Consider the following 113,744-nt stretch of genomic DNA (forward strand, 5'->3'; position numbering starts at 1 on the left):
CCCGGCTGCGGATCCTGGAAGGACGCCGACGCCGGGTCGAGGAACGCCGGGAAGGCCTGCGGGACGCGCTCAACCGCGCCGCGGAACGACTCGACGCCTACAGCCTGGAACTGCAGCGGCACGGCCTGGAAGCGGCCGACCGCGAGGTCCGCTGGCTGGAGGAGCTGATCGTGCACGAACGAACCGGTCAGCCGCCGACAGTCACCACCCCGCGCCCGAGCCCGGGTGCGGTTGGCCCGAACAACACGGGACCCGATCGGCCCGCCGGCGAACGCCGGCCCGACTAGGTCCGTCGCAAGCACCACATCGGGCCGTGGCGCAGACCGCGACTGCGCGCTCGGTGTGGCCGTCTAGAGAAGGAGGCAGACATGGGTTCTGTCCGCGTTGCCATCGTCGGAGTGGGCAACTGCGCCGCGTCCCTGGTTCAGGGGGTGCACTACTACCGCGACGCCGACCCGTCGGATCGCGTGCCGGGACTCATGCACGTCAAGTTCGGCGACTACCACGTCGGCGACGTGGAGTTCGTGGCCGCCTTCGACGTGGACGCCAAGAAGGTCGGCCGCGACCTGTCCGAGGCGATCGTGGCCAGCGAGAACAACACGATCAAGATCTGCGACGTGCCGCCGGCCGGCGTCACCGTCCAGCGCGGGCACACGTTCGACGGGCTCGGCGAGTACTACCGGGAGACGATCCAGGAGTCCGACGACGAGCCGGTCGACGTGGTCGCCGCGCTGCGTGAGGCGAACGTCGACGTGCTCGTGTCGTACCTGCCGGTGGGGTCCGAGGAGGCCGACAAGTTCTACGCGCAGTGCGCGATCGACGCGGGTGTCGCGTTCGTCAACGCGCTGCCGGTGTTCATCGCCTCGGATCCGGTGTGGGCCAAGAAGTTCACCGACGCCGGCGTGCCGATCGTCGGCGACGACATCAAGTCGCAGGTCGGCGCGACCATCACGCACCGGGTGCTGGCGAAGCTGTTCGAGGACCGCGGGGTGCGGCTGGACCGTACGTACCAGCTGAACTTCGGCGGAAACATGGACTTCATGAACATGCTGGAGCGCAAGCGGCTGAAGTCCAAGAAGATCTCGAAGACCCAGTCGGTCACCTCGCAGATCCCGCACGAGATGCGCACCGCCGACGTGCACATCGGCCCGTCGGACTACGTACCGTTCCTGGAGGACCGCAAGTACGCGCTGGTCCGGCTGGAGGGCTCGGCGTTCGGTGACGTGCCGCTGCAGCTGGAGTACAAGCTGGAGGTGTGGGACTCGCCGAACTCGGCCGGCATCATCATCGACGCGCTGCGCGCGGCGAAGATCGCCAAGGACCGCGGCATCGGCGGCCCGATCCTGTCGGCGTCGTCCTACTTCATGAAGTCGCCGCCGGAGCAGTACGACGACTCGACCGCGCGCGACGCGGTGGACAAGTTCATCGCCGGCGAACTCGACCGCTGATCGACGAATCCACGGGCACGTCACTTTCCCGGTGACGTGCCCGTCGTCGTCTCTGCCCGCCGGCGCCGCCGGGCATCGGCTCAGCCGGAGAACAGACCGCCCGCGGTGAACTGCACCCGAGCCTCCAGCTCCAGCAGGAACACCTTGCGCGGCAGGCCACCGCCGTAGCCGACCAGCTTGCGGTTGGCGCCGACGACCCGATGGCAGGGCACGATCACCGGGACCGGGTTGTGGTTGTTCGCGGTGCCGACCGCCCGCGAGGCGCCGACGTCGTCGGCGACCGCCCTGGCCACGTCGCCGTAACTGCACGTCTCTCCGTAGGGGATGCGGATCAGCTCGGCCCACACGGCCCGCTCGAACTCGCTGCCCACCAGGTGCAGCGGCAGGTCGAAGTCGGTGCGCCGGCCGGCGAAGTATTCGTCGAGCTGGGCCTTGGTGGCGGCCAGCACGGGGTCGGCCGGCGACGGCGCACCGGCCGGGGTGGGCCCACCGAACCGGAGCTGCCGCAACGCGTCGTCGTCGGCGACCGCGACCAGGTCGCCGATCGGGGACGGCACACTCAACCAGCGCATGCCACCCATCCTCCCAGCACCCACCGACACTTTCCGGCGGCCATCGGACATCCTCGTACCCCACACTCCGGGGCCACCGGGCTCGGGGCACCGGGCTCGGGGTTCGCGCCGGGATCGTCCGAATGCCCGACAGTGAGGCAAAGGCCACAGTTGTCCCGCACCGGCAACGCCGCGTCGCGCTCGTGCCGTGTACCTCACGTGGTCGACTCTCCGGCGCCCCTGGTACGGCGGGTACTGCACGCGATCACCGGGCGGCGTGGCCGACGCCGCCGCCCGGTCGGCCGGTACATCCGGTGGTTCCGCCGCGCGCTGGCCGGTTTCTCCGCCGTGGTACTGGCCGCGGGCCTGGTCCTGGTCGGGTGGGCGATCAGCCTGCCGCTGCCGGCCGACCCCGCCCAGCCGCAACAGTCGGTGCTGTACTACTCCGACGGCCGTACCGTGCTCGCGCGGGTCGGCGTCGTCGACCGCATCGCCGTACCGCTGAGCCGGGTGCCGGTGCCGGTGCGGCGGGCCGTCCTGGCCGCCGAGGACCGGTCGTTCTACACGCACGGCGCGGTGTCCGGGCGGGGCATCGGGCGGGCGCTGTGGTCGGACGTGACCGGCGACGGGGTCGAGGGCGCGTCGACGATCACCCAGCAGTACGTGCGCAACGCGTACCTGACGCTGGACCGCACGGTGTCCCGGAAGGTGCGCGAGATCGTGCTCGCCGAGAAGCTGGAACGCCGGTACAGCAAGGACCAGATCCTCGGCCGGTACCTGAACACCATCTACTTCGGCCGCGGCGCGTACGGGATCGACGCGGCGGCCCGGGCGTACTTCGGGGTGCCGGTGGACGAGCTGGACACCGCGCAGGGAATGGTCCTCGCCACGGTCATCAAGGACCCGACGAACTTCGACCCGGCGGTCGATCCGGCCGGCGCCCGCAACCGCTGGCGGTACGTGCGGGCCGGGATGGTGTCGCAGCACTGGCTCGGCGTGAACGAGGCGGCGCGGCTGCGGTTCCCGGCCACGACGGCGCCGGCCGGGACCGGCCCGGTCGGGCCGGCCGGGCTGATCGCGCAGCAGGTCGAGTGGGAGCTGGAGCGCCACGGCATCACCGCCCAGCAGCTGCGTACCGGCGGGCTGCGCGTGGTGACCACGATCGACCGGGCCACCCAGCAGCGCACCGAAACCGCCGTACGGCAGGAGGCACCCGCCGGACTCGCGGTCGCGGTGGTGTCGGTCGACCCGCGCACCGGCGGGATCCGCGCCTACCACGGCAACGCGAAGGGCTTCGGCTACTTCGACCACGCCGACGCGCCGGCCACGCCCGGTGCTGCGTTCACCCCGCTCGTCCTGGCCAGCGCGTTCCAGCACGGCCTGGACCGAGATCGGTTGTGGGACGGGAGATCCCCGCAGCAGTTCCCGGACCGCAACGGCGTACCGCTGTACAACCCGGGCAACGCGCAGTGTCCCCGGTGCACCATCGACGACGCGGTCGCCCACTCGTACGGCACGGTGCTCTACCGGGTGGCGCAGGCCACCGACCCGGTACGGATCGTGCACGACGTGCGCGCCGCCGGCGTCGCCGCGAGCTACGCCGGGCGGCCCAGCCTGGTGGACGGCCCGGACGATCCGCAGCCGGCGTTGACCCGGCCGGCCATCGCGCTCGGCGAGTACCCGGTCAGCCCGGCCGACCTGGCCAGCGGGTACGCCACTCTCGGCAACGACGGCCGGGCGCTGGCCCGGCACGTCGTCGACTCGGTCCGATCGTCCGCGGGCGGCACGCTGTACCGGGCGGCGCCGGCCGGCCGGCGCGCGTTCACCGCGGCGGCGGTCCAGCAGACCCGGGACGTCACCGGCCGGTACCCGACGACGCTGGCGAACGGCCAGGCCCCCGAGCGGGTGCTGTACCGCACCAGCGTTCAGCAGCAGGGGAAGCGGGTCCGCTCGGGCTGGGCCGCGGGTGTCGACCGGGGCCAGGCCACCGTGGTGCTGGTGGCCGCCGGAGGCGGCCGGTCGCCGGCATCGGACCTGGCCGGCCGGCTCTGGGCTCGCATCCAACCCGGGTCGGCACCGGTTGCGCCGTCGCCTCCCGCGGCATCGGCGGCGCCGTGATCGGACGGCACCGCCAGCGGCGGCGGGCACCCGTGCTCGGCGCACCCGGGCTCGGCGCGGTCGGGCTCGGCGCGGTCGGGCTCGGCGTGGTCGGGCTCGGCGCGGTCGGGCTCGTCGTGGTCCTGGCCGCCGCGCTGCTCGCACTCGGCGGCATACCGCCGGCCGCCGGGCCGGACGCGCCGACCGGGTCCGTCTCGGTACGGTCCGCGGCACCGTCCCGGCCGAGTACCGATCCGGGCCCGGTACTGCCCGCCCTGACCGGCGGCCGGCCACCGAGCGGGGCCGGCCTTGTCCGCCGGCTGGGGCCGGTGCTCGCCGACCACCGGCTCGGTACCGCGGTCGGCATGTCCGTGGTGGACGTGACCACCGGCGACACGCTCTACTCCGCCAGCACCGGTGCCCGGGTACCGGCGTCGACGGCGAAGCTGGCCACGGCGGCCGCGGCGTTGACCGTTCTCGGCGCCGGCCACCGGTTCCGGACGACGGCGGTGGCCGGCGCCGGGCCGGGTGACGTGGTCCTCGTCGGCGGTGGGGACCCGACCCTGTCGGTGTCGGTCGCGGGCAGCTATCGGGGTGCCGCCGAACTCACCGACCTCGCCGCGCAGGTACGCCGCCGGCTCGGTCACCGGCCGCGCCGGGTGCTGGTGGACGCGACGCTGTTCACCGGGGCCGACCGAGCGCCGGGTTGGGACCCGGACGTGCGGGTGAACGGGGACGCGGCGCCCATCACCGCGCTGATGGTCGACGGCGGGCGCACCGCACCGCGGTACGACCGCAACCGGTCCCGGGCGCCGGACCTCGCCGCCGGTACGAAGTTCGCCCAGCTGCTCGGGCTGCCGGCGAGCGCCGTGGTCCGCGGGCGGGCGGCGCACGGTGCCCGGTTGCTCGGCCACGTCTCGTCCGCGCCGCTGGCGTCGCTGGTCGAGCGGATGCTCGGTACCAGCGACAACGTGGTTGCCGAAGCGCTCGGCCGGCAGGTGGCGCTCGCCCGGCACGAACCGGCCAGTTTCGCCGGCGCGGCGACCGCGATCCGTACCGTGCTGCGCGGGCTCGGGCTGCCGGTCCGCAGCCTGCGGATGACGGATGCGAGCGGGCTGTCCCGGGCCGACCGGCTCGACCCCGCGCTGCTCACCGCGATCCTCCGCCTCGCGGCCAGCCGCTCGCGGCCGGAACTGTCCAGTGTGTACACCGGTCTCCCGGTCGCCGGATACTCCGGCACCCTGGCCGACCGGTACCGGCACGGCTCCGCGCGCCGGGCCGCCGGCGTGCTGCGCGCGAAGACCGGCGCGCTGACCGGGGTGCAGGGGCTGGCCGGGCTGGTCGTGGACGTCGACCACCGGCTGCTCGCGTTCGCCGTGCTCGCGAACGGTGGCCCGGACGGTGCGGCGGCGACGACCGCGATCGACGCGGTGGCCGCCACCTTGGCCGGTTGCGGCTGCCGCTGACCCGGCCTGCTCGTCCGATCCGGGCTGGTTGCGGTGATTGATCACCGTACGGTCGTCCGGCACGAGCGGACGGTCGCTACCCTGACGGCGAGGCGGCAGGAGGGGGCGGCATGGACTGGGTGACCGGTACTTTCCTGGTCGTCGGTGCGATCGGGGTCGTGCTGCTGGCCGTCTCGCTGCTGTTCGGTGAGCTGTTCCAGCTCGGTCATGCGGACGTGGACGGGCCGTTCTCGGTGCCGGTGGTGGCCGGGTTCCTCGGCGCCTTCGGGTTCGTCGGCGGGATCGTGGCGGCGCTGGTCCCCGGCGCCGGCGCCCCCTCGGCGCTGCTCGGCGGCGTGGCCGGCCTCGCCACCGCGTTTCCCACCGGGTGGCTCGTGATCCGGCTGACCCGCGCGCTGATGCGGATGCCGACCGACGCGACGCTCACCCGAGACGACCTGATCGGCGCCCTCGGCACGGTCACCACGCCGATCCGCCCCGGCGGGTACGGCGAGGTCAAGCTCACCATCTCCGGCCAGGTCCTGAAGTACAACGCGCGCTCGGCACGGGCGCTGCCGCTCGGCACGCCGGTGCTCGTCATCGAGACACCGAGCGAGACCAGCGTCGTGGTCGAGGAGACCGATCTGCGGCTGCCGCCCGCCGTCGGCGCCTGAGCGGATCCAACGCGGTCCTCCGGAAGCTCCCTGAATCCCCACTATCCACAAAGGACGGAAATGACGACTCCCATCCTGATCGGGATCGCCGGCATCGTGGTGCTGGTGGTCCTGATCGTCATCCTGGTGCTGTCCAGGATCAAGGTCGCCGGATCGAACGAGGCGTTCATCGTCACCGGCCGGAAGGGCAAGTCGACGCTCGGCGCGGACGGCCGCCGGCTCACCGACCTGTCCGGTCAGAAGGTCGTGATGGGTGCCTCGGTGTTCGTGGTGCCCGTCGTGCAGCGGCTGCAGATCCTCGACCTGTCCAGCCGGCGGATCCCGGTCACGGTCACCGGGGCGATCAACAAGCAGGGCATCACCTGCAACCTGGACGCGGTTGCGATCGTCAAGGTCGGCGGCACCGAGGACGCGATCCGCGCCGCCGCCCAGCGATTCCTGGACCAGCAGGACGAGATCGAGGGCTTCACCGGCGAGGTCCTCGCCGGTGCGCTGCGGTCCATCGTCGGCCGGCTGACCATCGAGGAGATCATCCGCGACCGCGCCGCGTTCGCCTCCGAGGTCGCGGAGGAGGCGGAGAACTCGCTGACCAACCAGGGCCTGGTGCTGGACACCTTCCAGTTGCAGGACATCCGCACCGACGGCGACTACCTGAAGAACCTGGGTCGTCCGGAGGCCGCCCGAGCGGTCAAGGAGGCGGCGATCGCCGAGGCCACCGCGCGCCAGTCCGCCGAGCAGGAGCGGCTGCGCGCCGAGGAGGTCATCGCCGAGTCGGAGCGGAACCTGGCGCTGAAGAGGGCCGGCATCCAGGCCGAGATCGACGCCGCCACGCAGAAGTCCGAGGCGGCCGGCCCGCTGGCCAAGGCCGAGCGGGACCAGGCGATCCTCGCCGAGCAGCAGAAGGTCGCGCAGCGCAACGCCGAGCTGAAGGAGCGTCAGCTCGACACCGAGGTGCGCAAGCCGGCCGACGCCGCCCGGTACAAGGTGGAGCAGGAGGCGGAGGCCGCCAAGAACGCCGCGATCCTGAAGGCGGAGGCGGAGAAGAACGCCGCCATCCTGCGCGCCGAGGCGCAGCGCAGGGCAACGGTCGAGGCCGCGCACGCCGACGCCGAGCAGGCGCGCCTGACCGGTGAGGGCGACCTGGCCCAGCGCACCGCGCTCGCCCAGGCGGTGCAGCGCGAGGGCGAGGGCGAGGCGGCCGCCGTGCTGGCCCGCGGTCAGGCCGAGGCCGAGGCCATGCGGCTCAAGGCCGAGGCGTTCAACAAGTACGGCGAGGCCGCCGTGCTGGAGATGCTGGTGAAGATGCTGCCCGAGGTGGTCGAGGCGGCGGCCAAGCCGATGGCCGGCATCGACAAGATGACGGTGATCTCCACCGACGGCGCGAGCGCGGTGACCAAGAACGTCGCCGCCACCGTCGCGCAGGGCCTGCAACTGGGTACCGACCTGACCGGGGTCGACTTCTCCGCGCTGCTGGCCCGCATCGCCGGCGGCAGCAACGGCAACGGCGCCAAGCCGGAGCGCACCGACCTGGTGCCGACCGTCGACGCCGACTGACCGACGAACGAGCAGATCGGGCCCCGACCGCTTCGCGCGGTCGGGGCCCGATCGCGTCAGACCACCTGGAAGTTGGCCATCATGGCCATGTCCTCGTGCTCCAGGTTGTGGCAGTGCAGCATGTACCGGCCCCGGAAGCCGGTGAAGCGCACCAGCACCTCGACCACCTCGTACGGGCGGAGGTCGACGACGTCCTTCCACCCGTGGTCGTTGGCGCCGGGCGAACGGCCGTCCCGGGTCAGTACCTGGAAGTGCGCCAGGTGGGTGTGCACCGGATGATGGAAGTCGCTGGTGAAGCGCCACAGCTCGACCGAGTTGAGGGCTGGCCGGGCGAGCACCGTCGACGGGCTGAAGAACTGCTTGTTGATGGTCCAGCCCTTGCCGCTGAGGCGGAAGTCGAACTGCCGGGTCACCCTGGCCTGCGACCGCTTCAGTGTCTCCACATCGGACAGTCGAGCCGGTACGTGCGAGTCGTCGCTGGCCCGGTTGCCGATCCGGAACCGCATCACCTGCCCGGTGGCGCCGCTGCCCAGCCGGTTCACCAGCGTCACCGTGCTGCCCGGCCGGTACGCGGAGAAGTCGACGACCACGTCGAACCGCTCCGCCGGCGCCAGCACGATGCTGGACTGCGTGCGCGGCCGGGCCAGCAGCCCCTGGTCGCTGCCGACCTGCACCAGGTGGCGGCCGTCGTCCAGGGCCAGCTGGTAGCGCCGGGCGTTGGAGGCGTTGAGGATCCGGAACCGGTAGCGCACCGGCGCGACCTCGAGCTCCGGCCACGGCGCACCGTTGACCAGGATCACGTCGCCCTGCACGCCCTGCATGTACTTCTTCTGCACGCCGGGCGTCATGGTCAGCGACGGGTCGATCGACGGGTAGGCGAACGAGCCGTCCGCGGTGAACGCCCGGTCGCAGATCAGCAGCGGGATGTCGCGCTCGCCCTTGGGCAGCGGCAGCGCGTCGTCCTCGTCGTCGCGCACCACGAACATGCCGGCCAGCCCGCGCCACACCTGCGGCGCGGAGAAGTCCATCCGGTGGTCGTGGTACCACAGCGTCGCGGCCCGCTGCCCCAGCGGGTAGCGGTACTCCTTGGTGCCCTTGTGCAGCGTCCAGTCCTGCGGCCGCACCGTCATCGGCATGTCGCCCGAGTGCCGCATGTGCGTGTCGAAGCTGTCGCCGACCGGCACCACCAGATCGGTCGGGTACCCGTCCGAGTCCGGCGGCGTGACCCCGCCGTGCAGGTGCGTCGACGTCGGCTGCGGCAGCTCGTTGCGTACCTTCACCCGCAGCTCGTGCCCGGCGCGCGCCTCGAACGTCGGCCCCGGGAACGTCCCGTCGAAGCCCCACACCTTCGTCGTCTTCCCGGGCAGGATCTCGGCACTGCCGATCTTCTGCGTCACCTCGTACTCGTCCACGCCGTGCACCGTGCGGGCCGGCTTCTTCACCGCCGGGATCGGCAGCGGCACCCGGAACCGCGGCGGGAGCGGCGCGGACGACGGCAGTACGATGCCGGCGGTCTCGGTGGTGTCGCCGCAGCCGGCGAGCGTCCCGCCGGCCGCCACCGCGGCGCCGGCCGCGCCGAACAGTCCCAGTACCCGGCGGCGGTTCATGGCTTCCTCCGTGCGAATGCGCGCGCCGTGAATCCCAGCGCCATACCGAACAACAGGACGCCGAGCGGGAGATGGACGGCGAGCAGGTGGGTGAATCCGAGCGCCATCTGCGCACCGACCAGTACCAGCATCGCGACGGCGTGCGGGATCAGCGCCGCGGAACCGCGCCCGGGCCAGCGCAGCAGCACCGCCGCGACGACGTCGAGCGCGACCAGCAGCGCGGCGACCCCCGCGCCGATGTCGTGCAGCGTCAGGTAGCTGACCCGGCCGGTGGTGAACAGTCCGGCGACGGTGGGCTGCCACAGCATCGCGGCCATGGTCAGTACCGCCAACACCCGCAGCAGCAGGACGAACGGCGTGCGTACCGCCGGTGCGGTCGACTCGACGGTGGTCATCGCGCCACCGCCGTCGCCGTGCGGGAACCCCGGCGCTCGCCGGCCCGCCTCGTCCAGGACCACCAGGCGAACGCCATACCGACGCCGAACAGCGCGGTGCCCAGCGGCAGGTGCACCGCGAGCAGCCGGGTACCGCCGAACGCCATCTGCGCGACCACCAGCACCAGCAGCAGCGCGGACGCCGCCAGCGGCCACCAGGTACCGCCACCGACCAGCAGCAGCAGTCCGGCCAGGATCATCGGCAGGGTCAGGAACGCCGCGAGCGCCGCGCCGACGGAGTGCCAGGTCATCATGCCCGGCTGGCCGGAGATGTAGGTACCGGCCGAGATCGGTTGCCACAGCAGGGTCGCGGCGAACAGCGTCGTCACGATCCGCAGGAACACCACGAACACCGGTGACACCCGGCGCGGTGGTGGGTCAGATGGATTCACGTTCGCCATCCTGCCGGCGCGGTGTTCCGGTGTCTTCGTGCCAGCGGAGAACCCCGGCATACCTCGGGGGAGGTAGGGGTGGCCGCCCCGATACCCCACCCGATGTACCGTTCGGCGGCGCGCCGGCCGGCCGCCGGTGCCGGCGCGGCCCCGGCGAGCCGTTAGGGTCGCAGGCGTGCCGAGTGAGCGGAACCTGCGCGTCCTGTTGGCCGGTCGGCGGTTCCGGCGGCTCCTGGTCGCCCGGCTGACCAGCCAGTTCTCCGACGGCCTGTTCTCCGGCGCGCTGGCCGGCAGCATCCTGTTCAATCCCAACCAGCACACCGACCCGGTGGCGATCGCGACCGGATTCGCCGTACTGCTGCTGCCGTACTCGATCCTCGGCCCGTTCGTCGGGGTCTTCCTGGACCGGTGGCTGCGCCGCAACGTGATCAGCTACGCGAACGTGCTGCGCTGCGCGCTGGCGCTGCCGGCCGCGGCGCTGCTGTTCACCGGGCACCCGAATGCGTTGTTCATCCTGTTCGCGCTGTTGGTGATCGGGATCAACCGGTTCATCCTCGCGGGCCACTCGGCGGCGATGCCGCACGTCGTCGACGGCCCGCGGCTGATCACCGCGAACGCCGTGTCGCCGACCCTCGGTACGGTCTGCAACTCGCTCGCGCTCGGCGTCTCGGCGCTCGTGCAGGTGCTCGTCGGCGGTGGCACCGCCGGGTACGGGCTGCTCGCCGCCGCGGCCGCGGCCGGCTACCTGGTCGCCGGCGTGCTCGCCGGGTTGTACTTCCACGGCCGGGAACTCGGCCCGGACGCCTCGGCGCCGGTCGGCGGTTCCATCCCGGCCGAGCTGTACGCGGTGCTGCGCGGCATGATCGCCGGCGCCCGGCACCTGGTCGGCCACGCCGACTCCACCGCCGTGCTGACCGCGCAGTCCGCCTACCGCATCCTGTACGGGGTGCTCACGGTCGCCGCACTCCTGTTGTACCGCAACTACTTCCCGACCGCCGGCGGAGACCTTCCCGCGCCGGGCGACTACGCGCAGTCGGTCGTCGGGCTGGCCGCGGTGGTGATCGCCGGCGGCGCCGGCTCGTTCCTCGGCGCGGCGATCACGCCGCCCGCGGCCCGCCGCTTCGGCGACCGCAACTGGGTCACCCTGCTGCTGGCCGGCGCCGGGCTGGTGGTCGTGGTGCTCGGCTCGCCGTTCCAGCAGGTGCTGCTGGTGATCGCGGTCTTCGCGATCAACATCGCCTCCCAGGGCACCAAGATCGTGGTGGACACGACGCTGCAGGCCGAGAGCGCCGACGAGTTCCGCGGCCGGGTGTTCAGCGTCAACGACACCACCTACAACATCTGCTACGTGCTGGGGCTGTTCCTCGGCGCGGTGCTGCTGCCGCCGGACGGCCACTCGCTGACCGCGGTACTCGTCGTCGGGGTCGGCTACGCGGTCGTCGGCTTCGGCCACCGCCTGGTGGCGCGGCTCTATCCTGTCCACAGTGGAGTGTCATGAGCCGGCGGCGAGTGCGTTCCGGCGAAGGAGGCAAACCGTGGGTTTCGTCGAGCTGTCCCACCCGATCACCGACGGCATGGTCACCTACCCGGGGCTGCCGGGCCCGGTGATCCGGGAACACACCAGCCGCGCGGCGAGCACGGCGAACCTCGCCGAGGGCGTGTCGTTCGCCATCCACGCCATCGACCTCGTGGCGAACACCGGCACGTACCTGGATACGCCGTACCACTACCACGCGGACGGCGCCGACCTCGCCGCGCTGGCACCGGAACGGCTCGTCGACGTGCCGATCACGGTGATCCGCGCGGTCGACGTCCCGAGCGTCGGGGCCGCCCTGCTCGGCGACCCGGGCCGGCTGTGGGGACAGGCGGTGCTGATCGAGACCGGCTGGTCCCGGCACTGGGGCACGCCCGCCTACCTGACCGGAAGCCCCTACCTGACCGGCGAAGCGGCGCGGGTACTCATCGACGCGAACGTCGCGCTGGTCGGTGTCGACGCGCTCAACGTCGACGACGTCACCGACCGGGCCCGACCCGTCCACAATGGACTGCTGGGGGCCGGCATCCCGATCGTCGAGCACCTCACCAACCTCGCCGCGCTGCCGGACCACGGAGCCCGGCTCACCGCCGTACCCCCGCCGGTGCACGGCATGGGCACGTTCCCCATCCGCGCCCTCGCCCGCCTCTGACCGCCATCCCCGCTGGGCTCAGTCGACGTCCGCCGGTGGTACCGCCGGGCGCACCTCGGGGCCGACCGGCGCGGCGACGACTGGGCCGCCGGGGCCGGTGGACGCCACCGGAGCCGGCCGGTCCGCGGGCGTCGGTGGGCCCACCGGAAGGTGGCTGGGTCGCCGTCGGGGAAACAGGGAGAGCAGGAGCAGCACCCAGCCGAGCACCGTCAGCGCGGTGTGCAGCAACCCCAGCGTGCCGAAGTAGACGACGAGGCCGGGGGCGTCCCAGTCGCGGTCAAGAACCAGCTGCGGCGCGCCGGTCAGCACGGCGACGTGCCCGAAGATCAGCAGCGAGTCGATCGCCAACACGACAAGCGCGCACCGCACGAGCTTCCGGGCCGCGACGAGTCGGGTACGCAACGCCACCGTCAGCACCAGGCCCACGACGGTCACGACGACCGTCGCCCCGGACGGCAGCACCGCGACCGCGATCGAGATCAGGTCGAGCATCGCGCCTCTTCTCCCGGGCACCGCGGAGCCGCGTTACGCGACGTGGGCAGGGGCCGAGGCTACTGGGCGTGGACGGGCAGGGACGCCCTGCAGTGCGAACCGGATGAGTGCGACATTCTCATCGTCGGGTCAGTACGGGGAGGGGCCGCCGGGGGCCGTCCAACCGCCCGGTTGGTGCTCACCCGGTGAGGCCGCGGGCGGCTCGGCGGCACCGAACTGCGGTTGGGCCGCACCGGGCTGCTGGCCCGCGCCGGACTGCGGCGCGGCCGCACCGGCCTGCTGGCCCGCGCCGAACTGGGGTGTGGTGGCAGCGGACGGCTGCCCCGGGAGCGGTGCGGTCGCGCCGTACTGGGCGGCGCCGGCCACCGGGGACCGGTTCCAGGCCGGGGTGGCCGGCTTCGTCGCGGTGTCCCGGCGGCGGAAGATCGCGATCAGCAGAACCACCCAGCCGGCCGTCGAAATCAGCATGTGCACCGCATTGACCACGCCGAAGGCCAGGCCCAGGCTGCTGTAGCTCCAGTGGTTCTCGAGCATGACCCTGGGGCCGAACACGCTGAGGATCAGTTGCCCGAGGCCGACCAGCGCCGCGATCAGCAGCACGACGAACGCGATCAGCATCGCCCCGGACGAGGCGCCGAGGCGGCGGCGGTTCGTGATGGACAGCGCCAGCCCGATGCCGGCGACCACCACGCCGGGCAGGCTGATCGCGATGTCGATGAGCAGGGTGACGAATCCGGACATCGGCGGGTCCTCTCCGGGCGGCTGGGAAGGGCGACGCGGCTGACCGGACGGCCCGCGCGAGGACCTGACGGTAGCGGTACGAGACCACCCACCGAGCCGGGGAGCGATGCCGACCGGCACCTCGCAGCGGCAATCGGCAGCCCGGACGGGTCGGGCCCGGCCCGACGAGGCACCGTCTCCGAACCGCGCTCGGGGCGGAAGCCCGGATCAGTCGGGAGCCCGAATCAGTCCGAAGCCCGATCAGACGGGAGCCCGGTCAGTACGGCGAGGGGCCGGCGCCCGGCTGGCCCCACTGCGGCGTGCCGGTGCCGCCGCCGGCCGGCCCACCCGCGCCCGCCTGTGGCTGACCGAACCCGGGCTGCGGCTGACCCGGTACGGGCTGGCCGAACCCGGGCGCGGGCTGAGCGGCCGGCTGGCCCGAGACCGGCCGGGCATTGCCGGGATTGGCGGGCGCCGCGGCGGCCGGCGGTTGCCCGCCGAGCGCGGCGCCGGCGGCGGGCTGGGTCGGCCAGCCGGCCTGCGCCGGGCCGCCCGACGCGGGGGTGGGCTTCGCCGGCTCCGGCTTCGGCTTGATGAACAGCGCCACCAGGATCAGCGCCCAGGCCGCGAGCAGCACGATGTCGGCGGCGCCGTTGAGTACCCTGCTGACCATCAGGACGGTGTCCGGGTTGTGGCTGGCGAACCAGGTCAGGTAGACGAGGTCGACGATGCCGATGCCGACCGCGACGAGCATCGCCAGGAACCCGAACAGCGCGTACAGCGAGCCGCGGCGCTTGATCATGATCAGCGACAGCACGAGGCCCACGACCGCGGCGAGGATGTCCGGCCCGTACGCCAGGACGAGGCTCACGATGAAGTTCAGCACCTTCGGGCTCCCTTCGATGGCGTGCGGCACCGTTCGGCTCGGCCGCCGCCGGGCCGGCAGGATTCCTGCGATCATGCCGGGGCGAATCCGACAGGGCAATCACGACCCAATGTCGCGCACGCACAGCGGGCATCCCGTTACGGAACGGTCGCTCGTTACGCGATGATGCCCTGGTCGCGCGCCCAGCGGAACAGCTCGGCCTCCGCCTCGTCCGGCGGTAGCGGGCCGCGTTCCAGCCGCAGCTCCTTCAGGTACTTCCAGGCGGCGCCGACCGCCGGACCCGGCGGGATGTCGAGCAGCTTCATGATCGCGTTGCCGTCCAGGTCGGGCCGTACCCGGGCGAGGTCCTCCTCGGCCTGGATGCGGTCGATCCGATCCTCCAGCGCCTGGTAGTCGCGGGCCAGCCCGGCGGCCTTCCGCCGGTTCCGGGTGGTGCAGTCGGACCGCACCAGCTTGTGCAGCCGGGGCAGCAGCTCGGCGGCGTCCGTGACGTAGCGGCGGACCGCCGAGTCGGTCCACTCGCCCCGCCCGTAGCCGTAGAACCTCAGGTGCAGCGCGACCAGCCGGGACACCTGGGTGATGGTGTCCTTGGAGAACTTGAGGGCCTTCATCCGGTGCCGGGTCATCCGCGCCCCGACCACCTCGTGGTGGTGGAACGAGACGCCGCCGTCGGCACCGATCGCCTTGGTCGCGGGCTTGCCGATGTCGTGCATCAGCGCGGCCATCCGCAGGATGAAGTCCGGACCGTCCGGCCCCTCCAGCCGTACCGCGTTGTTCACCACGGTGAGCGTGTGCTCGTAGACGTCCTTGTGCTGGGCGTGCTCGTCGATCTGCATCCGCAACGCCGGCAGCTCGGGCAGGAAGACCTCGGCCAGCCCGGTGTCGACCAGCAGCCGCAACCCGGCCACCGGGTCGGCGCCGATCAGCAGCTTGGTCAGCTCGTCCCGGATCCGTTCGGCGGTGATCCGGCCGAGGTCGGCGGCCATTTCGACGATCGCCTGCCGTACCGCCGGGTCGACGTCGAACCGCAGCTGCGCGGCGAACCGCGCCGCCCGCAGCATCCGCAGCGGGTCGTCGGCGAACGAGTCGGCCGGCGCGCCGGGCGTGCGCAGCGTCTTGCCGGCCAGGTCGACGAGCCCACCGTACGGGTCGACGAACTCGTGTCCGGGCACCGAGAACGCCATCGCGTTGACGGTGAAGTCGCGCCGGGCCAGGTCGTCGTCGAGGTTGGTGCCGTACCGCACGATCGGGTTGCGGCTGACCCGGTCGTACGCCTCGGCCCGGTAGGTGGTGATCTCGATCCGCAGGCCCCGGCGCTGCGCGCCGATGGTGCCGAACGCGATCCCGGTCGTCCAGGTCGCCTCGGCCCAGCCGGTCAGCAGCTCCAGCGTCTGCTCCGGGTGGGCGCTGGTGGCGAAGTCGAGGTCCTGCTCGCGCGCGTCGGCCGGGTCGACGCCGGCCGACAGCAGGGCGCCCGGGCGGCGCAGCAACGCGTCCCGGACCGAGCCGCCGACCAGGTAGAGCTCGTGCCCGGCGGCGGCGAACCGCTGCCCCAGTTCGTCCGCGACCGGCGGCACGGTGATCAGCTCGGCCGCGGCCCGGCGCTGCTGCTCGGACGGCTCCCGGCGAGAAATGCTCATGCCCGCGCTCCGCTGCGCCGCGCCCTCGGCACGGTCACGCCACCCTCGTGGTTCGCCTGCTCGCCGGCGGCGCTCGGGCCGAGCGAGCAGGTACGGACGGCGGGGCACCGGTCGGCGGTGCGGATCGGGATGCGGCGGCAGCGGCCGCCCGGGTGCATGCTCATGGCCCGGCCAGCGTACCGAGCCGGGTGGTGAGCCCGACGGGTCGGTGCGCGCGCCCGTCTGCGGGCCATACGCCGCCACGTCCGTTCCCGTCAACCGGTCGCGGAAGCGGGCGCTAGGGTCGTGTCATGCCGAGCCGTGACCGTACACCCGCCGTCGAACAGGGTGCTCCTGCCGACGGGTCGACGACACGGCCGAGCAATGCGACAAACGACGCCAACACCGCATCCGGTACGGGGGAAACGCCGCGCCGGCGGTCCCGCCGCCGGCGCCGTCCGCGCCACCGCAACGCACCGACCAAAACCACGTCGACCGAGGTCACGGCCGCCGACGGCGAGCAGTCGGGGGCGCTGGCCGGCGGCGGTTCCCCGGCCCGGAGCGTGGCGGCCGCCGGCGCCGCATCCGCCGGCGGCGCGGCCGGATCGGTCGCCGCGTCGGAGCGAGCGGTGGCCCGATCGGCGGGCGCGGCAGCTGGTCCGGAGGGAGCGGCACACGGGTCGGCAGGCGCGGCAGCCGGGTCGGGGGGAGCGGCACACGGGTCGGCAGGCGGGTCGGGTGGCGGCGGGCGGCGGCGCAAGCGCCGGCGCCGGCGGCGCGGGCCGAACGCGTCCGGCGAAGCGCCGGCGACGCCGGCCGGCGGTACCGCCACCGAGGCGGCACCGGGCGAGGGCGCCACACCGACCGCGCGGTCGGCCGCGAAGAAGCGGCGCAAGCGGCGGGTCGACACGCCACCGCCGGGCCAGATCCGGGGCCGGCGGCGGACCCGGTCGGGCCGGATCGAGGAGGTCTCGTCCGGCGGGCTGGTGGTCGACGTGCGCGACGACGGCACGTTCGGTGTGCTCATCGGCAAGCACGACCGGCGCGGCCGGCTGATCTGGTCGCTCCCGAAGGGTCACGTGGAGCTGGGTGAGACCCTGGAGCAGACCGCGGTGCGCGAGATCGAGGAGGAGACCGGGGTGTCCTCCGAGGTGCGGCACCGGCTCGGCGAGGTCGACTACTGGTTCATGCTGCACGGCGAGAAGATCCACAAGACCGTGCACCATTTCCTGCTGCGGTTCGTCGACGGCGAGCTGTCGGACACCGACCGGGAGGTGGTGGAGGTCGCATGGGTGCCACTCGACGACATCCCGCAGCGGCTCGCCCACCCCGACGAGCGGCGGCTGGTCGCGCAGGTACCCGACCTGCTCGCGAAGTCCGACGCGTGACGGCCGCAGCGGAGACCGGACATGAGCGAGCGCAACGAGCGAACCATGAGTAACCCCCAGGGGCGGGTGTACCGCAGCGGCGACGACCCGCGCATCCAGCATCCGGTGCCGGACGACGCGACGCGGCCGGCGGACGACGCGACGGCGCGGTACGACGCGACGCGGCCGGCGGACGACGGGACGGCGCGGTACGACGTGCCCGGGTACCAGCCCGGCCAGCCGGTGGAGCCGGCCCAGCCGGAGCCGACCGCGGCCGGCGACGGGCTCTACCGCTCGTCGTACGCCGTCGAGCAGGAGGTCGCCGCGATGTCCGCCCCGCACGGTGCGGTACCCGATCCGGCCGCGACGGCGACCATGCCGCCGACCGGCGACGTACCGCCGACGCCCGAGCCGGAGGCCGGCGGCGACCGCGGCGTGATGCGCAACAGCGCGATGATGGCCGGCCTCAACCTGGTCAGCCGCATCCTGGGCTACGGCCGCACCGTCGCGATCGGCGCGGCGCTCGGCCTGACCGTGGGCAACGCGTACACCCAGGCCGTCTACTCGCCGCAGATGCTGTACGAGCTTCTGATGGGCGGCACGCTGACCAGCGTCGTGGTGCCGCTGCTGGTGCGGGCGCGCAAGACCGACCCGGACCGCGGCCAGGCGTTCACCGAACGGTTCGTCACGCTGGCCGCGACGATGCTGCTGGTCATGTCGGTGATCGTCACGGTCGGCGCGCCGGTGGTGTCCTGGGTGCTGGCCCGCGGCACGCCGATCCACGACACGGTCACGTCGCTGAGCTACTTCATGCTCCCGGCGATCTTCTTCATGGGCCTGTCGGCGATGTTCCAGGCGGTGCTGAACACCCGCGGCTCGTTCGCGGCGCCGACCTGGGCGCCGATCCTCAACAACATCGTCATCATCGGCTTCTTCGTGATGTTCGCGCTGATCTGGCCGGACAAGCCGACGCTCGACACGATGACGCTGCCGAAGATCGCGCTGATCGGGTCCGGCTTCACCATCGCGATGTGCGTGCAGGTGCTGGCGCTGACCCCGGCGCTGCGCAAGGTGGGGTACCGGTTCCGGCCGCGGTTCTCGTTCCGCGGCATGGGGCTGCGCGAGATCGGCCGGCTGGCCGGCTGGGCGCTGTGCTACGTGGCGATCAGTCAGGTCGGCATGCTGGTCGTGGTCAAGATCGCCGGCCTCACCACCCGCGGCCACAACGACACCGGCACGATCGTGTACGACTACGGCTTCCTGCTGATGATGACGATCAACGGGATCGCCGCGGTGTCGGTGATGACGGCGCTGATGCCGCGGATGAGCGCGGCCGCGGCCGACCGGCGGTTCGGCGACGTCTCCGACTACCTCTCCCTCGGTACCCGGCTCACGGCGGTGCTGCTGGTCCCGGGCACGGCAGCGCTCGCGGTGTTCGGCACGCAGCTGGGCGTCGTGCTGTTCCAGTACGGCCACTTCGACGCCGGCGCGGCCCACTCGGCCGGCCTGGCGATCGCGATGGCGGGCTTCGGGCTGGTCCCGTTCGCGATCAGCCAGCTGCAGATCTTCACGTTCTACGCGATGCCCGACACCCGTACCCCGGCGCTGGTCAACGTGCCGGTGGTGCTGGTCAAGATCGCCTTCGACGTGGCGGTCTGGTTCCTTGCCCCGATCGACTACGTGGTCCCGCTGCTGCTGCTCGGCAACGCGGTGTCGTTCGTCGTCGCGGCGATCGTGTCGTACGCGCTGCTGCGCCGCCGGATCGGTGCCCTCGGCCTGCGCCGGGTGGCGAGCACCCTGCTCCGGCTGGTACTGGCCGGCGCGGTCGCGGCGGTCCCCGGCTGGCTGGTGGCGAAGGCGCTCGGCGCGATGCTCGGGGACGGCCGGATCGCCAGCCTGACCGAGCTGGCCGCGGGCGGCGCGGTGCTCGCGATCGTCTACTTCGGCCTCGCGTACGCGCTGCGGGTCCGGGAGATCAACCAGCTCGTGAGCATGGTCCGCAGCAAGGTCGGCCGCTGACGCACCGGGAACACCACAGCACCGCGCCGGCCAGAGAAAACGGACAGCAAGGTCGGCCGCTGACGCACCGGGAACACCACAGCACCGCGCCGGCCAGAGAGAACGGACAGCAAGGTCGGCCGCTGACGCACCGGGCCGGGGTCGCTGGTCAGCGGGTCTGGTAGGCGGCGCGGAGGAGCTCCTCGGTACCGGCGATCAGCTGCCGCACCACGGTGCCGTCGTGCCTGATCAGGTACCCGCGGTCGATCCGGTGCACGAGCAGCGCGTCGGACGCCGCCGCCGGATCGGGGCGCAGCGCCTCGGCGTCCGGGTAGGCGAGCCACGCGTGGTAGACGGTGCTCCCGACACCGATCCCTTCGCTGGTGTGCTGCTCCGGCGGGAGTGGCCACAACAGCACCCGCCGGTCGGAGTCGAACACCATCGACGCAACCATGGGGAACAGCATGACCAGTCCCCTGGGCGGTTGCCATCCGATATGCCGTGTTACTGCCCAGTAGTGCTGTTTACCGGACGATCTTGTCCGGCAACACCCGTTTCGCCGTGCCCCGGACGACTGAGAGGCTCGCCACAGCGGCCGGTCACGGCGTGTCAGCGACGGCGCCGCGCCGTACCGAACAGGCTGCGGAACACCTCCCGGCCGGCCGTCGAGGCGGCCGAGCGCAGGAACCCGCGCACCTCCGTACTGCCCAGCACCTTCTGCACCATGCCGGAGTCGTCGCGCTCGCTCCGGCGCTCCTCCGGCGCGGACCGCTTCTCCGGCGCGGACCGCTTCTCCGGCGCGGTGTCGTCGGCCGGCGCGAGCTTCGCGGCCAGCATCTCGTACGCCGACTCGCGGTCGACCGGCTCGGCGTACCGGGCGTAGAGCGGCGACCCCTGTACCCGGCGATCGAGCTCGGCCGGGTCCAGCGGCCCCATCATCGAGGTCGGCGCGGGCAGCCTGGTCCAGGCGACGGGCGTCGGCGCACCGGTCTCCGACAGTACGGTCACGACGGCCTCGCCGATGCCCAGCGACGTCAGCAGCTCCGCCAGGTCGTACCCGGACTTCGGGAACGTGGAGACCGTGGCGCGCAACGCCTTCGCGTCGTCCGGCGTGTACGCCCGGAGCGCGTGCTGCACGCGGTTGCCCAGCTGGCCGAGGACGTCCGGCGCCACGTCCCTCGGGGTCTGGGTCACGAAGAACACCCCGACACCCTTGGACCGGATCAGCCGTACGGTCTGGGTCACCGCGTCGACGAACGCTGTGCTGGCCCCGTCGAACAGCAGGTGCGCCTCGTCGAAGAAGAACACCAGCTTCGGCTTGTCCACGTCCCCGACCTCGGGTAGATCGTGGTAGAGGTCCGCCAGCAGCCACATCAGGAACGTCGCGAACAGGGTCGGTTTCGCCTGCAGCTCCGACAGCTCCAGCACGCTGACCACACCGCGCCCGCCCTCGGCGGTGCGCAGCAGCTCGCGGGTGTCGAGCTCCGGCTCGCCGAAGAAGTCCTCCGCGCCCTCGTCCGCGAACGTGATCAGCTTGCGCAGCAGGACCCCCGCGGTCTGCTTCGACAGTCCACCGAGCGCGGCGAGTTCGGCCGCCCCCTGCTCGCCGGTCAGGTACGTCACCACGCTGCGCAAATCCTTGAGGTCCAGGAGCGGCAGGCCGTGCTCGTCGGCGAAGTGGAAGACCATGATCAGCGAGGACTCCTGGACCTCGTTGAGCTCCAGCACCCGGGACAGCAGCAGCGGCCCGAACGCCGAGATCGTCACCCGGATCGGGATCCCCGTGCCGCGCCCGCCGAGGCTGTAGTACTCGGTGGGCGCGCCGGCCGGCGCCCAGTCCTGGCCGATCGACCGGGCCCGCGCCGCGATCTTCGGGTTGTCGGCGCCGGGCTCGGCGACCCCGGACAGGTCGCCCTTGACGTCCGCCAGGAAGACCGGCACCCCGGCGGCCGACAGCTGCTCGGCGAGTACCTGCAGGGTCTTCGTCTTCCCCGATCCGGTGGCGCCCGCGACCAGCCCGTGCCGGTTGACCATGCTCAGTGGAATGCGCACCTTCGCCGCGGCGGCCACGGTGTCCGGTCCGGTCAACAGGGCACCCAGGTCGAGGCAGGGCCCGTCGAACGAGTACCCCTCGGTGACGGACCGGACGTTGTCGACTCGCGTCATCTCACACCCCCGTGACGGACCTCTCGTCCTCACGAAGAGTAAGTACTAAATCACGTCACCGCGGCGGCATCGTGAAGTCCGTCCGGCACCGCAACCCGCACCGCCCACGACACGTGTATGCCTTTCGTACATCCGTGTCATCGCGCAGGTGACACAGAGGTTGCGAGGTTCGAGAAGTGGGTAACTCGGGAACAAATACCATCCGGCCCGTCGAGTACCGGCGCACGACGCGATACGGTGGCAGCGGCTCGTGCGACCGATCGTGCTGCGACGGTGCGGCACGGACCGTGATGGTCGAGGTTTACCGGCACGGTCATCGAGTCGCCGGAGTTGAGCAGGGTGCCGCGTGCGCCCGTCGCGGAGGACCTAGGCTGTGAGTGAACGACGGGTCGCACTAGAGCCAGCCGCTGCCCGGGGGCCAGCCGGAGGGAGGACTGGGTTGACCCAGGTCGGAGCACCCGCGGTTGGCGAGGTGCTCGCCGACCGGTACCGCCTCGAGGAGCACATCCACGACGACTCCACGGGGCGGCAGGTGTGGCGCGGAGTGGACGTCATCCTCCGCCGCCCGGTCACCATCGTCCTCAAGTACCCCGGCGGCGACTCCGCCAACGACATGCTGCAGGCCGCCGTCGCCGCCAGCCGGGTGGTCCACCCGCACACGGTCGGGGTGTACGACGCGGTCGACGAAGGCGAGCGCGCCTACGTGGTGCGCGAGTACGTGGACGGTCATCCGCTCCGCGAGATCGTCGCCACCGACGGCCCGCTCGACCCGGTCCGCGCCACCGCCGTCGCGTACGCGATCGCCGACGCGCTGGCCGCCATCCACGAAACCGGCGTCGCGCACGGCAACGTGCACCCGAACACGGTGCTGCTCGGCGCCGAGCGGATCGTGCTGGCCGACGCGCGCGCGTCCGCCGACGCCAGCCAGGAAGGCGACATCCGCGGTCTCGGCGGAGTCCTCTACTGCGCGCTGACCGGTACCTGGCCGGCCGAGCTGCCCGGTGACTTCGGGCTGCCGCCGGCACCGACCGTGGACGGCAAGCTGGCGGCCCCCCGGCAGGTCCGCCCGGACGTACCCAACTACATCGACGCGCTGACCATGGACCTGCTGGACGACCAGCTGGCGGCGCCGACCGCGGCCGAGCTGTCCGGCGAGCTGGCGCGGCTCAACATCGCCAACGAGGTCAGCGGACCGCTCGACCTGGTCGCGGTGGAGACGCCGGACCCGCCGGAGCGGCGGCCGCGGTGGAAGAAGCTGACCGTCGGCATCGCCGGCCTCGCGGTGATCTCGCTGCTCGGGCTGCTGATCGGTACCAAGTGGCTGAACAGCAACACGTCCGAGGGCGGCGGGCCGAACGGCACCTCGACCAGCCAGTCCAGTCCGGGCGGCAACAGCGCACCGACCGCGATCAAGCCGGCCAACGTCCGCATCGTCGACCCCGACCAGGGCGACCGCACCGAGCTGAACGACGCGAAGAACGCGATCGACGACAGCGCGACGACGCAGTGGGAGACGCAGGACTACAAGCAGGCGAACTTCGGCAGCTTCAAGCGCGGCATGGGCATCCTGCTCGATCTCGGCAAGGTGCGCGACATCTCCACGGTGTCGGTGGTGCTCAGCGACGGCGGCGCGACGGTCGGACTGCGGATGGGCGAGTCCGACCCGGCGGACGGGGGCATGAGCACCACGGCCAAGGACAACTCGGTGGTGTCGAGCTACAAGCAGGTACCGGGGGCCGAACAGCAGGTGGTTCAGGTGACGAAGTCGTGGACGCTCAGCGGCGTCAAGACGCGCTACCTGATGGTGTGGATCACGAAGCTGCCCCAGGCGCAGGACGGCGGATACCAGCTCGGTGTCAAGGACATCAAGGTCCGCGGGCAGTGACCGGCTCCCCGCGGTGCCGGCCGGGCGGCCGCGGCCGGCGCGATCCGGCCGAGTGACCCGGCCGTGCGACACGACCTGCCCACCGCGAGCGGGATGGACCCGCGTGGCGACACCGAGCTGCTCCGGGCGCACGTCGCCGGCGATCCGGCCGCGTTCGAGACGCTGGTACGCCGGCATGCCGACCGGCTGTGGGCGGTGGCGCTGCGCACCCTCGGCGACCGCGAGGAGGCTGCCGACGCGGTCCAGGACGCGCTGATCTCCGCGTACCGGAAGGCCGACCGGTTCCGCGGCGACTCGGCGGTGACCACCTGGCTGCACCGCATCGTGGTCAACGCCTGCCTGGACCGGGCCCGGCGCCGCCAGGCCCGTCCCACCGTGCCGCTGCCCGAGTCGGGTGCCGCCGAGCCGGTCGCCACCGGCCCGCAGGTCGCGGACCGGGACACCGCACTGACCGTGCAGGCCGCGCTGGCCGAGCTGCCGCCGGACCAGCGGGCCGCGCTCGTCCTGGTCGACGTGTACGGCTACCCGGTGGCCGAGGCGGCCCAGATTCTCGGCGTGGCACCGGGCACGATCAAGAGCCGGTGCGCCCGGGGCCGGGCCCGGCTGGCGGGTCCGCTGGGCCACCTGCGGAACCAGACGGCGCCGGCGGACGTCAGATCGGAGACGGCCGGCACCGAAGACGGCGGTACGCGACGGGGGAGGGGGGCGACGTGAGCGACGACCTGCGGCCTCCGTCGCCCGACGCGGCGCCACCCGACCCCGACTACCTGGCCGAGGTTCGCCGGATGGTCGCAACGGCCCGGCTCGGCCGGGAGGTCGACGACGAGCTGCTCGCCGACTACGTCGGCGGTGCGCTGGCCGGGACCGGTGTCGAGGAGCAGGTGGCGGAGCTGATCGCGACGCGACCGGAGTGGCAGTCGGCACACGCGGCGGCGGTCGAGGCCGACGCCGCGGTCCGGGCCGACCTGGCGCATGTCGGGGCGTCCCCCGTGGCGGCGCCGCCAGAGCTGCTGTCCCGCCTCGCCGACGGCTTCCGGCAACAGGCGCCGGCCGACCACCCGGTCGTACCGCTGGATCGGACGCGGCGGGCAGCCCGGCGGCGCCGGGCTCAGTGGCTCGCCGGCGCGGCCGCGGCGGTCGTGGTCCTCGCGTTCGCCGGCATTGCCGGGGCAAGCCTGCTGACCGGCGGCGGCGGGAACGGCTCGGCTCGCACGGCCGATTCGGCCCCGCACGGGGCGGCGCCGCCGACGGCGGGTGCGAAGGGGCCGAACCACGCGCAGATCGCGCCGAAGGACGCCCGGCCGGCCGACGGCGTGCGGCTGGCCGCGAGCGGTACCGACTACACGGCGGGCACGCTGCCGCAGGCGCGCGGCCTGGCCGGTCAGCAAGCGCTTTCCGGCACCGCGGCGGCCGCGGTGCCGAGCGCGTTGCGGCCGCTGGCCGACCCGGCCCGGCTGGACAGGTGCCTGCACCAGCTGGACGCCTCGGGCGCGTCGCTGGTGGACTTCGCGATGTTCCGCAGCCGGCCCGCCGCGGTGGTCGTCGCCCCGGCCGGCCCGGGCGACCAGATCTCCGTGGTCGGCCCGGAGTGCGGCACCGACGGGGCGCACGTGCGGTACCGGACCACGGTCGTCGCCGTGCACGCGTCCTGACCGGACAGGTCGGCGCGGCGTGACACAGACCGCAACGGGAATCTCGGTCCGTACGATGGCGTTCTGTCGGCAGAGGCTTCGGATCCGGCACTCGCAGCCGGGTCCGGGCATGTCTAGGAAGAGGGTCGTGTGGTGGCAGACGTCCGAAACCTGATCATCATCGGGTCCGGGCCGGCGGGTTACACCGCCGCGGTGTATGCGGCTCGGGCGAACCTGAACCCGCTGGTCATCGAGGGCGCGCAGTCGGGTGGTGCGCTGATGACCACCACCGAGGTGGAGAACTTCCCCGGTTTCCCGGACGGCATCGACGGCCCCGATCTGATGGACAACATGCGCAAGCAGGCCGAGCGGTTCGGTGCCGAGCTGCTGACCGACGACGTGACCCGGGTCGAGCTGGCCGGCGACGTCAAGCGGGTCTGGGTGGGCGACACCGAGTACCAGGCGAAGGCGGTCATCCTGGCCACCGGTTCGGCCTGGCGCCCGCTGAACGTGCCGGGCGAGCAGCGGCTGCTCGGCCACGGCGTCTCGTCCTGCGCGACCTGTGACGGGTTCTTCTTCCGCAACCAGCACATCGCGGTGGTGGGCGGCGGCGACTCGGCGATGGAGGAGGCGACGTTCCTCACCAAGTTCGCCGAGACCGTGACGATCATCCACCGCCGGGACGAGTTCCGGGCCAGCCCGATCATGGCCGAGCGGGCGCTGAAGAACGAGAAGATCAAGGTGATCTGGGACTCGGTGGTCACCGAGGTAGTCGGCACCGACCAGGTCGAGGGCGTCAAGCTGCGCAACGCGAAGACCGGCGAGGAGTCCAGCCTGGACGTCACCGGGCTGTTCATCGCGATCGGCCACGACCCGCGCAGCGAGCTGTTCACCGGACAGGTCGCCATCGACGACGAGGGGTACGTGCGGGCCGAGTCGCCGACCAGCCGCACCGACGTGACCGGCGTGTTCGCCTGCGGCGACCTGGTCGACCACTCGTACCGGCAGGCCATCACCGCGGCGGGCACCGGTTGTGTCGCCGCACTGGACGCCGAGCGTTACCTCGCGTCCGTCGAGTGAGCAAGATCCTTTCGAGAGGGGTACCAACATGAGCAAGGCCGTCACCGACGCGAGCTTCGACGCCGACGTACTGAAGGCGGACAAGCCGGTTCTGGTCGACTTCTGGGCCGAGTGGTGCGGGCCGTGCAAGAAGGTCTCCCCGGTGCTCGAGGAGCTCGGCCAGCAGTACGCGGACCAGGTCGAGATCGTGAAGCTCAACATCGACGACAACCCGAACACCGCGCGCACCTACGGTGTGATGTCGATCCCGACCCTGACCGTGTTCAAGGACGGTGAGCCGGTCCAGTCGGTGATCGGCGCGCAGCCGAAGAGCGCGCTGGCGAAGTTCATCGAGTCCAGCCTGTAACGTCCGGCGGCTCGGACACTAAGTCGCATGTAGGGACCGGGTTGCCAGTAGGGCCACCCGTCGCCGGGTAGCGGGCGAACAGCCTGCCACCCGGACCCGGGCGGGGCACCCGGTCCCGAATTGCTACGCCTTCGGCACGTTGCGTCGTTTCGGTGCGAACGACAACAAATGACGCATCCCTCGCGGCCGGTGGGCGTCGGCCCGTACGGGGCCAAGCCGGACCACGGAGTACGCTCCGATGTCTGTGATGCTCGCGCCGCGCTGTCCGCGGCGAGCATTCACCGTGGCCGTTGCGTGCCGCCACGGAGTCGATGCCGCGAGGGAGGCACCACGTATGCGTCCGATCCGACCGGGTGACCGCGGTCCGGCGGCAGCTGAGATCCGCACCGTCCTCGTCCGGCTCGGCCTGCTTCCCGAAGACACCGGTGACGATCGATACGACCCCACCGCCGAGCGCGCGATCCGCGCGTTCCAGCAGTCCCGCGGACTGATCGCGGACGGCGTGGTCGACGACCAGACCTGGCACGCGCTGGACGGTGCCCGCTGGCAACTCGGCGACCGCCCGCTGTTCGCCGCCCGCCCCGAACCGCTCACCGGCGACGACGTCCGCGCACTGCAGGAGCGACTGCTCGAGATGGGGTACGACGTGGGCCGCGCCGACGCGGTCTTCGGCGACCGCACCGCGCACGCGCTCGGCAAGTTCCAGCGCGAGGTGGGGCTGACCTCCGACGGCTCGTTCGGCCCGGCGACCATGGCGGCGCTGCGCCGGCTCGGCCGCAAGGTCACCGGCGGCCGCCCGCAACTGCTCCGCGAGTCCGCCCTGCTGCACCACGCCGGGCCCGCCCTGGTCGGCAAGCGGATCGTCATCGATCCCGGCCACGGCGGCGATGACACCGGTGTCACGGTTCCGGACGGGATGCTCCGGTGGACCGAGGCCGACATCGTGTACGACCTGGCCTCCCGGCTGGAGGGCCGGCTCGCCGCGGCCGGCGTCCAGGTGCACCTGACCCGCAACCGGGACACCTGGTTCCCCGAGCGGGAGCGCGCCCGGTTCGCCAACGATCTCGGCGCCGACCTGCTCATCTCGTTGCACTGCGACGGCCACCCGAACCCCGCCGCGCAGGGCGTTGCCGCGTACCACTTCGGCGGACCGGTCGGGGTGACCTCGACGGTCGGCGAGCAGCTTGCCGGGCTGGTCGAGCGGGAGGTCGCCGCGCGGACCGGGATGCTCGACTGCGGCGCGCACGCCAAGGGCTGGGACCTGCTCCGGCTGACCCGGATGCCCGCGGTGCGGGTCGAGGTCGGCTACCTCACCTCGCCGGACGACCGGGCCAAGCTGATCGACCCGGTGTTCCGGGACCGGGCGGTGGAGGCGATGGTGGCCGCCATCCAGCGGATGTACCTGACCAAGGACTCCGACTTCCCGACCGGCACCTTCGACGTCAGCTCGCTGCGCACCGCCCTCGCCGCCCGCTGATCGACCGCCCCTGGTCGGCCGTCCCCGCCGCGACGACCGGTCAGTGCGGCAGGGCGGGGTGCAGCAGCGCCTCCGGGCGCATCGAGCCGAGCAGCTTGTCCAGCGCCGCCTCGACGTCACTCTTCCAGGACAGCGCGGTCCGCAGGTCCATCCGCAGCCGCGGGAAGCGGGCATGCGGCCGGACCGTCTTGAACCCGACCGAACGGAAGAAGTCGGCCGGTACGACGCAGCGGCGCTCGCCCGGCGATTCGGCCCCGTGCTCGGCGGTACGGTCCGCGACGGCGGCCGGCCGCTCCCGGCCGAACGCCTCGATCGCCTTGATGCCGCGCCGGGTCAGGTCGCGGGCCACCCCCTGCACGAGCATCCGGCCGAGGCCGCCGCCGGCGAAGTCGGGCACCACGTACGCGGCCATCAGCAGCACCGCGTCCGGGCTCACCGGGCTGGTCGGGAACGCGACCGAACGCGGCACGTACGCCGGCGGTGCGAACAGGACGTACCCGGCCGGCGCCTCGTCGACGTAGATCAACTTGCCGCAGGAGCCCCACTCCAGCAGCGTCTGGGACGCCCAGGCCTCCTTGGACAGCTCCGCGTCGCCGGCGCGCGCGGCGCGGTCCGCGGCGACCGGGTCGAGCTCCCAGAACACGCAGCCGCGGCAGCGGCCGGGGAGGTCTTCCAGGGTGTCGAGGGTGAGATTCACCAACCGTCGAGACACCGTCACCCCCTGCTGGACCGGTACGGGCGGGTGCTTGTCGGCGCCGGTACCGCGTTCTCTCGGGGAGGAATCCTACGCGGTCTGCATCACGTAGCGCAGCGGTTGCTCCACGTCGACCGGTAGAGTGTGGCAACCGTGCGCCGCGGGTACGGACCCGCCACCGCTGCCGGAAGCTTCCCCGGGCGCCGGGTCCAGCCCGACGCCGGCTCCCGCGGCCGGCGAGGACGCAACGAGGGGGCGCCGTGTCCGGCACGACACTCGACGACTACACCGATCTGTACGCGCAGCGGGTGCACGGGATGAAGGCATCCGAGATCCGCGCGCTGTTCTCCGTCGCGAACCGGCCCGAGGTCGTCTCGCTGGCCGGTGGCTCCCCGTTCACTGCCGCCCTGCCGCTGGATGCGATCGGCGACATGGTCGCCGAACTGATCCGCCGCGAGGGTGCACCCGCCCTCAACTACACCGGCGGCCAGGGCGAACTGGCGCTGCGCGAGCAGATCTGCGCGGTGATGGCCGAGGAGGGCATCGACGCCTCCGGCGGCGCCTCGCCCGACGACGTGGTCGTCACCACCGGCTCGCAGCAGGCGCTCGACCTGGTCTCCCGGGTGTTCCTCGACCCCGGCGACGTGGTGCTCGCCGAGGCACCCAGCTACGTCGGCGCGCTCGGCGTGTTCCAGGCCGCGCAGGCCGACGTGGTGCACGTACCGATGGACCACGACGGGCTCGTCCCGGCCGCGCTGGAACAGGCCATCGCCGCCGTTGCGGCGTCCGGCCGGCGGGCCAAGTTCCTCTACACGGTGCCGGCGTTCCACAACCCGGCCGGCGTGACACTGGCCGAACAGCGGCGCGAGCAGATCCTGGAGATCTGCCAGCGGCACCGGCTGCTCGTACTGGAAGACAACCCGTACGGGCTGCTCGGGTTCGAGCAGGACCCGCCGGCGCCGCTGCGCGCCCGCGCCCGGGAGGGCGTGCTCTACCTCGGGACGTTCTCCAAGACGTTCGCGGCCGGGGTGCGGCTCGGATGGATCCTCGCGCCCCATGCAGTGCGGGAGAAGCTGGTGATGGCGTCCGAGGCGGCGATCCTCTGCCCGGCCACGTTCAACCAGCGGATCGTGGCCCGCTACTTCGCCACCATGCCGTGGCGCGACCAGCTGAAGGTCTTCCAGGAGCTGTACCGGGAACGGCGGGACGCCACACTGTCCACTTTGGACGAGGCGATGCCCGCCGGGGTCAGCTGGACCAGGCCGGCCGGCGGCTTCTACATCTGGGTCACGCTGCCCGAGTCGCTGGACTCGAAGGCAATGATGCCCCGCGCCATCACCGCCCGGGTCGCGTACGTGCCGGGTACCGGCTTCTACGCCGACGGGTCCGGCGCGCGGCACATGCGGTTGTCGTACTGTTTCCCGCCACCGGACCGGTTGCGCGAGGGCGTGCGCCGGCTCGGCCGGGTGATCGAGGAGGAACTGACGTTGCGCTCTACGTTCGGAGCCACCGGCAGCGCCGGCGCACCGCGACGGGTCACCGGCGACGTACCGCCGGGGATCGCGTGACCGCCGAGGCCCCGCCGCGGGTGCTCGTGCTCGCCGGCGGACTCTCCTACGAGCGGGACGTGTCGCTGCGCTCCGGCCGCCGCGTCGTCGACGCGCTCACCGCCGCCGGCCTGGACGTCGAGATGCGCGACGTCGACGTGACGCTGCTGCCCTACCTGTCGGCGGAGCGACCGGACGTGGTGTTGCCCGCCGTACACGGTAGCCCCGGCGAGGACGGTTCGCTGCCCGGCGTGCTCGACGTGGTCGGCGTGCCGTACGTCGGGTCCACCGCCCGCGCGGCCCGGCTCGCCTGGGACAAGGCCATCACCAAGTCGATCCTCTCCGACGCCGGCATCGCCACCCCGCCGGGGATCACACTGCCGCACTCCACCTTCTCCGAGCTCGGCGCGCAGACCCTGCTCGACCACATCGTCGCCCGGCTCGGCCTGCCGCTCGTGGTCAAGCCGGTACACGGCGGGTCCGGTCTCGGCGTCGCCGCGGTCCGTTCCGCCGATGCGCTGCCCGCCGCCATGGTCGGCGCCTTCTCCTACGCGCCGACCGTACTGATCGAGCGGTACGTGCCCGGCGTCGACGTCGCGGTCAGCGTGCTCGACGAGGGCGACGGGCCGCGCGCGCTGCCGGCCGTCGAGATCGAGCCGCCGGACGGCAACTACGACTACGCCGCCCGCTACACCGCGGGAATCACCACCTGGCACTGCCCGGCCCGGCTGCCGGAGAAGGTACTCGACGAGGTCGCCGAGATCGCCGTACGGGTGCACACCGCGCTCGGGCTGCGTGACTTGTCCCGCATCGACCTGATCGTCGGTCCGGATGGGGACATCCAGGTACTGGAGGCGAACACGGCGCCGGGGATGACCGAGACGTCGTTGTTGCCCATGGCGGTGGAGGCGGCGGGGCGGCGGCTCGGCTCCGTACTGCACAATCTCGTCGCGCGGGCGAGCGGGCGGGGCGCTGAGTCTTCGGGGTGACGGCTCGTCGGGGTGACGGCTTGTTGGGGTGACGGCCACCTCTGTTCGCGGCTTTCACCCCGCATGGGGGAGTCGACGAAGCGGGGACGAGATCCTGACGCCGCCTGGCCGCATCGGAACGTCGGGGAACGGTGATCGGGCCGGACACTGCCTGGGCTGCTTCGCAACAACGGGCCCGGTGCCAGCGCCCGACGCCGTCCGGCCGCTTCAGATCAGGTAGGGCGCCGCTGGGGCTTCTCGTAACGACGTGCCCGGTACCGGTGCGGACGCTCCCTGGGGTCTCCATGGGTGAGGAACGGTGGTCGGACGGACCGCCTGGGCGGCTCGACCTGGCTCGGTCGACGTTCCGGCTCGGCGCGGTCGCGGGGCACGGCGGTGGACGTCGTTCGGCGGGTTCGGAAGCACCGGGGGTGCGGGTGGAGTGCGCCTCGGCCGGCTCGTGGGCGTCGTAGCGTGGGGGTGGGAGGCGATCTTGGTGAGTGGGGCGTTGGTAGGGCCCCCGATGCCGATGACGTCGTGGTGGGTGCCGGTCGGTGTGTTGCTGGGTACCGCCGGGGTCGTCGGTGGGTTGGTTCTGCTGCGGCGCCGACGTGGCTGGCCGCGGCGCCGCAGCCCGGCCGTCGCGGTGCTGGTCGTCGGGCTACTCGCCGCGATGCTGACCGGACTCAACAGCTACGCCGGGTACGTGACCACACCGAGCGCGATTCCCCACGTACTCGGCTTCACCCATCCGCCGCGGGTGCACGGCGACCGGGACCTGCCGGCGGGCCACGGCTCGACGGTGGTGTCGGTCCGGCTCGGCTCGCCGCGGCTGTCGGTGCCGACCCAGACGATGGACGTCTACCTCCCGCCCGGCTACCGAAGCGACTCCCGCCGGTACCCGGTGCTCTACCTGTACGGCGGGTGGCCCGGGCGGAGCAACGACTGGCTGATCGCCGGACGGCTGCCGGCGGTGCTCGACGAGCTGATCACGCGCGGCCGGGTTCGGCCGATGATCGTGGTGCTGCCGGACACGACGCTCGGCGGGCTGCACGACACCGAATGCCTCGACGCGGTGTCCGGTCCGAGGCTCGGGTCGTTCCTCGCCGGCACCGGCGCGAACGACACCGTGCCCGGCTACCTGGACCGGCACTTCCGTACCATCGCCGACCGGCACGGGCGCGCTTTCGCGGGCATGTCGTCCGGCGGCTTCTGCGCGCTCAACCTCGGGCTGCACCACACCGGCGAGATCGGCTCGATCGCGGCCCTGGAGCCGTACCCCACGGCCGGCGCCGGACCGGAGTCGGCCGAGCTGAAGGGACGGCCGGATCTGGTGCGGCGCAACCGGATCCTCGACTACCTGCCCACCATGCGGTTCGCCGCGCCGGTACCGGTGTTTCTCGACTGGCCGCGGCGCGCGTCGGCGCGGGAACGCCGGGACAACGAGCGGCTGGTGGCGGCGCTGCGGGCCCGCGGCCAGCACGTCACCACCCGTACCGAGGACTCGGCCCACACGTGGCACCTGGCGCAGCTCGCTGCGCCGGCGATGCTCGAGTTCGTGTCCGCGCACCTCGCGCCGCCCGGCACGGTCACGCCGCGCGGCGCCCCGCGGTGACCACGTAGTCGAGCTCGTACCGGAACTCGCCGCCGGCGAGCGCGGCCTGCCACGCCCGCCACTGCCGCCGGTCGAACAGCCCGTCGGAGACCATCAGCTCGCCCCACGTGGTGATCCCGAACGCGCGGGCCGGGTCGGTGAGGACCAAACGCCATCGCCGTACGTCGACCTCGGTCAGCCCGGCCGCCTCGAACACCGCGCCCGCGCGCCCGGCGAAATCCGCGTTGCGGACGTGGGCGCGTCGAAAGTCCGTCACGGCGGTCGCGAGCGGGCACCCACCGGCGTCGATCGTCAACGTCGACTGGTCCGGATCCGCGACCACCACCCGCCCGTACGGCTCGGTCACCCGTACCGCCTCGGCGAGCGCCCGGGCCGGATCGGCCAGGTGCTGGAACACGCGGTCCGCCCGTACCGCGGTGAACGCGCCGTCCGCGAACGGCAGCGCCGCCGCGTCCCCGACCACCATCCGGCGCCCGCGCGCCGTCGCTCGCCGTGCCATCGCCACCGAGTTGTCCACCCCGACGAACGTCGTCTCGCCGCCCGGCCCGGCCCCCAGATCGAGCACCCCGGCCGTTCCCGTCAGCTCCCGCATCACCTTCCGGTAGGCCCGCACCACCGCCCAGGACTCCAGCCCCTCCTGCACCTCCACCAGTTCATCGGGTCGCTCCACCCCATCCACCCGATCCCAAACGAACCCCACAACACCCATAAACACGCCAGCCAATCTCGCACCAACCCGGTCCGAAGCGATCCCACGACGCCCCACAAGGGTTGAACAAAGAACAGAGGTGGCCTTTACCCCGCCACCCCGAACGCACCCGGAGCGACCACGGTCCCCCCACCCGGCCAGGTCGACGCAGGTCCTCAGGCCGCGTCGACCTCCCGCTCGAACCACTGCACGTCCCAGTACCGTCCGAACTTCCGACCGACCTCCCGGTAGACCCCGATCGGCTGGAACCCGAACCTGCGATGCAACCGCTGCGATGCCTCGTTCGGCAGGCACACCCCGGCGTACGCGCGATGCACGTCGGCCCCGGCGAGCTCGTCGAGCAGCCGGCGGTACAGCAGCGAGCCGACGCCGTTGCCGGTGCGTTCCGGTGCCAGGTACACGCTGAACTCGACCGACGTTTCGTACGCCGGTTTGGTCCGGAACCGGCCACTGGACGCGTAGCCCAGCACCACGCCGTCCTGCTCGGCCACCAGCAGCCGGTACCGCCCGCTCGGCGCATGCGCGTCGAACCAGTCCCGGCGGCCCGCGACCGTCACCGGCTCCACGTCGAACGTGATCGGCGTCGCCAGCACGTAGTGGTTGTAGATCTCGGTCAGCCGCGGCAGGTCGTCCAGCCGTGCCGGCCGCGATCGGATCTCGGTATCGAGCATCGAGCACCTCCTGTGGCCATGGCAGCACGTCGATGTGTCCGGAACGTTTCGCATCGACGCCTTCCAGCCCAGGGGATAGGTGCCCCCGCTCACGTTTCACGTGAAACGACCGGCGCCCGGCTCACTTCGAAGCACGCCTCGGCCAGATCCCTCCTCGAGAGGAACGGGGTCGCTGACCCCGGCCACCGTTTCACGTGAAACATCCAGTCCGGGAAGGGGAGCCGCTGGGGCCACGATCGGCGCCCGGACACACGAACGGCGGCCCTCGCTTCCGCGAAGGCCGCCGTCGGTGCGAGCCGTACCGGGTCGGGTCAGTCGTTCGTCCGGCCGTTGATACCCATGATCCCGACGATCCGTTCGAGGTCGTCCACGGTCGCGAACTCGACGACGATCCGGCCCTTGCGCCGGCCCAGGTCCACCTTCACCCGGGTGTCGAACTTGTCGGAGAGCCGATCGGCCAGCTCTGTCACGGCGGGGGCGTGCGCGGTCGACTTCTTGTCCGCCGACGACTCCTTGCGCTTCCCGGCCGGCGTCGTGGCGGTCAGCGCCACGATCTCCTCCGTCGCCCGCACCGACAGGCCCTCGGCCACGATGCGCTTGGCGACCTCGTCCTGGCGGTCGGCGTCGTCCATGGCGAGCAGCGCCCGCGCGTGGCCGGCGGAGAGCACCCCAGCCGCCACCCGACGCTGTACCGCGGGGGGCAGGTTCAGCAGTCGAATCGTGTTGGAGATCTGCGGGCGGCTGCGGCCGATCCGCTTCGCCAGCTCCTCGTGCGTGGCGCCGAACTCCTCCAGCAGCTGCTGGTACGCGGCCGCCTCCTCCAGCGGGTTCAGGTTGGCTCGATGGACGTTCTCCAGCAGCGCGTCGCGGAGCATGTCGTCGTCCGGGGTGTCCCGCACGATCGCGGGAATGTTCTCCCGGCCGAGCGACTGGGCAGCCCGCCAGCGCCGCTCACCCATCACCAACTCGTACCGACCCGACTCGAGCTCGCGGACCACGATCGGCTGCAGGAAGCCGACCTGCTCGATCGAGGTGCGCAGCTCCTCGAGTGCCTCCTCATCGAAGACCTGCCGCGGCTGCTTCGAGTTCGGCTCGATCGCGGCGACCGGGACCTCCCGGAACCGCGCACCCGGTACCGGCGCGAGATCTGCGGCGGCGTCCTGGCGGACTCCACCGACCGGCCCGTCCTCGACCGGGGCGGCCTGCATCGGCGCCGGCGACATCGCGGGCGATGGCGACGGGGGAGCGGACACCGGCGGCTCCTGCGTCGCAGTGGACGCGTCGGTCAGACCGGTGGGGATGAGCGCGCCAAGCCCACGCCCGAGGCCACCCCGGCGATTCTTCATGCCTTCCCTCCCGCGGCCGCTCCGCGCTCCGCGAGCTGCTTGGCGGCGTCGAAGTAACTGGTCGAACCGCGTGATCCGGGGTCGTAGGTCAACACCGACTGCCCGTACCCGGGAGCCTCGGAGACCCTGACACTGCGCGGGATCACGGCGTCGAGCACCACGTCACCGAAGTGCTCCCGTACCTCCTGCGCGACCTGGTCGGCAAGCTTGGTGCGGCCGTCGTACATCGTCAGCAGGATCGTGGAGATCCACACCGAGGGGTTCAGATGCGCCTTCACCAGCTCCACGTTGCGCAGCAGCTGCCCCAGCCCCTCCAGCGCGTAGTACTCGCACTGGATCGGGATCAGCACCTCCTCGGCCGCGACGAGCGCGTTCACCGTCAGCAGGCCGAGCGACGGAGGGCAGTCGATGAAGACGTAGTCGAGCGGTTCCTGGTAGGCCGCGATGGCGCGCTTGAGCCGGGACTCGCGGGCGACCACCGAGACCATCTCGATCTCCGCGCCGGCCAGGTCGATGGTGGCCGGCACGCAGAGCAGGTTCGGGATGCCCTCCACCGTCTGCGCCGCCTCGGCCAGCGGCAGCCCGTCGGTGAGGCAGTCGTAGATGCTGTTGAGTCCGGCGTGGTGCTCGACGCTGAGGCCCGTCGACGCGTTGCCCTGCGGGTCGAGATCGATCACCATCACTCGGCTGCCGTGCAGTGCAAGCGCGACCGCGATGTTGACCGCTGTCGTCGTCTTGCCGACGCCGCCCTTCTGGTTGGCGATGCACATGATGCGCCGGTGTGCCGGACGCGGGATCAGCGCCGCGCCGGACGGGTTGAGGATCTGCACCGCCCGCCGCGCCTCCATGGCGAGCGGGAGATCGTCGTCGTCGAGGTCGGTTTCACGTGAAACCGCGCCGGACGGCTGCGTCGGCACCGCGCTCGTGCGCTCACCCGCCAGCGGCGCCGGCACCGCGGCCGTACCGCTCCCGCGGGCGGCGGGGGTCTCGTCGAGCGCCGCCCCCTCGTCGTACGACTCCGGACGGCGCGGCGTGCCGTACACCGTGCCGGTGGAGCGGGGCCGAGCTCGTTCAGCGGCTCCGCCAGGCCCGTCGAGCGGGTCGGTTTCACGTGAAACGGAGACCTCGGCCAGCGCCTTCCGGATTCGCTGCTGACTGACGTCGTACCCAGCCTGGGACGGCTCGGCAGGTCGGTCCTCGCGCACCATGCTGCCCTCGTTCGGTCGATTGGGGGAATCACCGGTACCCATCGGGGAGCCTGCCACAGCGGCGCCATCGCGCCGAGCCGACCTCCGTCGCGAAGCGACCGGGCTTCGTCGTTGAAGGGACGCGGGCGAACCGCTGTGACCGATGTCCGTCGTTCCGGTGTTCGTACCGATGTGCGGCAAGCCTACGGCGATCCGCCCCGCATGACCATCGGCCGTTGCCGAAACGCCACGACCCGGAAAGCCTGCGGCAGCACCCCCAGCCGTACCGACCGGGGTGCCGGGGCGGCGAATCGACCCGCCGCCCGCACCCCCGTACTGCCCGAACATCATGTGTCGGCCCGCCCCCGTTTCCTCTTCCCGTTCGCCCCGCTGAGCCGGACCACCTCGACCACCGTGGTAGCCGGTTCCACCAGACCCACTCCGCACTGCAGCACCCGCGGCTCGTCCCCGCCCGCCCGACGGATCTGCGCCGCATGCTCAGCAACCTCGTCGCCGGCCGACGCGCCCTTCACCGCAAGGAGCCGGCCGCCGGTCGGTAGCAGCGGCAAACACCACCGCACCAACCGATCCAACGACGCGACCGCGCGCGCCGTCACCACGTCCGGCTGGGCGATGCGGCCGGCCAGCTCCTCGGCGCGACCACGCACGACGGTGACCCGCGACAGCTGCAGCTCGTCGACGACCTCGTCCAGGAAGGCGGTTCGCCGCGCCAGCGACTCGATCAACACGATCGACAGATCGGGGCGGGCCACTCCGAGCACGATACCGGGCAGACCCGCGCCGGATCCGACATCCGCCACAACCGACCCGACCGGGAGCAGCTCCGCCAGTACCGCGCAGTTGAGCAGATGCCGGTCCCACAACCGGGGTGCCTCCCGCGGCCCCACCAGGCCGCGGACGGTGCCCTCGGTGGCGAGCAGTTCCGCGTACCGCTCGGCCAGCGGCAGCCGCGCCCCGAAGACCTGTCGCGCGGTCTCGGCCAGCGCCGGCGGCAGCGCGCCTGCGCCGGGGATCGGATCGGTGGATTCAGCCATGACACGATTCTCGATGGCACGCGCACCCGCGCCCCGACGCCGTGCCGACCGAGTCGCCAACATCTCAACCCGCCCAGCAGAGACAGCCGGCGCCACGAAACGCAAGTCCCCACAACCCCCAGGAAACGCCGCTGCGCTGGCGTCGAACCGCGGGCGCAGTGCTTCGGCCGGGCGCGTTCGGCGCATCGGCGGGCACGAATCTGTGCCAGCTGGCGGGCTGAGTCGCCGGCTGGGCGCCGAGAAGCGGATGGGGCCGGCGGGATTTTGTCAGTGTCGAATTGAAGGCCGTAGTGGTAGGTCGCAGGATTTACGTGCCTTTTTTCGACTAATTTGCGTAGTTCTCGTGGCTGCCGTATCGAACCTCAGACTGCGCAGCGAACCAGGCGCCGCCCAGCCCGAACACCCCGTCCCCGAGACACCGAAGCGAGCCGGTCGCCGTCTTCGACCCAACCTTCGGACATGGCCGGGCGGCTCCGACCGGATCGCCGGCCCCGACACTCCGACACGGCCGGGCACCCGTTCCCACTCGATCACCCGACCCCGGCCTTCCGACCCGGCCGGCCATGCCAGGCCGGGCGAGCGGGCGGGCGGGCGGGCGGGCGGGCTACCAACCCGATCACCCCCGTTCCGAAGCGGCTCAAGCGGCGTCCAACTCGGTCACTGGCCCCCGACGTTCCGAAGCGGCCCTGGCGGCGTCCGGATCTCGCCCCCGCTTCCCCGACGGGCGATTGGTCAAGGAGTCCACGTGTCCCTCTGCCGGTAGCGGCGAACCCACGTTCCCCTGGCCCTCACTCACCACCCCGAGCGCTCCGCACACGCGCTCGGGCCCGCCCAACCAGACCACACGAAAAAGGGCCGAGCCCCGCGTCCAGCAGGCTCGGCCCTTCTCCGTACGGCTGAGGTCAGCTCACCGCCCGCACCACGATCTGCCGGTGCGGCTCGACGCCCTCCGACTCACTCTCCACATCGGACAGTTCGTTGATCACGTCGTGCACGCACTTGCGCTCGAACGCGCTCATCGGTTCCAGCTTCACCGGATCCCCGTGCTCGCGCACCTTCTCGACCGCGTTCTTCGCGATCGCACCGAGCTCCTTGCGCCGCGCGGCGCGGAACCCGCCCACGTCGAGCAGCAGCCGGCTCGGCGAACCGGTGTGCTGGAAGACGGCGAGCCGGGCCAGCTCCTGCAGCGCCTCGAGCGTGGCGCCGCGCTGCCCGATCAGCGGATCCAGGTTGTCGCCGACCAGCTCGACGACCGGCCGGCCGGACTGGACGAGCTCGTCGATGTCCCCGTCGTAGTCGAGGATGTCGAGCAGGCCCTCGATGTAGTCGGCAGCGATCTCGCTCTCGCTGAACAGCGCCTCGGAGTCGTCCGATGCCGCGCGCGCGCCGCCGTTCTCCGACGTCGACTCCTCGGCCGGCGCGTCGTTCGCCGCCTCGGGCTTCTCGTCGGCTTCCACCGCGTTGGTACTGGTATCGGTCACGGCAGTGTTACTCCAAGTCCCCTGGGCGTTTCCACGAAACGCCGGTCAGTCTGTATTGTCGGCGCGCTCCGGGCGCGCCGCCGACCGTCGCCCACGCCGGTCGGCTCCGCGGCGAATCGGCTCTCCCTGACAGGGTGCCACCGTCGCCGCGGCACGACTCACGAGCCCGGTTTCCGCTTGCCCGACGCCGTGGTGCCGGACGATCCCGGTACCTTCGCGCCGTTGGTCGATCCCGTGCCGGTGCGGCCGGTGCCGGACTTCGACGTACCGGACTGACCGGTCTTCTTCGCCGGGGCCTGGCCCGGCGCCGCCTTCTTGGCCGGGGCCTGGCCCGGCGCCGCCTTCTTGGCCGGCTTCTGCGCGGCGGCCTTCTTCACCGGCTGGACGCCCGTCTTCTTGGCCGGTTGGGCACCGGTCTTCTTCGCGGGCTGGCTGCCGGCGGTGCGGCTGGCCCCGTTGGTACCGGACTGGGCACCGGTGCCGGTGGCGGTGCGCTTGCGGACCGGCTTGGCGCCCGGCTTCGGGGCGAGCGCCTTCGCGGCCTCGCGGCGCTGCTCGACGACCTTGCGCGCCTCCTCGGCGGCCTTGCCCTTGAGCGGCTTGCCGGCCTCGGCGGCGGCCTTCGCGGCGTTCGCCGGCGGCGGGTACTTGTGCAGGATCCAGCTCTGCTGGGCGAGCGAGAAGAGGTTGGACGTGGTCCAGTAGATGACCACACCGATCGGGAAGATCGAACCGGAGACCAGCAGCATCACCGGGACGCCGTACAGCATGACCCGCTGGATCATCTTCTGCTGCGGGTCGGTGGCGTAGCCGGTGCGGGCGATCATCTGCCGCTGGGTGAGGAACGTCGTGACGATCATGGCGGCGATCAGCACACCGGCGACGATCCGGACGTGCAGCGCGCTGGAGTTCAGGGCATCCAGGGTGGCCTGGTTGGACTTGAAGCTCGCCGCGATCGGCGCACCGAACAGGTGGGCGTGCGACGCGCTGTCGAACTGCGCGGCGGTCCAGCCGTACAGCGACTTGAAGTGCTCGCTGTGGTTTCCGGTGACCTTGCTCAGGTGGCGCAGCACGTGGAACAGGGAGAGCAGGACGGGGGCCTGCAGCGCGAGGGGGAGGCAGCCCATCAGCGGGTTCGCCTTCTCCTTGCGGTACAGCTCCATCATTTCCTGCTGCATCGCCTGCTTGTCGCCGCCCTTGTGCTTGGCCTGCAGCTCCTTGATCTTGGGCTGCAGCGCCTGCATGGCGCGTTGCGACTTGATCTGCTTGACGTACAGCGGGAACAGCACGGCGCGGATCGTGATCACCAGGAAGACGATCGCGAGCACCCAGTCCCAGTCGGTACCGAGGAACTGGTTCTTGCCGAGTCCGATGGCGTCCCAGAGGGCGTGCCAACGCAGCATGACCCACGAGATCGCGGTGTAGAGGAAGTCCAGACTCACTACTCAGGCTCCAGTCACATCGGCGCGGTGCCGAGGTGGCGGCACCGGGTCGTACCCGCCCGGGTGGAACGGTTGGCAACGCAGCAGCCGCCAGATCGCGAGGCCGGCCCCGCGCAACGCGCCGTGTACCGTCACGGCCTGTAGCGCGTATGCGCTGCACGAAGGGTGGAACCGACAGCGAGCCGGCAGTGCCGGGCTTATCCAACGACGGTACGCGACGATCGGGGTTATCAGCACCCGACCCACCCTGCCGGCCGGCAAGCCAGCGTCGCTCTGTGCGTATGTGGCGGCATTCACGATGTTTCCCCCGACCTGGGGGCTTTTCGGCGCTGCATACCGCGGGGCGCGGCGGCGGCCGCGAGCGCCGCGTCGAGGTCGCGGCCGAGCTGCTGGAACGTCCGGTCCGCGGCGGCCGGCAGGGCCCGCACCAGAACGGTGGTACCGGCCGGCAGCTGGTCCAACCGCTCGCGGGCCAGGTGACGCAGCCGCCGGCGGACCTTGTTGCGGATCACCGCGTTGCCCACCGCCCGGGAGACGGCGAAGCCGAACCGCGGGCCGCTCGGCGGTGTGTCCTGGTTCGTCCCAGGCTGCGGGGGCGCGAGATGCACGACGAGCGCACCTCGCGCAGCACGACGCCCGCCGCGGGTTGTCGCGGCGAACTCGGCGCGGCGACGCAGCCGCGCGGCGGGCGGCAGCACGATGAACTCAGCGTGTCGGGACGGATCAGGCCGAGAGGCGGGCGCGACCCTTGTGACGGCGAGCCGCCAGAATGGCGCGACCGGCACGCGTGCGCATGCGCAGCCGGAAGCCGTGGGTCTTCGCGCGCCGGCGGGTGTTCGGCTGGTAGGTGCGCTTGCTCACGTCGAGTTCTCCAAGATCAGGTACCGTCGGGAAGGTACGGCTCGCGCCGGAACTGCTGGCGCGCCGAGAATCGGCGACCCCCGACCGCGTACCGTGACCCCCAGGTCATCGGACAGCGCCCATGAGGCGCAGACATGCCGCTCTACCGTATCAAACGCTGCCGGGCGGTACCCACCCGCGCCGGGCCGCCCGACGCCCGTCCCGGTGGACCCCCGAGTGCACGTCTGTATCTTGTATCGGCGGCCTCCGCGCTGTTAGCGTCGCCGGTTACCGGTGCACCCGGCTCGATGGCACCTGGCTGCGGTGTGCGACCGTGTACGGGCGTGCCGGCGTCCGGCATCGCGGCCTCTCACCGGAGTCTGGGCGAATCTGGTTCGCGCAGTTCGTCCCTGGTTGATACTGGAAGCTCCAGAACGATCCACAGGCTGTGGATGGACCTGTGGATAACGTGCGAGTCTGCTGCTCACGGCGCCGTACGATGCCCCGCAGCGGGTTCGCCGCCGCCGGTCGGGCAGCGGCCGAGCACCGGGGCTGCCCGCGATGGCGAGGGGGTGCGCAGCGGTGGGCGACGACGCGGTCAATCTTGCCGCCGTGTGGGTCGCGGCGACCGAGGAGCTCGCCAACGAGACCCTCTCCCCGCAGCAACAGGCCTGGCTGCGGCTGACCCGCCCGCTGGCCCTGGTGGAGGACACCGCCTTCATCGCCGCGCCGAACCCGTTCACCCGCGACGCGATCGAGTCGCGGCTGCGGCCGGCCATCACCGAGGCACTCTCCCGCCGGCTCGGGCGCACCATCCAGCTGGCCGTCGCGGTACAGCCGTCGGACGATCCGGACCAGGTGACCGCCGACCCCGGTGCGACGTTGCCTCCGGCCACCCCCGACTTCCGGCCCGCCGCGCCCGATTACCCGCCGGCGCCCACCGAGTACCGGAGCGAGCCACCGGACTACGGGCCGGACGGGCCGGACTACCGGGCCGAGCCCACCGAGTACCGGACCGAGAACGCGGACTTCCCACCGAACCGGCGGTCCTTCCCGCGCGACGCCGCGGCCTACCAGCAGGACGGGCCCGACTACCAGCAGGACGGCCCCGGTTACCCGCCGGACGGCCCCGGTTACTGGGGAGACGCCGCCGGCTACCGGCGGGACGAGCGCGACTACCAGCCCGAGACCCGGGACTACCGGCCGGACGGCGGCGGCTATCGCCCTGCCCCGGGTGACTACCCGCCGCCGGCGCCGGACCGAGCCGAAGCCGGCGAGTACCGCCGGCAGTCCGAGCCGGCCGAAGCGAACGGGCAGCTGTCGCTGGGCATCCCGGCGCCGCAACTGCCCGGGCTCGACATCCCCGCGGCCGGGCGTGCCGCGGCCCCGCCCCGGCGCAGCGCGCCGGCCGCCGGTGGCCCGCCGGCACCGCCGCAGCGGACCGCGGACACCGCCGGCACGGATCCGGTACGACCGGCGGCCGCCCGGACCGACCGGGGTCACCGACCCGGCTCGGAGGGCACCGGCCGCGGTGACCCGTCGCCCGCGGTACGGCCAGGCGGCCAGCTGCGCGACTACAGCGGGCGCGGCGCCGACGCGGTCAGCCGGCTGAACCCGAAGTACACCTTCGAGACGTTCGTGATCGGCTCCAGCAACCGGTTCGCGCACGCCGCGGCGATCGCGGTCGCCGAGTCGCCGGCCAAGGCGTACAACCCGCTCTTCGTGTACGGCGGGTCCGGTCTCGGCAAGACCCACCTGCTGCACGCGATCGGGCACTACGCCGCGAGCCTCGGCAACGCCCGCTCGGTGCGGTACGTGTCGACCGAGGAGTTCACCAACGACTTCATCAACTCGCTGCGGGACGACAAGATGCAGGCGTTCCAGCGGCGCTACCGGGATGCCGACATCCTGCTGATCGACGACATCCAGTTCCTGGAGCGCGCCGAGCGCACCCAGGAGGAGTTCTTCCACACCTTCAACACGCTGCACAACGCGAACAAGCAGATCGTCATCACCTCCGACCGGTCGCCGAAGCAGCTCTCCACGCTGGAGGACCGGCTGCGCACCCGGTTCGAGTGGGGGCTGCTCGCCGACATCCAGCCGCCGGATCTGGAGACGCGGATCGCGATCCTGCAGAAGAAGGCGGCGCACGAACGGCTGTACGCGCCGCTCGACGTGCTGGAGTTCATCGCGTCCCGGATCCAGAACTCGATCCGGGAGCTGGAGGGCGCGCTGATCCGGGTCACCGCGTTCGCGAGCCTGAACCGGGCGGCGGTCGACATCGCGCTGGCCGAGGAGGTGCTGCGCGACCTGATCCCGGACGGCGCCGGGCCGGAGATCAACTCCGAGCAGATCATGGAACTGACCTGCGACTACTTCGGCGTCAGCATGGAGGACCTGCGCGGTCACTCCCGTACCCGGGTGCTGTCGAACGCCCGGCAGGTGGCCATGTACCTGTGCCGGGAGCTCACCGACCTGTCGCTGCCGCGGATCGGCCAGGCGTTCGGCGGCCGGGACCACACCACGGTGATGCATGCGGATCGCAAGATTCGCCGGCAGATGGCCGAACGGCGCACGCTGTACAACCAGATCGCCGAGCTGACCAACCGCATCAAGCAGCAGGAGCCGTAGGCCGGTTCCGCGCGTGCCGGGCGTCGTACCCGGCCTGCCCTCTCGCCACGGAGTCGCCCCACTGTGCCGGCAGCGCCGTGCTCGGCGAGCGGATCCTGCCGCGGCAAGCGGTTTCCGGGTATCGGCGGTGGTGTCCACACCCCCGAACGGGGCTCTCCAATCGAAAGCGACGAGCCTCACACGGGCTCGATCCACAGCGTCATCCACAGGTGTATCAACATGCTGTGCACAAGCCCTGTGGACAGATCGGTGGATTGCCTGTGGTGAACCCGGCGTGTCCTGGGGACAGCGTGTGGACGACCGGTGGACAGAGATTTCCACCGGTCGTTGATCATGATCTGGGCTGGGGACAACCCTGGGGAAGACCTGGGGACAGCGCGGTGGATAAGCCCGCGAACCTTGGGACAACGGGTGGACAACGCGGCGGCGATCGGCCGCCTGTGGACGACGCGCCGAGTCATCAACCGCTGCGCACACAGCTTTCCCACACCCCTCAACCGGTCCGGATCAGGGAAAACGTCGATTCTCCACAGTTTCCACAGCCCCTATGACGTTGATGGTTGAGTTCTTCTAAGAGAGCAAAAAGCCAATCGTCTGGGTGCCGGGCTGCAGGAAGGGCCCCGGGCCATCCCTGGCGGGGAGAACCGTCCGCAACGACTCGGCCGGGCCCTTAGAATCGAGACCCGCAGCGCACGCCCCGGACGGTCCGGGCATTCGTCGAGTTGTCGGTGGGTGCCCGTATGGTCCTCCGGACGGGCCTGCGCCACGACCAGCCGACCCGCGACGCCGATGCGTGACGGACGCCGTCGGCGCCCGACCGATGCTCTCCCAGGAGGGACCGCATGAAATTCCGGGTTGAGCGGGACGCGCTCGCCGACGCCGTCGCCTGGACCGCGAAGAGCCTGCCGAACCGGCCGCCGGTGCCGGTGCTGGCCGGCGTGCTGCTCGCCGTCGGCGACGGGCGGCTGACCGTGTCCGGATTCGACTACGAGGTCTCCAGCCAGGTGCAGGTCGACGTCCAGCCGGACGAGGAGGGCACCGTGCTGGTCTCCGGCCGCCTGCTGGCCGAGATCACCCGGGCGCTGCCGGCGAAACCGGTCGACGTCGCCACCGAGGGCTCCCGGGTCGAGATCACCTGCGGCAGCGCCCGGTTCACGTTGCCGACGATGCCGGTCGAGGACTACCCGGCACTGCCGGCGATGCCGCGTTCCGCCGGCCGGATCGACGCCGCACTGTTCGCCACCGCGGTGGCGCAGGTCGCGATCGCCGCCGGCCGGGACGAGACGCTGCCGATGATCACCGGCGTCAAGTTCGAGCTGGAGCGCAACACGCTGACGCTGCTCGCCACCGACCGCTACCGGGCCGCCATGCGCGAGCTGGAGTGGCAGCCGGACGAGGCGGACACCAGCCTGTCCGCGCTGGTGCCGGCGCGCACCCTGAGCGAGACCGCGCGGGCCCTCGGCCCGCTCGGCGGCACCGTCGGGATCGCGCTGTCCGCGCCGGGCGCCGGCGAGGGCATGATCGGCTTCGCCGGCGGTGAGCGGCGCACCACCAGCCGCCTGCTGGAAGGCGACAACTACCCGCCGCTGCGGTCGATCTTCCCGGCCGAGTTCACCTCGCACGCTCGGGTGCCGGCCGCCGCGCTGGCCGAGGTGGTCAAGCGCGTCGCCCTGGTCGCCGAGCGGAACAACCCGGTCCGGCTGTCGTTCTCGTCCGACGGGCTGGTCGTCGAGGCCGGCGCCACCGAGGACGCCCGTGCCTCCGAGGCGCTGGAGTGCGAGTACAACGGGGAGCCGATGACCACCGCGTTCAACCCGCAGTACCTGCTCGACGGGCTGGCGCAGCTGGGGCGGCCGATCGCCAAGCTGACGTTCGTCGACCCGATGAAGCCGGCGGTCGTGTCCGGCAGCACCGAGGACAACGACGACGACACGTCCTACCGGTACCTGATCATGCCGGTGCGGTTCGCCAACCAGTAGCACACCACAGCCGCGGTGCCGGGTCGCGGCGTCGGCGCGGCACCCGCGTACCGTCGTCGCGGGGCGATCGGCACCGACATCCCGGTGTGCACGCGTCGCCGGCGGAGCGGAATCTGGAGGGGACATGCAACTCGGGCTCATCGGTCTCGGCAAGATGGGCGGCAACATGCGGGAGCGGCTGCGTCGTGCCGGGCACGACGTGGTCGGATACGACCGGAACCCGGACGTTGCCGATGTGGCCAGCCTCGCCGAGTTGGTGGAGCGGTTGGACGCGCCGCGCGTCGTGTGGGTGATGGTGCCCGCCGGCGATGCGACCCGGCAGACCGTCGAGGAGCTGGGTGAGCTGCTGTCCGAGGGTGACGTCGTCGTCGACGGCGGCAACTCCCGGTTCACCGACGACAAGGTGCACGCCGAGAAGCTGGCCCCCAAGGGCATCGGTTACGTCGACTGCGGCGTGTCCGGCGGCGTCTGGGGCCTGCAGAACGGGTACGCGCTGATGGTCGGCGGCAGCGCGGAGCACGTCGCCAAGGCACAGCCGATCTTCGATGCACTGAAGCCGGAGGGCGAGTTCGGGTTCGTGCATGCCGGTGGCGTCGGCGCCGGGCACTACACCAAGATGGTGCACAACGGCATCGAATACGGGATGATGCAGGCGTACGCGGAGGGTTTCGAGCTGCTCGAAGCCTCCGAGATCGTGGACGACGTGCCAGGCGCGATCAAGTCCTGGCGCAAGGGCACCGTCATCCAGTCCTGGCTGCTCGACCTGCTCGACCGGGCGCTCGACGACGACCCGAAGCTGGCCAAGATCGCCGGCTACGCGGCCGACTCCGGTGAGGGCCGGTGGACGGTGGAGGAGGCGATCCGGCTCGGCGTCCCGCTGAACGTCATCTCCGCCTCGCTGTTCGCCCGGTTCGGCTCCCGGCAGGAGGAGTCGCCGACGATGAAGGCGGTCGCCGCGTTGCGCCACCAGTTCGGTGGGCACGCGGTCAAGGAGGACGCGGACGGCTGAGCCGTCCACCGAGGCTGCGGACGGCTCTGCCGTCCACGGCCGGCGGCGACACCTGGGGGATCGAGGATGTACGTCCGAGCGGTCGAGCTTGTCGACTTCCGCAGTTATCCACAGGTGTCGGTGTCGTTGTCCCCAGGTCCGAGCGTGTTCGTCGGGCCGAACGGGCAGGGCAAGACGAACCTGATGGAGGCCCTCGGCTACCTGGCCACGCTGGGCAGCCATCGGGTCTCGTCCGACGCCCCGCTGGTGCGTTCCGGCGCCGCCCGGGCGGTGATCCGGGCGGTCGTCGTCCACGACGGCCGCGAGCTGGTGCTGGAGCTGGAACTGGTGCCCGGCAAGGCGAACCGGGCCCGGCTGAACCGGTCGCCGGTGCCGCGGGCCCGCGAGATCCTGGGCGCCCTGCGTACCGTGCTGTTCGCGCCGGAGGATCTCGCGCTGGTGCGCGGCGACCCGGCCGAGCGGCGCCGGTACCTGGACGAGCTGCTGGTGTCGCGCTTCCCCCGCTACGCCGGCGTGCGGGCCGACTACGACCGGGTTCTCAAGCAGCGCAACGCCTTGCTGCGCACCTCGTACCTGGCCCGGCGGGCCGGGCGGCGCGGCCACGGCGCGGACGGCGAGTCGAGCGCCGCGGCCGATCTGCGCACCCTGGACGTGTGGGACAGCCATCTGGCCCGGCACGGCGCCGACCTCGTCGCCGGCCGGCTGGAGCTCGTCGCCGCGCTCGGCCCGCACCTGGAGAAGGCGTACGACGCGGTCAGCCAGGGCGGGGGCCGGGTGCACGCGGCATACCGGTCGACGCTGTCGGCCGACGGCGACGCGGAGTTGACCGCCGACCGGGACGTGCTCGCCGCCCGGCTGTCGGCCGCGCTGGCCAAGGCCCGCCCGCAGGAGGTCGAACGCGGTACCACCCTGCACGGGCCGCACCGCGACGAGCTGTTGCTGCGCCTCGGCGACCTGCCGGTCAAGGGGTACGCGAGCCACGGCGAGAGCTGGTCGGTCGCGCTGGCGTTGCGGCTGGCCAGCTTCGAGCTGCTGCGTAGTACCGGGGCCGAGCCGGTGCTGATCCTCGACGACGTGTTCGCCGAGCTGGACGCCGGCCGCCGGGAGCGGCTCGCCGATCTGGTCGGCGGCGCCGACCAGGTGCTCGTCACCTGCGCGGTCGCCGCGGACGTGCCGACCGCATTGCAGGGCGGCCGGTACGACGTGGCGGCCGGGGAGGTGCGCCGTGTCCTCTGACCGCACCGGGTCTTCTGACCGCACCGGATTCGGTGGCCGGGGCGCCGGCCGCGACGCCGGCCGAGGCGACAGCCTGGATGACGGCCGAGGCGCGGGCCGAGGCGCCGGTCTGGATGGCGACCGGGGTGCGGGCCGCGGCGCCAGTCGAGGCGCCGACTTGGATGGCGACCGCGGCGCCGGCCGAAGCGGCGAGCCGGTCGGCGGGCGGAACGATCGCCGGGGCGCCGGTCGAGACGGCAAGGACGCCCGACCCGAGGCGCCGGCGGGAGATCGGACCGGTGGGCCGGGCGAGGAACGCGAGGGCGCAGCGGACAACGCGGGGACACCCGACGGGCTGGCCGGTCCAGACCTCGCGCGGGCGGTACTGGCCGCGGCGAAGGCGAAACGGGAGCGCGGCCGATCGACCCGGTCGCGCGGCGGCGACCCCCGGCGGTACCGCAAGCGTGGCTACTCCGGCCCCGGGCCCGATCCGCGTGACCCGCAGCCGTTCGGCGCGTTGCTGGGCAAGCTGGTCCGAGACCGGGGGTGGCAGCAGCCCGCCGCCGAGGCGACCGTGTTCGGCGCCTGGGAACGCGTCGTCGGGACGGACGTCGCCGCGCACTGCCGACCGGTGAAGCTGGTCGACGGTGAGCTGACGATCGAGGCGGAGTCGACGGCCTGGGCGACCCAGTTGCGGCTGTTGAGCGGCAAGATCCTCGCCAAGATCGCGCAGGAGGTGCGGCCCAGCCCGGTGAAGCGGCTGCGCATCCACGGCCCGGCGGCACCGTCCTGGCGGCACGGCTCGCTCCGGGTGCCCGGCCCGGGCCCGGGCGACACGTACGGCTGAGCCGGCACGCGCCGCCGCCGATCGGCGCGCGATGCTGTTGCCCGAGGCGGCGACCTCCCGCGCTGCTGCGGCTCGAAACGGCGACCTCCCGCGCCAACGTGCGAGGCGGCGACCGGCGTGCGATGTCGCCGACAGCGATGCGATGCCGACACGCGCTGCCGTCGACGGCGGGGCGATGCCGCCGGCCGGTGGCATGCGGGCCGGCGGCATCCGTTGTGGCGCAGGCGAAGCAGCGCGATCGCCGGGTGCTGTCAGCGCGGCATCGCCGCCCAGGTGGTGCGGTCGGTCGGGTCGGACACCGGCCGGATCCGCTTCGCGTACCGGGTGGTGGCGCCGACGTCGCCGAGTTGCTCGGTGCCGTGCTCGTCCCAGGTGTCGACCTTGATCAGGTTGCCGGACACGTCGAACAGCCACGTGCTCTCCGCCCCGGCCTGCCGCGAGTACCAGGCCGGGTGTCCGTCGAGGGTGGTGTTCGGGTCGGGGATCTTGTGGCTGCCGTTGCTGCCCCGCCGGTCGTCGGCGAGCAGCGGGAACGCCACCATCCGGACCGCACGCGTGGGCCCGAGCATCGAGGCTCGCTCGGCACAGGTCACCGTCGCGCCGTAGTCGCTGCTGGCGAGGTAGGCGTGCACCGCGCGCAGCGGCAACGTCCTCGGCGGTGCGGCCATCCGGAACGGCAACCGCACCGCCTCCTGCCGCACCGTGATCGCCCGCACCGGGCGCAGCGCCGTCGCGCGGTTGTCGGCGCCGCCGAGCCGGTCCACCGCGACGATCGCGTACGCGCCCGGCGCCCACTGCCAGGCCAGCTCGGCCCCGGCGAACCGGGATTCCAGCCAGTACGAGGGCGTGCCGTCGCTGGTGGGGCCGGCGGTGCCGGGTGGCGGCTCGCGATGGGTCGGGCGATCGTCCAGCCCGGCGCTGGTCCCGTCGTTCAGCGGGTCGTCCCAGCCGGCGCCGCCGGCGAACAGCTCGACCGCGACGGAGCCGGCGGCGGGCTCGTCGCCGGGATCGCCGCCGAGGTGGCGGGCACGGCGCTGCCGCCGGGTCACGGACCCGGCGGCAGCGAAACGAGGCGGCGCTCAGTCGAGGACGGGGTCGGCCCGCCAGGTGCTCACATCGGTCGGCGACCCGAAGATCTGTACCTGCTCGGCCAGCTTCTTGCTGTCGCCGTGCCGGGCCGACGCCTGCAGGGTGAATCCGTGCGTGTTCGGGATGAAGTAGACGCCGCTGGTGAACATCTCCGGCTTGCCCTTCCGCGCCGGTGAGGACACGTCCACCGTCGACCAGGTCTTCATCCCCGCGCTGGTACCCCAGGTGAGCAGGGCGTCGGTGGTCAGCTTGCCGTCGTTCCCCCGCATCGTCCGGGAGCTGGCCGCCACCACGTGCTGGCCGGCGGGCAGGTGCAGCGCGAACGGGAACGTGAGCGGCGTGTGGCCGTCGATCCGCAGGTTCGCGGCGATCCTGCGGGCAACGGCCGTGGTCTGATCGCCGAAACCGGTGTGGTAGCCCTTCGGACTGTCACCGGCCTTGACGAACGTGCCGGTGGCATCGATCTGCACGATGGCGTGCGCGCCGGACGGGTACCGCCACGCGAGCTCGTACGCGGGCCCGTCGCCCAACAACTCGGCCGGCATCCCCTGAACGGGGGCCGTCTTGGTGCCGTGACCGAACCGCTGGTGCTCGTGCGGACCGTCCGACGCCTGCTTGACCCCCGGCGGGTACAGGAAGAGCTCGATCGCCCAGTCGGTCTTCTGGATCCGCTTGGCGTCGCCTTCCCACTTCTCGACGCGCAACGACTGCACCCGGTTCTCGACCGACCGTTCGTGCAGGTTCGCCCCACTCGGAAGCCACCCGGGGGCGAGCCGCGAGATCAGCGGGTCGTAGCTGCCGCCGCCAGCGGACGCGGCGGAGACGCGTGCGGTCGTCGTACCCGGCAGCTGGGGTTGGACGACCAGGCCGGTGATCGCCAGTGCCGCCACCGCGGCGACACCGCCGACGGTGAATCGTCGTAGTCTGCGACGCCGTGCCGCTCTGTCGGCAGCGGCTGTGGTCGAGGCGAGGTACCCGGGGGCGAGCGGCGGCTCGTCGACCGGATCGGCGTCGATGAACAGCTCACGCAGCTTCTCGTCGTTCATGCCCTGCTCCTGTCTGTGCCGACCGGCTCCACCACGCCTGCGTACTCGGGCAGCAGGCGGCGGAGCCGGCCGATGGCGGCGGAGGTCTGGCTCTTGACCGTGCCCTCGGAACACCCGAGCGTGTCGGCGGTCTCGGCCACGTCCAGGCCCTCCCAGTACCGCAGGATCAGGACGGCCCGCTGGCCGGCGGCGAGCCGGCCGAGCGCGGCGCGCAGGTCGAGCGCGCCGTCGTGGTCGACCGGCCGGATCGGCCGGTCGGGTGGCGTGTCGAACGACAGCACGCGTCGGTACCACGGCCGGCGCACCTGTTCCAGGAAGGTGTTGACGAGGATGCGCCGGCTGTACGCGTCGATCGACCGCGCCGCCGTCGCCTTCGCCCAGTGCAGGTACAGCTTGACGAAGGTGTCCTGCACCAGGTCGTCGGCGCCGTCCCAGCTACCGGCGAGCCGGTACGCCGTGCGGCGCAGCGACGTCAGTCGGCCCTCGATGTAGGACTCGTAGTCCCGCCGTTGTCGTGGGTTCATCCGCCCTCCCGATCCTGCTACCCGTATCGATGGAGCAGGCCGCCGCTCGGTTGGGTATCGAGCCGAAACTTTCCCGACCCGGCAGACGGGGTACGGGTGGGCCGCGGTGGGTGATCGGCCACCGATGGTAGCGGCCCGCGGCCGCACGAGCGTCCGGACAGGGCCGGTCGGCCGTCCGGTTCGACCCATTCGCGCCGAGGCCGCCGGCTATCGTGGCGGAGGCTCGCCGAGGCGGCTCCGCCCGGCGCGTCGGAGCGGTTGCGCCGGAGGTTCCGGCTCGGCCGACCGGGCCTGCCGCACCGAGGCCGCACGGGTCCCCCATCCTGGTAGGGGGGTGCGTCCACCCGCTTTTTCTGGTCTTCTCGGCCACGTCAGGGGTGCCGCATCGCGGTTATGTCGGCAGAGCCAAGTAATATTGACGCGGAGTTCAGCCGTTCGACCCGCAAGCGCGGGGATCGATCGGCACGCGTGGGAGGCCGCGGGGCCTCGGCCGCTGGCCGGCGACCCCGACGACCTTCGTGCTGAGGGGGCGTGGGCCGACATCCGGCCGACGGCGGGATGTCCGGTTCGATGCACCAGGCCCGGAATCCCTTCCCGACCCGCCGTGGCGGGTGCGCGTGCCGTTCGCTGCCCGCGTTCGCCCGACCCTCGCGGCCCGGCACCCGGCTCCACTGCCGGCTCGCGGAGAAAGTGACAGAGGGTGGCAGCCCCCAAGCAGAAGCAGAGCGACTACACGGCAGCGTCGATCCAGGTCCTCGAGGGCCTGGAGGCGGTCCGCAAGCGGCCCGGCATGTACATCGGCTCCACCGGCGAGCGTGGCCTGCACCACCTGGTCTGGGAGGTGGTGGACAACGCCGTCGACGAGGCGATGGCCGGCTACGCCGACGAGATCGAGGTCACCCTGCTGTCCGACGGTGGCGTGCGGGTGATCGACAACGGCCGTGGTTTCCCGGTCGACCTGCACCCGAAGCTGAAGAAGCCCGGCGTCGAGGTCGCCATGACCGTGCTGCACGCCGGCGGCAAGTTCGACAGCAAGGCGTACGCGGTGTCCGGCGGCCTGCACGGCGTCGGCGTCTCGGTGGTCAACGCCCTGTCGGTCCGGATGGAGGTCGAGATCTGGACCAAGGGATACACCTGGCACCAGAACTACGAGCACTCCAAGCCCGGGCCGCTGGAGCAGGGTGAGCGCACCGAGCGCACCGGCACCAGCGTGTCGTTCTGGCCGGACGGCTCGATCATGGAGACGGTCGAGTTCAACCACGAGACGATCCACCGCCGGCTGCAGGAGACGGCGTTCCTGAACGGCGGCGTGAAGATCGTCTTCACCGACGAGCGCACGTCGGAGGACCAGCCGGAGATCGTCACCGAGACCTTCCAGTACGAGAACGGCATCGCAGACTTCGTCGCGCACCTGAACGCGAAGAAGACGCCGATCCACAAGTCGATCATCTCGTTCGACGGGCAGACCGACGGCATGTCGGTCGAGATCGCGATGCAGTGGAACGAGTCGTACGGCGAGAGCGTGTACACGTTCGCCAACGTGATCAACACGATCGAGGGCGGTACCCACGAGGAGGGCTTCCGGGCCGCGTTGACCAGCGTGATCAACAAGTACGGCGCGGACAAGAAGCTCCTCAAGGGCAACGACAAGCTCGGCGGTGAGGACATCCGCGAGGGCCTGGCCGCGATCATCTCGGTGAAGCTGGCCGAGCCGCAGTTCGAGGGCCAGACGAAGACGAAGCTCGGCAACACCGAGGTGAAGAGCTTCGTCCAGCGGGTCTGCAACGAGTGGCTGGTCGACTGGCTGGAGCGCAACCCCAGCGAGGCCAAGGTGATCATCACCAAGGCGTCCGCGGCCGCCCGGGCCCGCGCCGCCGCCGCGCAGGCGCGCAAGCTGGCCCGCCGCAAGAGCCTGCTGGAGGCCGGCTCGATGCCGGGCAAGCTGGCCGACTGCCAGTCCACCGATCCGCGCGAGTGCGAGATCTTCATCGTGGAGGGCGACTCGGCCGGTGGCTCCGCCAAGCAGGGCCGCAACCCGCAGATCCAGGCGATCCTGCCGATCCGCGGCAAGATCCTGAACGTGGAGAAGGCGCGGATCGACCGGGTCCTCAAGAACAACGAGGTCCAGGCGATCATCACCGCCGCCGGCACCGGCATCCACGAGGACTTCGACATCAGCAAGCTGCGCTACCACAAGATCGTGCTGATGGCCGACGCCGACGTGGACGGCCAGCACATCACCACGCTGCTGCTGACGCTGCTGTTCCGGTTCATGCGGCCGCTGGTGGAGATGGGCCACGTCTACCTGGCCCGGCCGCCGCTCTACAAGATCAAGTGGAACAAGAAGGGCGACGACGTCCAGTACGCGTACTCCGACCGGGAGCGCGACGGGTTGATCGCGATGCGGCAGGAGAAGCGCGCGAACGCGAAGCCGGACGACATCCAGCGGTTCAAGGGTCTGGGTGAGATGAACTACCACGAGCTGTGGGACACCACGATGAACCCGGCCACCCGGCTGATGTCACAGGTCAGTTTGGACGACGCCGCAACCGCCGACGAGCTGTTCAGCGTTTTGATGGGTGAGGACGTGGAGTCGCGTCGGGAGTTCATTCAGCGCAACGCCAAGGACGTCCGGTTCCTCGACATCTGACCGGTGACCTTGCGGCCACGCTGAGTGGCTGATCATCCACACTGTCCACAGCGATATCCACAGCGAAGAGGTAATTCGTGACCGAGACGACGGTGCCGCCGGGCGGCGGAGACCGGATCGAGCCGGTCGGGCTCGAAGTCGAGATGCAGCGGTCGTACCTCGATTACGCGATGAGCGTGATCGTCGGCCGCGCGCTGCCCGAGGTGCGGGACGGCCTCAAGCCGGTCCACCGCAAGATTCTGTACGGCATGTTCGACGACGGCGTGCGCCCCGACCGGGGGTACGTCAAGTGCGCCAAGGTCGTCGGCGCCGTGATGGGTAACTACCACCCGCACGGCGACTCGGCGATCTACGACTCGCTGGTCCGGATGGCCCAGCCGTGGTCGATGCGGGCGCCGCTGATCGACGGCAACGGCAACTTCGGCTCCCCGGGCAACGACCCGGCCGCCGCCATGCGGTACACCGAGTGCCGGCTCGACCCGCTGGCCATGGAGATGCTGCGGGACATCGACGAGGACACCGTCGACTTCTCGCCGAACTACGACGGCACCACCCAGGAACCCGACGTCCTGCCGGCCCGCTTCCCGAACCTGCTGGTCAACGGCTCGGAGGGGATCGCGGTCGGGATGGCGACCCGCATCCCGCCGCACAACCTGCGCGAGGTCGCGGACGGCGTGCAGTGGTGCCTGGCGCACCCCGACGCGACCGAGGAAGAGGCGCTCGAAGCGCTGATCGGCATCGTCAAGGGCCCCGACTTCCCGACCAAGGGCCTGGTCGTCGGCACCCAGGGCATCCTCGACGCGTACCGGACCGGGCGTGGTTCGATCCGGATGCGCGCGGTGGTGGACGTCGAGGAGGACGCCAAGGGCCGCGCCATGCTCGTGGTGTCCGAGCTGCCCTACCAGGTCAACCCGGACAACCTGGCCGAGCGGATCGCCGAGCTGGTCAAGGAAGGCAAGATCAGCGGCATCGCGGACATCCGCGAGGAGTCCTCCGGCCGTACCGGCATGCGCCTGGTGCTGGTGCTCAAGCGCGACGCGGTCGCCAAGATCGTGCTCAACAACCTGTACAAGCACACCCAGCTGCAGGAGACGTTCGGCGCGAACATGCTGGCGCTGGTCGACGGCGTGCCGCGCACCCTCAACCTGGCGCAGTTCCTGCTGCTCTACGTCAAGCACCAGATCGAGGTCATCGTCCGGCGCACCCGGTACCGGCTGCGCAAGGCCGAGGAGCGGGCCCACATCCTGCGCGGTCTGGTCAAGGCGCTCGACCAGCTGGACGAGGTCATCGCGCTGATCCGCCGCTCGCCGAGCGCGGACGCGGCCCGGACCGGCCTGATCGAGCTGCTGGACGTGGACGAGGTGCAGGCCACCGCGATCCTCGACATGCAGCTGCGCCGGCTGGCCGCCCTGGAACGGCAGAAGATCATCCAGGAACTGTCCGACATCGAGGCCACCATCGCCGACCTGCAGGACATCCTGGCCAGGCCGGAGCGGCAGCGGAAGATCGTCTCCGAGGAGCTCGCGGAGATCGTCCGGAAGCACGGCGACGAGCGGCGCACCAAGATCGTTCCGTTCGACGGCGACGTGTCGATCGAGGACCTGATCGCCCGCGAGGACGTCGTCGTGACGATCACCCGCGGCGGCTACGCCAAGCGCACCAAGGTCGACCTGTACCGCTCGCAGCGGCGCGGCGGCAAGGGCGTGCAGGGCGCCCAGCTGCGCCAGGACGACCTGGTCGATCACTTCTTCGTCTGCTCGACGCACGACTGGATCCTGTTCTTCACCAACAAGGGCCGGGTCTACCGGGCGAAGGCGTACGAGCTGCCCGAGGCGAGCCGCGCGGCCAAGGGCCAGCACGTGGCGAACCTGCTCGCCTTCCAGCCGGACGAGCACATCGCGCAGGTCATCGAGATCGCCGACTACGAGGTCGCGCCGTACCTGGTGCTCGCCACCAAGAGCGGTGTGGTCAAGAAGACCAAGCTGTCCGATTTCGATTCGAACCGGTCCGGCGGGGTCATCGCGATCAACCTGCGCGACGAGGACGAGGTGGTCAAGGCCGCGCTCATCGGGCCGGAGGACGACCTGCTGCTGGTCAGCGCGAACGCCCAGGCCATCCGGTTCAAGGCGACCGACGAGTCGCTGCGGCCGATGGGGCGGGCCACCGCCGGGGTGATCGGCATGCGGTTCACCAACGGAGACGTGCTGCTGACGATGGAGGTGGTCAAGGAGGGTATGGACATCCTCGTGGCCACCGACGGCGGGTACGCGAAGCGGACTCCGGTGGAGGAATACCCCACCCAGAACAGGGGCGGCAAGGGGGTACTGACCGCCAAGATCACCACCAGGCGTGGTCAACTTGTCGGTGCACTCGCGGTGTCGCCCGAGGACGAGTTGTTCGCTATCACGTCCAACGGTGGAGTAATCCGGACTCCGGTGAAGCCTGTACGGCGGACCCGGGACCGGAACACAATGGGGGTCAAGTTGATGGACCTTCCCGCGGGCGTGACGCTGGTGGCGATCACCCGCAACGCGGACGAGCCCGAGGAACAGGACTGACGTATGACTGAGGCCAAGACGCACGAGACCGCCGCGGCGCGCTCCGGCCCCTCGGCCAACGGGCAGGGCAACAGGACCGTCGGGCGCGCCACCGTGCCCTCGGCCGACCCGTCGGCCACGAGCAAGTTCGTGCGGCCGCCGGGCATGAACCCGCCGCCGACCGGGCCGGTGTCCGCGCCACCGGACGGCGGCCCGGCCAAGGCTCAGGTCGCCGACGCGGTCCGGGCGGCACGGGCGACCGTGTCGGCGGCCGCATCGCGCGGACCACGGCGGGCGCGTCTGCACCTCAAGCGCATCGACCCGTGGTCGGTGATGAAGTTCGCCTTCGCGGTGTCGCTGGTGCTGTTCATCGTGATGGTCGTGGCCACCTCGGTGCTGTACCTGGCGCTGGACACGATGGGCGTGTTCGAGAGCATCAACAAGACGCTCACCTCGCTGATCGGGTCCGCCGGTTCCGACGGCAAGGGCTTCAACCTGCAGATCACCGCCAAGGGTGTGATCGGCGTCGCAGCCCTGCTCGGTGTGGTCAACATGGTGCTGTTCACCGCGCTGTCCACGCTCGGCGCGTTCATCTACAACGTGTGCTCCGACCTGGTCGGCGGCATCGAGGTGACGCTGTCCGAGAAGGACTGACCCAGGTCCACCGATCCGGCCCGGTACCCGTGCGGTGCCGGGCCGGAATCGTCTCTGTGGAGCCCGATTCGGGCGACCGGTGCGCGGTTCGCTGGTACCGTCGGCGATGCCGCCGGGTCGACACCCGGCGGTGGGTGCACTGCGTCGCCACGCCGACCCCGGGTGGCGCCGACCGGGCAGCCATGGGGTAATCTTCAGGCTCGCGCAGGGGGCTATAGCTCAGTCGGTTAGAGCGCATCGCTGATAACGATGAGGTCGCTGGTTCGATTCCAGCTAGCCCCACTCCCGAGCCGTTGCGTCGACCGTCCGCGGCCGGCGAGATTCGCAACTAGGGGACAGATGGTGAAGAAGCTTTTGATCGTCGCCGCGGTTGTCGGCGTCGCTGCGCTGGTGGCGAAGAAGGTCAAGGACGCGAACGACGAGCGTGCGCTCTGGCACGAGGCCACCACGTCTCCTGACCTTCGCTAATAGCATCGGGCCGGGTCCCCGACCCGGTCCGGAACACACACCGGCCCGGCGGCGATCCCAGCCGTCGGGCTACGGTGCTGTTTCTTGGGCAGTGCTGTTCTTCGACAGTGCCGTTTCCCGGGGCTGTAGCTCAACTGGCAGAGCATCGCCTTTGCAAGGCGGGGGTTAGGGGTTCAAGTCCCCTCAGCTCCACCCGGAGTTTCCCAGGTCAACGCGACAGAAGCGGGCCAGCGGACCGCAGTAGCGGTCGGCACTGGCCCGCGAAAGTCAGCAGAACTCAGCAAGCGGCAGCGCTAGGCAGGGATAAGCGCCGGGGCCCCGTCATCCTCAGCGCGTCCGGAACCGGAAGGCCGGCCACCGAGACCTCCTGGGCACGTCCGCTGGATGCGACGAGCTGCACCGCGGCGTCGCGGACACCAGTTCGTCCGGCGTGGGCCACTCGCGACCGAAGGCGGGTCCGAAGTAGACGACCTCGGTGCGCAGCGCGTGCTTGACGATGCCCAGCAGGTTGGCTCCGGTCGGCGTACGGGCAGCCGCAGGTCGCGTTCGGAGAGGCCGTTCAGCGTCCACAGCAGTACGTCTTTCGGTGCGGTCGCCATACGGGCAGCCTGGCACGCCGGGCGCTCGCGGTGCCGTCGGCGGGCTGGCTACCGGGTTCGTGCTACTGGGATCGCAGCACCTCGAACTCGCAGCCCGGTGAATCCGGGTCGAAGCCGTGTTCGATCAACCAGCGGGCGGCGCTCAGGCTGCGCACCGACCACCAGGCGCGGACCACATCGAGGTCGACGCCGGTACCGTAGCCGGCCACGACGTCGGTGAGGTGTTCCTCGTGCCCCAGCGTCAGGATGGCGAGGTCGTACAGTGCGTCGCCCGGTGCGGCCTCGGACCAGTCGAGTACCCCGGTGACCTCGTCACCGTCCACGAACACGTGGGTGAGCTGCAGGTCGCCGTGGATGAACACCGGCGTGAACGGTCGGAACGCGGCCTCGGCGATCCGCCGGTTGCGGGCGACCAGGTCGGCGGGCAGGACATCGTTCGCCGCCAGCCAGTCGCATTCGGTGTCGAGATGCGCGGCGATCGCGTCCTGGTTCTTACCCGGCCAGGGCGGAAGCGGCGCGTCGTGCAGCCTCCGTACGGCGGTGCCGGCCGCGGCCCATGCCGCCGGTGACGCGGGCGACGGCTCACCGAGGATGCCGAGCGCCGTACCGGGCAGGGCGGCGAGCGCGAGTACCGACGGCTTGTGCCAGAGCACTTCCGCGGTCGGGATCGGTGCCCTGGCCATCGCTTCGACCTCGACGTCGAGCCGGGCCGGGTCGGAGTCGACCTTCAGGAACATGTCGCCGACCCGCAGCGTCGTGCGCTCCCGATGCCCGACGACGACCTCGATCTCGTCCACGCCGATCATCATCGCGGCTGGCCCCCAACCCGCCAACGGGTTTGTCGCCCGCGGCCGGGGTACGGCCTGGGCGCGACCGGGCGCGTCGAGCCAATCCGCGTCGCGCGGTACGGCCGGGTGTTACGACCGGGTGGATTGCGCGCGATCGGACGCCGGGGTCGACAGGGACGCTGCGGGTTGGAACTCTGTCGGTGCGTTGGTGGAGCGGGCGGGAGTGCGATGCGCGTCGAGTTCACGGCACGTCGGGACGAGCAGTACTGGCGGCAGCTGATGCGGGATCGACTGAGGTCGGATTCGCGGTGGACCGTCTACCTGTTCTGGCTTCTGGTGGTGGCGGTCGGGTTGTGTTTCGCGACGGGCAGCCGCGGTGCTGTCGTCGCCGGGGTGGCCGTGCTGCTCGTGCTCGTCCTGCTGGTGCAGTCGATGCTGTTCCCGGTGCGCCGAGCCCTCAGGCGGCTGCCGTCGTACGCGTCGGACCCGCGCCGGATCGTCTGCGACGCGGACGGGCTGACGGTCGAGTCCGACATCTTCTGCGGCCGTTACGGCTGGGGCGCCTTCACCCGGGCCCGGCAGAAGCCGTACGCGTACCTGCTGTTCGTCGGTTCGCAACAGTACGTCGATCTGCCCCGAGCCGGCCTCACCGGTGACCAGGACGAGCAGCTCCGCGAACTCCTGACCGAGCGCGGTCTGCTGACCTACGGCCCATCGACCAGTTGACCGCCTGCGCCGGTGCGGTCAGCGTGGTGCCGGACCGTGCCGCGGAGCACGACGGCGAGCGGTCGGTCCAGTGTGGACAGATCGGTGCGCGGGTCGGCGTCGTAGACGACGGCGTCGGCCGGTGCGCCGTCGACCAGGCCGTCCAACCCGAGGTACGAGCGGGCCGTCCAGGACGCGGCGCCGAGCGCGGCGTCGGCCGGCACCCCCGCGGCGACCAGGGCGCGTACCTCGTCGGCGACCCGGCCGTGCGGTCGCGAGTCGGTACCGGCGAGCAGCGTGACGCCCGCCTCGGCCGCGGCGGCGGCCAGTGCGGCGTGCACACCGGCACCGGACAGGTACCAGCGGCGTCGGGGGCTGTCCGGCTGCTGCTCGACCCGGTGCAGCGAGTCGGTGATGGTCGCGAGGGTGGGGGTCAGCGCCGTGCCCTGCGCCGCCATCTGGCTCAACAGTGCGGGATCCAGGCACATGCCGTGTTCCAGCGAGTCGACCCCGGCGGCGACCGCGGCGGCGCCGCCGGCGGCGTGCTGGGAGTGCACCGCGAGCCGGCCGCCGACCTCGTGCACCCGGCGCACCGTCTCGCGCAGCACCTCGGCCGGCACCGGTTCGTCGCCGGGGTGCCAGTCGGTGATGATCTTCGCCCAGCCGGTACGGCGGGCCTGCTCGGCCGCGACGCCGGGCAGGTCGGCGAGGTCGGCGCGCCGGCCCCAGCCGTCGAAGAAGGTGTCGTGCTGGGCGATCCACGGCCCGGCGTGCACGGCGCGGGGTACGTCGGGATCGGCGCCGAACCAGGCGGGCGGTTCGCCGGCGATGCCCGGCGCGCGGATCATCGTCACCCCGGCGGCGACATGATCGTGCAGGTCGGCCCGGAGCATGTCGGGATCGAGCGGCTGGCCCGGGCTTTCGGCGCCGGGGTGGGTGTGCGCGTCGACGAGACCGGGCAGCAGCCAGCCCTCGGCGACGAGGTCCGCCCCCGGCACCGGGTCGGTCGCCCACCGGTCGCCGTCGGCGTACAGATCGAGCCAGCGACCGTCGGGCAGAGCGCGCCCGCGTACCCGTAGCACCATCGGCTCTCCCTGTCCGTACTCGAAGATCCCCGCGGAACGGCGTGCGGCCCCCTTCCACGAGGACCCTCACGGTACGCGGGCGAGCAGGTCAGACGTGCTTCGGCGGCTGCGTCCGGTTGGTGATGCTGACCCGGTTCCACACGTTGATCACGGCGATCGCGAGGATCAGGTCGGCGAGCTCCTGGTCGCTGAAGTGCTTGGTGGCGGGCTCCCACACCTCGTCCGGCACCCCGTCCGGGCCGAGCTTGGTCACCGCGTCGGTCAGCGCCAGGACCGAGCGCTCCCGGTCGTCGAAGAACGGGCCCTCCTGCCAGGCCGCCACCGCGAACAGCCGGCGGCTGTCCTCGCCCGCGGCGGCCGCCTCGCGGCTGTGCATGTCGATGCAGAACGCGCACCCGTTCAGGATGGAGGCGCGCAGCTGGATCAGGTGCAGCAGGCTGCCGTCGACCCGCTCGTTGACGAAGTTCTGCAGCCCCATCACCTGCTGGAAACCGGCCTGCAGGCTGGTCATGGCGAGCCGTTGGTTGCTCATCGTCGTTCTCCCCTCGTACGGATGCGTCTCACCAGGTAGACGCGACCGTGCCGCGAGCTGTGACGTGAAGCGCGTCACGGCCGGACCGGGCCACCGCGGTCAGGGGGTGCGGTCGGGCAGCCGGGTGAACAGGTGGCGCGGGCCGGCCGAGGCACCCCCGTCGACCGGCAGCGTCACCCCGGTGATCCAGGACGCGTCGGGCGAGCACAGGAAGGCGAGCGCGTTGGCGACGTCCGCCGGCTCGCCGATCCGACCGAGCGGGTACAGCACCGACATCTGGTCCGGCCGACCCGGCTGGTCGTCCCAGACCCGGGTACGGATGGTGCCCGGCGCCACCAGGTTCACCCGGATGCCGCGCGGCCCGAACTCCGCCGCGAGCTGTTGGGTGAGGTTCACCAGTCCGGCCTTCGCCGCCGAGTACGGGGCACCGCCCCAGGCGGCGAGCCCGTTCACCGACCCGACGAGGGCGATCGCGCCGCCGGCCGTCATCCGCGGTACCGCCGCCCGGATGCACCGGACCACGCCGTACAGGTTGAGCTCGACCAGCCGGCGCCAGTCGTCGTCGGTCTCGTCCAGGAAGCTCGGCGGGCTGTCCTTGTCGCCGCCGGCGGTACAGACCAGGTCGTCCACCGGCCGAACCGGGCGATGCACTCGGCGACGCAGGCGTCGACGGATGCCGGGTCGGTCACGTCCAGGTGCGCGGCGAGTACGCCGGGGTCGGTGGCGAGTTGCTGCGCGGCGGTGAGGTCGACGTCGGCGGCGAGCACACGCGCCCCGGTGGCGCGGAACTTTCGTACGGTCGCGCGGCCGATGCCGTGCCCGGCGCCGGTGACGAGAACGACCGGGCTGGTCGAATGGCTCATCCCAGCAGGTTAGGGCCCGTCGGTCAGCAGGTGAGGGCCTGCCGGGTGAGCCACGGAGGCAACGCCGTGGCGTGCCGGCAGGCGCGAGCACGCTGCCCCCGCTCGTGAACGCCGGGTGGGCCCGGGTCGCAGCGGCGGCGGCGCGGCCGGGGCCCTGGTACGACGCGGCGATCTCGGGCACGGCGGGCCGGTCGATGAGCCGGTTCGGTGGCGGCCTCGGGCGCGGAACCGCGGACGGTCGATGTGCCGGGTCGACGCCGTGACCGGTACCTGCCCGGTCGGTTCGAGGATTCGACGCTGGGTCTTGCGCGGCGTGGTGGTTCCGGCGCGGCGTGCAAGGATGGGCGCGTGGTCGTGGCGGGCGTGGTCGGGCTGGTGCTCGGCGTGGCGTCGGCGGTCGTGGTCGTGCTGGCGGCGGTCGGGGTGCTGGCCGGCTCGGCCGGCGGCTATGTGTGCCTGTCGCTGTGCGCGGTCGGGTTCGGCGCGGCGGGCGTGGCGCTGCTCGCCGCGAGCCGGGTGATGCCCCGCGGTTGGCCGCCGCGCGAGCAGGATCCCAGCGCCGCGTCCGGTGGCGTCCACAGGGACGAGGGGCCGGCGTCTGGTGGCGACGATGGGGACGGTGGGCCGGCGTCTGGTGGCGACGGTGGGCCGGCGTCCGGTGGCGACGGCGCGGGCCGTGGGCCGGGATCCGGTGGGCCGACAGGCGGACCGGCCGACGAGGAGAACCTCTGAGACGCGCGTGACGGCTGCGGCCAACGTGGGCCCTGAGCTGTTCGCCCCCGGCGGCGGCGACCTCCGGTGCGGTACCGGATCTCCCCCGGGCGGGGGAGCGGTCTCCCTCGTCGAGGGAAGGGGCGACGGCGCGCGCGAGGCCAGTATCGAGCCATGACAGCCGCTTCGCTTCTGCCCGCCCGCCCGCCCGGTGTCGAATTCGGCAGCTCGTCGACCGCGCCGCTGGGTCGTGTGGGCGGCGCACGCCGCGGCGCTGACCGCCCTGCCGTCGGGGCTGTGGCGCATCATCGTCGCGTGTGGCGGCCCGTCCGGGTACACGCCGGCCGGGCTGCTGGAGATCTGCCCGCCTGGTTTCGCCGGCCCGGCGTACCTGCTCATCTTGAGCGTGCTGACCGAACTGGCGGCGGTGGCGACGCTCGGGCTGGTACGCCCGTGGGGCGAGCGGGTGCCGCGGTGGGTGCCGGTGCTCGGCGGACGGTCGTTGCCGTACCTCACGGTGGTCGCCATCGCGGGCGCCGGCGCAGCGGTGCTCGCGGCGTTGTGGACGCCGATGCTGTTCTGGTGGATGCTGCCGCATTCGGGCATGACCGAGATGGCTGGCTGCTGGTCGGGCTGCTCTATCAGCCGCTGGTGGCCTGGGCGCCGCTGCTCGCCGTGGTCACGGTCGACTACTGGCGCCGCCGGCGGCACGGATGACGGCGATGCCGGCCCGCCCCAGGCCCGAGCCGCCGAGCCTAGGCCTGAGCCGCCGGCCTACGGCCTGAGCCGCTGGCCTACGGCCTGAGCGCTGGGCCTGAGCGGCTGGGCCTGAGCGCTGGGCCTGGGCGGGCGCTGGGCCGGCGAATTGGTGCGCGGGCGGACGGCGGCCCGGTTACGGTGGCCGGCGTGTGGTTGACGCGTGCGCGGTACCTGGGTCCGGACGGAACCTTCGTCGAGGCCGACATCGAGATCGAGGACGGGGTGATCGGCCGGATCGAGCCGGCCGGCAGTCGACCGTCCGATGTGGACTGCACCGGCCTGGTGGTGCTGCCCGGGCTCGTCAACGGGCACTTCCACAGCCAGTCGACGGCCGTCCGCGGGCTGGAGTTCGGGTACGAGATCTTCGACTGGTTCGGTGACTCCCCGGCCGGGCGGGCCCAGCAGCGGGTCGGCGCCTGGATGGACGACCCGGCGAACGCCGACCGGGTCGCCGCCGTCATCCGGTACGAGTACCTCACCCTGCTGCGGCAGGGCGTGACGATGGTGGCGGACTGCGGCTTCGGTGAGCACTCGCCACGGCTGCTGGCCGATGCCGGTACCGCGGTGGGCATCCGGTCGCTGCCGCAGGCGTACGACGACTGGATCGAGAAGGTGGCCGATCCGGCCGGCTGCACCGTCAACATCGAGTCGGAGGAGGACCTCACCGCCGAGGCCGTGGCGCTCGCCGAACGCTACCGGGACGAGTACCAGCCGATCTTCGCGCTGCACTGCCTGGAGACGGTGCGCCGGCGGGAACTCGTGCTGGAGCGGTGGGGCGCCTCGACGATCGAGGTGCTCCGGCAGCATGGCCTGCTCGGCCCCCGTACGGTGCTCTTCCACGGCTGCGAGATGGACGCTGCCGACGTTGCGCTGGTGGCCGAGGCGGGTGCCGCGGTGGTGCACTGCCCGGTGTCGAACCTGGCGCTGCACGGGCGGATCCCGCCGGCGGTCGAGTGGCGGCGGGCGGGCGTCACGCTCGGGCTGGGCACCGACTGGGGTGACACGGACATGTGGGGCACCATGCGCGCCGCCTGGCTGCTGCAGCAGCGCGAGCCGGACCGGTCGCGGCGGGCGAGCCCGGCCGACGTGCTGCGGATGGCCGGCCGCGGCGGTGCGCTCGGCTACTCGCGCGACGATCTCGGGGAGATCGCCCCCGGCCGGGCCGCCGACCTGGTGCTGCTGGACGCCGACCGGCTCGGCCCGGTGCACCGCGACCCGGACACGCTGGCCTGGTCGGTACTGACCGACGGGTGTGCCGCGCTGGTCCGGCACGTGCTGGTCGGCGGCGAGTGGGTGCTGCGGGACGGCACGCCGACCCGGGTGGACGCCGCCGCGGTCACCGCCGAGTACCGCCGGATCGTCGCCGAACTGACCGGGTCGACACCGGCCTGACCACCGAGCCCGCGCCGACGTCGGCGGCGCGGTCGGTTGGGGCAGTGACGTGCCGCGGTCTCGGGTTGGCACGACCGCGCGGTGTCGGGCCGCGGTTGGTTGCGGCGGTCCGCGGTCCCGGATGGCGCGACCGGGCGGGGGCGGCGCCTCGGTCCACCGAGGTCACGGCTCATCGGGGCGCGGGTCGGCGGGGGCGAGGGTGCGGGCGCAGCGGGCGACCAGGGTGGCGGCGGCCGCGGCGGCGAGGATCGGGAGCAGGAACCCGGCGCGCGGGCCGTACGTGTCGACGAGCCGGCCGGCCGCCGCCGCACCCACCGCGACGCCGAGCGAGCACGCCCCGCCCAGCCAGGCGAACGCCTCGGCCAAATGCCGGGTACCGACCCGCTGCTGCACCACGGTGTTGCCGGCGATCACCGTCGGCGCGACGGCGAGCCCGGGCACCGCGACCGCCGCGGCGAGCGGGGCGAGTCCGGGGGCGAACGGCAGCAGGGCGCAGCCGGCGGCGAGGCAGCCGAACCCGACGGCGACCCGGCGGTGCGGCGCGGACCGGGCGCGGATCGCGCCGTAGCCGAGGCCGGCGCACATGCTGGCGACGCCGAAGCAGCCGTACACCGGCCCGGCCGCGGCGGCCTGACCGTACCCGCTGGCGACCGCGGCGATGCTCACCTGGACGCCGCTGAACACGACGCCGGTCGCGACGAACGCCCCGGCCATGACCCGCAACGCTGGCGCGGCCAGCGGGCCGGCGATCACCCGCAACGCCGGGGCGGCCAGCGCACCGGTCCTCACCCGCAACGCCAGCGCGCGGGCCGCGCCGCGCCGGAGAGTGCGGCGCCGAGCCGCTCCCGGTCCGCCTGCACTGGCCGCGGCTGGCCTGGCGTTCTCGGCGACACTCGGCGGTACGCGGGCTTCACCCGCCGCTGGCCGCGCACTGGCTGTCGCCCGGGCCTCGCGCGGACTGCCTGTGGCCCAGGCTTTGCGCGGACTGCCGGTGGCCCGGGCTTCGCGCGCGCTGGCTGTCGACTGTGGCTCGCGCGCGGCAGCCGGCACCGACGACTCGCCGGCACGCGGCGTCGTCGGTGCCGGGCCGGCGTCGGTCGCGGCCGGCGTGTCGCCTGCCGCGGGCGGCGTCGCGGGTTCGTGCGCACGGCTCGCCGTCGACGGTTCACCGGGGACGGCCGAGTCCGGCCGACGGAGAGCCGGTGCTGGGCGTCGCTGGGTCGCCATCGCGATGCCGCCCACCAGTACCAGTAGCGCGGCGAGCAGCGGTGCGACTACCGGCTGGACGAGGCTGCCGAGGACGGTGGCGAGCACCGGACCGACCACGAAGGTGAGGTCGTCGGTCAGCGATTCGAGCGCGAACCCGGTGGAGAGCACCGCCCGGTCCGGCGCCAGCGCCGACCAGCGGGCCCGGGTCAGCGAGCCGGCGGCGGGCGTGCAGAGCCCGGCGACGACGGCCGCGGCATACCAGAGGGGTACCGGTGCGGCGGCGGTGACCGCGGCGACGAGGCCGAGCATGCCGAGCGTTTTGCCGGCGGTCAGCGCCGGCAAGACCCGCCGCGGGCCGTACCGGTTGGTGATCCGGGCGGTGAGCGGCGCGCCGACGGTACCGGCGACGGCGAGGGTGCCGACCACCGCGCCGGCGGTGGCGTACCCGCCGGTCGCGTGCCGGATCAGCACGAGCACGCCGAGGCTGAGCATGGCGGCGCCGAGCCGGATCGGCAGCGACGCGGCGTAGTACCGCACGGCCCCGGCGACGTGGATCGCCGCGGCATACCGGCCGATGCCGTCGCGCAGCATGACCGGGATTCGGCCGACGCCGGTACGCAGCATCGCTGGGCATCGGCCGATGCCGGTACGCAGCATGGCCGGGATTCGGCGGATGCCGGTACGCAGCATCGCTGGGCATCGGCCGATGGCGGTGCGCACGGGGTGGTGTCGGGGAGGGGTGGACAGGGTGGAGGCGGGCGCGGATCGCCGGCCGAGACGCGTCGGCACGGTGGTTTGCCTTTCCGCTGCCGACGGGTCCAGTTCCGCGGGCGGGGTTCGTGCCCGTGCGGAACCGGCGAGGCGCCGGACCGCGGGCGTCCGCGTGACTCGGTCCGTACCCCGAAGACCGGTAGCCGTCCATGGTGACGCGGGGCGGGACGCGGCCCCGGACGTCGGCTACACCCGGCAGGAGATGTCGGTGTCCTGGTACGACGACCATACGCCAGGTGGTCGGCGGTGTGATCCGTGGCGCCGCGGTACCGGGGACGGGCGGGCCGATGCGACGCTGAACGGTGACGCAGGCAGGACATCGAGGAGTGCAGATGGCCGTCATTCACCAGACGACGCTGGTACCGAGCAAGCTCGAGTTGCTGACCGACTGGCTGCCGAAGCAGCCCTGGTACCGGTCGCGGCCGGGCGGGCCGGACCTGGAACGCGTGGGTGGCTTCCGGCTGGACGATCCGGCCGATGCCGTCGGGGTGGAGTTCATGGCGGTCGCCGACGGCCCGACCACCTACCTGGTCCCGATGACGTACCGTGGCGCCCCGCTGGACGGCGCCGACGCCGCGCTGCTCGGTACCGCCGAGCACGGTGTGCTGGGGCAGCGCTGGATCTACGACGGCGGCCACGACCCGGTCCTGGTGGCGCAGCTGGTGGCGCTGATTCAGGGCGTCGCCGAGCCGCAGGCGCAGAGCACGAGCAACGTCCCGGATCCCACGGTCGCGACGCGCCCGGCGACCGAGGGTCCGCTCACCGTGACCGGCTTCGAGACGGTCGACGCCGGCAGCGGCACCGAGGTACGGGTGGCCACCGAGGGCGGCGCCCTGACGGTACGGCTGAACCGGGTGCTCAGCGACGCCCCGGCGGACGAGTCGGTGCCGGGCGTGCTGGCGAACCGGCGACGACCGGACGGCACCCCGGTGCGCGCCACCTACGCGACGGCAACGTTCCGGCCGGCCTGACCGTCCCCGCGGCATTGACCGCGGGATCCGGGCACGTCCTGCCAGGAACGGACGCCACGATCCCTTGATCAACGGGAGCCGCTCCGATCCCGGTCCGGGAGACGCTTGGGTCCGGTGCGGAGCAGCGCCCGGTCCGGCGCCGGAGGTGTTCCGTCCGGTGCGGTGGAGGCGTCCGGTCCGGTGCGGGGATGCGCTCCGGTCCGGCGGCGAGGCGCTCCGGCCCGGGGCGGGGGTGTGTGCGCGGCGGGCTCAGGCGAGCAGGGCGGTACGCCAGCGGTCCCGGCGCTGCTCGATGAACTCGGCGTCGTCGTGCCACACCGTGCCGTGTCCGGCGGACCAGAGCCGCGCCCACGGCTGCTCGCCGGTGTCGGCGCCGCGCGCGAGCAGGTCGTACATCGCCCGCGCCGGCACCGCCAGCAGCTCGGCCAGCTCGTACCGGTCGGTCTCGGCCAGCCCGTAGCCGTCGGCGAGGGTACGCAGCCGGGCCGCGGCACCGTCCGCCCCGGTGCGCGGCGCGAGCGGGACGAACCCGTGCGCCGCGTACGCGAGATCCCACAGCCGGCTGCCCGGGCCGGCGCCGTCCCAGTCGATGAACGCCGGCCGGTCGCCGAGGACCAGGTTCCACGGCGCGAGGTCGTGGTGCGCGATGATCTCGTCGCCGTGCGGCGGCCACAGCGCCTGCCAGCGGGCGTCGGCGGGCGGCCGGAACCCGGCGACCGCGTCGTGGTACTCGCGGATCAGCCGGCCGACCGCGGCCAGCGCGGCACTGTCCTCCAGCGCGTCGAAGTGGTCCGGCCAGGCCACGTTCCCGGGCAGGTACTCCAGCACCTCCCGGCCGCGCTCGTCCAGCCCGTACGGCCGGGGCGCGCCGCGGAAGCCGACGCTCGCGAGGTGGCCGAGCAGCGCCTGCACCGCCGGGGTCCACGGCCCGGCCGGCCGCCGTACCGTGTCGCCGATGCGTACCACCCCGGCGTTGACGTTGCCCCCGGTCAACGGTTCCTCGATCATCCGCGTACGGCTCCCTTCGAGGTCCGGACGGAACGGCGGCGACGGCCGGGTACGGACCTCTCGATCGGCTCGGGTCATCCTCACCCGCCGGCCCGCCCTTGCCGTACCGATATCGAGCCGCGTGGGTGGTCGGTGCGGCGGGGATCCGGTGTCCGACGCCTGCCGCGGTCGGGACCGCGCCGTGGGCATACTCGGCGGGTGATCGAGATTCGGCAGCTGACCGGCGACGACTGGGCGATCTACCGGGACGTGCGGCTCGCCGCGCTCACCGATGCGCCGTACGCGTTCGCATCGACGGTCGAGCGGGAAGCGGCGTTCGACGAATGGCAGTGGCGGGCTCAGCTCGACCGCGCCACCTGGTTCGTCGCGCTCGACGGTGCGCCGGTCGGTCTGGTCGGCGGGTTCGCCGAGGAGGACTCCGCCGACCTGCACCTGATCGGCATGTGGGTGCGCGGTGAGGTCCGCGGGCGGGGTGTCGCCGCCGGCTTGGTCGACGGGTTCCTGACCTGGGCCAAGGGCCAGCGACCGGCCGGCGTGGTGCTGTGGGTCGCCGACGGCAACGATCGCGCGCAGGCGTTCTACCGCCGGTACGGCTTCGGCCCGACGGGGCACCGGCAGCCGCTACCGTCGAACCCGAACGTCGGCGAGGAGAAGTGGCGCCTACCGCTGGGGTGATCATCGACCGCACGCCGGGACGCCCGGCCGCGGCGAGCGATGTGCTGGGGTGAGCGATGCACGTGGTGACGGTGCTGGACTGCCGCGATCTCGGGCGGGTGGCGCGATTCTGGGCGGCGGCGCTCGGTTACCGGGTCGAGGGGGAGCCGGTCGGCCGCTACCTGAGTCTGGTGCCGCACACCGATGACGGGCCCGACCTGCTGCTGCAGCGGGTGCCGGAGGCCAAGGTCGGCAAGAACCGGATGCACCTGGACCTGCGGGTGGCCGACCTGGACGCCGAGGTCGACCGGCTGGTGGCACTCGGCGCGCGCCGGCGCACCACCGACCCGATCGAGGAGGCCGGCTGGAGCTGGCACGTGCTGACGGACCCGGAGGACAACGAGTTCTGCGTGCTGCGCCCGCCGTCCTGACGCCGCGCCCAGCCCGCGATCCGGTTCGGGTACGTCCCCGCCCGGCGCGGTGTCCCGGCCCGGTTCGCCGCCCCCCTCCGGCCCGCGTCCCGGCTGGCGCGAGCCCTTCGCCCGGCCCGCGTCCCGGTTGGCCCGCCCCCTCGCCCGTCCCTGACCCGCGCCCCGGCTGGCGCGATGGGCCCGACGTGCCTCGCCCGGTATGCGCTTTCCCGGGACGCACCGTCCCGGTACGTGGCCGCGCCGGTGCGGCTGTGCCGGGCGCCCCGGCGGCCGGTGTGAGGATGGCCGGATGACGACGACGTTGCAGACTTCACCGGCGCTGGAGCGGCCGGACCTGCTGGCCGCGCCGGTACTGGCCGCGTTGCGGTCCTGGTCGGTGCCGAGCGTGCCGGTGACCGAGGTACTGGTCGCGGAGATCGATCCGGAGCTGGCCGACACCGCCGAGTTCTGCGCTGCCTACGGCACCACCCTGGACACCTCGGCGAACTGCGTCGTGGTGGCCGGTCGCCGCGGCGACGAGACCCGGTACGCGGCCTGTGTCGTGCTGGCGACCACCCGGGCCGATGTGAACGGGCTGGTGCGCCGCCGGCTGTCCGCCCGCAAGGCGAGTTTCGCGCCGATGGACGCCGCGGTGGAGTCGACCGGGATGGAGTACGGCGGGATCACGCCGGTCGGGCTGCCGGCGGACTGGCCGGTACTGGTCGATCCGGCGGTGCTGGCGGCGGGACGCGTCGTGATCGGTTCGGGGCTGCGCCGGAGCAAGTTGTTGGTTCCCGGTGAAGTGCTCGCGATGCTGCCGAACGCCGAGGTCAGCGAGGGTTTGGGCCGGCCGGTTTCCACGGACTGAGCCGAGTTGTCCACAGCTTGCCCGGTTATCAACAGTCCGCCGACATCGCCTGTGTACAAACCTGTGGATAACTCACGGCAAGCCATCTGACCTCGAAAAACGATCCACTCTCGATCCTGAAGCCATCGATCGCGGCGATGTTGCACGTGAAACATCGATCCGCCCGGCGCCCTACCTGTGGATAACGCGGTGGATAACTCGACGGCCCGGCTCGTCATCGAGCCGGGCCGTCGGGAGTGGGTTCAGATGGCGCAAGACTCGTCGGTACAGGTACCTGCCTGAGTGTCCGTTGTGTCACCCAGAGTGGTTAGCGGGGTGATCGCCGACTCCCGTTGCTGCACCTCTTTGAGCACCTCCAGCAGGGTGTCGGGCTCCTGGGCCCCGGACACCGCGTACTTACCGGCCAGCACGTACGTCGGGACCCCGGTGATGCCGAGCTGCTGCGCCTCGGCCAGCTCGGCCGCCACCTCGGCGCTGCCCTCGTCGGAGTCGAGGAACGCGGAAAGCGCTTCCCGCTCCAGTCCTGCCGCAACGCCCACCTCCAGCAGTACGGCCGGATCGGCCACGTTGCGGCCTTCGGTGAAGTACGCCCGGAACAACCCGTCGGTGACCGCGATGCCGTACCCCTCCCGCTCCGCGTACCAGGCGAGCCGGTGCGCCGGGAAGGTGTTGACGTGCTGCGCGTCGCCGAAGCGGTAGTCCAGCCCGACCGCCCGGCCCAGCTCGGCCATCTGGTCGTTCATCTGTTGCACGCGATCGAGCCCGCCGAACTTCGCCGCGAGCGCGGGCTGCAGCGGGGTCGGCTCGGTCGGCGCGGACGGGTCCAGCTGGAACGGCCGCCACCGCACGGTGACGTCGCCGTCGAAACGTTCCAGGGCCAGCTCGAGTCGACGCTTGCCCAGGTAGCACCACGGGCAGGCCACGTCGGAGTAGATATCGATGTCCACGGTTGTTGCAACAGCAACAACCGCCTCGCGATTCCATCGATGTCATCCTCGCGCCGTGGGGCCGGCGAGGCGGCGGTGGGGGAGATCACGGTGCCAGTGGTCGGCCGGTGCAGCGCCTCGGAGCCGGTGCCCGTCCGGCGCCCGTCCGGCGCCCGTCCGGTGCCTGCCCGGCGCCTGCTTCGGTGCCCGTGCGGCGCCTTGGAGCCGGCGCCAGCCCGGCATGGGCGCGGGCGAACCTGCCCCGGAACCGCAGCCGTACCTGCGGGTAACCTGACACCGTTCGGGAACGGGGCCCGGCGGGGATTCGACAGCGTCCCGCCGGACGGAGGTAAGGGGGCGGACCGCCGTGCCGCGGCAGTTCAACAGCTTCGTCGCACTGGGGGACAGCTTCACCGAGGGGATGGTCGACCCGCGCCCCGACGGTACCTTCCGCGGTTGGGCGGACCGGGTTGCCGAGGTGCTGGCCGCGCAGAACCCCGACTTCCGGTACGCGAACCTCGCCGTCCGGGGCCGGCTGTTCAAGGGCATCGTGAACGAGCAGGTGCCGCTGGCGATCGCGATGCGGCCGGAGCTGGTCAGCTTCGTCGCCGGCGGCAACGACGCGCTGCGGCCCGGCTTCGACCTGCCGAAGATCAGCCGTCGGCTCGACTGGGTGGTCGGCCGGCTGTCCGACACCGGCGCCACCGTGCTGCTGCTCACCGCCGCGGACGTGACGTTCCTGCTGCCGGCGCGGCGGGTGATCGAGGAGCGCGCCGAGGCGTACAACGACGTGATCCGGCAGACCGCGGCACGGCATGGCGCGGTGCTGGCGGATCTGTGGCGGGACCGGGGCTTCGTGGACCGCCGGATGTGGGCGCCGGACCGGTTGCACCTGTCGCCGGTCGGTCACCGGCGGGCAGCCGGCCGGGTGCTCGCGGCGCTGGGCGTCCCGGTCGACGAGACGTGGTGCGCGGATCTGCCGCCGGCGACGGCCCGTCCGTGGCTGCGGGCCCGCAGCGAGGACGTGCGCTGGGCCGGCCGCTACTTCGCCCCGTGGGTACGCCGCCGGCTGACCGGCCGGTCGTCCGGCGACGGCATCACCGCCAAGCGCCCCGCCCTGGACCGGATGGTCGAGGCGACCGCCGAACCGCTGGACGACGGCGCCACCGGGTAGCGCGGGCTGCGGCTCGGCATGCAGGCGACGGCGCTACCCGGTAGCGCCGGCCGCGGCTCGGCATGCAGGCGACGGCGGTTCGCTCGAACCGCCGTCGCGGTCCAGGTCGCCGGGCTGCGCCCGGCTCGCTGGGTCGCGGTTCAGCGCAGCTGGCGTCGGCTCGAGCCGCCGACCGACTTGCGCACCTTGCCGGCGATGAACACCACGCCGCCCACGATCAGCGCGCCGACGAGCACGTAGAACAGGACGCCGATGAATGCCTTCACGGCCCACACGACGAGCGATCCGGCGACGAACAGGCCGATCACCACGAGTGCGGCCATCAGAAGCGCCTTCACTGTCTGACCTCTCATCCTCGGCGGTCACCCCGACCGCCTCACCATCCATGGTGCTGCGTGCGCGGCGCCGCCGCCATGGGGTGAATCCCTGAGACCCGGAACCGGCTCACCTGCCCAGGATGGCATCGATCGCGCTGGTCAGGGCGCGGATCGGGTCGTCCGATGTGGTAGGAGACCGCCACCCCACGATCCGGTCCGGCCGTACCAGCAGGGCGCCGTCGCCGGCCAGCCCGGCCGCGGCGGGCCACCCGGGGCCGGCGTCCGCGACCGGTACGGACAGCTTCTCGGCCGCGGCGCGCCAGCCGGCGGCGTCCGGCGCGGGCAGCAGGACCGGTTCGGCGCCGGCCAGGTCGAGGGTGGACCGGCCGCCGGCGAGCGGCAGGTGCGGCAGCCGGGTGCCGGGGCGGCCGGACAGTTCCAGCCGGTCGGTCGGCTGCGGGCCGCTGCCGTCGTCGAGGACCGCACCCGCGGTGTACTGTGCGCCCGCGACCAGCGCGAACGGGTGGTCCAGGGTGGGTGGTGCGAGGTCGCGCAGGCCACCGGTGCGCAGCGCGGACTGCTCGGCGACGTGGTAGGCGACCGGGTGCCGTTCGTCGTGGTAGCTGTCGAGCAGCGCGGCGCCGCCGGTGCCGGAGCGGATCGCGGCGATCTTCCAGGCGAGGTTGTCGGCGTCCTGGATGCCGGTGTTGGCGCCGGCCGCCGCGTACGGCGTCATCACGTGCGCGGCGTCGCCGGCGAGCAGCACCCGGCCGGCGGAGAACCGGTCCGCCACGCGCATCGTCGGCTGCCACGCCAGCGCGGACAGCACCTCGACGGGCACGTCCGGCGCCCCGATGGCGGTACGCACCACATCGGCCCACCGTGGGTCGGCCGGCGCGGTGGGATCGTCGGCCACCGGCAGCAGCGGCCCGGTCATGAACATCCACCGGTACCGCCCGTCGACGGAGGCGAGCGCCCCGGGTGCCGCGGGATGCTCGGTCTGGCAGATGTTGAACTCGCGGCCGGCGGTGAGCGCGCCGAGGTCGGCGCGGAAGTACACGGTGACCGCGTCGCCGAGCGCCCCCAGCCCGCTGCGCTCGATGCCGAGCAGCGACCGCACGGTGCTGTGCGCCCCGTCGGCCCCGACCAGGTACGACGCCCGCACCACGGTGGCGTCGCCAGGCGTGCCGACCCCGGTGGCCTCGACCGCGGACCCGGCACCGAACGACGCGGCGAGGGCGCCGTCGGTCGCCGCGGCGCCGGTGAGGGTGGCGGTGACCCCGGTGCCGTCGTCGGCCAGGTCGGTGAGCGTGGTCGCGAAGTGCACCCGGATGCCGCGGTCGCGCGCCTCGCGCAGCAGGACGGGTTCGAGCAGGTCCTGGGCGACCAGGCAGGACCGTTCGGGGCTCGCGGCGAGCAGGTCGGCGTAGTCGACGTGCGGGGGCGGCGGCAGCGGCTCGGACTCGACGAGGGTGCGGCCGGCGCGCATGCCCTGGTGGGCGGACAGCCCCTCGGCCGCCGCGTACACGGCGTCGGCGACGCCGATGGCGCGGAACACCTCCATGGTGCGGAAGTTGAACCGGCGCGCCTTGGGCTGGATGGAGGTACCGGGGTGCTTCTCCACCACGACGGCCGGCACGCCGTGGTGGTGGAGGGCGAGCGCGGTGGTCAGGCCGACCAGGCCGGCGCCGACGATCAGGACGGGCTCAGGTTCGTGTACGTCGTACATCACGCGTACAACGTACACGACAGGCTAGAGTCACGCCATGAGCAAGTGCTGGCCGCTCCCGGCGGTAGCGACGAGGGTGCGCCCGTGAGCCCGCGCGACGAGCGGCTGGTGTGGGACCTGCCCGAGCCGACCGGCCGCGCCGCCGGCCCGGCGCTGAGCCGGGAGAGCATCGTCCGGGCCGCGCTGACCATCGCGGACGCCGACGGCGCCGAGGCGGTCACCATGCGCCGGGTCGCCACCGCGCTCGGCTCGTCGACCCCGATGTCGCTGTACCGCTACGTCGGCGGCAAGCACGGCATCGTCGACCTGATGCTCGACGCGGTGTACGGCGAGATCGAGCTGCCGGCCGTACCGTCCGGCGACTGGCGTGCCGACCTGACCCTGCTCGCCCACCGCGAACGCGACACGCTGCGCCGCCACCCGTGGTTCGTCGCGCTGTCCCACCACCGGCCGATGTTCGGCCCGAACGCCTTGTGGCACAACGAATGGGCGCTGCGCGCGGTGGACGGGCTCGGCCTCGACGTGACCACCATGATGAGCATCGTCGGGATGGTCCTCGGGCACGCCCAGTCGTACGCGCAGCACGAGGCCGAGGAGGCCCGGATGCGCAGCCGGATCGGCGTGACCACCGACGCCGAGCTGCGCGCCACGGCGACCGCCCACGTCGACCGCATCACCGCCGACCCGCGCTACCCCACCCTGGCCCGCTGGATCGACGAGGCGCACGACGTCGACCCGGACCGGCAGTTCACCCTCGGGCTGGACTGCCTGCTCGACGGCATCGCCGGCCGGCTGGTCGACCGCCGGTGACCGAGGTCTGGTCGCGCTACCACCTGATCCTGATCGGTTTCGCCGTCGCGCTCCCGGTCGCGGTCCTCGCCGTCCTGCTCCGGGCCCGCGCGCTGACGACGCCGGCGCACCCGACCGGCCCGACGCCCGCGAGGCCGGTGCAGCCGGCCGGTGCGGCGGCAGCGGCTCCGGTGACCCGGCATGCCCTCTGGTACGCGGTGTGCGAGGTCGCCGCGGTCTACGGCACCCTGCCGTGGCTGGCGATGACGCTCACCCCGGACCCGGACGCGTCGCGCCGGATCCAGCCGCTACCGCTGGACGATCTCGCCTCGCTGGTCGGCACGCCGGCGCACACCGTGGAGATACAACTGATCGGGAACCTGTTGGTGTTCGCCGCGGCCGGGTTCTTCCTGCCGGTGCGGTTCGCCCGGCTGCGCTCGCTGCCGCGCGTCGTGCTGCTCGCTGCGCTCGGTTCGGTGCTGATCGAGACCGTGCAGTACGTGGCGGATCTCGGCCGGGTGTCCTCGGTGGACGACGTGCTGGTCAACGCGGTCGGCGCCGGCCTGTTCGCGCTGGCCTCCCGCCCGCTCTGGCCCCGACGGTCCACAGTGGACGACGCGGACCGGTCCGGCCGCGCTCCGGCTCGCCGCTGATCGACCCGCCGGGTGCGCGATGGCCACCGGCGGGCTCCCGAAGCGCTGCCGCGGCCGAAGCCGCTGTCGGGAGCCCGGCGGCCGGGCACCTCCTGCCGAAGAGCCCGGCGGCACCGGTCAGCCCCGGGTGCGCCCGCGCGGGCAGCAGGCCGCGAGGGCGAGCGCCGGGCCGCCGAGTAGCGACCACGGTCCGGGCCCGAGTGGCACCCAGATCACCGACGGATGACTGCGGAGCACGCTGACCGCGGTGAGGCAGAGCAGGGCGGCGGCGACCGCCACGGCGATCCGCGCGGCGCCACCGGCCCGCCGGTCCCGGCGGCCGTACCGCCAGGCGACGGCAGCCAGTGCGAAGGCGAGCACGCTCACCCCGAGCCCGAACACGAGGAACAGAGGCAGCGAACCGCCGCCGTGCTTCAGGTAGGCGTAGCCGTTGACGGCGGTGTGCGCGATGCCGATGCCGACCAGCGCGACGGCTCCGGCCCGGCTGGCCCAGCGGCGGACGGTGTCGACCCGGCCGTACCGGGTCGCGGACGAGTGTCGGCGATCGAGGGTGGTCATGCCGCAAGCCTGTCCGGCCGGCCCGGCCGGCGACTCCCACCAGCGAGGGAGCCGCCTCCCTCGCTGGTCCCGTTCCGCGGACGGTCCACAGTGGACGGAGTCAGGACGGCTCGGCCCACTCCCGGCGCAGCACGCCCATGAGCACCTCGTCGTGGTAGCTGCCGCCGCGGAACGTGGCCTCCCGGCGCCGCCCCTCCTCCCGGAACCCGGCCCTGCGGTACGCGGCGATCGCCCGCTCGTTGTAGCCGAACGCGAGCAGCTGGATGCGCCGCAGGTTCAGCTCGGTGAACCCGTACCGCAGCATCACCCGGGTGGTGTCGGTACCGAGGCCACGGTTCTGGAACTCCGGGCCGATCATGATCCCGTACGTGCCGACCCGGTCCTTCGGCCGGATCTGGTGCAGCGCGGCGTGCCCGGCCAGTTCGCCGTCGAGCGTGGTCACCGCGAGGCCGACGTCGAGCGACTCGTTCGTGCTCCACGAGCGGAGCATGTCGATCAGCTGCGCGGCGGGTTTCGGGTGCAGCGGCCCGCCGTCCTGGAACGTGGCCACCGCCGGGTCGGCCCACCACCGCGCCAGCGTCGGCAGATCGTCCTCGGTCACCGCCCGCAACCGCACCAACCGGCCCGTCAGCGGGTCCTCCCCGATCCCCACACCCATCGGCTCACTTTATCCGGCGGGCGCTGTCGTACACCGGCAGCACCGCGTCGTCGAGCAACCGGAGCTGGTTGGCCGGTACTTCGTAGTCGACCAGCCACTGGGTCAGGTCGGCGCGGATGAGGTAGCCACCGAGGTGCACCCAGCCGGGGATCATCGAGTCCGCCACCGCGAGCACCCGGTACGGCCGGTCCGACAGGTACCGCGGCAGCGCGACGAGGTCACCGACCGCCGGTCGGGGCCCGCTCACCGGCTCGGGCCGAGCGCGGGCAGCGGCGCGGATCCGTGCCGGTGGCGCAGCGCCAGCTGCCGTGCCGCGAGCGCCTGTGCCTGTGCGTACGGATCCGTTGCGGCGACGGGTTTCCGCCGCTCCCACCGGATGATCGCCCGGTCGGCGAGGTACAGGATCAGCGCGCAACACAGCGCGGTCGTGATCATGATGGCGAGCGAGGCGAGCAGCGCCTCGGTCTGGAAGGTCATCGCCGGCACCCGTTCGGATCGATCGGGCGGGCGGCGATCTCGACGCGCTGGCCGCGACAGCGCCGGACGCGCTGGGCGCGACAGCGCCGGAACAGTGTGCGTACCGCGCTCGCGGTACGGTGAACGAGCTCCATCGACTGTCTCCAAGGGTTCGGTTGATGGGGCCGGGGGCGCGGCGGTGCCGGCAAGCTTTCGCCGCGCCCCCAACCTTTCCGGCCGGCCCGTCGGGTACGGCGACGAGCCGGATTCGCGCGAGAGCCACCGCTCCGCGCGCAGCGTCGAACCTCACGCTCCGCGTCACTGACAACCGCCAAGCGTCACATCCGACACACGTGATGTTGACTCAACGTGCCGCTAAAAGCAAGACGCTATGAGCGATTCGCTCGAAACTAATGGCATAAGGTGGCGGGGGTGTCAACTGCCCAGAGGAGGCCTTCATCGTGGCGCCAAGGATGAGACCGACCAGTCCGACAGTGAAACGCCGGCACATCGCGCTGACACTTCGTCGGCTCCGGGAGGAACGCACCGAGCTGACTGCGGCCGAGGCATCGAGGAGTGTCGACAAGAACAGCTCATGGCTGTCCAAGGTCGAACTCGCTCAGGTCCGGCCCGGTGTCAACGACGTCGCCGCGCTGCTCAGGCTCTACGGGATGGATGGGCCGGCCGCGGACGCCGTCCTGCAAGTCACTCGGGAGGCGGGCCAGAAGGGCTGGTGGCGACCGTACGACGAGGTCATGCCCGACTGGTTCGTCAAGTATGTCGGACTGGAGTCGGCCGCAGCGACGCTTCGAACCTACGAGTGCCAGATGGTGCCGGGCCTGCTGCAGACCGAGGAGTACGCGCGGGCGGCGATCCGGCACGCTCCTGTCTGCGAGACCGGCAGCTCGAACCGGATGGAACAACAGGTGGCGCTGCGTATGGAGCGCCAGCGAATCCTGGACAGTGTCGACCCGCCACAGCTCATCGTCGTACTGGACGAGGGGGCGCTCCGGCGGTTGGTCGGCGGGCCGGCGACTATGCGTGATCAGTGTGAACGCCTGATCGAGGCGGCTGACCGCCCCAATGTCGAACTGCAGATCGTCGAGTTTGAACAGGGCGTCGGGTTCGACGGATCGTTCGTGATCCTCGACTTCCCGCCGCCGCCTGACCCTTTCCCGCTCGGACCGATCGACGATCGGGTGGTCTACGTCGACACTCTGGCTGGCGCCCTCTACCTTGATCTGCCCGGGCAACTCGCTGCGTATGCGGATGTGTTCGAGAGCCTCCGCGCACAGGCTTTACCGGCGCGGAAGTCGCGCGATCTGCTGCGTAGCATTGCGAAGGCATTGACCTCGTAGCGGAAGGGAGGCGCGGGATGTCCAGAGCAGACCTCGCCCGCGCCCGGTGGCGTAAGAGCAGCCGATCGGGATCGACCGGGAACTGTGTCGAGGTGGCCGACAACCTGGTCGGTGTTGTTGCCGTGCGGGACAGTAAGGATCCGGAGGGGGCGGCGCTGGTGGTCGCGCCGCGTGCTTTCGGTGCGTTCACCGCAGCCGTCCGGTCCGGCAAGCTGTAACCAGGGAACGAAGCGACGCCCCCGCCACCCGGGGGCGTCGCTTCGTCTGTCCATTATGGACACTTACGGTGCGGCTCACCGATCGTGCGGGCGGCGCTGACCTGGTGTGGTTGTGCGGGCTTGGCAGGCTGTGCTGATACGTCCGGCGAGCTGGTAGGTGAGCGTGAACGACGACCCGTTGCTGTGGCTGTTCCGGCTGCGCGCGAAGAACCGCGGGCTGGCGGTGACGGTGGTGTCGGCGGACGAGTTGGAGATCGTCGGCGCCTCGTCCGGTACCCCGTGGACGATCCATCTCGACAACCTGCGCCGGCGGACCGAGCAGGCGCCGCGGGACCAGTGGCGGGTGCTGATCGACGACTTCCTGGACCAGCTCGGCGACGCCGACCAGGACCAGACGGGGGAGAGCCTGGACGAGGTGCGCGCGCAGCTGCGCGTCCGGATCTACCCGGTCGAGCGGGAGATCCCGGACGAGTTGGTGCCGGTGCGCCGGCCGGTGGCGCCGGGCATCGAGGAGTGCCTGGTGATCGACCGGCCCACCGCGGTGATGACGCCGTCGGCCGACCGGGTCGCCGACTGGCCGCTCGGCCCGGACGAGCTGCTCGACCTGGGCCGGGCCAACGTCCGGGCCGGCCAGGCGCTGGAGCTGGTGCAGCGCGAGGTGATGGACGGCGCCGACATCGCGGTGCTGGCGGGGGACGAGGACTACGCCAGCGGGCACCTGTTCTGGCTCGACCGGTACCCGGTGGTCGGGCCGTACGGGGCGCTGCTGGCGGTGCCGGCGGAGGGCGCGATCTACGTGCACCCGCTGACCGACGGCACCGTGTACGCGGCGGGTGAGGTGCTCGCGGGCGCCGCGCTCGACAAGTACGCCAAGGCGGAGCGGCCGATCGCCGCGGCGCTGTACCACTGGCACGACGGCGCGGTCGACCTCGCCGCCGACCTGCGCACCACCGCCGACGAGGTGTCGATCGTGCTGACCCCGGAGTTCCAGGCGCTGATGGAGCACCTGGGCCGCGGCTGAGGATTTCTGGTACCCGCCCTGGCCGGCCGGTCGACCACATCGTGGTAACGGCCGGTGCGCCCCGGCGACCGTTCGGGGTGCGGCTAGGCTGGCGCGATGACCGCCGGGCAATCGAACGGGCGCCGGTCGCGGCGCGAGGAGATTCTTGACGTCGCGGTCGACCTGTTCGCGCGGCGCGGCTACCACGGTGTCTCGATGGACGAGATCGGCAAGGCGGCGGGCGTCACCGGCCCCGCGCTCTACCACCACTTCTCCGGCAAGGAGTCGATGGTGGCGGCGGCGCTGATCCCGGTCAGCGAACACCTGCTGTCGGCGAGCCAGGAGCGGATCAAGGGCGCGGCCGATCCGGCGACGGCGCTGGACGCGTTGCTCGACTTCCATGTCGAGTTTGCCCTGGAAAATCCCGCTGTCATCACCCTGCACCTGCACGAACTGGACCGGCTGCCGGACGAGCCGCGGCGGGAGATTCGCCGGCTGCAGCGGCAGTACGTGGAGGAGTGGGTGCAGGTGCTCACCGAGCTGCGCGCGGAGCTGCCGCGACCGGCTGCCCGGGTGCTCGCGCACGCCGCGTTCGGCCTGATGAACTCCACCCCGTTCATCGGCGCCGAGCTCGATCGGGACCGCCGCGCGACGCTGTTGCGGGCGGCCACCAAGGCCGCCCTGCTTTCCTGACCGTATGGCAACGCTTGATCACTGAGAGTTCGTTACCGTCAGTGACCTGCGTGAATTCTTGCCGGAAGTCCGACAGAGCTACCGCGTCTGTCGGTGCCGGGGCAAATAATCTCACTCCGTGGAGCCCGACTCGCCGGCCGAGGCGTCCTTCGCCGAGGTGCTCGCCAGCGCCCGGAACGCGGCCGGCCTCACCCAGGAGGAGCTGGCCGAACGCGCCCAGCTCAGCGTCCGGGCGCTCAGCAACCTGGAACGCGGCGAGGCGTCCCGGCCGCGCCGCGGCACCGTCGACCGGCTCGCCGCCGCGCTCGGCCTGACCGGCCTGGACGCCGAACGGTTCGCCGCGGTCGCCCGCGGCCGCCGGATGTCCGGCGACGCCACCGGGCCGGCCCAGCTACCCACCGACCTGCCCGACTTCACCGGCCGGATCGCCGAACTGTCCCGGCTCACCGAGGCGCTCGGCGCCGGTGACGAGAGCGGCGTGCACATCGTCGTGCTCGGCGGCGGCGGTGGCGCCGGCAAGACCGCCCTCGCCGTGCACGCCGCGCACCTGCTGCGCCACCGGTACCCGGACGGGCAGTTCTACCTCGATCTTGCCGGCAGCCGGTCCGGCGGCGTCGACCCGGCGTCCGCGCTGTCCGGGTTCCTGACCGCGCTCGGCGCCGAGCCGGGCGAGCGGGGCGAGAACCTGTCCGCCCGGATCGGCCGGTACCGCACCGCGCTCGCCGGCCGCCGCGTCCTGGTCCTGCTCGACGACGCGCGGGACGCCGCCCAGGTCCGGCCGCTGCTGCCGGCCGGCCCCGGTTCCGCGGTGCTGGTCACCAGCCGGTACCGGCTGCCCGACCTGGTCGGTGCCCGGCACGTGCCGATCGGCCGGCTCGGCGACGACGAGGCGACGGTGCTGCTGGGCCGGATCGCCGGCGCCGAACGCGTGGCGTACGAGCCGGACGCGGCGGCGCGGGTGGTCGCGGCCTGTGACCGGCTGCCGCTCGCGGTGCGCATCGTCGGCGCCCGGCTGGCCGTACGCCCGGCCTGGACCGTCTCGTCGCTCGCCGACCGGCTCGCCGCGTCCCGCCGCAAGCTGGACGAGCTGCGGGTCGGCGACCTGGCCGTCCGGGCGTCGTTCCGGGTCAGTTACGACCGGCTGTCGCCGCCGGCGGCCCGGCTGTTCGCGCTGCTCGGGCACTGGCCCGGGCACGACGTCGCCACCGCCGCCGCGGCGGTACTCGCCGGTGCGAGCGAGGCCGACACCGAGCTGCTGCTGGAGCAGCTCGTCGACGCCTACCTGCTGGAGAGCCCGGAACTCGGCCGGTACCGGCAGCACGACCTGCTGCACGCGTTCGCCCGCGAACTGCTCACCGACGAGCTCGACCCGGCCCAGTCCCGGGCCGCACTGGAGCGGCTGGTCGAGCACCTGGCGGCGACCGCGTACCAGGCCGACCTGGCGCTGTGGCCGGCGAGCCGGCCGCCGTTCCCGCCGCCGCGCACGCCCGGCCCGACGTTCGGCTCCCGGGAGCAGGCGGCCACCTGGTACCGCACCGAATGGGCCGCGCTGGACGTGCTGCTGCGTCGGATCGCCACCGAGCCCGGCATCCCCACGCCGGCCCTGACGGTGGCCCGGCTGGCCAGCCTGATCAACCTGTACCCGTTCCTGCGCGGCGACCTGGTGGCGCTGGAGCGCGGTGCCCGCCGCGCGGTGACGCTGGCCGATCGGGCCGGCGACCCGTTGCTGGTGGGTACCGAGCAGAAGCGCCTCGGGTTCGCGCTGCTGGAGCAGCGCCGGCCCGACGAGGCGGCCCGGCACCAGGAGCTGGCGCTCGCCGCGTTCCGCGCCGCCGGCGCCAAGGACGCCGAGGCCGGCATCCTGAACAGCATCGGCCGCCGGCTGATGTACGAGGCGGGCCGCTCGACCGCGGGCCGGCCGGACCGGATCGCGGCGGCGCGCCGGTCGCTGCTGGACAGCCTGGCCGCCGCCCGCGTCGCCGACGCGCGGTCCGCCCAGGTCACCGCGCTGGGCAACCTCGGCCAGCTGGAGCACGAGGCCGGCGAGGACGACGCCGCGTACGAGCATCTGACCGAGGCGCTGGGGATCGCCCGCGACCTGGGCGGCGGCCAGTTCGAGGCGGCGGTGGCGAGCCGGTTGGGCACGGTGCTGGCCGGCCTGGGGCAGCCGGACGCGGCGCTCGCCGAGCACACCCGGGCGGTACGGATCACCGAGGAACTGGCCGACCGGCGCGCCGAGGTGAGCGTGCTGGGCGAGTTCGCGGTCACCTGCCTGGTGCTGGGGCGCCCGCGGGTGGCCGCCGAGCACGCCCGGCGCGCGCTCGCCCTGTACGAGGAGTTGCCGGCCGGGGCGCGTCGGGTCGAGGACGAGGTGGCCGCGCTGACCGCGCTGGGCCGGGCGCTCGCCGCGACCGGCTCGGTGGCGACCGCCCGGGAGGTGCTGCGCCGGGCCGCGGCCCGGCTGGACGAGCTGGCGGAGCCGGCCGCGGCCGCCCGGGTGCGCGCGCTGCTGCGCTGAGCTGGCGTGTCGGCGGCACGGCCGGTGCGGTGGACGGACTGCTGCGGTGCCGGGGAAAGGAGTCAGGCCGCCCCCCGTTCGGCCCGGATCCTGCACCCGGCACCGGCAGCAACCGCACAACGATCGTGCGGGCCGGTAACGGCCCGGGCCAGGAAGTACGACATGCAGTTTCGTTGCCGTCCGTAGTTTCCCGCTGGTAACAAGCCCGTTTTGACCTGGATAGTGGCTTCGGTACTGGTGTCCGGTTCGGCGTGCCGCGCCGACGATGCGGCATGCCGGCCACCGGGTTTCGTCCGGCCGGCGCCGCGAGGCGTCCCGGAACGCGCGGCGCGGGCCGCCCGGTCGGTGGGACACCGGGGTACCCTAACGATCGTTCAAGCCGATACCGGAACGGCAGGAGGGCACGTGATCGAGTCGCTGCTGATCGCCAACCGCGGGGAGATCGCGCGCCGGGTCATCCGGACCGCGCGCCGGCTCGGGGTGCGCACCATCGCGGTGCACTCCGAGCTGGACGCCGACCTCCCGTTCGTGGCCGAGGCGGACGAGGCGGTCGACATCGGCGCGCCCCAGGCGTACCGGAACGCCGACGCGATCCTTTCCGCGGCCCGGAAGACCAACGCCGTGGCGATCCACCCCGGGTACGGCTTCCTGTCCGAGAACGCGGACTTCGCCCGCGCGGTCGCCGACGCGGGCCTGGTCTGGGTCGGTCCGCCCGCCGATGCGATCCAGCAGATGGGCGACAAGATCAACGCGCGGAACCTGATGGCCGCGGCCGGCGTCCCGGTCTCGCCGGGTACCACCACGCCGCTGGCCGGCGTGGACGCCGCGGTCGAGGCGGCCCGGGCGATCGACTACCCGGTGATGGTGAAGGCCGCCGCGGGCGGCGGCGGGATGGGCATGGCCGCCGCGGCCGACGAGGCCGAGCTGCGCGCACAGTACGAGAAGGTCACCGCGTTCGCGGAGCGGATGTTCGGCGACGGCAGCGTGCTGATCGAGCGGTACTTCCCGCGGGTGCGGCACATCGAGGTGCAGATCCTCGGCCTGGCCGACGGCCGGGTCGTCGCGCTGGGCGAACGCGAGTGCTCGGTGCAGCGGCGCAACCAGAAGGTCGCCGAGGAGGCGCCGTCGCCGGCGGTGACCCCGGAGCTGCGGGCCCGGCTGCTCGGCGCTGCGCAGCTCGCGGGCGAGACCGTGGACTACCGCAACGCCGGTACGGTCGAGTGCCTGCTCGACCCCGACTCCGGCGACTTCTTCTTCCTGGAGATGAACACCCGGCTGCAGGTCGAGCATCCGATCACCGAGGCGACGCTGGGCATCGACCTGGTCGAGGCGCAGCTGCGGATCGCGTCCGGCGAGGACCCCGGCTTCGACCCGGCGGCGCTTTCGATCACCGGCCACGCGCTGGAACTGCGGGTCAACGCCGAGGATCCGAAGCGGTTCCTGCCCGGCCCCGGCCCGGTGCGCACCTGGGTCGAACCCACCGGCGACGGAGTCCGCGTCGACGCCGGCTACGCGGCCGGCACCACCGTGACCCCGGCGTACGACTCGCTGCTGGCGAAGTTGATCGTGTCCGGCCCGGACCGCGACACCGTGCTCGCGCGGGCCCGCCGGGCGGTCGCCGAGTTCCGGATCGAGGGGCCGAAGAACAACCTGCCGTTCTTCGCCGAACTGCTGGACAACGCCGAGTTCGTCGCCGGGGCGTACGACACCGGCATCATCGGCCGGATGCGCGCACCGTCCACGAAGGAAGGACAGCGATGACCGAGCTGCCGGCGCGGGTGTCGATCCGCGAGGTCGGCCCGCGAGACGGGCTGCAGAACGAGGACCCGGTCCCGACCGAGGCCAAGATCCGGCTGCTGGATGCGTTGCCGCGCACCGGAATCCGCCGGATCGAGGCGGTCAGCTTCGTGCACCCCAAGGCGATCCCGCAGATGGCCGACGCGGACGAGGTGTGGTCGGGCAGCAGCCACGACCCGGCCGTCCGCTACTCCGCGCTGGTGCCCAACTCGCGCGGCGCGCGGCGGGCGCTGGCCGCCGGGTTCACCGAGATCGAGGTCGTCGTGTCGGCCAGCGACACCCACAACCGGAAGAACGTGAACCGGTCCACGGACGAGTCGCTGGACGACATCGCCGAGCTGATCTCGTTGCTGCACGGCGAGAACGCCCGCGTCGAGGTGATCGTCGCGACCAGTTTCGGCTGCCCGTACGAGGGGGACGTGGCGCCGGCGCGGGTCGCGTCCATCGTGGACCGGGTGGTCGCCGACGGCGCCGACCGGGTCGCGTTCGGCGACACCACCGGGATGGCCACACCGCGCCGGGTCACCGAGCTCGTCACCGCGGTACGCGACCGGCAGCCGGACATCCCGATGCTGCTGCACTTCCACAACACCCGCGGGACGGGGCTGGCGAACATCCTGACCGCGATGCAGCTGGGCGTCACCGAGTTCGATGCGAGCATCGGTGGCCTGGGCGGCTGCCCGTACGCGCCGGGCGCCACCGGCAACGTGGCCACCGAGGAGGTCGTGCACATGCTGCACGACATGGGCATCGAGACCGGCATCGACCTCGACGCGCTGGTCGAGGTGGCGGCGCTGGCGCAGGACATCGTCGGCAAGGAACTGCCGTCCGGTGTGCTCCGGGCCGGCCCCCGCTACCGCACCATCCCCGCCTGAGCCGGCCCGGCCCGCGCCGGGTATCGACCGGTGTCACGCTTGGTGTTCGTCATCGCGTGGTTCCGTTACCGTCGTCGAGGTCCGTGTACTGGGTAGATTCGGGCCGAGGAGGTGCCGACCATGACCGAAGCAGCTCGCGTCGATTCGCCGAGCCACGCCGGCGACGAGGCCCGCGAGCTCGGCGAGTTGGTGCTCTTCCACGGTGGTGAGTGGACCGAGGCGGACTACGAGGCACTGCCCCCGGGCGTGCGGGCCGAGCTCCACGACGGGAGATTGATCTTGACCCCCGGTCCCACCGCCCAGCACATGTTCGCCAGCATGACGCTGGCCGGGCTGTTTCAGGAAGTGCTCGGCGACCGCAAGCGTGTGCTGATGGAAGTCGACGTGCGGATGGCCGACGGGCGTCGGTACCGGGCGCCGGACGTGCTGGTGCTGAAGGAGTTCCGCCACGGGCGGCCGATGGAGCCGGCCAACGTGGTACTCGTCGGGGAGGTCGTCTCGCCCGGTGGCGGCGAGGAACGCGGCGACAAGATGACCGCGTACCGGGACGCCGGCATCGAGTGGTACCTGATCGTCGAGGAGACGCCGGCCGGCTTCCTCGGCGAGCTGTACCGGCTGGACTCCGACAAGTACGAGCTGGTGGCCGACGCGCCGCCGGCCGGCGTGCTGACGCTACCGGCGCCGTTCGACAGCGAGATCCGGCTGCGCGAACTCTCCTGACGGGCTCGGCCCGGCCCCCGGCCGCCCAGCGGGATATCGGAACGCGTTGCGGTGCAAGGCGATCACGGTGAGTCGGGTGGGCCGGCGAGGATGCGGGACCACGCCTCCCGGACGCCGCCGCGCCACCACCCCATCGCCTCCACCCACCAGGTCAGCCCGCCCCGCACGTACGGCGCGATCGTCTCGGTGGCGGTCGCCGGCTCGGTGCGGCCCTCCAGCGCGATGTCGAAGCCCTGCATGCCGTTCCGGCGGGTGGCGATCAGGTCGCGGATCTCGCCCAGCGTGCTCGCCGGCATGATGGTGCCGCGGCCGTAGTCGGTGTGGATGGGCATGACGCCGTCCCAGGCCGCGGCGCGGCGGAAGCCCGCGGTGGCGGGCCAGCGGCCGGCGCACCAGATCGGCGGGCGGGGTCGCTGCACCGGGGTGGGGCGCATGCTGACCTGCTCCACCGGTACCGGCTCGCCGCGGCTGACGGCATCGCCGGCCCACAGGTCGGCCAGTACCGACAGGGAGGCGTCGAGCCGGCGGGCCCGGGCCCGCAGCGAAGCGTTCTCGCCGAACGCCGCGTACTCCCGGTCCATCGAGCCGAGGCCGGCACCGAAGATCATCCGACCGCCGGACAGGACGTCCAGGGTGGCGATCTCCCGGGCGACCACCTGGACCCGCCGGCGGGGCAGCGCGGTCATCAGCGGGGCGAGCCGGATCCGCCGGGTCCGCGCGGCGATCGCGGACAGCGCCACGACCGAGTTGGCGACCGGCCAGTCCGGCTCGTGGTAGAGCACGTGGTCCCAGACGAACACGCCGTCCCAGCCGCTCTCTTCGGCGGCGACGGCCAGTTCCAGCAGCGTGCGCGGGTCGCCGAACTCGCCGACGTTCGGCAGTCCGACCGCGTACGAGACACCCATGTGCACCTCCTGCCCGCTCGCCACCCGTCGCCGAACCTCATGATCGGCCGTGCCCACCACTCGCCGGATCGACCGCCCGGTCCGACGTGCCGCCCGACCTGTCAGTGCGCTGGGCCGATATCAGCACCATCCTCGATCCGTTGTCGTGTCGCAACGGTCAGTGCGGTACCGCACTGCCATCCGGCAATTGCGGAGCGCTCGATTTTTTCTCGATCTCGGCGTGACCCCGATCGACGGTTCTCGTTGAGTTCTACAGATCGTGCCGCGACTTGCACAATCAGTTGCGACCGAGCTGCTTTTCGGGCATGATCCCAACCAGGGACGAAAGCCGTAAAGGCCATGAAAGGTGTTGCGTAGATGGGCGACCGGACGCGAGGCGGAGAGCGCGACCCGCGCTGCTGCGCACCCGCGACCGCGCGCCGCTCCCGCGCCCTTCGGTACGGCCTGCGGGCCCTCGTCCTCGCCGGCGCCGCGAGTGCCGCCTGGTTCCTGGGCAGCCAGGTCGCCAGCGCCTCGCCCACGCACGACGACAGCGCCCCGGCGCCGAGCTGCCAGGCCGGTCTGCTCCCGGCCACCACGCACGCCGTCGGTTCGACGCTGCACAGCCTGACCGCAGGCGACAACCAGACTTCCGGCGGTACCGCCGCCGGAGACGAGACGTGCGACCGGCCTGCCGCCGGCTCGCACCACGGGAACGCCCCGCGCACCGCACCGGTCGCCAACTCCACGTGCTCGGCGGACGCCGCCCAGCACGGTGCGGCTGCGCCGACGAACCCGCAGGCCGGCCCGGCCTGCACCCGGCCGACCCGTCCGTCGACGGACTCGGCCACCACCCCGGCCGGCGAACCAGCCGCCGGGGCATCCGGACCGGCGCCGCTCGGCCAACTGGCCGACGCGACCCGTCCCGTGCTCGGACCGGTGGCGGACGCGACGCGTCCGGTGACCGGGCCTGTGACGACCGCGGTGGGACCGATCGCCGGTGGGCTCAACCAGAGCCCGGTGATCGGCGCACTGGCGGCCGTCACCCGACCCGTCACCTCGACCGTCGCAGCCACCACGCGGCCCGTTACGGACACCCTGACCGGCCCACTCGTCTCTGCCACGCGCCCGGTGACCGGCTTGTTGGGCGCCGTCGTGCATCCGCTCCCAGGGATGGCCGACGGCGTTGCGACCCCGGTGACAGGCGTGCTGACGGGTGGTTCCGATCCGCTGTCCGGATTCGGCGTGCCGATCCTCGCGGCGCCGCACCAGGCGCCGTGGCTGGGTGGGCACCTGCCCGCCGGTGGGCTTGCCCACCCGGCGGTACCGGCGTCGCGCTGCGCGTCGCACCCGTTCGCGACCTGGACGGGTACCGAAGCGGCCAGTGCCGGCTTCCGGTCTCCCGGTACCGGCTACCCGGCACCGGGAACCCCCGCGCCCGCGCCACTGGGTACGGGGATCACCAGCGGAGGCTCCGCCGTCTCGGCGGCCTCCTCCCCGCACGGCGGTGCCTTCGCACCGACCGGGGCGTACGCCGCGATCGGAGACCAGGCCCTGCGGGTCCGGCCGGCCGCGGCACAGATCGGGCTGCCTCGCCTTTCCGAGGCCGACCCGGTCGTCTCACCGGACTGAGCGGGATCGCCCGCCGAGCGTTTCTGGCAAGGCATTGTTCGTCCGCTCGTCGCAGCCATCACACGGCGGCGAAAACGACCGTCCCGCTCAATTCAGTAATTGACTGATCGATGTCGGGTGCACGCTGCCCGACGGCAATTCCTGTTGCATTCATTCACGAAATTCGGAAAGGCATTTCCTCATGAAGACATGGGTTCGTCGTACCGCTCGGGTCGGGATCCTCTCCGCAGGGTTCCTGCTGGCCGGCGCCAGCATGGCGCACGCCAGCAACGCGGTCTCCGCCGGCAACGACGGGATCGGCAACGGTACCCAGGTGGTCGCCCCCGTGCAGGTTCCCGCGAACGTGGCCGGCAACGGCGTCGGTGTCGCCGGCGTCGGGCTGGGCGTGAACGGCAGCAGCACCTCGGTCGCGGACCGCGCCGAGAGCACCAACCTGGTGTCCGCCGACAACAAGGGCATCGTGAACGGCACGCAGGCCAACGTCCCGGTCCAGGTGCCGGCGAACGTGGCCGGCAACGGGGTCGGCGTGGCCGGCGTCGGCATCGGCGTGAACGGCTCCAGCACCGCGGTGGCGCACCGGGCCGAGTCGGCGCAGGAGAGCACCGACATGGTGTCGGCCGGCAACATGGGCATCGGCAACGGCACCCAGGTCAACGTGCCGATCCAGGTGCCGCTGAACGTCTGCGGCAACGGCGTCGGCGTGCTGGGTGCCGGGATCGGCGTCTCCGGCGACTGCACCAGCGTCGCCGCCGCGCAGGAGTCTGCGTACGCGCCGGAGAGCACCAACATGGGCTCGGTGGGCAACGCCGGGATCCTGAACGGCACCCAGGTCAACGCCCCGATCCAGGTTCCGGTCAACGTCTGCGGCAACGGCGTGGGCGTGCTCGGCCTGGGCGCCGGCGTGTCCGGCGACTGCACCTCGGTGGCGCACCGTGCCGAGTCGGCGCAGGAGAGCACCAACATGGTGTCCGCCGCCAACAAGGGCATCCTGAACGGCACCCAGGTGAACATGCCGATCCAGGTTCCGGTGAACGTGTGCGGCAACGGCGTCGGCGTGCTGGGTGCCGGGATCGGCATCTCCGGCAACTGCGGCGCGGCCGCGCTGTCGGGCGAGGGCGGCCACCAGGGTGGCGGCTACCACTCGATGGCGACCTCGACCGAGGGTGCGGAGGCCGCGAAGCCGGCCAAGACCGCGAGCACGCTGCCCGCGATCGCCTCGTCGCACGGCACCGACATGGTCTCCGCCGGCAACTCCGGGATCGCCAACGGCACCCAGGTGCACGCGCCGATCCAGGTTCCGGTGAACGTGGCCGGCAACGGCGTCGGCGTGCTCGGCGTCGGCGTGGGCGTCAACGGCAGCTCGACCGCGGTCGCCGCCCAGCACTGATTCGCTGAAGCCCGGCCCCGACCACAGGTTCGGGGCCGGGTACCGAACGAACCGGGGTAGCCCCCAACCGACCCCGTCTCACATAACTGCACCTGTCACTCACGGCACCACCTCGACGGGCCCTCGCCACGCGGCGGGGGCCCGCCGTCGTGCGCCTCGCCGACCAGCCCCGGTGTCCGTCGTCGTGCGCCCCGGCCGACCGGCCCGGTGTCCGTCGTCGCAGGTCGGGCGTCCGGATGGTGCCGCGGCGCCGGCTGAGCTACCCTAACGATCGTTCAGCTACGTATTCGTAGGGACCACGATCGGAGGCGCCCGGTGTCGATGCCGGAGGACCCAGCTGCCGAGCTGGCACGACTGCGCAAGCGGATCGCCGCGGGCGGCGCCGAGAAGTACCACGAGGCGAACCGGGGCCGCGGCAAGTTGTTCGCCCGCGAGCGGGTGGCGCTGCTGGTCGACGACGGCAGCTTCGTCGAGGACGGGATGCTCGCCAACGCCCAGACCGACGGGCTGCCCGCGGACGGCGTGATCACCGGCCGGGCCACCGTCGACGGGCGCCCGGTGCGGCTGATGGCGAACGACTCGACGGTCAAGGCCGGCTCCTGGGGCGCCCGTACCGTCGAGAAGATCATCCGGGTCATCGAGCGGGCGTACGCCGAGCGTGTGCCGATGATCTACCTGGTCGACTCGGCCGGTGCCCGGATCACCGACCAGGTCCAGCTGTTCCCGGGCCGGCGCGGCGCCGGGCGCATCTTCCACGAGCAGGTGCGCGCGTCCGGGTCGATCCCGCAGATCTGCGCGCTGTTCGGGCCGAGCGCCGCGGGCGGTGCGTACATCCCGGCGTTCTGCGACGTGGTCGTGATGGTCGAGGGCAACGCCTCGATGTACCTCGGGTCGGACCGGATGGTCGAGATGGTCACCGGCGAGAAGACCACGCTGGAGGCGATGGGCGGCGCCGCCGTGCACTGCAAGGAGTCCGGCGTCGGGCACTTCCTGGTCTCCGACGAACCGGCCGCGCTGGACGTGGTCCGCCGCTACCTGAGCTACCTGCCGTCGAACTGGCGGCAGCAGCCACCGAGCGCCGAGCCGGTCGCCGCGCCGGACGTGGACCTCGCGAAGCTGGTCCCGGTGTCCGAGCGGCAGGCGTTCGACATGCGCCGGTACGTCAAGGGGCTTGTCGACGCCGACTCGTTCTTCGAGATCCAGGCGCTGTGGGCGCGCGAGGTGACGATCGGCTTCGGCCGGCTGAACGGCGAGGGGGTCGGCGTCGTCGCGAACAACTCGATGTTCAAGGGCGGCGTGCTGTTCATCGACTCGGCCGACAAGGCGACCCGGTTCATCGAGCTGTGCGACGCGTTCAACGTGCCGCTGCTGTTCCTGTCCGACGTGCCCGGCTTCATGGTCGGTACCGCGGTGGAGAAGGCCGGCATCATCCGGCACGGTGCGAAGATGATCAGCGCGGTCGCCCGCGCCACCGTGCCGAAGATGTGCGTGGTGGTGCGCAAGGCGTACGGGGCGGGGCTGTATGCGATGGCCGGCCCCGGGTTCGAGCCGGACGCGACGATCGCGCTGCCCACCGCGAAGATCGCGGTGATGGGTGCGGACGCGGCCGTCAACGCGGTGTACGCGAAGAAGATCGCCGCCCTTCCGGAGGACGAGCGCGCGGACTTCGTCGCGGCCCGGCGCGCCGAGTACGAGGCGGACATCGACGTGATGCGGTTGGCCGGCGAGCTGGTGGTGGACACCGTGGTCGAGCCGGCCGAGCTACGCGGCGAGCTGATCGCGCGGTACGCGGCGGCCGCCGGCAAGGGCCGCGACTTCGCCGACCGTCGCCACGGCGTCACCCCGGTCTGACCGGCCATCCACGAAGGAGCGTCCACAATGGAGTTCAGGCTCAGCGAGGAGCAGGCGGCACTCCGGGAGTCGGTGCGGGACTTCGCCACCGAGGTCGTCGCGCCGGTGATCGGCGACTGCTACGAGCGCGAGGAGTTCCCCTACCCAGTGGTGAAGCGGATGGGGGAGATGGGGCTGTTCGGCCTGCCGTTCCCGGAGGAGTACGGCGGGATGGGCGGCGACTACTTCGCGCTGTGCCTGGCGCTGGAGGAGCTGGCCCGGGTCGACTCGTCGGTGGCGATCACCCTGGAGGCCGGCGTTTCGCTGGGCGCGATGCCCATCTACCGGTTCGGTACCGAGGAGCAGAAGCGGCGGTGGCTGCCGCGGCTGTGCCGGGGTGAGGCGCTGGCCGGGTTCGGGCTGACCGAGCCGGGCGGCGGTTCGGACGCGGGGGCCACCAGGACCCGGGCCGAGCTCGACGGTGACAGCTGGGTCATCAACGGCAGCAAGTCGTTCATCACCAACTCCGGTACCGACATCACCGACTTCGTCACGGTCACCGCGGTCACCGGCCGGCGGGCCGACGGCAGGCCGGAGATCTCGTCGATCCTGGTTCCCAGCGGTACCAACGGGTTCACCGTCGGCCCGAAGTACTCCAAGGTCGGCTGGTGCGCCTCCGACACGCACGAACTGTCCTTTGTGGACTGTCGGGTACCGGTGGCGAACCTGGTCGGCGAGCGCGGCCGCGGGTACGCCCAGTTCCTGCGGATCCTCGACGAGGGGCGGATCGCGATCGCCGCGCTGTCGGTCGGGCTGGCCCAGGGCTGCGTCGACGAGTCGGTGAAGTACGCCAAGCAGCGGTCGGCGTTCGGCCACGAGATTGGTGCCTACCAGGCGATCCAGTTCAAGATCGCGGACATGAAGCTGCGCGCGCACACCGCCCGGCTGGCCTACTACGACGCCGCCGCGCGGATGCTCGCGGGCGAGGACTTCAAGACCGAGGCGGCCATCGCCAAGCTCTACGCCTCCGAGTCGGCGGTCACCAACGCCCGCGAGGCGACCCAGATCCACGGCGGGTACGGGTTCATGAACGAGTTCCCGGTGGCCCGGATGTGGCGGGACGCCAAGATCCTGGAGATCGGCGAGGGGACCAGCGAGGTGCAGCGGCTGCTGATCGCCCGCGACCTCGGCCTGTGACACCCGTGCGCCGGCGGCCGGTTCGGCGTCGATCGACTGCCTATCGGTCGATCGACCGACGGTCGACCGGCTGCTGGCGCCGTTCTTCGTAATCCTGCACTATTCCGTCATTACCCGCTCTTCCCCTCAAGGAGCGATCGTGACGGACAGCTTCTCGTTCTCCCCGAGCCGCCGGCGACTGCTGCGCAACGCCGCCGTCGGCGCGCTCGCCGTCGGCGCCGGCGCCGTGGCCGGCCCGCTGCTCGCAGCGCCGGCCCAGGCGTACCCGTGGGGCGGCACCCTGCGGCAGGGCGCGTCCGGTACCGCGGTGCGGGAACTGCAGATCCGGATCGCCGGCTGGCCGACCTCGAGCGCCGCGAAGGTCTACCTCGCCATCGACGCCCAGTTCGGCCCGGCGACCTTCGCGGCGGTCGAACGGTTCCAGCGCGCGTACGGGTTGGCCGTCGACGGCATCGTCGGCGCGAACACCCAGTCGAAGCTGAACGCGCTGGCCAAGAGCGACGGCTCGACCGCGCACTTCGCCTGGAGCGAGTTGTGGGACAGCCGCACCGGCAGCTTCGCCGGCGGCGCGGTCAGCGCGGCGAGCGCGCAGGAGAACGTCCGCCGGCTGATGTACAAGCTGGAGGCGCTGCGGGTCAAGCTCGGCAACCTGCCGATCCACATCAACTCCGGCTTCCGCAACAAGCAGCACAACGCCGATGTCGGCGGCATCGTCGGCAGCATGCACACCTACGGTGCGGCGGCCGACATGTACGTCTCCGGCATCACCTACAAGACGATCTACCAGCACGCCGAGACCTGCGGCTTCTCCGGGCTGGAGCGCTACACGACCGACCACCAGCACGTGGACAGCCAGGCCGAGTTCGGCCGCGGCTGGTGGTGGGAGTCCGGCACCGTCTGACCGCCGCCGGAGCCGGGCCGCTCGACCCCGAGCGGCCCGGTCAGCCGTGACCCGGCGGCGGCCCGAGCGGTCCGGTCAGCCGGTGTCCCGGCGCGACTCGGTCAGCCGGTGGCCAGGCCGGCGCCGAGATAGCCGACGGCGCCGAGCGCGGCGAGCGGCACCAGGACGGCCAGGGCGACCAACCGTTGCCGGGCCGACCGGGCCAGCAGCAGCACCAGCGCCAGGCCGAGCACGGCCAGGATCGCCCCGGTCGGCAGGTTGACGGTCCGGAACGCGCGAGCGCCCTCGGCGACGAACACCGCGCCCAGCAGCGCGACCGCGACGGTCGCCGGCCACCACCGGCCGGCCCGCCACGCCGCCCCGGCCGGACCGAACACCACGCCCGCCAGTACGCCCGCGAACAGCCAGATCAGCGTGGTCGGCGACCACAGGTTGGCCAGGTCGTCGCCGAGCACCAGGGTCGCCGCGAGGTAGTAGCTCTCGACCGCGACCAGCAGCAGCACGATGCCGGCCGCGATCGCCCGGGCCCGGCCGGCCCGCAGCCCGGCGCCCAGGGCGAACGCGGCGGCGGCCCACACCGCCGGCGAGTTGGCCAGGTTCGCCCACGGGTACGGCAGCAGCAGCTGGCCGGCGAGGTCGACGGCGCCGAGGGCCAGCCCGGCCAGCACCGCCACCAGCAGGGTGGCGGCGCCGCCGCGAACCCGGGTCGGTACCGCGGTCGGGGACGAGACGGTCACCCCGTCATCGTCCCGGCGCCGCGGAGCCGTCGCATCCGGTGAAACCCCGGACGTGTCAGCCCTTGTTCTCGTACGTGGCGATCAGCAGGCCGCGACCGAGCGTGTGGCCGTACATGTTGAACCCGACGTACGCCGGCGGAGCGCCCGCGTCCGGCCCGAGCGTCGGCACGTCCAGCGCGTGCACCGCGAAGATGTACCGGTGCGGGCCGTGTCCCGGCGGCGGCGCGGCACCGCCGAACCCCTGCTCGTCGTAGTCGTTGCGGCCGTGCTTGGCGCCGACCGGCAGCCCGAGGAAGTCGCCCGAGCCGGCACCGGTGGGCAGTTCCGTCACGTCGGCCGGGATGTCGAACAGCACCCAGTGCCAGAAGCCGGAGCCGGTCGGCGCGTCCGGGTCGAAGCAGGTCACCGCGTAGCTGCGGGTACCGGCCGGGGCGCCGCTCCAGGACAGCTGCGGCGACACGCTGCCGTCGTCGTCCTCGACATGGGCCTGCGGCAGCACCTGGCCGTCCGCGATGTCCGTGCTGGACACCGGGAACGACGGCACCGGCGGCAGGAAGTCGTACGGCACCGGCGGCCGCGGTCGGCTCGTCGTCATGCCGCCTCCTTTCGGGATCGTCGGGTCTGGCTGGCGCGCTGGCGCGCCACCAGGCGAACCTACGCCGGATGTGCCAGCGGGGTACCGGCATTCTGCGCCGCGGCCCCTGGGATGATCGGCGGGGGAGGTGGCTGCGATGCCGACCGAACAGGCGCTGCCCGGCGAACCCACCGGCGTGCTGTGGTTGCCGGACGAGCCGCCACGGGCGGCGGTGCTGGTCGTGGCCGGTTCCAGCGGCCGGATCGACTCCGACCGGGCCCGGGTGTTCGCCGAGCGCGGTGCGCTCGCCGCGTCGATCCGCTGGTTCGGCGGGCCCGGCCAGCCGCCCGGCATCTGCGAGGTACCGCTGGAGACGTTCACCGCCGCCCTCGACCTGCTGTGCCGGTACGACCCGCCGAAGCTCGGCATGGTCGGGGTGTCGAAGGGTGCGGAGGCGGCGCTGCTGACCGGCATCCGGGACGACCGGCTCGACCTGGTCGGTGCGTTCGCGCCGACGTCGGTGGTGTGGGCCAACGTCGGGCCGGGCCGGGACGGGGTGACGAAGCCGTACCGGTCGTGCTGGACCTGGCGCGGTGAGCCGCTGCCGTTCGTGCCGTACGACGACGGTCCGGACCCCGAGCCGCCGGTGGCGTGCCGCCCGCTGTACGAGCGGAGCCTCGCCGCGTTCCCGGCCGAGGCGAAGGCGGCGGCGATTCCGGTGGAGCGCATCCGGGGCGAGGTCGTCCTGGTCGCCGGCGGCGACGACGAGATGTGGCAGTCCACCGAGTTCGCCCGCGAGCTCGCCGCGCGGCGCCGGGCCGCCGGCCGCCGGATCACGGTCGTCGACTCGGACACCGCCGGGCACCGCGCGTACCTCCCCGGTGAGCCCGAGCCGGCGCCGTCCCAGCAGTTCCGGTACGGCGGGGACGCCGCCGCGGACGCCGAACTCGGCGCCCGTGCCCTCCCGCACCTGCTCGCCGCCCTCGGCTTGTCCTGACCCTCGCGGTACAGGCGCGACGCCCTGGCGCCACGACCAGCGCCGCGTGCTCAGCTGGGCGAGACCGGGGCGGTGCTGCCGGTCGTGGCCAGCACCGGCGCCGGCGCCTGCGGGACCCGGCGGGCCAGCACCGTACCGAGCAGCACGATCAGACCGCCGAACCCGGCCGCGGCGGCCGGACCGAGGTGGTCCAGCAGCGCGCCGACCACCGGCGACAGCACCGCGCCGCCGGCCGTGGTGGCCGTGGTCATCCAGCCGAACGCCTCGCCCCGCCGGTCGTCCGGGGCGAGCGCGCCGAGCCGCGAGTTGGCCGCCGCGATCGCCGGCGCGATGGCGGTACCGCCGACCAGCAGCACCGCGGCGACCAGCAGCGGCGACGGGTGCGCCAGCACCGGCGGCAACACCAGCGCCAGCAACACCAGGCCGCCGGTGACCAGCCCGACCCGCAGCGGCAGCCGCTGCCCGCCGCGACCGGCGAGGAACAGCCCGCCGACCCCGGAACCGACCGCCCAGACGGCGCCGAGCACGCCGGCCAGCGACGGGGTACCGCGGTCCCGCGCCCACGCCACCACCACCATGTCGCCGGCCGTCAGCGCGCCCACCAGCAGCGCCATCACCACCAGTACCGACACCAGGCCCGGGGAGCGCAGCACCGCGAACGGCGACTCGCGCCGGTGCTGCTCCGGCCGCTCCGCCGCCGGCCGGGTCTGCAGCCCGGACCGGTGCACCACCAGCGCGAAGCCGGCCGAACCGAGCAGCGCCAGTACCGCGCAGGCGCCGACCGCCGCGCGCGCACTGACCAGCGCCACCAGCAGCGCCGCGAGCATCGGTCCGACCACGAACAGCAGCTCCTGCAGCGTCGCCTCGGCCGCGTAACTCGCCTCCCGGGCGGACGCGTCCGGCAGCCGGGACCACACCGACCGCGCGATCTGCCCGGCCGGCGGCTGCGACAGCCCGGCGAGGAATGCGAGAACCGGCGCGGCCGGCCACCACGCCGCCGGCAGCAGCGCCATCAGCCCGATGCCCGCCGCGTACCCGAAGCTGGTCAGGACGAGCAGCCGCGGCGCCGGCTTGCGGTCCACCGACCGGCCGCGCAGCGGGCCGCCGATGCCGCTGCCGATGATCAGCGCCGAGGTCACGACGCCGGCCAGGGTGTACGAGCCGGTCCAGCCGGCGACGAGGAACGTGATGGCCAGCGCCATGCCCGTCGCGTACAGCCTGGCCAGCAGCGACATCACCAGCAGCAGTGGCAGGTGCGGGGTGGCGAGGATGCGACGGTAAGGGGCGAGCACGCTACTGGTACTAACAGAGCGCGCTCCGCCACCGCTACGAGTTTCCGGTCACAGCGCGCGGGCCCACGCCTGCGCTGCGTCGCCCGGACCGGCCCCGGGGAGCCCGGTACGGCCGGTCAGAGGTCGGCAGCCCAGGCCGACACGGCGTGCCGGGTCGGGTTGACGTCGGTCTCCCGGGTGGGGTGCACCCGGTTGGTCAGCAGCACCACGGTCAGCTTCCGCGCCTGGTCGACCACCAGCGACGTGCCGGTGAAGCCGGTGTGTCCGAACGACCCGGGCAGCGGCGCCATGAAGTTGGCGTCGCCGATCCGCGCCCCGATGCCCTGCCGGTACCGGTTCGGCACGCTCGCCGGCAGCTGGTCGGTGCGCAACTGCTCGACGCTCTCCGGCTTGAGCACGGTGACGCCGTCGAGAGTGCCGTCGTGCCGCAGCAGCTCGCCGAACCGGGCCAGGTCGGCGGCGGTGGCGAACAACCCGGCATGCCCGGCGACGCCGCCCAGCCCGTACGCGTTCTCGTCGTGCACCCGGCCGTGGATGATCCCGGTGGCGAGATCGTCGCGCTCCTCCGCCGCCGCGATCCGCGGCAGCAGCGCCACCGAGGGGTTGAACCCGGTCCGGGCCAGCCCGAGCGGCCGCAGGATCCGGTCGGCGATCAGCGTCTCCAGCCGCTGCCCGGTGACCAGTTCGGCCAGGAACCCGGCGGTCTGGTAGCCGATGTCGGAGTACTCGAACGCGGTGCCCGGCTCGCGCACCGGCTCGGCGTCGAGCAGCAGCTGCCGCCGGGCGGCGATGAAGTCGGCCTCCCGCCAGACCGGCCGCCCGGGACGGTAGCCGCCGACGTGGGTGAGCAGCATCCGCAGCGTGGCGCGCTGCTTGACCCCGCTGCGGTACTCGGCGAACCACCGGCCGACCGGCTCGTCCAGATCGAGCAGCCCCTCCTCGACCAGCCCGAGCACCACGACCGCGGTGAACATCTTGGTGATCGAGGCGATGTCGTAGAGGGTGTCGAGGCTGGCCGGGATCCGCCGCTCCGGGGGCAACAGCGAGAAGTCGCGCCCCGCGTACCGCACCGCCTCGCCCACCGCGGCCCGCCCGGCGACCTCGCCGTCGCGCAGCACCAGCGCCACCGCCGACGGGTAGACCCCCGGCCCGGACTCGTCCGGCAGACCCGACTCCAGTACCGCCCGCAGCTCGCTCACGGCACCCGACACTACGGGCACCGCGCCGGTACGCCGGGACCCGGTCGTCGGTGCCCGCAAACCGGGCTCGTACGGCGGCATCGACCTGCGCCGATGGCCGCCGATCCGCATGGTGAGCGGCAGCCAGGGCGTGCGTTGCGGCCGGCGGCGGGGAGCCTAACCTTGTCCGCATGGCCGACACGATTTCGTTCGCACGTGGAGCCCCGTCCCTGGACATCGTGGATGTCGAGGGCCTGAAGCAGGCAGCGGTCCGAGCCTTCGACAGCGATCCCGGCGGCCTCACGGCGTACGGGACGTCCGTCGGCTACCTGCCGCTGCGCAAGTGGATCGCCGACAAGCACGGTGTCGCCCCGGAGCAGGTGCTCGTCACCAACGGCTCGCTGCAGGCCGACGCGTTCCTGTTCGACCTGCTGGTCCAGCCGGACAGCGACGTCGTGGTGGAGCGGCCCACCTACGACCGGACCCTGCTCGGGCTGCGCAACCGGCGCGGGAACCTGCACCCGGTGACCGTCGACGACGACGGCATCGACGTCGAGGAGCTGGCCAAGCTGCTCGACGGTGGCCTGCGCCCGGTGCTCGCGCACATCATCCCGAACTTCCAGAACCCGGCCGGCGTCACGCTGTCCGCGCTGCGCCGGGAGCGGCTGCTGGAGCTGGCCCGGGAGTACGACTTCACCATCTTCGAGGACGACCCGTACCTGGACATCCGGTTCGCCGGCGATCCGCTGCCCACGATGCGGGAACTCGATCGCGACGACCGCGTCGTGTACGCGTCGTCGTTCACCAAGACGGTCTGCCCGGGGCTGCGGGTCGGCTACCTGGTCGGGCCGGCGGCGACGATCGCGAAGATCGCCAAGGTGGCCACCAACACCTACATCTCGCCCAGCATGGTCGCGCAGGGCATCGTCTACCAGTTCGCCACCTCCGGTGCCATCGACGCGTCCATCGCCACCGTGCGTGCGGCGCTGTCCGAGCGGGTGAACCTGCTGGCCGACGCGCTGGGCAAGCACCTGCCCGAGGCGCGGTTCACGGTGCCGGACGGTGGCTACTTCCTCTGGGTCGAGTTCCCGGACAGCGTGGACGTGGCCAAGGTGGCGCCGGCCGCGGCCGAGCGCGGGGTCGCCGTCGTCAAGGGCAGTGACTTCCTGCTGGAGGGCGGCGAGCACGCGCTGCGGCTGGCGTACTCGGCGGTCACCCCGGACCAGATCGACGAGGGCGTGCGGCGGCTCGCCGAGGCGGTGCACGCGGGCTGATCACGAGCCCGGGCCCCACGCGGGTCCGGGCCGACGCAGGGCGTGTCCCGAGGTCGGTGAGTCGTTCGCGGCCGGCGACCTCGCGACACGCCCTGCTGTCGTTGGTACAGCCACTGTCAAACGTCCAGATCGTGGGAGGGTGACGCTCGGAGTGGCGTCGCTTTTGCGACATGGCGCAAACCCGCCAACTGCAAAGCGTTCCCTGGCCGGCGGGGCCGTCCTAGATTGGCGACGGCCGCCGTCCGTGAGCATCAACTTGCGGAGTGGCGCATAAAGGCTTTACCCCCGCCCCCGGAGGCGCCGGGTGGAGTCACCGGCTGAACCCCCCGTAGCCGGTGGCCCACCCGGCGCCTCGCTTAATGTCCGGGCCCCGCCACGCCGAGCCACCGCGGCAGCGCTGCGACCCACCGCGCCGGCCGCTCGGTTCGCCGCCTGCGAGGTATCCTGCCGCCCAGCAGCGCGAGCGGTGACCGGCCACACGGCGCCGCGTCGGTCGGCGATCTGCCCCTGGTAGTACAGTTTCCTGCGGACCCGCCGAGAGTGTGCGCGCTCTCCTGGGCATTTCTTGTGAGTTCGTGAGCCGGACGTTTTCGGCGACCAGACTGGGAGGACCCGCGGCAGCACTGTGCCCGGACATCGGCCGCTGCCGTGCAGGCGGAAAGGGGGCGGACGATGGCATATCAGCACCGAGGAAACGGTCGTGGGCTGAGTCGGGCGTTCAGCGCTCCCGTCCGCGCCGTGTCGAAGGTCCTGCCTCGCACGGCCGCCAGCGTCGCCGCACCGCGGCCACCGTCCCGGCCCGAGCGCAGCTCCATCGTCGACTGCGGGCTGTACGTCCAGGGGGTTCGCCAGCCCGGTGAGTGGGACTACCGGGACGCGCTCGCGGCGGCCCTGGAGCGCGACGACGCGTTCGTGTGGCTCGGCCTGCACGAACCGGACGTGGACGAGTTCGCCGACATCGCGCAGACCTTCGACCTGCACGAACTCGCGGTCGAGGACGCGGTCAAGTCCTACCAGCGCCCCAAGGTCGAGCGGTACGGGGAGATCACCTTCGTCGCGGTCCGCACCGCGCGGTACGTCGAGCACGCCGAGCTGACCGAGACCAGCGAGGTGGTCGAGACGGGCGCGGTGATGCTGTTCATCTCCCCGCGCTTCGTCATCACCGTGCGGCACGGTGACGCCTGCCGGCTCAGCCCGGTCCGGCAGGAGCTGGAGACCAAGGAGGAGCTGCTCGCGCAGGGTCCGTGGGCGGTGTTCCACGCCGTCGTCGACCGCATCGTCGACCTCTACCTTGACGTCGCGGCCGAGATGGAGCAGGACATCGACGAGGTCGAGGCGAGCGTGTTCAGCCGCGCCGGCGACGACCGGATCCAGCGCATCTACCAGCTCAAGCGCGAGCTGGTCGAGTTCAAGCGGTCCGTGGTGCCGCTCGCTCGACCGCTGAACTCGCTGGTCAGCGGCCGGATCCCGGGGGTGCCGAGCGAGATCCGGCGCTACATCCGGGACGTGGCCGACCACCTCTCCCGCACGGTCGAGCAGGTGGTCACCTTCGACGACCTGATCAACTCGATCCTGCAGGCGCGGCTGACCCAGCTGTCGGTCGACATGAACAACGACATGCGCAAGATCGCCGCCTGGGCCGCCATCCTGGCGGTGCCGACCGCGATCGCCGGCATCTACGGGATGAACTTCCAGCACATGCCGGAACTCCACTGGACGTTCAGCTATCCGGTCGTGGTGGCGCTGATGCTCGGCATCTGCGTCGGGCTGTACCGCATCTTCCGCCGCTCCGGCTGGCTCTGACGCCGGAGCGGCCGGCCGGCGGGGTGCGGCGACGCTCCGCGGCCCGATGACACGGCAGCGCTCCGCTCCCGGGTACGAGAGCGGAGCCGCCGTGGTGGCCCGGTCAGGCCTTGTGGCCGTTGCTGCGTGCCTCGGTGGCGCGGCTTGCCTTCGCGCCGTTCTTCGCCGCGTCCGCGGCCGCGGACTTGGCGCCTTCGGCGGCGGCCGCCGGCGTGTCCTTGCCGGTTCCGGCCTCGCCGGTGGCGGCCTTGCCCGTGTCGGCGTTGCCCGTGTCGGCCTTGCCGGTCTCGGCGCTCTCCGTCGCGCGTTCCCGCGCTTCGGCGAACACGCTGCTCGGCTCGGCGAACTCGTGCTCCGGCTCGTACTCGTCCCAGTTGGCGGTGGACCGCCGGGACACGACGGCCGCGACCGTACCGACCGCGAGGCCGAGCGCCAGCGCGCCCACCACCCACGGCCAGCGGCGCCGCCGGCTCGTACCGGTGGTCGCGGTGCGAGCCTTGTCGAGCTTCTTGCCGGCCTGCTTGCGGGCCTTGCCGGACCGCTTGCCGGCGGCCTTGCGCGCCTCCTCGGTGGACCGCCGGGCGCTCTCGGCCGCCGCCGTCACCACCGGGGCCACCGCCTGGACGGTGGTGTCCCAGGACTTGCCCATCGCGCTGCGGGCCGCCTCGACCCGCGGCGACATGGCGCCCCGGGCCGCGTCCAGCCGCGGCGCCAGTGCCTCGCGGGCGGCGTCGACCCGGGGGCTGAGCGCCACCCGTGCCGTGTCGACCCGCGGAGCCACCGCTTCCGCCGCACGCTCGGCGGCGATCACGGCCGCCGACCGCAGGTGCTCGAGCCCGTCCGTCATTTCGTTCCCGAACTGCTGTGCACGTGTCTTCTCCGCACGACCCAGCGACACTGTGTCCCACCTCCCGTGAGTATTACCCGCCCATCCTCCCTGTTCCCCTACCCCCGTATCGGCCAAACGACAGCATGCGACGATTGCGTGATTGGCCACCGCCGTGGCCCGCCGCGGGGGCGACAGGGCCGCCCGGGCAGCACCACAAGGAGATTCAGATGGCTGAGAAGCTGTACGCGACGTTGCAGACCACCGCCGGCCCGATCAAGGTCGAGCTGTTCCCGAACCACGCGCCGAAGACGGTCAAGAACTTCGTCGGGCTCGCCGACGGTTCGAAGGAGTGGACCGACCCGGCGACCGGGCAGCCCGGTCAGGGGCCGCTGTACAACGGGACGATCTTCCACCGGGTGATCGACGGGTTCATGATCCAGGGCGGCGACCCGCTGGGTAAGGGGTTCGGCGGCCCGGGCTACCAGTTCGGCGACGAGTTCCACCCGGAGCTGCAGTTCGACCGCAAGTACCTGCTGGCGATGGCGAACTCGGGGCCGAACACCAACGGCTCGCAGTTCTTCATCACCGTCGCGGCGACGAGCTGGCTGAACAACAAGCACACCATCTTCGGTGCGGTCGACGACCCGGCGTCGCAGCAGGTCGTGGACCAGATCGCGAACACCAAGACCGGCGCGCAGGACAAGCCGGTCGAGGACATCGTGATCGAGCGCATCGACATCACGCAGGAGTAACCGGTACGACGTCCGCACACCGGGCGGCCGAGCGGTTCGGCCGCCCGGTGCGGCATGCTTGAGGCGCGGCGCCGTCCCCGCGGGTACGGCGCAGTCCAGCAGGCACGGAAGGGCGCTCGATGACCGAACCGCAGACGACCGGCAGTCCGACCGTCCCGGTCTGCTACCGGCACCCCGGCCGGGAGACGTACGTCCGATGCGTGCGCTGCAACCGCCCGATCTGCCCGGACTGCATGAACACCGCCTCGGTCGGCTTCCAGTGCCCGGAATGCGTGACGCAGGGCAAACGTACTGTTCGGCAGCCGCAGGGCGCGTTCGGCGGCAGCCACCGCGCCGGCGAGCGCGGGTACGCCACGATCACGCTGATCGCCGTCAACGCCCTGGTGTACGTGCTGATCCTGGTCGGCGGTGGGCTCGGCGCGGCGATCGGCAGCGGCAGCAGCTTCCTCGCCGGCGCCACCACCGGGCTGGAGCTCAAGCTCGGCGTGTTCTCGCCGGCGATCGCGGACGGCCAGTACTACCGCCTGGTCACGGCGATGTTCGTGCACTTCAGCATCCTGCACATCGCGATGAACATGTACGTGCTGTGGGTGCTCGGGCGCTACCTGGAACGCGCGCTCGGCCCGGCCCGGTTCGTCGCGCTCTACTTCATCGCCGGCATCGGCGGCAACGTCGCCTGCTACCTGTTCACCGACCGCACCCTGTCCGGCGGCGCCTCGACCGCGGTGTTCGGCCTGTTCGCGGCGATGTTCTTCGTCAACCGCAAGCTGAACCTGTCCAGCTCCAGCGTGGTCGTGCTGATCGTGATCAACCTGGTCTTCAGCTTCCTGGTGCCGGGCATCTCGATCATCGGGCACATCGGCGGCCTGGTCACCGGTGGCGTCCTCGGCCTGGGCCTGGCGTACGCACCGAGGTCGGCCCGGACGCCGGTGCAGATCGCCGTACTCGGCGGCGTCCTGCTGGTGTTGATCCTGCTCACCGTGGGCAGAACGGCCCAACTCCTGGCGACCTGACGCCGGTAGCCGCCTGCCCGCCGGTAGCTGCCGGTGGCGCGATCTTCCGGAACGTTCAGGTGGTCGGACGCATCGCGCCCAGCTGACGGACCACGTCGACGCAGTCGGCGCCGCCGAGCTGGGTGCGGCTGAACAGGTGCAACTCGGTGTCGCAGTCGATCTCCACCAGCTCGGACCGGATGCCGCGGCGGGACCGGCGGTCGACCCGGATGCGCTCCACGTCCGACCACGGGACCCGGTGGTGGCCGAGGATGCCGCGGATGGTCACGCCGTCCCGGTCGGCGGCCAGCGAGACGGCCAGCACCAGATCGCGCAGGGCCAGCACGGCGAGCACCATGGCCCCCGCCAGCCCGATCGCCAGCCCGACCCGGTCGGTACCCCCGGCCCAGAGCCCGGCGACGACGAACGCCGCCGCCCCGACGCCCTTCAGCACGGCGGCGGCGGGGCGGACCCGCCACTCGACCCGCTCCGGTACCGGTCCGGCGGCCGGCGCGGCCGACTCGTCGGCCCAGCCGGTCTCCGCCGCCCAGTCCGCGGTGCCGGCGGGCGGCGCATCCGGCCAGCCCGCGGCGCCGGCGTCGGGCGCACCGAGCGGGTCCGCGGTGCCTGCGGGCGGTGCATCCGGTCGGTCCGCGGCGTCGAAGGGCGGGACAACGGGCCGGAACGGGTCGGCCCGGTCGGTCGGTGTCGTCTCATCCCCGCCCGGGTCGCCCGGCGCCCCGGGCCGCACCTTGTACGGCTCCGCTCCGCTGTCCATCCGCCCAGTCTGCCCGCCCGCCGAAACGCCGGCCACACCCCGCGCGCGGCGACACCGGACGGCACCGTGCAGCGGCGGGCAGGGTCAGGCCGGCAGCGTCAGGCCGGCAGCGTCAGGCCGGCAGGGTGGCGGCGACCTGTCGCCGGATCGTGCCGAGGTCGACCGTGGTCGACAGCAGCGCCTCGTCCGGCTCGTCCGGGTTCGGCTGATCGACGCCGAGCAGGGTCCGGAACACCCGGGGCAGTACGGTGCGGCCGAGCAGATCGGTGGCCAGCGCCGCACCGTCCGCGGTGGCCAGCTCGTACCGGTCGGTCAGGTAGTCGGCGAGCCGCTGGTGCGCGCTCGCGAAGATCGCCTCGAAGTACGCGCGGGCGCTGGCCGGCATCCGCTCGGCGGCGCTGATACAGAGCCGGCAGGTGTGTACCTGAGGTTCCCAGACGAGCAGCTGCAGCAGCCGCCCGCAGTACCGGGTGACCGCCTCGTCGGGCTCGCTGGCGTACGTGTCGGGGGTGCGCAGCCGGCCCAGGTACAGCTCGCGGACCAGCTCCAGCACGGCCAGGAACAGCGCGTCCTTGCTCTTGAAGTGGGCGTACAGGGACCGCTTGGAGGTGCCGGCCCGGGCCGCGACGGCGTCCATCGAGGCGCGCTCGTACCCGGTTTCCAGGAAGACCTCCTTGGCGCTGATCAGGATGTGCCGCCGCAGCTGTTCGCCCCGTCGCTGGGGGGTGCGGTCACCCGTCATCGCACGGCCCTCTTCATGTGCCTTGCACCTCGTCAGAAGTAAACGGTACAGTAGAGTTTACTTGTTCGCTCCTGCATATCGGAGACATGCCATGATCGTCATCACCGCACCCACCGGCAACATCGGCCACCAGGTTCTCGACCACGTTCTCGCCACCGACCGACCGGTCCGGGTCATCGTCCGGAATCCGGCCCGGCTGCCGAGCCGGGTCCGCGACCGGGTCGAGGTGGTGCCCGGCTCGCACGGGGACCCGGCCGTCGTCGACCGGGCCTTCGCCGGTGCCGAGGCAGTGTTCTGGCTGGTACCGGTGGACCCCGCGGCCGAGAGCATGGAGCAGGCGTTCGCCGGGTTCACCGGGCCCGCCGCCGCCGCACTGCGCCGGCACGGCGTACCGCGGGTCGTCGATGTCAGTGCGCTCGGTCGCGGCACGCCGTACGCCGAGCGCGCCGGCTACGTGACCGGCTCGCTCGCGATGGACGACCTGCTCGCCGACACCGGCGTGGCGCTGCGCACCCTGGCCGCCGCCGGCTTCCTCGACAACGTGCTGCGCCAGGTCGGTTCGATCGCCGGCCAGGGCACGCTGTACGACGTGGTTCCGCCGCAACGCGCGCTGCCGATGGTCGCCACCCGGGACATCGCCGCCGTCGCCGCCCGGCTGCTGCTCGACGACGGCTGGACCGGTCGGCAGGACGTGCCGCTGCTCGGCCCGGAGAACCTGTCGTACGCCGACCTCGCCGCCACCGCCGGCGACGTGCTCGGCCGCCCGGTGCGGTACGAGCAGATCACGACCGCGGCGCTGGCCGACCAGATGCTCCGGTACGGCCGGTCCGCGGCGATGGCGCAGGGGCTGGTCGAGATGATGACCGCGAAGGTGGACGGCCTGGACGACGCGGTGGTGCGCACGCCACGGCACGTCGCGGACACGCCGACCACGTTCCGCCAGTGGTGCGAGGACACCCTCGCGCCGGCCGTGCGCGCCGCCGCCTGACCCGCCGGGCCGGCGACCGCGGTACGCTTCGGGCAAAGGCTACCGGGGAGTAACAGATGCGCGACGCGGTCATCGTCGAAGCGGTACGCACGCCGGTCGGACGGCGCAAGGGCACGCTGGCCGGGGTTCATCCGGTCGATCTGTCGGCGCGGGTGCTGACCGCGCTGGCCGAGCGGTCCGGCATCGACCCGGAGCTGGTGGACGACGTGGTGTGGGGCTGCGTCAGCCAGGTCGGCGAGCAGTCCTGGAACATCGCCCGCAACGCGGTGCTCGCCGCCGGCTGGCCCGAGTCGGTGCCCGGCACCAGCATCGACCGGCAGTGCGGCTCCAGCCAGCAGGCGCTGCACTTCGCCGCCGCGGCGGTGGTCAGCGGCCAGTGCGACGTGGTGGTCGCGGGCGGCGTCGAGGCGATGACCCGGGTACCGATGGGATCCTCGGTCGGCCACGACGTCGGCACGCCGTTCGGCCCGCAGGTGCTCGCCCGGTACGCCGGTGTCGAGGGCGTCACGCCGGGGCCGCTGCCGTTCAACCAGGGGGTCGGCGCCGAGCTGATCGCCCGGCGCTACGGGTTCGGCCGCACCCAGCTCGACGAGTACGCGCTGGCCAGTCACGCGAAGGCGGCCGCGGCCCAGGACGCGGGGCTGTTCGTGGACGAGATCGTGCCGGTGCCGCTGGACGGCGGCGGGGTGTTCGACGCCGACGAGGGCATCCGGCGCGACACCTCGCTGGCCAAGCTCGGCGAGCTGCCGACCCCGTTCCGGCCGGACGGGGTGGTGACCGCCGGCTCCGCCTCGCAGATCTCCGACGGCTCGGCCGCCATGCTCGTCACCACCAGCGAGAAGGCACGCGAGCTGGGCCTGACCCCGATCGCCCGGGTGCACGCGACGGCGCTGGCCGCCGCCGACCCGGTGTTGATGCTCACCGCACCGATGCCGGCCACCGTGAAGGTGCTGGCGAAGGCCGGGTTGGGCATCGACGACATCGGCGTGTTCGAGGTGAACGAGGCGTTCGCGCCGGTGCCGCTGGCCTGGCTGAAGGACACCGGCGCCGACCCGGAGCGGGTCAACCCGCGGGGTGGCGCGATCGCGCTCGGGCACCCGCTGGGCGGCTCCGGCGCGCGGCTGATGACCACGCTGCTGGGCGCGATGCGTACCGGTGGCCACCGGTACGGGCTGCAGACGATGTGCGAGGGCGGCGGGATGGCCAACGCCACCGTGCTGGAGTTGCTCGACGCCTGAGCCGGGCCGCCGGAGCCGGCGGCGTCACTGCATCGGCAGGTCGAACTCGCCGTCCTTGGCGCCGCCGACGAACGCGTCCCACTCGGCCTGGGTGAAGACCAGCACCGGGCTGTTCGGGTCCTCGCCGTTGCGCATGCAGATCTTGTCCTCGACGAACGCCACCTCGATGCGGCCGCCGCCCTTCGGCGTCTCCTCGTCGGAGCCTCGCCACACCGCATTGGTCAGGTCGGGGCATTCCTTCTTCTGCGACTCGGGAGCGGTCATCGTCTCTCCTCAGCGGGCGGTACCGGCGCCGACCGGCGCCGCGTTCGACGGTAGCCGGGCGGTTCGTCGGTCATCGACCGGGTCGACGCGACGCCTCGGCGGGCGCGCGGACACTGGCGTGATCAACGACACAGGCAAACTCGACGTCGGAAATCGGACAGTGGCCGCGACGGGGCCGATGCCGAACTCGAGTGACCGTGGCCGCCATGTCACGACAGGTACCAACAGAGTTATCCACAGTGTGGATAACTCTGTTGATGGGGCGATCCCGGGTGCGCGGCGATCCCGGGTGTGCCAGGAGAGTGCGACGGTCGGGTCAGCGCCACCGGGACAGCACGACCAGGCTCGCCACCAGCGCGGCGAAACCGATCGCGAGGTTCCAGTACCCCCAGGTCCCGACCGGGAAGAGGCCGCCGGAGAGGTAGTAGGTCACCAGCCAGCCGATCCCGACCACGATGAGCACCAGCGCGGTGATCGGCACCCAGGTCGGGCTGGGCTTCTTCTTCGCCGCGGCGGTGCGCTCCTGCGGTCGCAGATCCGCGGCGGCGTGTAAACCTTCTTCGTACGTACTCGCGACTTAGGCACGGTCTCTCCTGACAGGGGTTCCGGACGCTAGCGTAATCAAGGTTGGGCAGACCGCAAGGAGGAGGCGTGGCGGATTCCAGTCCCGCGGACCGGAACCCCGGGTTGCTCGCCCAATTCCTGCTGCCGCGCCGGCGCCCCGGCCGAAAGCCCGGTTGGTCTGCCATCGTGCCACTTGTGGTCGTTGCCGCGGGGTTCCTGTTCGCCACCACCGCCAGTACCGCCCGCGGCACGCAGCTGCGGGAGGACCGCCGGGTGCAGCTCAGCGACGCGATCCGGCAGCGCCAGGCGGACGTGGCCCGCAGCGAGAAGCGGGCCGCCGCGCTGCGCGCCGAGGTCGAGGACGACACCAGCCGGCAGGGCCGCAACGATGCGCGCGTGCGTGACCAGCAGAAACGCGCCGACGGAAGCAAGGCCACCGCCGGCCTGACCGCGGTGCACGGCCCGGCGCTCACGGTCACCCTGAACGACGCGCCCCGCCAGCCCGACCGCCAGCTGCCCACCGGCGCGACCGCCGACGACGTGGTGGTACACCAGCAGGACGTGCAGGCGGTCGTCAACGCCCTGTGGGCCGGTGGCGCCGAGGCGATGTCCATCATGGACGTCCGGGTGATCTCGACCAGCGCGGTACGCTGCGTCGGCAACACGCTCCTGCTGTCCGGCCAGGTGTTCTCGCCGCCGTTCGTGATCGTGGCGATCGGTGACCGGGGCCGGATGAACGCGGCGCTGGACACTGCGCCGGGCGTGCGTGCCTTCCGCGCCGCGGCCAAGGACTGGGGTCTCGGTTACGAAGTCAAGGAGGACGACGACGTGCGGGTGCCGGCGTACCACGGGTCCTCGTCCCTGTCCGACGCCCGCGTGCCGCGGTAGGAACGGATGCGAGCCGATCATCCCGCGGAGGGCACGTGAGCTACTGGGGGCCGGAGGAAGGCCGGGGCTGGCGCCCGGACGACGACGAGACGGTCGTCATGCCGGCCGTGCCCAGGGAGATCCGGTCGCACCGGGCCCGCGGTCGGGGCCGCGGGCGGGGAGCCGGACGGCCCGAGCCGGCCGCCGCGGTACCGCCGCACGCCGACGGGCCGGTGCGCCGGGCCGTCCGCGGCATCGGTGAGGTGCTCATCACCTGCGGCCTGATCGTGATGCTGTTCGCCGGGTACGAGATCTGGGGCAAGCAGATCGTCATCCACAAGCAGCAGGACAGGTACGAGCAGCAGCTGCAACGGGCCTGGCAGGATCCGCCGAAGAAGGCGGACGACGCGCCGCCGCTGCCCGGCCAGGCGCTGGCCCGGCTGTACATTCCGCGGTTCGGCATCAAGCTGATCGTGGTGCAGGGCGTGACGCCGGAGGACATCCGCAACGCGCCCGGCCACTACCCCGACTCCGCGATGCCCGGCCAGATCGGCAACTTCGCCGTCGCCGGCCACCGGGAGGACGCGATCTTCCCGCGCAACTTCGACAAGTTGCGGATGGGCGACGACATCATCGTGCAGACCCGCACCACCTGGTTCGTCTACCGCACCTACCAGCAGCAGATCGTCGACCCGCACCAGGTGGACGTGGTCAACCCGGTGCCGGGCGAGCCTGCGGACGCCAAGCCGACCAAGGCGCTGGTCACGCTCACCACGTGCAATCCGTGGTGGGACAACTACCAGCGGCTGATCTACCACGGCAAGCTGGTCCGCCAGATGCCCACCGCGGACGGCATGCCGAAGGAACTGAAGGGCTGACGGATGTACGGGTGGATCTGGCGCAAGCTCCCGTTCGGCCTGCCCGGGAAGCTGATCGGCACGCTGGTACTGGTCGCCGGCGCCGCCGCGCTGCTGTGGTACCTGGTGTTCCCGGCCGTCGACCCGATCCTGCCGTTCAACGACGTCCAGGTCACCGGCCCGGGCAACGACCCCGGTTCGGGCAACGGTGCCGGCCACGATCGCGGTACGCCGAGCCCGACGCCGCGCCACGCCGGCGGCTCCGACCTTCCCGGCAACTGACCCGCTGGCGGGGCGTGGACAGCACCTAGACTTCCTGACATGGGTACCCGGGTGCTGGTGGTGGACAACTACGACTCGTTCGTGTTCAACCTCGTGCAATACCTCGGCCAGCTCGGGGTGGACTGCCTGGTCCGCCGCAACGACGAGCTGACCGTCGACGAGGCGCTCGGGCTGGACGTGGCCGGCGTGCTGCTGTCACCCGGCCCCGGCACGCCGGGCCGCGCCGGCATCTGCGTCCCGCTGGTCACCGCCGCCGCCGGGCGGCTGCCGATCTTCGGCGTCTGCCTCGGTCACCAGGCCATCGCCGAGGCGTACGGGGCGACCGTGGCGCGGGCGCCCGAGCTGCTGCACGGCAAGACCAGCGAGGTGCACCACACCGGGGCCGGGGTGCTCGCCGGCCTGCCCGAGCCGTTCACCGCCACCCGGTACCACTCGCTCGCGGTGACCGAGTCGACCCTGCCGCCGGAGCTGGTCGTCACCGGGCGCACCGAGTCCGGCGTCGTGATGGCGATGCGGCACCGCGACCTCGCGATCGAGGGCGTGCAGTTCCACCCCGAGTCGGTGCTCACCCAGGGCGGTCACCTGATGTTGGCGAACTGGCTGGCCGGCTGCGGCCACCCGGAGGCGCTGGCGCTCGCCCCCGCCCTGGCCGAGCAGGTCGAGCGCCGCCGCCTCGTCGCCGCCGGCTGACCGCCGGCGAAATCAGTCGCCGCCGGCCCCGCCGCCTTCACCGGTCGGGAGCGGGAACCCTGGCGATGAGGGAGTGCTGCTCGGCGTCTCGGTCGGGCTCGGGGAGCTCGAACCGCTCGGACTGGGCGACTTCGACTGGCCGACGGCCACCGTCAGCGTCACGTGCGCTCCGCGTACCGCGAACTCGCCACC

110 protein-coding genes, 2 tRNA genes and 2 pseudogenes (2 of these 114 cut by a window edge) are annotated in these 113,744 nt (G+C 72.4%); 65 read left to right on the forward strand and 49 right to left on the reverse strand.

The window, feature by feature from the left end:
- Both Asera_RS05580 and Asera_RS05585 read left to right on the forward strand, forming a co-directional pair.
- Window positions 1-287: the 3' portion of a PadR family transcriptional regulator gene (locus Asera_RS05580; RefSeq protein ID WP_084131060.1), read on the forward strand. The gene continues 379 nt to the left of window position 1, outside the view; only the last 287 of its 666 coding nucleotides appear in the window; its start codon lies beyond the left edge, outside the window; its stop codon occupies window positions 285-287.
- Between the two features lie 81 nt (window positions 288-368).
- A complete protein-coding gene (locus Asera_RS05585; RefSeq protein WP_030445262.1) occupies window positions 369-1,448 on the forward strand; it encodes an inositol-3-phosphate synthase in 1,080 nt (359 codons plus the stop codon).
- Window positions 1,449-1,528: 80 nt separating this feature from the next.
- Here the strand turns inward: Asera_RS05585 and Asera_RS05590 are convergent, their stop codons facing one another.
- A complete protein-coding gene (locus tag Asera_RS05590; protein ID WP_030445263.1) occupies window positions 1,529-2,020 on the reverse strand; it encodes a methylated-DNA--[protein]-cysteine S-methyltransferase in 492 nt (163 codons plus the stop codon).
- Between the two features lie 198 nt (window positions 2,021-2,218).
- Here Asera_RS05590 and Asera_RS05595 point away from each other — a divergent pair, with 198 nt between their 5' ends.
- The 4 genes from Asera_RS05595 (at window position 2,219) to Asera_RS05610 (ending at window position 7,769) form a co-directional block, all read left to right on the forward strand.
- Entirely contained in the window at window positions 2,219-4,117 is a 1,899-nt protein-coding gene (locus Asera_RS05595) for a transglycosylase domain-containing protein (RefSeq protein ID WP_051801975.1), read from the forward strand.
- Window positions 4,114-5,562, forward strand: a complete 1,449-nt coding sequence (gene dacB, locus Asera_RS05600) for a D-alanyl-D-alanine carboxypeptidase/D-alanyl-D-alanine endopeptidase (RefSeq protein ID WP_051801976.1) — start codon at window positions 4,114-4,116, stop codon at window positions 5,560-5,562. The genes Asera_RS05595 and dacB overlap by 4 nt, the downstream gene beginning before the upstream one ends.
- Before the next feature lie 110 nt (window positions 5,563-5,672).
- Window positions 5,673-6,215, forward strand: a complete 543-nt coding sequence (locus tag Asera_RS05605; protein WP_035295887.1) for an NfeD family protein — start codon at window positions 5,673-5,675, stop codon at window positions 6,213-6,215.
- 60 nt (window positions 6,216-6,275) lie between these two features.
- On the forward strand, window positions 6,276-7,769 hold the full coding sequence (locus Asera_RS05610; RefSeq protein ID WP_030445267.1) for an SPFH domain-containing protein: 1,494 nt from the start codon (window positions 6,276-6,278) through the stop codon (window positions 7,767-7,769).
- Between the two features lie 56 nt (window positions 7,770-7,825).
- Here Asera_RS05610 and Asera_RS05615 read toward each other — a convergent pair whose 3' ends face one another.
- The 3 genes from Asera_RS05615 to Asera_RS05625 are packed head-to-tail and all read right to left on the reverse strand — an operon-like array spanning window position 7,826 to window position 10,202.
- A complete protein-coding gene (locus Asera_RS05615) occupies window positions 7,826-9,376 on the reverse strand; it encodes a multicopper oxidase family protein (RefSeq protein WP_030445268.1) in 1,551 nt (516 codons plus the stop codon).
- Complete coding sequence (locus Asera_RS05620) at window positions 9,373-9,771, reverse strand: hypothetical protein (protein WP_030445269.1); 399 nt, start codon at window positions 9,769-9,771, stop codon at window positions 9,373-9,375. The genes Asera_RS05615 and Asera_RS05620 overlap by 4 nt, the downstream gene beginning before the upstream one ends.
- Window positions 9,768-10,202 (reverse strand): hypothetical protein, encoded by a 435-nt coding sequence (locus Asera_RS05625; protein WP_157034709.1) that lies wholly within the window; start codon window positions 10,200-10,202, stop codon window positions 9,768-9,770. Before Asera_RS05625 ends, Asera_RS05620 begins: the two co-directional genes overlap by 4 nt.
- Before the next feature lie 175 nt (window positions 10,203-10,377).
- Here Asera_RS05625 and Asera_RS05630 point away from each other — a divergent pair, with 175 nt between their 5' ends.
- Window positions 10,378-11,700 carry an MFS transporter gene (locus tag Asera_RS05630; protein ID WP_035295888.1) on the forward strand — a complete coding sequence of 441 codons (1,323 nt, stop codon included), beginning with the start codon at window positions 10,378-10,380 and terminating at the stop codon, window positions 11,698-11,700.
- Between the two features lie 37 nt (window positions 11,701-11,737).
- Complete coding sequence (locus Asera_RS05635; protein WP_030445272.1) at window positions 11,738-12,388, forward strand: cyclase family protein; 651 nt, start codon at window positions 11,738-11,740, stop codon at window positions 12,386-12,388.
- A gap of 18 nt (window positions 12,389-12,406) precedes the next feature.
- Here the strand turns inward: Asera_RS05635 and Asera_RS05640 are convergent, their stop codons facing one another.
- From Asera_RS05640 to Asera_RS05660, 5 genes are all read right to left on the reverse strand, one after another.
- Window positions 12,407-12,880 carry a hypothetical protein gene (locus tag Asera_RS05640; protein WP_035295889.1) on the reverse strand — a complete coding sequence of 158 codons (474 nt, stop codon included), beginning with the start codon at window positions 12,878-12,880 and terminating at the stop codon, window positions 12,407-12,409.
- 129 nt (window positions 12,881-13,009) lie between these two features.
- A complete protein-coding gene (locus Asera_RS05645) occupies window positions 13,010-13,621 on the reverse strand; it encodes a hypothetical protein (protein ID WP_030445273.1) in 612 nt (203 codons plus the stop codon).
- Between the two features lie 256 nt (window positions 13,622-13,877).
- Window positions 13,878-14,561 carry a hypothetical protein gene (locus Asera_RS05650; protein ID WP_030445274.1) on the reverse strand — a complete coding sequence of 228 codons (684 nt, stop codon included), beginning with the start codon at window positions 14,559-14,561 and terminating at the stop codon, window positions 13,878-13,880.
- Window positions 14,562-14,641: 80 nt separating this feature from the next.
- The gene (locus Asera_RS05655; RefSeq protein ID WP_030445275.1) at window positions 14,642-16,126 is read right to left on the reverse strand and encodes a CCA tRNA nucleotidyltransferase; all 1,485 of its coding nucleotides are present in this window, start codon (window positions 16,124-16,126) and stop codon (window positions 14,642-14,644) included.
- Complete coding sequence (locus tag Asera_RS05660) at window positions 16,123-16,290, reverse strand: hypothetical protein (RefSeq protein WP_157034710.1); 168 nt, start codon at window positions 16,288-16,290, stop codon at window positions 16,123-16,125. The genes Asera_RS05655 and Asera_RS05660 overlap by 4 nt, the downstream gene beginning before the upstream one ends.
- 444 nt (window positions 16,291-16,734) lie before the next feature.
- Between Asera_RS05660 and Asera_RS05665 the strand changes: the two genes are divergently transcribed.
- Together Asera_RS05665 and murJ are read left to right on the forward strand one after the other, a co-directional pair.
- On the forward strand, window positions 16,735-17,493 hold the full coding sequence (locus tag Asera_RS05665; RefSeq protein ID WP_157034711.1) for an NUDIX hydrolase: 759 nt from the start codon (window positions 16,735-16,737) through the stop codon (window positions 17,491-17,493).
- Window positions 17,494-17,538: 45 nt separating this feature from the next.
- Window positions 17,539-19,491, forward strand: a complete 1,953-nt coding sequence (murJ, locus tag Asera_RS05670; RefSeq protein ID WP_157034712.1) for a murein biosynthesis integral membrane protein MurJ — start codon at window positions 17,539-17,541, stop codon at window positions 19,489-19,491.
- Between the two features lie 148 nt (window positions 19,492-19,639).
- On the opposite strand, the gene Asera_RS05675 is transcribed toward murJ, so the two are convergent.
- Window positions 19,640-19,936 (reverse strand): hypothetical protein, encoded by a 297-nt coding sequence (locus Asera_RS05675; RefSeq protein WP_030445278.1) that lies wholly within the window; start codon window positions 19,934-19,936, stop codon window positions 19,640-19,642.
- Window positions 19,937-20,079: 143 nt separating this feature from the next.
- Window positions 20,080-21,636 (reverse strand): helicase HerA-like domain-containing protein, encoded by a 1,557-nt coding sequence (locus tag Asera_RS05680; RefSeq protein ID WP_030445279.1) that lies wholly within the window; start codon window positions 21,634-21,636, stop codon window positions 20,080-20,082.
- A 439-nt stretch (window positions 21,637-22,075) separates the two neighbouring features.
- Here Asera_RS05680 and Asera_RS05685 point away from each other — a divergent pair, with 439 nt between their 5' ends.
- From Asera_RS05685 to Asera_RS05710, 6 genes are all read left to right on the forward strand, one after another.
- Complete coding sequence (locus Asera_RS05685; RefSeq protein WP_157034713.1) at window positions 22,076-23,521, forward strand: protein kinase family protein; 1,446 nt, start codon at window positions 22,076-22,078, stop codon at window positions 23,519-23,521.
- 93 nt (window positions 23,522-23,614) lie between these two features.
- Complete coding sequence (gene sigM, locus Asera_RS05690) at window positions 23,615-24,235, forward strand: RNA polymerase sigma factor SigM (RefSeq protein WP_051801981.1); 621 nt, start codon at window positions 23,615-23,617, stop codon at window positions 24,233-24,235.
- Complete coding sequence (locus tag Asera_RS05695) at window positions 24,232-25,173, forward strand: hypothetical protein (protein ID WP_030445282.1); 942 nt, start codon at window positions 24,232-24,234, stop codon at window positions 25,171-25,173. The genes sigM and Asera_RS05695 overlap by 4 nt, the downstream gene beginning before the upstream one ends.
- 132 nt (window positions 25,174-25,305) lie before the next feature.
- A complete protein-coding gene (trxB, locus tag Asera_RS05700; RefSeq protein WP_030445283.1) occupies window positions 25,306-26,232 on the forward strand; it encodes a thioredoxin-disulfide reductase in 927 nt (308 codons plus the stop codon).
- Window positions 26,233-26,260: 28 nt separating this feature from the next.
- Entirely contained in the window at window positions 26,261-26,578 is a 318-nt protein-coding gene (gene trxA / locus Asera_RS05705) for a thioredoxin (RefSeq protein WP_030445284.1), read from the forward strand.
- 334 nt (window positions 26,579-26,912) lie between these two features.
- Window positions 26,913-28,055, forward strand: a complete 1,143-nt coding sequence (locus Asera_RS05710) for an N-acetylmuramoyl-L-alanine amidase (protein WP_030445285.1) — start codon at window positions 26,913-26,915, stop codon at window positions 28,053-28,055.
- Between the two features lie 40 nt (window positions 28,056-28,095).
- Here the strand turns inward: Asera_RS05710 and Asera_RS05715 are convergent, their stop codons facing one another.
- Window positions 28,096-28,767 carry a GNAT family N-acetyltransferase gene (locus Asera_RS05715; RefSeq protein ID WP_030445286.1) on the reverse strand — a complete coding sequence of 224 codons (672 nt, stop codon included), beginning with the start codon at window positions 28,765-28,767 and terminating at the stop codon, window positions 28,096-28,098.
- Window positions 28,768-29,009: 242 nt separating this feature from the next.
- Between Asera_RS05715 and Asera_RS05720 the strand changes: the two genes are divergently transcribed.
- The 3 genes from Asera_RS05720 (at window position 29,010) to Asera_RS05730 (ending at window position 32,879) form a co-directional block, all read left to right on the forward strand.
- The gene (locus Asera_RS05720; protein ID WP_030445287.1) at window positions 29,010-30,317 is read left to right on the forward strand and encodes an aminotransferase-like domain-containing protein; all 1,308 of its coding nucleotides are present in this window, start codon (window positions 29,010-29,012) and stop codon (window positions 30,315-30,317) included.
- The gene (locus tag Asera_RS05725; RefSeq protein WP_030445288.1) at window positions 30,314-31,285 is read left to right on the forward strand and encodes a D-alanine--D-alanine ligase family protein; all 972 of its coding nucleotides are present in this window, start codon (window positions 30,314-30,316) and stop codon (window positions 31,283-31,285) included. The genes Asera_RS05720 and Asera_RS05725 overlap by 4 nt, the downstream gene beginning before the upstream one ends.
- Window positions 31,286-31,787: 502 nt before the next feature.
- Entirely contained in the window at window positions 31,788-32,879 is a 1,092-nt protein-coding gene (locus tag Asera_RS05730) for an alpha/beta hydrolase (RefSeq protein ID WP_051801982.1), read from the forward strand.
- Here Asera_RS05730 and Asera_RS05735 read toward each other — a convergent pair.
- From Asera_RS05735 to rpmH, 10 genes are all read right to left on the reverse strand, one after another.
- The gene (locus tag Asera_RS05735) at window positions 32,854-33,549 is read right to left on the reverse strand and encodes a methyltransferase domain-containing protein (RefSeq protein ID WP_051801983.1); all 696 of its coding nucleotides are present in this window, start codon (window positions 33,547-33,549) and stop codon (window positions 32,854-32,856) included. The two genes, Asera_RS05730 and Asera_RS05735, sit on opposite strands and share 26 nt — an antisense overlap.
- A 194-nt stretch (window positions 33,550-33,743) precedes the next feature.
- A complete protein-coding gene (locus tag Asera_RS05740; RefSeq protein WP_030445291.1) occupies window positions 33,744-34,259 on the reverse strand; it encodes a GNAT family N-acetyltransferase in 516 nt (171 codons plus the stop codon).
- A 311-nt stretch (window positions 34,260-34,570) separates the two neighbouring features.
- The gene (locus Asera_RS05745; RefSeq protein ID WP_030445292.1) at window positions 34,571-35,605 is read right to left on the reverse strand and encodes a ParB/RepB/Spo0J family partition protein; all 1,035 of its coding nucleotides are present in this window, start codon (window positions 35,603-35,605) and stop codon (window positions 34,571-34,573) included.
- Entirely contained in the window at window positions 35,602-36,750 is a 1,149-nt protein-coding gene (locus Asera_RS05750) for a ParA family protein (RefSeq protein WP_425305969.1), read from the reverse strand. The genes Asera_RS05745 and Asera_RS05750 overlap by 4 nt, the downstream gene beginning before the upstream one ends.
- A gap of 389 nt (window positions 36,751-37,139) precedes the next feature.
- Window positions 37,140-37,847, reverse strand: a complete 708-nt coding sequence (gene rsmG / locus Asera_RS05755) for a 16S rRNA (guanine(527)-N(7))-methyltransferase RsmG (RefSeq protein WP_051801984.1) — start codon at window positions 37,845-37,847, stop codon at window positions 37,140-37,142.
- Between the two features lie 902 nt (window positions 37,848-38,749).
- Window positions 38,750-39,328: a Jag family protein gene (locus Asera_RS05760; protein WP_030445295.1), complete on the reverse strand. Its 579-nt coding sequence runs from the start codon at window positions 39,326-39,328 to the stop codon at window positions 38,750-38,752.
- A 158-nt stretch (window positions 39,329-39,486) separates the two neighbouring features.
- The gene (gene yidC, locus Asera_RS05765; RefSeq protein ID WP_244843756.1) at window positions 39,487-40,770 is read right to left on the reverse strand and encodes a membrane protein insertase YidC; all 1,284 of its coding nucleotides are present in this window, start codon (window positions 40,768-40,770) and stop codon (window positions 39,487-39,489) included.
- A 3-nt stretch (window positions 40,771-40,773) separates the two neighbouring features.
- The gene (gene yidD / locus Asera_RS05770; protein WP_084131129.1) at window positions 40,774-41,007 is read right to left on the reverse strand and encodes a membrane protein insertion efficiency factor YidD; all 234 of its coding nucleotides are present in this window, start codon (window positions 41,005-41,007) and stop codon (window positions 40,774-40,776) included.
- Window positions 41,008-41,063: 56 nt separating this feature from the next.
- Window positions 41,064-41,468 (reverse strand): ribonuclease P protein component, encoded by a 405-nt coding sequence (gene rnpA, locus Asera_RS05775; protein ID WP_030445297.1) that lies wholly within the window; start codon window positions 41,466-41,468, stop codon window positions 41,064-41,066.
- Window positions 41,469-41,493: 25 nt separating this feature from the next.
- Entirely contained in the window at window positions 41,494-41,631 is a 138-nt protein-coding gene (rpmH, locus tag Asera_RS05780) for a 50S ribosomal protein L34 (protein WP_084131065.1), read from the reverse strand.
- 561 nt (window positions 41,632-42,192) lie between these two features.
- Between rpmH and dnaA the strand changes: the two genes are divergently transcribed.
- From dnaA to Asera_RS05805, 5 genes are all read left to right on the forward strand, one after another.
- Window positions 42,193-44,241 (forward strand): chromosomal replication initiator protein DnaA, encoded by a 2,049-nt coding sequence (gene dnaA / locus Asera_RS05785; protein WP_030445298.1) that lies wholly within the window; start codon window positions 42,193-42,195, stop codon window positions 44,239-44,241.
- Window positions 44,242-45,083: 842 nt separating this feature from the next.
- Window positions 45,084-46,220, forward strand: a complete 1,137-nt coding sequence (gene dnaN / locus Asera_RS05790; RefSeq protein WP_030445299.1) for a DNA polymerase III subunit beta — start codon at window positions 45,084-45,086, stop codon at window positions 46,218-46,220.
- 124 nt (window positions 46,221-46,344) lie between these two features.
- Window positions 46,345-47,229 carry a phosphogluconate dehydrogenase (NAD(+)-dependent, decarboxylating) gene (gene gnd / locus Asera_RS05795; protein ID WP_030445300.1) on the forward strand — a complete coding sequence of 295 codons (885 nt, stop codon included), beginning with the start codon at window positions 46,345-46,347 and terminating at the stop codon, window positions 47,227-47,229.
- A gap of 66 nt (window positions 47,230-47,295) precedes the next feature.
- On the forward strand, window positions 47,296-48,465 hold the full coding sequence (recF, locus tag Asera_RS05800) for a DNA replication/repair protein RecF (protein ID WP_030445301.1): 1,170 nt from the start codon (window positions 47,296-47,298) through the stop codon (window positions 48,463-48,465).
- A gap of 157 nt (window positions 48,466-48,622) precedes the next feature.
- On the forward strand, window positions 48,623-49,291 hold the full coding sequence (locus Asera_RS05805) for a DciA family protein (protein WP_084131066.1): 669 nt from the start codon (window positions 48,623-48,625) through the stop codon (window positions 49,289-49,291).
- A gap of 251 nt (window positions 49,292-49,542) precedes the next feature.
- Here the strand turns inward: Asera_RS05805 and Asera_RS05810 are convergent, their stop codons facing one another.
- From Asera_RS05810 to Asera_RS05820, 3 genes are read right to left on the reverse strand one after another with little or no spacing between them, the layout of a single operon-like run.
- Entirely contained in the window at window positions 49,543-50,340 is a 798-nt protein-coding gene (locus Asera_RS05810; protein WP_030445303.1) for a hypothetical protein, read from the reverse strand.
- 30 nt (window positions 50,341-50,370) lie between these two features.
- Complete coding sequence (locus tag Asera_RS05815; protein WP_030445304.1) at window positions 50,371-51,426, reverse strand: hypothetical protein; 1,056 nt, start codon at window positions 51,424-51,426, stop codon at window positions 50,371-50,373.
- Window positions 51,423-51,950, reverse strand: coding sequence for a SigE family RNA polymerase sigma factor (locus Asera_RS05820; protein ID WP_030445305.1), 528 nt, complete (start codon window positions 51,948-51,950; stop codon window positions 51,423-51,425). Before Asera_RS05820 ends, Asera_RS05815 begins: the two co-directional genes overlap by 4 nt.
- 700 nt (window positions 51,951-52,650) lie before the next feature.
- Between Asera_RS05820 and gyrB the strand changes: the two genes are divergently transcribed.
- The 6 genes from gyrB (at window position 52,651) to Asera_RS05850 (ending at window position 58,451) form a co-directional block, all read left to right on the forward strand.
- Window positions 52,651-54,600 carry a DNA topoisomerase (ATP-hydrolyzing) subunit B gene (gene gyrB, locus Asera_RS05825; protein ID WP_030445306.1) on the forward strand — a complete coding sequence of 650 codons (1,950 nt, stop codon included), beginning with the start codon at window positions 52,651-52,653 and terminating at the stop codon, window positions 54,598-54,600.
- Window positions 54,601-54,677: 77 nt separating this feature from the next.
- Entirely contained in the window at window positions 54,678-57,158 is a 2,481-nt protein-coding gene (gene gyrA, locus Asera_RS05830) for a DNA gyrase subunit A (protein ID WP_030445307.1), read from the forward strand.
- Window positions 57,159-57,161: 3 nt separating this feature from the next.
- Window positions 57,162-57,791: a DUF3566 domain-containing protein gene (locus Asera_RS05835; RefSeq protein WP_030445308.1), complete on the forward strand. Its 630-nt coding sequence runs from the start codon at window positions 57,162-57,164 to the stop codon at window positions 57,789-57,791.
- A gap of 208 nt (window positions 57,792-57,999) precedes the next feature.
- Window positions 58,000-58,073, forward strand: a tRNA-Ile gene (locus tag Asera_RS05840).
- 57 nt (window positions 58,074-58,130) lie between these two features.
- A complete protein-coding gene (locus Asera_RS05845; protein ID WP_211255515.1) occupies window positions 58,131-58,259 on the forward strand; it encodes a DLW-39 family protein in 129 nt (42 codons plus the stop codon).
- A gap of 119 nt (window positions 58,260-58,378) precedes the next feature.
- A tRNA-Ala gene (locus Asera_RS05850) sits at window positions 58,379-58,451 on the forward strand.
- A 469-nt stretch (window positions 58,452-58,920) separates the two neighbouring features.
- Here Asera_RS05850 and Asera_RS05860 read toward each other — a convergent pair.
- Entirely contained in the window at window positions 58,921-59,664 is a 744-nt protein-coding gene (locus Asera_RS05860) for a phosphotransferase family protein (RefSeq protein ID WP_211255528.1), read from the reverse strand.
- A 210-nt stretch (window positions 59,665-59,874) separates the two neighbouring features.
- On the opposite strand from Asera_RS05860, the gene Asera_RS05865 reads away from it, so the two are divergent.
- Window positions 59,875-60,372 (forward strand): YcxB family protein, encoded by a 498-nt coding sequence (locus Asera_RS05865; protein WP_030445310.1) that lies wholly within the window; start codon window positions 59,875-59,877, stop codon window positions 60,370-60,372.
- Here the strand turns inward: Asera_RS05865 and Asera_RS05870 are convergent.
- The 3 genes and pseudogenes from Asera_RS05870 to Asera_RS33530 form a co-directional block, all read right to left on the reverse strand.
- Complete coding sequence (locus Asera_RS05870; RefSeq protein ID WP_084131067.1) at window positions 60,351-61,436, reverse strand: amidohydrolase family protein; 1,086 nt, start codon at window positions 61,434-61,436, stop codon at window positions 60,351-60,353. The two genes, Asera_RS05865 and Asera_RS05870, sit on opposite strands and share 22 nt — an antisense overlap.
- An 88-nt stretch (window positions 61,437-61,524) precedes the next feature.
- A complete protein-coding gene (locus Asera_RS05875) occupies window positions 61,525-61,968 on the reverse strand; it encodes a carboxymuconolactone decarboxylase family protein (RefSeq protein ID WP_030445312.1) in 444 nt (147 codons plus the stop codon).
- Window positions 61,969-62,067: 99 nt separating this feature from the next.
- Window positions 62,068-62,831, reverse strand: a pseudogene (locus Asera_RS33530) (SDR family NAD(P)-dependent oxidoreductase).
- Window positions 62,832-63,179: 348 nt separating this feature from the next.
- Between Asera_RS33530 and Asera_RS05885 the strand changes: the two are divergent.
- The 3 genes from Asera_RS05885 to Asera_RS05890 all read left to right on the forward strand — a co-directional run bounded on the left by Asera_RS05885 (window position 63,180) and on the right by Asera_RS05890 (window position 65,693).
- Window positions 63,180-63,563 carry a hypothetical protein gene (locus Asera_RS05885; RefSeq protein ID WP_030445313.1) on the forward strand — a complete coding sequence of 128 codons (384 nt, stop codon included), beginning with the start codon at window positions 63,180-63,182 and terminating at the stop codon, window positions 63,561-63,563.
- Between the two features lie 561 nt (window positions 63,564-64,124).
- Complete coding sequence (locus Asera_RS33535) at window positions 64,125-64,259, forward strand: hypothetical protein (protein ID WP_280529704.1); 135 nt, start codon at window positions 64,125-64,127, stop codon at window positions 64,257-64,259.
- A gap of 189 nt (window positions 64,260-64,448) precedes the next feature.
- On the forward strand, window positions 64,449-65,693 hold the full coding sequence (locus Asera_RS05890; RefSeq protein ID WP_169745812.1) for an amidohydrolase family protein: 1,245 nt from the start codon (window positions 64,449-64,451) through the stop codon (window positions 65,691-65,693).
- A gap of 162 nt (window positions 65,694-65,855) precedes the next feature.
- Here the strand turns inward: Asera_RS05890 and Asera_RS05895 are convergent, their stop codons facing one another.
- Window positions 65,856-67,592, reverse strand: coding sequence for an MFS transporter (locus Asera_RS05895; RefSeq protein WP_051801987.1), 1,737 nt, complete (start codon window positions 67,590-67,592; stop codon window positions 65,856-65,858).
- Window positions 67,593-68,005: 413 nt separating this feature from the next.
- Here Asera_RS05895 and Asera_RS05900 point away from each other — a divergent pair, with 413 nt between their 5' ends.
- Window positions 68,006-68,644, forward strand: coding sequence for a maltokinase N-terminal cap-like domain-containing protein (locus tag Asera_RS05900; protein ID WP_030445315.1), 639 nt, complete (start codon window positions 68,006-68,008; stop codon window positions 68,642-68,644).
- A gap of 249 nt (window positions 68,645-68,893) precedes the next feature.
- Here Asera_RS05900 and Asera_RS05905 read toward each other — a convergent pair whose 3' ends face one another.
- Window positions 68,894-69,652, reverse strand: coding sequence for a phosphotransferase (locus Asera_RS05905; protein ID WP_030445316.1), 759 nt, complete (start codon window positions 69,650-69,652; stop codon window positions 68,894-68,896).
- Window positions 69,653-69,850: 198 nt separating this feature from the next.
- Here Asera_RS05905 and Asera_RS05910 point away from each other — a divergent pair, with 198 nt between their 5' ends.
- From Asera_RS05910 to Asera_RS05920, 3 genes are all read left to right on the forward strand, one after another.
- The gene (locus Asera_RS05910) at window positions 69,851-70,327 is read left to right on the forward strand and encodes a GNAT family N-acetyltransferase (RefSeq protein WP_030445317.1); all 477 of its coding nucleotides are present in this window, start codon (window positions 69,851-69,853) and stop codon (window positions 70,325-70,327) included.
- A gap of 56 nt (window positions 70,328-70,383) precedes the next feature.
- Window positions 70,384-70,737, forward strand: coding sequence for a VOC family protein (locus tag Asera_RS05915; protein ID WP_030445318.1), 354 nt, complete (start codon window positions 70,384-70,386; stop codon window positions 70,735-70,737).
- A gap of 289 nt (window positions 70,738-71,026) precedes the next feature.
- Window positions 71,027-71,584, forward strand: coding sequence for a YbaK/EbsC family protein (locus Asera_RS05920; protein WP_030445319.1), 558 nt, complete (start codon window positions 71,027-71,029; stop codon window positions 71,582-71,584).
- 242 nt (window positions 71,585-71,826) lie between these two features.
- On the opposite strand, the gene Asera_RS05925 is transcribed toward Asera_RS05920, so the two are convergent.
- A complete protein-coding gene (locus Asera_RS05925) occupies window positions 71,827-72,531 on the reverse strand; it encodes a DsbA family oxidoreductase (protein WP_084131073.1) in 705 nt (234 codons plus the stop codon).
- Between the two features lie 346 nt (window positions 72,532-72,877).
- Here Asera_RS05925 and Asera_RS05930 point away from each other — a divergent pair, with 346 nt between their 5' ends.
- Window positions 72,878-73,684 carry an SGNH/GDSL hydrolase family protein gene (locus Asera_RS05930; protein WP_280529705.1) on the forward strand — a complete coding sequence of 269 codons (807 nt, stop codon included), beginning with the start codon at window positions 72,878-72,880 and terminating at the stop codon, window positions 73,682-73,684.
- Between the two features lie 140 nt (window positions 73,685-73,824).
- Here Asera_RS05930 and Asera_RS05935 read toward each other — a convergent pair whose 3' ends face one another.
- Entirely contained in the window at window positions 73,825-74,007 is a 183-nt protein-coding gene (locus Asera_RS05935; RefSeq protein WP_157034716.1) for a DUF5326 family protein, read from the reverse strand.
- A gap of 121 nt (window positions 74,008-74,128) precedes the next feature.
- On the reverse strand, window positions 74,129-75,730 hold the full coding sequence (locus Asera_RS05940) for an FAD-dependent monooxygenase (RefSeq protein ID WP_030445323.1): 1,602 nt from the start codon (window positions 75,728-75,730) through the stop codon (window positions 74,129-74,131).
- 84 nt (window positions 75,731-75,814) lie between these two features.
- Between Asera_RS05940 and Asera_RS05945 the strand changes: the two genes are divergently transcribed.
- Both Asera_RS05945 and Asera_RS05950 read left to right on the forward strand, forming a co-directional pair.
- Complete coding sequence (locus Asera_RS05945) at window positions 75,815-76,540, forward strand: TetR/AcrR family transcriptional regulator (protein WP_030445324.1); 726 nt, start codon at window positions 75,815-75,817, stop codon at window positions 76,538-76,540.
- Complete coding sequence (locus tag Asera_RS05950) at window positions 76,537-77,172, forward strand: VanZ family protein (RefSeq protein WP_035295892.1); 636 nt, start codon at window positions 76,537-76,539, stop codon at window positions 77,170-77,172. The genes Asera_RS05945 and Asera_RS05950 overlap by 4 nt, the downstream gene beginning before the upstream one ends.
- A 117-nt stretch (window positions 77,173-77,289) precedes the next feature.
- Here Asera_RS05950 and Asera_RS05955 read toward each other — a convergent pair whose 3' ends face one another.
- From Asera_RS05955 to Asera_RS05970, 4 genes are all read right to left on the reverse strand, one after another.
- Entirely contained in the window at window positions 77,290-77,730 is a 441-nt protein-coding gene (locus Asera_RS05955; RefSeq protein WP_030445326.1) for a hypothetical protein, read from the reverse strand.
- A gap of 100 nt (window positions 77,731-77,830) precedes the next feature.
- Window positions 77,831-78,388, reverse strand: a complete 558-nt coding sequence (locus Asera_RS05960; RefSeq protein ID WP_030445327.1) for a GNAT family N-acetyltransferase — start codon at window positions 78,386-78,388, stop codon at window positions 77,831-77,833.
- A gap of 4 nt (window positions 78,389-78,392) precedes the next feature.
- Window positions 78,393-78,635: a hypothetical protein gene (locus Asera_RS05965; RefSeq protein WP_030445328.1), complete on the reverse strand. Its 243-nt coding sequence runs from the start codon at window positions 78,633-78,635 to the stop codon at window positions 78,393-78,395.
- Window positions 78,632-78,865, reverse strand: a complete 234-nt coding sequence (locus Asera_RS05970) for a hypothetical protein (protein ID WP_030445329.1) — start codon at window positions 78,863-78,865, stop codon at window positions 78,632-78,634. The genes Asera_RS05965 and Asera_RS05970 overlap by 4 nt, the downstream gene beginning before the upstream one ends.
- 473 nt (window positions 78,866-79,338) lie before the next feature.
- Between Asera_RS05970 and Asera_RS05975 the strand changes: the two genes are divergently transcribed.
- The 8 genes from Asera_RS05975 (at window position 79,339) to Asera_RS06010 (ending at window position 88,023) form a co-directional block, all read left to right on the forward strand.
- A complete protein-coding gene (locus Asera_RS05975; protein WP_244843757.1) occupies window positions 79,339-80,202 on the forward strand; it encodes a helix-turn-helix domain-containing protein in 864 nt (287 codons plus the stop codon).
- A gap of 17 nt (window positions 80,203-80,219) precedes the next feature.
- Window positions 80,220-80,420, forward strand: coding sequence for a DUF397 domain-containing protein (locus tag Asera_RS05980; RefSeq protein ID WP_030445331.1), 201 nt, complete (start codon window positions 80,220-80,222; stop codon window positions 80,418-80,420).
- A 157-nt stretch (window positions 80,421-80,577) separates the two neighbouring features.
- Window positions 80,578-81,441 carry a DUF1444 domain-containing protein gene (locus Asera_RS05985; RefSeq protein ID WP_157034717.1) on the forward strand — a complete coding sequence of 288 codons (864 nt, stop codon included), beginning with the start codon at window positions 80,578-80,580 and terminating at the stop codon, window positions 81,439-81,441.
- A 96-nt stretch (window positions 81,442-81,537) separates the two neighbouring features.
- Window positions 81,538-82,113 carry a TetR/AcrR family transcriptional regulator gene (locus Asera_RS05990; RefSeq protein ID WP_030445333.1) on the forward strand — a complete coding sequence of 192 codons (576 nt, stop codon included), beginning with the start codon at window positions 81,538-81,540 and terminating at the stop codon, window positions 82,111-82,113.
- A 118-nt stretch (window positions 82,114-82,231) separates the two neighbouring features.
- Entirely contained in the window at window positions 82,232-84,631 is a 2,400-nt protein-coding gene (locus Asera_RS05995; protein WP_051801988.1) for an ATP-binding protein, read from the forward strand.
- 405 nt (window positions 84,632-85,036) lie between these two features.
- Window positions 85,037-86,392, forward strand: coding sequence for an acetyl-CoA carboxylase biotin carboxylase subunit (locus Asera_RS06000; RefSeq protein ID WP_030445335.1), 1,356 nt, complete (start codon window positions 85,037-85,039; stop codon window positions 86,390-86,392).
- A complete protein-coding gene (locus Asera_RS06005; RefSeq protein WP_030445336.1) occupies window positions 86,389-87,303 on the forward strand; it encodes a hydroxymethylglutaryl-CoA lyase in 915 nt (304 codons plus the stop codon). Before Asera_RS06000 ends, Asera_RS06005 begins: the two co-directional genes overlap by 4 nt.
- Window positions 87,304-87,423: 120 nt before the next feature.
- Window positions 87,424-88,023 (forward strand): Uma2 family endonuclease, encoded by a 600-nt coding sequence (locus tag Asera_RS06010; RefSeq protein WP_157034718.1) that lies wholly within the window; start codon window positions 87,424-87,426, stop codon window positions 88,021-88,023.
- A 62-nt stretch (window positions 88,024-88,085) separates the two neighbouring features.
- Here the strand turns inward: Asera_RS06010 and Asera_RS06015 are convergent, their stop codons facing one another.
- A complete protein-coding gene (locus Asera_RS06015; RefSeq protein ID WP_211255518.1) occupies window positions 88,086-88,952 on the reverse strand; it encodes an LLM class flavin-dependent oxidoreductase in 867 nt (288 codons plus the stop codon).
- A gap of 333 nt (window positions 88,953-89,285) precedes the next feature.
- Here Asera_RS06015 and Asera_RS06020 point away from each other — a divergent pair, with 333 nt between their 5' ends.
- The 5 genes from Asera_RS06020 to Asera_RS06040 all read left to right on the forward strand — a co-directional run bounded on the left by Asera_RS06020 (window position 89,286) and on the right by Asera_RS06040 (window position 95,854).
- Complete coding sequence (locus Asera_RS06020; protein WP_030445339.1) at window positions 89,286-90,539, forward strand: hypothetical protein; 1,254 nt, start codon at window positions 89,286-89,288, stop codon at window positions 90,537-90,539.
- Window positions 90,540-90,720: 181 nt separating this feature from the next.
- Window positions 90,721-91,926, forward strand: a complete 1,206-nt coding sequence (locus tag Asera_RS06025; RefSeq protein ID WP_084131075.1) for a chaplin family protein — start codon at window positions 90,721-90,723, stop codon at window positions 91,924-91,926.
- Window positions 91,927-92,247: 321 nt separating this feature from the next.
- Window positions 92,248-93,777, forward strand: a complete 1,530-nt coding sequence (locus Asera_RS06030; protein ID WP_030445341.1) for an acyl-CoA carboxylase subunit beta — start codon at window positions 92,248-92,250, stop codon at window positions 93,775-93,777.
- Between the two features lie 27 nt (window positions 93,778-93,804).
- Complete coding sequence (locus Asera_RS06035) at window positions 93,805-94,953, forward strand: acyl-CoA dehydrogenase family protein (protein ID WP_030445342.1); 1,149 nt, start codon at window positions 93,805-93,807, stop codon at window positions 94,951-94,953.
- Window positions 94,954-95,092: 139 nt separating this feature from the next.
- The gene (locus Asera_RS06040) at window positions 95,093-95,854 is read left to right on the forward strand and encodes a D-Ala-D-Ala carboxypeptidase family metallohydrolase (protein WP_030445343.1); all 762 of its coding nucleotides are present in this window, start codon (window positions 95,093-95,095) and stop codon (window positions 95,852-95,854) included.
- A 101-nt stretch (window positions 95,855-95,955) separates the two neighbouring features.
- Here Asera_RS06040 and Asera_RS06045 read toward each other — a convergent pair whose 3' ends face one another.
- Entirely contained in the window at window positions 95,956-96,591 is a 636-nt protein-coding gene (locus tag Asera_RS06045) for a DUF6518 family protein (protein WP_030445344.1), read from the reverse strand.
- Window positions 96,592-96,646: 55 nt separating this feature from the next.
- Window positions 96,647-97,186, reverse strand: coding sequence for a YbhB/YbcL family Raf kinase inhibitor-like protein (locus Asera_RS06050; RefSeq protein ID WP_030445345.1), 540 nt, complete (start codon window positions 97,184-97,186; stop codon window positions 96,647-96,649).
- Between the two features lie 136 nt (window positions 97,187-97,322).
- Here Asera_RS06050 and Asera_RS06055 point away from each other — a divergent pair, with 136 nt between their 5' ends.
- A complete protein-coding gene (locus Asera_RS06055; protein ID WP_030445346.1) occupies window positions 97,323-98,162 on the forward strand; it encodes an acyl-CoA thioester hydrolase/BAAT C-terminal domain-containing protein in 840 nt (279 codons plus the stop codon).
- Between the two features lie 50 nt (window positions 98,163-98,212).
- Here Asera_RS06055 and Asera_RS06060 read toward each other — a convergent pair whose 3' ends face one another.
- Together Asera_RS06060 and Asera_RS06065 are read right to left on the reverse strand one after the other, a co-directional pair.
- Window positions 98,213-99,454: an MFS transporter gene (locus Asera_RS06060; RefSeq protein ID WP_030445347.1), complete on the reverse strand. Its 1,242-nt coding sequence runs from the start codon at window positions 99,452-99,454 to the stop codon at window positions 98,213-98,215.
- Between the two features lie 116 nt (window positions 99,455-99,570).
- Window positions 99,571-100,653 (reverse strand): serine hydrolase domain-containing protein, encoded by a 1,083-nt coding sequence (locus Asera_RS06065; protein WP_169745814.1) that lies wholly within the window; start codon window positions 100,651-100,653, stop codon window positions 99,571-99,573.
- A gap of 170 nt (window positions 100,654-100,823) precedes the next feature.
- Here Asera_RS06065 and Asera_RS06070 point away from each other — a divergent pair, with 170 nt between their 5' ends.
- Window positions 100,824-101,906, forward strand: coding sequence for an aminotransferase-like domain-containing protein (locus Asera_RS06070; protein ID WP_030445349.1), 1,083 nt, complete (start codon window positions 100,824-100,826; stop codon window positions 101,904-101,906).
- A gap of 672 nt (window positions 101,907-102,578) precedes the next feature.
- A complete protein-coding gene (gene corA, locus Asera_RS06075) occupies window positions 102,579-103,709 on the forward strand; it encodes a magnesium/cobalt transporter CorA (protein ID WP_030445350.1) in 1,131 nt (376 codons plus the stop codon).
- Between the two features lie 103 nt (window positions 103,710-103,812).
- Here corA and Asera_RS06080 read toward each other — a convergent pair whose 3' ends face one another.
- Entirely contained in the window at window positions 103,813-104,556 is a 744-nt protein-coding gene (locus Asera_RS06080; RefSeq protein ID WP_030445351.1) for a hypothetical protein, read from the reverse strand.
- Window positions 104,557-104,765: 209 nt separating this feature from the next.
- On the opposite strand from Asera_RS06080, the gene Asera_RS06085 reads away from it, so the two are divergent.
- Both Asera_RS06085 and Asera_RS06090 read left to right on the forward strand, forming a co-directional pair.
- Complete coding sequence (locus Asera_RS06085) at window positions 104,766-105,290, forward strand: peptidylprolyl isomerase (protein WP_030445352.1); 525 nt, start codon at window positions 104,766-104,768, stop codon at window positions 105,288-105,290.
- A gap of 119 nt (window positions 105,291-105,409) precedes the next feature.
- Window positions 105,410-106,303 (forward strand): rhomboid family intramembrane serine protease, encoded by an 894-nt coding sequence (locus tag Asera_RS06090; protein WP_030445353.1) that lies wholly within the window; start codon window positions 105,410-105,412, stop codon window positions 106,301-106,303.
- A 55-nt stretch (window positions 106,304-106,358) separates the two neighbouring features.
- Here the strand turns inward: Asera_RS06090 and Asera_RS06095 are convergent, their stop codons facing one another.
- Window positions 106,359-107,060, reverse strand: a complete 702-nt coding sequence (locus Asera_RS06095) for a PH domain-containing protein (protein WP_051801991.1) — start codon at window positions 107,058-107,060, stop codon at window positions 106,359-106,361.
- Window positions 107,061-107,172: 112 nt separating this feature from the next.
- Window positions 107,173-107,802 carry a TetR/AcrR family transcriptional regulator gene (locus Asera_RS06100; RefSeq protein ID WP_030445355.1) on the reverse strand — a complete coding sequence of 210 codons (630 nt, stop codon included), beginning with the start codon at window positions 107,800-107,802 and terminating at the stop codon, window positions 107,173-107,175.
- 91 nt (window positions 107,803-107,893) lie between these two features.
- Between Asera_RS06100 and Asera_RS06105 the strand changes: the two genes are divergently transcribed.
- Window positions 107,894-108,790, forward strand: a complete 897-nt coding sequence (locus tag Asera_RS06105; RefSeq protein WP_030445356.1) for an NAD(P)H-binding protein — start codon at window positions 107,894-107,896, stop codon at window positions 108,788-108,790.
- Window positions 108,791-108,846: 56 nt separating this feature from the next.
- The gene (locus Asera_RS06110) at window positions 108,847-110,028 is read left to right on the forward strand and encodes a thiolase family protein (RefSeq protein ID WP_030445357.1); all 1,182 of its coding nucleotides are present in this window, start codon (window positions 108,847-108,849) and stop codon (window positions 110,026-110,028) included.
- A 24-nt stretch (window positions 110,029-110,052) separates the two neighbouring features.
- Here Asera_RS06110 and Asera_RS06115 read toward each other — a convergent pair whose 3' ends face one another.
- Entirely contained in the window at window positions 110,053-110,292 is a 240-nt protein-coding gene (locus Asera_RS06115) for a DUF397 domain-containing protein (RefSeq protein WP_051801992.1), read from the reverse strand.
- 316 nt (window positions 110,293-110,608) lie between these two features.
- A pseudogene (locus Asera_RS06120) lies at window positions 110,609-110,877 on the reverse strand (cell division protein CrgA).
- 66 nt (window positions 110,878-110,943) lie between these two features.
- Between Asera_RS06120 and Asera_RS06125 the strand changes: the two are divergent.
- The 4 genes from Asera_RS06125 to Asera_RS06140 are packed head-to-tail and all read left to right on the forward strand — an operon-like array spanning window position 110,944 to window position 113,552.
- The gene (locus Asera_RS06125; RefSeq protein WP_051801993.1) at window positions 110,944-111,744 is read left to right on the forward strand and encodes a DUF881 domain-containing protein; all 801 of its coding nucleotides are present in this window, start codon (window positions 110,944-110,946) and stop codon (window positions 111,742-111,744) included.
- A gap of 35 nt (window positions 111,745-111,779) precedes the next feature.
- Window positions 111,780-112,601: a class E sortase gene (locus tag Asera_RS06130; protein WP_051801994.1), complete on the forward strand. Its 822-nt coding sequence runs from the start codon at window positions 111,780-111,782 to the stop codon at window positions 112,599-112,601.
- Window positions 112,602-112,604: 3 nt separating this feature from the next.
- Window positions 112,605-112,862 (forward strand): hypothetical protein, encoded by a 258-nt coding sequence (locus Asera_RS06135; RefSeq protein WP_035295899.1) that lies wholly within the window; start codon window positions 112,605-112,607, stop codon window positions 112,860-112,862.
- A 39-nt stretch (window positions 112,863-112,901) separates the two neighbouring features.
- Entirely contained in the window at window positions 112,902-113,552 is a 651-nt protein-coding gene (locus Asera_RS06140) for an aminodeoxychorismate/anthranilate synthase component II (RefSeq protein WP_030445363.1), read from the forward strand.
- Between the two features lie 12 nt (window positions 113,553-113,564).
- On the opposite strand, the gene pknB is transcribed toward Asera_RS06140, so the two are convergent.
- Window positions 113,565-113,744 carry the 3' portion of a Stk1 family PASTA domain-containing Ser/Thr kinase gene (pknB, locus tag Asera_RS06145; RefSeq protein ID WP_030445364.1) on the reverse strand. The gene runs 1,614 nt beyond the window's last position, so the window shows 180 of its 1,794 coding nt (coding positions 1,615-1,794); its start codon lies beyond the right edge, outside the window — the gene reads right to left on this strand; it ends in the stop codon at window positions 113,565-113,567.

Origin of the sequence: Actinocatenispora sera, from assembly GCF_018324685.1 — a bacterium.
Lineage (GTDB): Bacteria > Actinomycetota > Actinomycetes > Mycobacteriales > Micromonosporaceae > Actinocatenispora > Actinocatenispora sera.

Excerpts from the sequence above, each read along its gene's own strand:
- Asera_RS05585 (WP_030445262.1), top strand. The coding sequence starts at position 369 with ATGGGTTCTGTCCGCGTTGCCATCGTCGGAGTGGGCAACTGCGCCGCG.
- Asera_RS05590 (WP_030445263.1), bottom strand. The coding sequence starts at position 2,020 with ATGCGCTGGTTGAGTGTGCCGTCCCCGATCGGCGACCTGGTCGCGGTC.
- Asera_RS05605 (WP_035295887.1), top strand. The coding sequence starts at position 5,673 with ATGGACTGGGTGACCGGTACTTTCCTGGTCGTCGGTGCGATCGGGGTC.
- Asera_RS05610 (WP_030445267.1), top strand. The coding sequence starts at position 6,276 with ATGACGACTCCCATCCTGATCGGGATCGCCGGCATCGTGGTGCTGGTG.
- Asera_RS05615 (WP_030445268.1), bottom strand. The coding sequence starts at position 9,376 with ATGAACCGCCGCCGGGTACTGGGACTGTTCGGCGCGGCCGGCGCCGCG.
- Asera_RS05620 (WP_030445269.1), bottom strand. The coding sequence starts at position 9,771 with ATGACCACCGTCGAGTCGACCGCACCGGCGGTACGCACGCCGTTCGTC.
- Asera_RS05640 (WP_035295889.1), bottom strand. The coding sequence starts at position 12,880 with ATGCTCGACCTGATCTCGATCGCGGTCGCGGTGCTGCCGTCCGGGGCG.
- Asera_RS05645 (WP_030445273.1), bottom strand. The coding sequence starts at position 13,621 with ATGTCCGGATTCGTCACCCTGCTCATCGACATCGCGATCAGCCTGCCC.
- Asera_RS05650 (WP_030445274.1), bottom strand. The coding sequence starts at position 14,561 with ATGATCGCAGGAATCCTGCCGGCCCGGCGGCGGCCGAGCCGAACGGTG.
- Asera_RS05655 (WP_030445275.1), bottom strand. The coding sequence starts at position 16,126 with ATGAGCATTTCTCGCCGGGAGCCGTCCGAGCAGCAGCGCCGGGCCGCG.
- Asera_RS05660 (WP_157034710.1), bottom strand. The coding sequence starts at position 16,290 with ATGAGCATGCACCCGGGCGGCCGCTGCCGCCGCATCCCGATCCGCACC.
- murJ (WP_157034712.1), top strand. The coding sequence starts at position 17,539 with ATGAGTAACCCCCAGGGGCGGGTGTACCGCAGCGGCGACGACCCGCGC.
- Asera_RS05675 (WP_030445278.1), bottom strand. The coding sequence starts at position 19,936 with ATGCTGTTCCCCATGGTTGCGTCGATGGTGTTCGACTCCGACCGGCGG.
- Asera_RS05680 (WP_030445279.1), bottom strand. The coding sequence starts at position 21,636 with ATGACGCGAGTCGACAACGTCCGGTCCGTCACCGAGGGGTACTCGTTC.
- sigM (WP_051801981.1), top strand. The coding sequence starts at position 23,615 with ATGGACCCGCGTGGCGACACCGAGCTGCTCCGGGCGCACGTCGCCGGC.
- trxA (WP_030445284.1), top strand. The coding sequence starts at position 26,261 with ATGAGCAAGGCCGTCACCGACGCGAGCTTCGACGCCGACGTACTGAAG.
- Asera_RS05710 (WP_030445285.1), top strand. The coding sequence starts at position 26,913 with ATGCGTCCGATCCGACCGGGTGACCGCGGTCCGGCGGCAGCTGAGATC.
- Asera_RS05730 (WP_051801982.1), top strand. The coding sequence starts at position 31,788 with ATGCCGATGACGTCGTGGTGGGTGCCGGTCGGTGTGTTGCTGGGTACC.
- Asera_RS05740 (WP_030445291.1), bottom strand. The coding sequence starts at position 34,259 with ATGCTCGATACCGAGATCCGATCGCGGCCGGCACGGCTGGACGACCTG.
- Asera_RS05745 (WP_030445292.1), bottom strand. The coding sequence starts at position 35,605 with ATGAAGAATCGCCGGGGTGGCCTCGGGCGTGGGCTTGGCGCGCTCATC.
- rsmG (WP_051801984.1), bottom strand. The coding sequence starts at position 37,847 with ATGGCTGAATCCACCGATCCGATCCCCGGCGCAGGCGCGCTGCCGCCG.
- dnaN (WP_030445299.1), top strand. The coding sequence starts at position 45,084 with ATGAAATTCCGGGTTGAGCGGGACGCGCTCGCCGACGCCGTCGCCTGG.
- gnd (WP_030445300.1), top strand. The coding sequence starts at position 46,345 with ATGCAACTCGGGCTCATCGGTCTCGGCAAGATGGGCGGCAACATGCGG.
- recF (WP_030445301.1), top strand. The coding sequence starts at position 47,296 with ATGTACGTCCGAGCGGTCGAGCTTGTCGACTTCCGCAGTTATCCACAG.
- Asera_RS05815 (WP_030445304.1), bottom strand. The coding sequence starts at position 51,426 with ATGAACGACGAGAAGCTGCGTGAGCTGTTCATCGACGCCGATCCGGTC.
- Asera_RS05820 (WP_030445305.1), bottom strand. The coding sequence starts at position 51,950 with ATGAACCCACGACAACGGCGGGACTACGAGTCCTACATCGAGGGCCGA.
- Asera_RS05835 (WP_030445308.1), top strand. The coding sequence starts at position 57,162 with ATGACTGAGGCCAAGACGCACGAGACCGCCGCGGCGCGCTCCGGCCCC.
- Asera_RS05845 (WP_211255515.1), top strand. The coding sequence starts at position 58,131 with ATGGTGAAGAAGCTTTTGATCGTCGCCGCGGTTGTCGGCGTCGCTGCG.
- Asera_RS05860 (WP_211255528.1), bottom strand. The coding sequence starts at position 59,664 with ATGATCGGCGTGGACGAGATCGAGGTCGTCGTCGGGCATCGGGAGCGC.
- Asera_RS05865 (WP_030445310.1), top strand. The coding sequence starts at position 59,875 with ATGCGCGTCGAGTTCACGGCACGTCGGGACGAGCAGTACTGGCGGCAG.
- Asera_RS05870 (WP_084131067.1), bottom strand. The coding sequence starts at position 61,436 with ATGGTGCTACGGGTACGCGGGCGCGCTCTGCCCGACGGTCGCTGGCTC.
- Asera_RS05875 (WP_030445312.1), bottom strand. The coding sequence starts at position 61,968 with ATGAGCAACCAACGGCTCGCCATGACCAGCCTGCAGGCCGGTTTCCAG.
- Asera_RS05895 (WP_051801987.1), bottom strand. The coding sequence starts at position 67,592 with ATGCTGCGTACCGGCATCCGCCGAATCCCGGCCATGCTGCGTACCGGC.
- Asera_RS05900 (WP_030445315.1), top strand. The coding sequence starts at position 68,006 with ATGGCCGTCATTCACCAGACGACGCTGGTACCGAGCAAGCTCGAGTTG.
- Asera_RS05905 (WP_030445316.1), bottom strand. The coding sequence starts at position 69,652 with ATGATCGAGGAACCGTTGACCGGGGGCAACGTCAACGCCGGGGTGGTA.
- Asera_RS05915 (WP_030445318.1), top strand. The coding sequence starts at position 70,384 with ATGCACGTGGTGACGGTGCTGGACTGCCGCGATCTCGGGCGGGTGGCG.
- Asera_RS05920 (WP_030445319.1), top strand. The coding sequence starts at position 71,027 with ATGACGACGACGTTGCAGACTTCACCGGCGCTGGAGCGGCCGGACCTG.
- Asera_RS05935 (WP_157034716.1), bottom strand. The coding sequence starts at position 74,007 with ATGGCCGCACTCGTGGTGATCGGCCTGTTCGTCGCCGGATCGCTCGTC.
- Asera_RS05940 (WP_030445323.1), bottom strand. The coding sequence starts at position 75,730 with ATGTACGACGTACACGAACCTGAGCCCGTCCTGATCGTCGGCGCCGGC.
- Asera_RS05955 (WP_030445326.1), bottom strand. The coding sequence starts at position 77,730 with ATGACCACCCTCGATCGCCGACACTCGTCCGCGACCCGGTACGGCCGG.
- Asera_RS05960 (WP_030445327.1), bottom strand. The coding sequence starts at position 78,388 with ATGGGTGTGGGGATCGGGGAGGACCCGCTGACGGGCCGGTTGGTGCGG.
- Asera_RS05970 (WP_030445329.1), bottom strand. The coding sequence starts at position 78,865 with ATGACCTTCCAGACCGAGGCGCTGCTCGCCTCGCTCGCCATCATGATC.
- Asera_RS05980 (WP_030445331.1), top strand. The coding sequence starts at position 80,220 with ATGTCCAGAGCAGACCTCGCCCGCGCCCGGTGGCGTAAGAGCAGCCGA.
- Asera_RS05990 (WP_030445333.1), top strand. The coding sequence starts at position 81,538 with ATGACCGCCGGGCAATCGAACGGGCGCCGGTCGCGGCGCGAGGAGATT.
- Asera_RS06005 (WP_030445336.1), top strand. The coding sequence starts at position 86,389 with ATGACCGAGCTGCCGGCGCGGGTGTCGATCCGCGAGGTCGGCCCGCGA.
- Asera_RS06010 (WP_157034718.1), top strand. The coding sequence starts at position 87,424 with ATGACCGAAGCAGCTCGCGTCGATTCGCCGAGCCACGCCGGCGACGAG.
- Asera_RS06020 (WP_030445339.1), top strand. The coding sequence starts at position 89,286 with ATGGGCGACCGGACGCGAGGCGGAGAGCGCGACCCGCGCTGCTGCGCA.
- Asera_RS06025 (WP_084131075.1), top strand. The coding sequence starts at position 90,721 with ATGAAGACATGGGTTCGTCGTACCGCTCGGGTCGGGATCCTCTCCGCA.
- Asera_RS06030 (WP_030445341.1), top strand. The coding sequence starts at position 92,248 with ATGCCGGAGGACCCAGCTGCCGAGCTGGCACGACTGCGCAAGCGGATC.
- Asera_RS06035 (WP_030445342.1), top strand. The coding sequence starts at position 93,805 with ATGGAGTTCAGGCTCAGCGAGGAGCAGGCGGCACTCCGGGAGTCGGTG.
- Asera_RS06050 (WP_030445345.1), bottom strand. The coding sequence starts at position 97,186 with ATGACGACGAGCCGACCGCGGCCGCCGGTGCCGTACGACTTCCTGCCG.
- Asera_RS06055 (WP_030445346.1), top strand. The coding sequence starts at position 97,323 with ATGCCGACCGAACAGGCGCTGCCCGGCGAACCCACCGGCGTGCTGTGG.
- Asera_RS06070 (WP_030445349.1), top strand. The coding sequence starts at position 100,824 with ATGGCCGACACGATTTCGTTCGCACGTGGAGCCCCGTCCCTGGACATC.
- corA (WP_030445350.1), top strand. The coding sequence starts at position 102,579 with ATGGCATATCAGCACCGAGGAAACGGTCGTGGGCTGAGTCGGGCGTTC.
- Asera_RS06080 (WP_030445351.1), bottom strand. The coding sequence starts at position 104,556 with ATGACGGACGGGCTCGAGCACCTGCGGTCGGCGGCCGTGATCGCCGCC.
- Asera_RS06085 (WP_030445352.1), top strand. The coding sequence starts at position 104,766 with ATGGCTGAGAAGCTGTACGCGACGTTGCAGACCACCGCCGGCCCGATC.
- Asera_RS06090 (WP_030445353.1), top strand. The coding sequence starts at position 105,410 with ATGACCGAACCGCAGACGACCGGCAGTCCGACCGTCCCGGTCTGCTAC.
- Asera_RS06095 (WP_051801991.1), bottom strand. The coding sequence starts at position 107,060 with ATGGACAGCGGAGCGGAGCCGTACAAGGTGCGGCCCGGGGCGCCGGGC.
- Asera_RS06100 (WP_030445355.1), bottom strand. The coding sequence starts at position 107,802 with ATGACGGGTGACCGCACCCCCCAGCGACGGGGCGAACAGCTGCGGCGG.
- Asera_RS06105 (WP_030445356.1), top strand. The coding sequence starts at position 107,894 with ATGATCGTCATCACCGCACCCACCGGCAACATCGGCCACCAGGTTCTC.
- Asera_RS06110 (WP_030445357.1), top strand. The coding sequence starts at position 108,847 with ATGCGCGACGCGGTCATCGTCGAAGCGGTACGCACGCCGGTCGGACGG.
- Asera_RS06115 (WP_051801992.1), bottom strand. The coding sequence starts at position 110,292 with ATGACCGCTCCCGAGTCGCAGAAGAAGGAATGCCCCGACCTGACCAAT.
- Asera_RS06135 (WP_035295899.1), top strand. The coding sequence starts at position 112,605 with ATGTACGGGTGGATCTGGCGCAAGCTCCCGTTCGGCCTGCCCGGGAAG.
- Asera_RS06140 (WP_030445363.1), top strand. The coding sequence starts at position 112,902 with ATGGGTACCCGGGTGCTGGTGGTGGACAACTACGACTCGTTCGTGTTC.